Annotated in this window: 99 protein-coding genes and 3 tRNA genes (1 of these 102 running past the window's edge); 64 read left to right on the top strand and 38 right to left on the bottom strand. The window is 35.7% G+C overall.

The window, feature by feature from the left end; genetic code table 11:
- Positions 1–862, bottom strand: the 5' portion of a protein-coding gene (gene cysS / locus WBG07_RS17610; RefSeq protein WP_340203205.1) for a cysteine--tRNA ligase. Its footprint begins 626 nt before the window's first position; only the first 862 of its 1,488 coding nucleotides appear in the window; it begins with the start codon at positions 860–862; its stop codon lies beyond the left edge, outside the window.
- Between the two features lie 16 nt (positions 863–878).
- On the bottom strand, positions 879–1,559 hold the full coding sequence (gene folE / locus WBG07_RS17605) for a GTP cyclohydrolase I FolE (RefSeq protein ID WP_340203203.1): 681 nt from the start codon (positions 1,557–1,559) through the stop codon (positions 879–881).
- A 131-nt stretch (positions 1,560–1,690) separates the two neighbouring features.
- Between folE and WBG07_RS17600 the strand changes: the two genes are divergently transcribed.
- Positions 1,691–3,013, top strand: coding sequence for a T9SS type B sorting domain-containing protein (locus tag WBG07_RS17600; protein WP_340203201.1), 1,323 nt, complete (start codon positions 1,691–1,693; stop codon positions 3,011–3,013).
- A 50-nt stretch (positions 3,014–3,063) separates the two neighbouring features.
- Here the strand turns inward: WBG07_RS17600 and WBG07_RS17595 are convergent, their stop codons facing one another.
- Positions 3,064–4,578, bottom strand: a complete 1,515-nt coding sequence (locus WBG07_RS17595; protein WP_340203200.1) for an OmpP1/FadL family transporter — start codon at positions 4,576–4,578, stop codon at positions 3,064–3,066.
- Between the two features lie 110 nt (positions 4,579–4,688).
- Positions 4,689–5,846: a hypothetical protein gene (locus WBG07_RS17590; RefSeq protein WP_340203199.1), complete on the bottom strand. Its 1,158-nt coding sequence runs from the start codon at positions 5,844–5,846 to the stop codon at positions 4,689–4,691.
- A gap of 97 nt (positions 5,847–5,943) precedes the next feature.
- On the opposite strand from WBG07_RS17590, the gene proS reads away from it, so the two are divergent.
- The 5 genes from proS (at position 5,944) to rpsT (ending at position 8,126) form a co-directional block, all read left to right on the top strand.
- A complete protein-coding gene (gene proS / locus WBG07_RS17585) occupies positions 5,944–7,419 on the top strand; it encodes a proline--tRNA ligase (RefSeq protein WP_340203198.1) in 1,476 nt (491 codons plus the stop codon).
- 86 nt (positions 7,420–7,505) lie between these two features.
- A tRNA-Glu gene (locus tag WBG07_RS17580) sits at positions 7,506–7,577 on the top strand.
- A gap of 46 nt (positions 7,578–7,623) precedes the next feature.
- Positions 7,624–7,695, top strand: a tRNA-Glu gene (locus WBG07_RS17575).
- Between the two features lie 46 nt (positions 7,696–7,741).
- Positions 7,742–7,813 (top strand) — tRNA-Glu (locus WBG07_RS17570).
- A 55-nt stretch (positions 7,814–7,868) separates the two neighbouring features.
- Positions 7,869–8,126, top strand: a complete 258-nt coding sequence (rpsT, locus tag WBG07_RS17565; protein WP_340203197.1) for a 30S ribosomal protein S20 — start codon at positions 7,869–7,871, stop codon at positions 8,124–8,126.
- 146 nt (positions 8,127–8,272) lie between these two features.
- On the opposite strand, the gene WBG07_RS17560 is transcribed toward rpsT, so the two are convergent.
- Positions 8,273–9,661, bottom strand: a complete 1,389-nt coding sequence (locus WBG07_RS17560; protein ID WP_340203196.1) for a hypothetical protein — start codon at positions 9,659–9,661, stop codon at positions 8,273–8,275.
- A 282-nt stretch (positions 9,662–9,943) separates the two neighbouring features.
- Between WBG07_RS17560 and WBG07_RS17555 the strand changes: the two genes are divergently transcribed.
- From WBG07_RS17555 to WBG07_RS17455, 21 genes are all read left to right on the top strand, one after another.
- Entirely contained in the window at positions 9,944–10,927 is a 984-nt protein-coding gene (locus WBG07_RS17555) for an SDR family NAD(P)-dependent oxidoreductase (RefSeq protein WP_340203194.1), read from the top strand.
- 147 nt (positions 10,928–11,074) lie between these two features.
- Positions 11,075–11,932 (top strand): ABC transporter permease, encoded by an 858-nt coding sequence (locus WBG07_RS17550; protein WP_340203192.1) that lies wholly within the window; start codon positions 11,075–11,077, stop codon positions 11,930–11,932.
- An 80-nt stretch (positions 11,933–12,012) separates the two neighbouring features.
- A complete protein-coding gene (locus WBG07_RS17545; RefSeq protein WP_340203190.1) occupies positions 12,013–13,254 on the top strand; it encodes an ABC transporter ATP-binding protein in 1,242 nt (413 codons plus the stop codon).
- Entirely contained in the window at positions 13,242–14,255 is a 1,014-nt protein-coding gene (locus WBG07_RS17540) for a glycosyltransferase (protein ID WP_340203188.1), read from the top strand. The genes WBG07_RS17545 and WBG07_RS17540 overlap by 13 nt, the downstream gene beginning before the upstream one ends.
- Positions 14,256–14,258: 3 nt before the next feature.
- A complete protein-coding gene (locus WBG07_RS17535) occupies positions 14,259–15,179 on the top strand; it encodes a glycosyltransferase family 2 protein (RefSeq protein WP_340203186.1) in 921 nt (306 codons plus the stop codon).
- A gap of 24 nt (positions 15,180–15,203) precedes the next feature.
- Complete coding sequence (locus WBG07_RS17530; protein WP_340203184.1) at positions 15,204–16,154, top strand: glycosyltransferase family 2 protein; 951 nt, start codon at positions 15,204–15,206, stop codon at positions 16,152–16,154.
- Positions 16,151–17,350, top strand: coding sequence for a glycosyltransferase family 4 protein (locus tag WBG07_RS17525; protein WP_340203183.1), 1,200 nt, complete (start codon positions 16,151–16,153; stop codon positions 17,348–17,350). The genes WBG07_RS17530 and WBG07_RS17525 overlap by 4 nt, the downstream gene beginning before the upstream one ends.
- Positions 17,337–18,722: an asparagine synthase-related protein gene (locus WBG07_RS17520; RefSeq protein WP_340203182.1), complete on the top strand. Its 1,386-nt coding sequence runs from the start codon at positions 17,337–17,339 to the stop codon at positions 18,720–18,722. The genes WBG07_RS17525 and WBG07_RS17520 overlap by 14 nt, the downstream gene beginning before the upstream one ends.
- 2 nt (positions 18,723–18,724) lie before the next feature.
- On the top strand, positions 18,725–20,575 hold the full coding sequence (asnB, locus tag WBG07_RS17515) for an asparagine synthase (glutamine-hydrolyzing) (RefSeq protein ID WP_340203180.1): 1,851 nt from the start codon (positions 18,725–18,727) through the stop codon (positions 20,573–20,575).
- The gene (locus WBG07_RS17510; protein WP_340203179.1) at positions 20,554–21,687 is read left to right on the top strand and encodes a glycosyltransferase; all 1,134 of its coding nucleotides are present in this window, start codon (positions 20,554–20,556) and stop codon (positions 21,685–21,687) included. Before asnB ends, WBG07_RS17510 begins: the two co-directional genes overlap by 22 nt.
- Positions 21,684–21,914: a glycosyltransferase gene (locus WBG07_RS17505; protein WP_340203178.1), complete on the top strand. Its 231-nt coding sequence runs from the start codon at positions 21,684–21,686 to the stop codon at positions 21,912–21,914. Before WBG07_RS17510 ends, WBG07_RS17505 begins: the two co-directional genes overlap by 4 nt.
- A gap of 1 nt (position 21,915) precedes the next feature.
- Complete coding sequence (locus WBG07_RS17500; RefSeq protein WP_340203177.1) at positions 21,916–23,085, top strand: glycosyltransferase family 4 protein; 1,170 nt, start codon at positions 21,916–21,918, stop codon at positions 23,083–23,085.
- Complete coding sequence (locus WBG07_RS17495) at positions 23,082–24,134, top strand: exostosin domain-containing protein (protein WP_340203175.1); 1,053 nt, start codon at positions 23,082–23,084, stop codon at positions 24,132–24,134. Before WBG07_RS17500 ends, WBG07_RS17495 begins: the two co-directional genes overlap by 4 nt.
- A 6-nt stretch (positions 24,135–24,140) precedes the next feature.
- Positions 24,141–24,671, top strand: coding sequence for a serine acetyltransferase (locus WBG07_RS17490; RefSeq protein ID WP_340203173.1), 531 nt, complete (start codon positions 24,141–24,143; stop codon positions 24,669–24,671).
- Entirely contained in the window at positions 24,668–25,999 is a 1,332-nt protein-coding gene (locus WBG07_RS17485) for a glycosyltransferase family 2 protein (protein ID WP_340203171.1), read from the top strand. Before WBG07_RS17490 ends, WBG07_RS17485 begins: the two co-directional genes overlap by 4 nt.
- On the top strand, positions 25,996–27,102 hold the full coding sequence (locus WBG07_RS17480; protein ID WP_340203169.1) for a glycosyltransferase family 4 protein: 1,107 nt from the start codon (positions 25,996–25,998) through the stop codon (positions 27,100–27,102). Before WBG07_RS17485 ends, WBG07_RS17480 begins: the two co-directional genes overlap by 4 nt.
- On the top strand, positions 27,099–28,235 hold the full coding sequence (locus WBG07_RS17475) for a glycosyltransferase (RefSeq protein WP_340203167.1): 1,137 nt from the start codon (positions 27,099–27,101) through the stop codon (positions 28,233–28,235). Before WBG07_RS17480 ends, WBG07_RS17475 begins: the two co-directional genes overlap by 4 nt.
- The gene (locus WBG07_RS17470; protein ID WP_340203166.1) at positions 28,235–29,593 is read left to right on the top strand and encodes an O-antigen ligase family protein; all 1,359 of its coding nucleotides are present in this window, start codon (positions 28,235–28,237) and stop codon (positions 29,591–29,593) included. The genes WBG07_RS17475 and WBG07_RS17470 overlap by 1 nt, the downstream gene beginning before the upstream one ends.
- A gap of 49 nt (positions 29,594–29,642) precedes the next feature.
- A complete protein-coding gene (locus WBG07_RS17465) occupies positions 29,643–30,584 on the top strand; it encodes a glycosyltransferase family 4 protein (protein ID WP_340203164.1) in 942 nt (313 codons plus the stop codon).
- Positions 30,574–31,857 carry a phenylacetate--CoA ligase family protein gene (locus WBG07_RS17460; protein WP_340203163.1) on the top strand — a complete coding sequence of 428 codons (1,284 nt, stop codon included), beginning with the start codon at positions 30,574–30,576 and terminating at the stop codon, positions 31,855–31,857. Before WBG07_RS17465 ends, WBG07_RS17460 begins: the two co-directional genes overlap by 11 nt.
- A gap of 3 nt (positions 31,858–31,860) precedes the next feature.
- A complete protein-coding gene (locus tag WBG07_RS17455; protein ID WP_340203162.1) occupies positions 31,861–33,255 on the top strand; it encodes a sugar transferase in 1,395 nt (464 codons plus the stop codon).
- A 3-nt stretch (positions 33,256–33,258) separates the two neighbouring features.
- Here the strand turns inward: WBG07_RS17455 and lnt are convergent, their stop codons facing one another.
- Positions 33,259–34,848, bottom strand: a complete 1,590-nt coding sequence (gene lnt / locus WBG07_RS17450; RefSeq protein ID WP_340203161.1) for an apolipoprotein N-acyltransferase — start codon at positions 34,846–34,848, stop codon at positions 33,259–33,261.
- A gap of 167 nt (positions 34,849–35,015) precedes the next feature.
- Here lnt and WBG07_RS17445 point away from each other — a divergent pair, with 167 nt between their 5' ends.
- Both WBG07_RS17445 and WBG07_RS17440 read left to right on the top strand, forming a co-directional pair.
- The gene (locus WBG07_RS17445; protein WP_340203160.1) at positions 35,016–35,741 is read left to right on the top strand and encodes a CDP-alcohol phosphatidyltransferase family protein; all 726 of its coding nucleotides are present in this window, start codon (positions 35,016–35,018) and stop codon (positions 35,739–35,741) included.
- Positions 35,742–35,745: 4 nt separating this feature from the next.
- Entirely contained in the window at positions 35,746–36,621 is an 876-nt protein-coding gene (locus WBG07_RS17440; RefSeq protein WP_340203159.1) for a glycoside hydrolase family 25 protein, read from the top strand.
- 1 nt (position 36,622) lies between these two features.
- Here the strand turns inward: WBG07_RS17440 and WBG07_RS17435 are convergent, their stop codons facing one another.
- The 5 genes from WBG07_RS17435 to WBG07_RS17415 all read right to left on the bottom strand — a co-directional run bounded on the left by WBG07_RS17435 (position 36,623) and on the right by WBG07_RS17415 (position 40,119).
- Positions 36,623–37,126, bottom strand: a complete 504-nt coding sequence (locus WBG07_RS17435; protein ID WP_340203156.1) for a GNAT family N-acetyltransferase — start codon at positions 37,124–37,126, stop codon at positions 36,623–36,625.
- Positions 37,127–37,157: 31 nt separating this feature from the next.
- Positions 37,158–37,898, bottom strand: a complete 741-nt coding sequence (gene lptB, locus WBG07_RS17430) for an LPS export ABC transporter ATP-binding protein (RefSeq protein WP_340203154.1) — start codon at positions 37,896–37,898, stop codon at positions 37,158–37,160.
- Between the two features lie 85 nt (positions 37,899–37,983).
- A complete protein-coding gene (locus tag WBG07_RS17425) occupies positions 37,984–38,337 on the bottom strand; it encodes a carboxymuconolactone decarboxylase family protein (RefSeq protein WP_340203152.1) in 354 nt (117 codons plus the stop codon).
- Positions 38,318–39,154, bottom strand: a complete 837-nt coding sequence (tatC, locus tag WBG07_RS17420) for a twin-arginine translocase subunit TatC (RefSeq protein WP_340203151.1) — start codon at positions 39,152–39,154, stop codon at positions 38,318–38,320. Before tatC ends, WBG07_RS17425 begins: the two co-directional genes overlap by 20 nt.
- Positions 39,154–40,119 (bottom strand): KpsF/GutQ family sugar-phosphate isomerase, encoded by a 966-nt coding sequence (locus WBG07_RS17415; RefSeq protein ID WP_340203150.1) that lies wholly within the window; start codon positions 40,117–40,119, stop codon positions 39,154–39,156. The genes tatC and WBG07_RS17415 overlap by 1 nt, the downstream gene beginning before the upstream one ends.
- Positions 40,120–40,202: 83 nt before the next feature.
- Between WBG07_RS17415 and recQ the strand changes: the two genes are divergently transcribed.
- Positions 40,203–42,404: a DNA helicase RecQ gene (gene recQ, locus WBG07_RS17410; RefSeq protein WP_340203149.1), complete on the top strand. Its 2,202-nt coding sequence runs from the start codon at positions 40,203–40,205 to the stop codon at positions 42,402–42,404.
- A gap of 12 nt (positions 42,405–42,416) precedes the next feature.
- On the opposite strand, the gene WBG07_RS17405 is transcribed toward recQ, so the two are convergent.
- On the bottom strand, positions 42,417–43,541 hold the full coding sequence (locus WBG07_RS17405) for a pyridoxal phosphate-dependent aminotransferase (protein WP_340203148.1): 1,125 nt from the start codon (positions 43,539–43,541) through the stop codon (positions 42,417–42,419).
- A gap of 189 nt (positions 43,542–43,730) precedes the next feature.
- Here WBG07_RS17405 and WBG07_RS17400 point away from each other — a divergent pair, with 189 nt between their 5' ends.
- Positions 43,731–45,884, top strand: a complete 2,154-nt coding sequence (locus WBG07_RS17400) for a TonB-dependent receptor (RefSeq protein ID WP_340203146.1) — start codon at positions 43,731–43,733, stop codon at positions 45,882–45,884.
- 110 nt (positions 45,885–45,994) lie between these two features.
- Here the strand turns inward: WBG07_RS17400 and WBG07_RS17395 are convergent, their stop codons facing one another.
- On the bottom strand, positions 45,995–46,222 hold the full coding sequence (locus tag WBG07_RS17395) for a hypothetical protein (protein WP_340203145.1): 228 nt from the start codon (positions 46,220–46,222) through the stop codon (positions 45,995–45,997).
- A gap of 174 nt (positions 46,223–46,396) precedes the next feature.
- Here WBG07_RS17395 and WBG07_RS17390 point away from each other — a divergent pair, with 174 nt between their 5' ends.
- Positions 46,397–46,555, top strand: a complete 159-nt coding sequence (locus WBG07_RS17390) for a hypothetical protein (protein ID WP_340203143.1) — start codon at positions 46,397–46,399, stop codon at positions 46,553–46,555.
- Positions 46,556–46,657: 102 nt separating this feature from the next.
- Here the strand turns inward: WBG07_RS17390 and WBG07_RS17385 are convergent, their stop codons facing one another.
- On the bottom strand, positions 46,658–48,091 hold the full coding sequence (locus WBG07_RS17385; RefSeq protein WP_340203141.1) for an SDR family oxidoreductase: 1,434 nt from the start codon (positions 48,089–48,091) through the stop codon (positions 46,658–46,660).
- Between the two features lie 508 nt (positions 48,092–48,599).
- Here WBG07_RS17385 and WBG07_RS17380 point away from each other — a divergent pair.
- Entirely contained in the window at positions 48,600–50,159 is a 1,560-nt protein-coding gene (locus WBG07_RS17380; RefSeq protein WP_340203139.1) for a hypothetical protein, read from the top strand.
- Positions 50,160–50,181: 22 nt separating this feature from the next.
- Here the strand turns inward: WBG07_RS17380 and WBG07_RS17375 are convergent, their stop codons facing one another.
- Together WBG07_RS17375 and WBG07_RS17370 are read right to left on the bottom strand one after the other, a co-directional pair.
- Positions 50,182–50,604, bottom strand: a complete 423-nt coding sequence (locus WBG07_RS17375; RefSeq protein ID WP_340203137.1) for a hypothetical protein — start codon at positions 50,602–50,604, stop codon at positions 50,182–50,184.
- Positions 50,605–50,613: 9 nt separating this feature from the next.
- Positions 50,614–50,970, bottom strand: a complete 357-nt coding sequence (locus WBG07_RS17370) for a bleomycin resistance protein (RefSeq protein ID WP_340203135.1) — start codon at positions 50,968–50,970, stop codon at positions 50,614–50,616.
- A gap of 113 nt (positions 50,971–51,083) precedes the next feature.
- Between WBG07_RS17370 and argS the strand changes: the two genes are divergently transcribed.
- Positions 51,084–52,865 carry an arginine--tRNA ligase gene (gene argS, locus WBG07_RS17365; protein WP_340203133.1) on the top strand — a complete coding sequence of 594 codons (1,782 nt, stop codon included), beginning with the start codon at positions 51,084–51,086 and terminating at the stop codon, positions 52,863–52,865.
- A gap of 19 nt (positions 52,866–52,884) precedes the next feature.
- On the opposite strand, the gene WBG07_RS17360 is transcribed toward argS, so the two are convergent.
- The 3 genes from WBG07_RS17360 to WBG07_RS17350 are packed head-to-tail and all read right to left on the bottom strand — an operon-like array spanning position 52,885 to position 56,964.
- Positions 52,885–55,443, bottom strand: coding sequence for a TonB-dependent receptor (locus tag WBG07_RS17360; RefSeq protein ID WP_340203131.1), 2,559 nt, complete (start codon positions 55,441–55,443; stop codon positions 52,885–52,887).
- On the bottom strand, positions 55,430–56,344 hold the full coding sequence (locus WBG07_RS17355; protein WP_340203129.1) for a FecR family protein: 915 nt from the start codon (positions 56,342–56,344) through the stop codon (positions 55,430–55,432). Before WBG07_RS17355 ends, WBG07_RS17360 begins: the two co-directional genes overlap by 14 nt.
- Positions 56,345–56,400: 56 nt before the next feature.
- Entirely contained in the window at positions 56,401–56,964 is a 564-nt protein-coding gene (locus WBG07_RS17350) for an RNA polymerase sigma factor (RefSeq protein WP_340203128.1), read from the bottom strand.
- A gap of 63 nt (positions 56,965–57,027) precedes the next feature.
- On the opposite strand from WBG07_RS17350, the gene WBG07_RS17345 reads away from it, so the two are divergent.
- The 5 genes from WBG07_RS17345 to WBG07_RS17325 all read left to right on the top strand — a co-directional run bounded on the left by WBG07_RS17345 (position 57,028) and on the right by WBG07_RS17325 (position 62,584).
- Positions 57,028–58,770 carry a hypothetical protein gene (locus WBG07_RS17345; protein WP_340203126.1) on the top strand — a complete coding sequence of 581 codons (1,743 nt, stop codon included), beginning with the start codon at positions 57,028–57,030 and terminating at the stop codon, positions 58,768–58,770.
- 264 nt (positions 58,771–59,034) lie between these two features.
- A complete protein-coding gene (ffh, locus tag WBG07_RS17340) occupies positions 59,035–60,363 on the top strand; it encodes a signal recognition particle protein (RefSeq protein WP_340203124.1) in 1,329 nt (442 codons plus the stop codon).
- A gap of 75 nt (positions 60,364–60,438) precedes the next feature.
- On the top strand, positions 60,439–61,326 hold the full coding sequence (locus WBG07_RS17335) for a bifunctional 5,10-methylenetetrahydrofolate dehydrogenase/5,10-methenyltetrahydrofolate cyclohydrolase (RefSeq protein ID WP_340203122.1): 888 nt from the start codon (positions 60,439–60,441) through the stop codon (positions 61,324–61,326).
- 213 nt (positions 61,327–61,539) lie between these two features.
- On the top strand, positions 61,540–61,803 hold the full coding sequence (locus WBG07_RS17330; RefSeq protein WP_340203120.1) for a hypothetical protein: 264 nt from the start codon (positions 61,540–61,542) through the stop codon (positions 61,801–61,803).
- Between the two features lie 517 nt (positions 61,804–62,320).
- A complete protein-coding gene (locus WBG07_RS17325; protein ID WP_340203118.1) occupies positions 62,321–62,584 on the top strand; it encodes a hypothetical protein in 264 nt (87 codons plus the stop codon).
- A gap of 170 nt (positions 62,585–62,754) precedes the next feature.
- On the opposite strand, the gene WBG07_RS17320 is transcribed toward WBG07_RS17325, so the two are convergent.
- The 5 genes from WBG07_RS17320 to WBG07_RS17300 all read right to left on the bottom strand — a co-directional run bounded on the left by WBG07_RS17320 (position 62,755) and on the right by WBG07_RS17300 (position 66,569).
- Positions 62,755–63,180, bottom strand: coding sequence for a VOC family protein (locus WBG07_RS17320; RefSeq protein ID WP_340203116.1), 426 nt, complete (start codon positions 63,178–63,180; stop codon positions 62,755–62,757).
- 37 nt (positions 63,181–63,217) lie between these two features.
- Positions 63,218–63,949, bottom strand: coding sequence for a hypothetical protein (locus WBG07_RS17315; protein WP_340203115.1), 732 nt, complete (start codon positions 63,947–63,949; stop codon positions 63,218–63,220).
- Between the two features lie 97 nt (positions 63,950–64,046).
- A complete protein-coding gene (locus WBG07_RS17310) occupies positions 64,047–64,412 on the bottom strand; it encodes a cupin domain-containing protein (protein ID WP_340203113.1) in 366 nt (121 codons plus the stop codon).
- A gap of 62 nt (positions 64,413–64,474) precedes the next feature.
- A complete protein-coding gene (locus tag WBG07_RS17305) occupies positions 64,475–65,035 on the bottom strand; it encodes a hypothetical protein (protein WP_340203111.1) in 561 nt (186 codons plus the stop codon).
- Positions 65,036–65,057: 22 nt separating this feature from the next.
- Positions 65,058–66,569, bottom strand: a complete 1,512-nt coding sequence (locus tag WBG07_RS17300; protein ID WP_340203109.1) for a helicase HerA-like domain-containing protein — start codon at positions 66,567–66,569, stop codon at positions 65,058–65,060.
- Positions 66,570–66,626: 57 nt separating this feature from the next.
- On the opposite strand from WBG07_RS17300, the gene WBG07_RS17295 reads away from it, so the two are divergent.
- Both WBG07_RS17295 and WBG07_RS17290 read left to right on the top strand, forming a co-directional pair.
- Positions 66,627–67,091 (top strand): RidA family protein, encoded by a 465-nt coding sequence (locus WBG07_RS17295; RefSeq protein ID WP_340203107.1) that lies wholly within the window; start codon positions 66,627–66,629, stop codon positions 67,089–67,091.
- A 189-nt stretch (positions 67,092–67,280) separates the two neighbouring features.
- Complete coding sequence (locus WBG07_RS17290; protein ID WP_340203105.1) at positions 67,281–67,913, top strand: 7-carboxy-7-deazaguanine synthase QueE; 633 nt, start codon at positions 67,281–67,283, stop codon at positions 67,911–67,913.
- A 341-nt stretch (positions 67,914–68,254) separates the two neighbouring features.
- On the opposite strand, the gene WBG07_RS17285 is transcribed toward WBG07_RS17290, so the two are convergent.
- The 3 genes from WBG07_RS17285 to WBG07_RS17275 all read right to left on the bottom strand — a co-directional run bounded on the left by WBG07_RS17285 (position 68,255) and on the right by WBG07_RS17275 (position 69,830).
- Positions 68,255–68,455, bottom strand: a complete 201-nt coding sequence (locus WBG07_RS17285) for a hypothetical protein (protein WP_340203104.1) — start codon at positions 68,453–68,455, stop codon at positions 68,255–68,257.
- Positions 68,456–68,815: 360 nt separating this feature from the next.
- The gene (locus tag WBG07_RS17280; RefSeq protein ID WP_340203103.1) at positions 68,816–69,019 is read right to left on the bottom strand and encodes a hypothetical protein; all 204 of its coding nucleotides are present in this window, start codon (positions 69,017–69,019) and stop codon (positions 68,816–68,818) included.
- A 97-nt stretch (positions 69,020–69,116) separates the two neighbouring features.
- Positions 69,117–69,830 carry a class I SAM-dependent methyltransferase gene (locus WBG07_RS17275; protein WP_340203102.1) on the bottom strand — a complete coding sequence of 238 codons (714 nt, stop codon included), beginning with the start codon at positions 69,828–69,830 and terminating at the stop codon, positions 69,117–69,119.
- Between the two features lie 49 nt (positions 69,831–69,879).
- Between WBG07_RS17275 and WBG07_RS17270 the strand changes: the two genes are divergently transcribed.
- Complete coding sequence (locus tag WBG07_RS17270; RefSeq protein ID WP_340203100.1) at positions 69,880–70,374, top strand: YkgJ family cysteine cluster protein; 495 nt, start codon at positions 69,880–69,882, stop codon at positions 70,372–70,374.
- A 3-nt stretch (positions 70,375–70,377) separates the two neighbouring features.
- Here the strand turns inward: WBG07_RS17270 and WBG07_RS17265 are convergent, their stop codons facing one another.
- Entirely contained in the window at positions 70,378–71,706 is a 1,329-nt protein-coding gene (locus WBG07_RS17265) for an exo-beta-N-acetylmuramidase NamZ family protein (protein WP_340203098.1), read from the bottom strand.
- On the opposite strand from WBG07_RS17265, the gene WBG07_RS17260 reads away from it, so the two are divergent.
- Both WBG07_RS17260 and WBG07_RS17255 read left to right on the top strand, forming a co-directional pair.
- Positions 71,706–72,941, top strand: a complete 1,236-nt coding sequence (locus WBG07_RS17260) for an ABC transporter permease (protein ID WP_340203096.1) — start codon at positions 71,706–71,708, stop codon at positions 72,939–72,941. The genes WBG07_RS17265 and WBG07_RS17260 overlap by 1 nt on opposite strands.
- A gap of 98 nt (positions 72,942–73,039) precedes the next feature.
- Positions 73,040–74,401: a pyridoxal-phosphate dependent enzyme gene (locus WBG07_RS17255; protein WP_340203095.1), complete on the top strand. Its 1,362-nt coding sequence runs from the start codon at positions 73,040–73,042 to the stop codon at positions 74,399–74,401.
- Here the strand turns inward: WBG07_RS17255 and WBG07_RS17250 are convergent.
- Complete coding sequence (locus WBG07_RS17250; protein WP_340203094.1) at positions 74,394–75,191, bottom strand: TIGR03915 family putative DNA repair protein; 798 nt, start codon at positions 75,189–75,191, stop codon at positions 74,394–74,396. The two genes, WBG07_RS17255 and WBG07_RS17250, sit on opposite strands and share 8 nt — an antisense overlap.
- A 16-nt stretch (positions 75,192–75,207) precedes the next feature.
- The gene (locus WBG07_RS17245; RefSeq protein WP_340203092.1) at positions 75,208–76,494 is read right to left on the bottom strand and encodes a putative DNA modification/repair radical SAM protein; all 1,287 of its coding nucleotides are present in this window, start codon (positions 76,492–76,494) and stop codon (positions 75,208–75,210) included.
- Positions 76,495–76,591: 97 nt separating this feature from the next.
- Here WBG07_RS17245 and WBG07_RS17240 point away from each other — a divergent pair, with 97 nt between their 5' ends.
- The gene (locus WBG07_RS17240) at positions 76,592–77,359 is read left to right on the top strand and encodes an XRE family transcriptional regulator (protein ID WP_340203091.1); all 768 of its coding nucleotides are present in this window, start codon (positions 76,592–76,594) and stop codon (positions 77,357–77,359) included.
- 3 nt (positions 77,360–77,362) lie between these two features.
- On the opposite strand, the gene WBG07_RS17235 is transcribed toward WBG07_RS17240, so the two are convergent.
- A complete protein-coding gene (locus tag WBG07_RS17235; protein ID WP_340203090.1) occupies positions 77,363–80,128 on the bottom strand; it encodes a T9SS type B sorting domain-containing protein in 2,766 nt (921 codons plus the stop codon).
- Between the two features lie 189 nt (positions 80,129–80,317).
- Positions 80,318–82,039: a transcription termination factor Rho gene (rho, locus tag WBG07_RS17230; protein WP_340203089.1), complete on the bottom strand. Its 1,722-nt coding sequence runs from the start codon at positions 82,037–82,039 to the stop codon at positions 80,318–80,320.
- A gap of 196 nt (positions 82,040–82,235) precedes the next feature.
- Here rho and WBG07_RS17225 point away from each other — a divergent pair, with 196 nt between their 5' ends.
- Positions 82,236–82,646, top strand: coding sequence for a DUF4293 domain-containing protein (locus WBG07_RS17225; protein WP_340203087.1), 411 nt, complete (start codon positions 82,236–82,238; stop codon positions 82,644–82,646).
- A gap of 53 nt (positions 82,647–82,699) precedes the next feature.
- Here WBG07_RS17225 and WBG07_RS17220 read toward each other — a convergent pair whose 3' ends face one another.
- Positions 82,700–83,197, bottom strand: a complete 498-nt coding sequence (locus WBG07_RS17220) for a metallophosphoesterase family protein (protein ID WP_340203085.1) — start codon at positions 83,195–83,197, stop codon at positions 82,700–82,702.
- Positions 83,198–83,279: 82 nt separating this feature from the next.
- Between WBG07_RS17220 and truA the strand changes: the two genes are divergently transcribed.
- Positions 83,280–84,020 carry a tRNA pseudouridine(38-40) synthase TruA gene (gene truA, locus WBG07_RS17215; RefSeq protein WP_340203083.1) on the top strand — a complete coding sequence of 247 codons (741 nt, stop codon included), beginning with the start codon at positions 83,280–83,282 and terminating at the stop codon, positions 84,018–84,020.
- A 5-nt stretch (positions 84,021–84,025) separates the two neighbouring features.
- The gene (locus WBG07_RS17210) at positions 84,026–85,798 is read left to right on the top strand and encodes an ABC transporter ATP-binding protein (RefSeq protein ID WP_340203081.1); all 1,773 of its coding nucleotides are present in this window, start codon (positions 84,026–84,028) and stop codon (positions 85,796–85,798) included.
- 107 nt (positions 85,799–85,905) lie between these two features.
- On the opposite strand, the gene WBG07_RS17205 is transcribed toward WBG07_RS17210, so the two are convergent.
- From WBG07_RS17205 to folP, 4 genes are read right to left on the bottom strand one after another with little or no spacing between them, the layout of a single operon-like run.
- Positions 85,906–86,697 carry a DUF3667 domain-containing protein gene (locus WBG07_RS17205; RefSeq protein WP_340203079.1) on the bottom strand — a complete coding sequence of 264 codons (792 nt, stop codon included), beginning with the start codon at positions 86,695–86,697 and terminating at the stop codon, positions 85,906–85,908.
- A gap of 12 nt (positions 86,698–86,709) precedes the next feature.
- Positions 86,710–87,495 carry a diadenylate cyclase gene (locus tag WBG07_RS17200; RefSeq protein ID WP_340203078.1) on the bottom strand — a complete coding sequence of 262 codons (786 nt, stop codon included), beginning with the start codon at positions 87,493–87,495 and terminating at the stop codon, positions 86,710–86,712.
- Between the two features lie 37 nt (positions 87,496–87,532).
- Positions 87,533–88,255, bottom strand: coding sequence for a hypothetical protein (locus WBG07_RS17195; protein ID WP_340203076.1), 723 nt, complete (start codon positions 88,253–88,255; stop codon positions 87,533–87,535).
- Positions 88,255–89,085 (bottom strand): dihydropteroate synthase, encoded by an 831-nt coding sequence (folP, locus tag WBG07_RS17190; protein WP_340203075.1) that lies wholly within the window; start codon positions 89,083–89,085, stop codon positions 88,255–88,257. The genes WBG07_RS17195 and folP overlap by 1 nt, the downstream gene beginning before the upstream one ends.
- A 110-nt stretch (positions 89,086–89,195) precedes the next feature.
- Here folP and WBG07_RS17185 point away from each other — a divergent pair, with 110 nt between their 5' ends.
- The 10 genes from WBG07_RS17185 to WBG07_RS17140 all read left to right on the top strand — a co-directional run bounded on the left by WBG07_RS17185 (position 89,196) and on the right by WBG07_RS17140 (position 101,620).
- Positions 89,196–89,738 (top strand): DUF1599 domain-containing protein, encoded by a 543-nt coding sequence (locus WBG07_RS17185; protein WP_340203073.1) that lies wholly within the window; start codon positions 89,196–89,198, stop codon positions 89,736–89,738.
- A gap of 20 nt (positions 89,739–89,758) precedes the next feature.
- Positions 89,759–90,853: a BT_3928 family protein gene (locus tag WBG07_RS17180; RefSeq protein WP_340203071.1), complete on the top strand. Its 1,095-nt coding sequence runs from the start codon at positions 89,759–89,761 to the stop codon at positions 90,851–90,853.
- Between the two features lie 75 nt (positions 90,854–90,928).
- The gene (gene tpiA, locus WBG07_RS17175; protein ID WP_340203069.1) at positions 90,929–91,678 is read left to right on the top strand and encodes a triose-phosphate isomerase; all 750 of its coding nucleotides are present in this window, start codon (positions 90,929–90,931) and stop codon (positions 91,676–91,678) included.
- A gap of 5 nt (positions 91,679–91,683) precedes the next feature.
- Entirely contained in the window at positions 91,684–92,208 is a 525-nt protein-coding gene (locus WBG07_RS17170) for a GNAT family N-acetyltransferase (protein WP_340203067.1), read from the top strand.
- 3 nt (positions 92,209–92,211) lie between these two features.
- Positions 92,212–93,039, top strand: coding sequence for a 50S ribosomal protein L11 methyltransferase (gene prmA, locus WBG07_RS17165; protein WP_340203065.1), 828 nt, complete (start codon positions 92,212–92,214; stop codon positions 93,037–93,039).
- A 15-nt stretch (positions 93,040–93,054) separates the two neighbouring features.
- Positions 93,055–93,330 carry an ATP-dependent Clp protease adaptor ClpS gene (locus tag WBG07_RS17160; protein WP_340203063.1) on the top strand — a complete coding sequence of 92 codons (276 nt, stop codon included), beginning with the start codon at positions 93,055–93,057 and terminating at the stop codon, positions 93,328–93,330.
- A 119-nt stretch (positions 93,331–93,449) separates the two neighbouring features.
- Entirely contained in the window at positions 93,450–95,099 is a 1,650-nt protein-coding gene (locus WBG07_RS17155) for a solute:sodium symporter family transporter (protein WP_340203061.1), read from the top strand.
- Positions 95,100–95,104: 5 nt separating this feature from the next.
- Positions 95,105–97,903, top strand: coding sequence for a triple tyrosine motif-containing protein (locus tag WBG07_RS17150; RefSeq protein ID WP_340203059.1), 2,799 nt, complete (start codon positions 95,105–95,107; stop codon positions 97,901–97,903).
- Between the two features lie 142 nt (positions 97,904–98,045).
- Complete coding sequence (bglX, locus tag WBG07_RS17145; RefSeq protein WP_340203057.1) at positions 98,046–100,346, top strand: beta-glucosidase BglX; 2,301 nt, start codon at positions 98,046–98,048, stop codon at positions 100,344–100,346.
- Positions 100,347–100,789: 443 nt separating this feature from the next.
- Positions 100,790–101,620, top strand: a complete 831-nt coding sequence (locus WBG07_RS17140) for a M57 family metalloprotease (RefSeq protein ID WP_340203055.1) — start codon at positions 100,790–100,792, stop codon at positions 101,618–101,620.
- 106 nt (positions 101,621–101,726) lie between these two features.
- Here WBG07_RS17140 and purU read toward each other — a convergent pair whose 3' ends face one another.
- Positions 101,727–102,581, bottom strand: coding sequence for a formyltetrahydrofolate deformylase (gene purU / locus WBG07_RS17135; protein ID WP_340203054.1), 855 nt, complete (start codon positions 102,579–102,581; stop codon positions 101,727–101,729).
- Positions 102,582–102,744: 163 nt separating this feature from the next.
- Between purU and WBG07_RS17130 the strand changes: the two genes are divergently transcribed.
- The 6 genes from WBG07_RS17130 to WBG07_RS17105 all read left to right on the top strand — a co-directional run.
- Complete coding sequence (locus WBG07_RS17130; protein ID WP_340203052.1) at positions 102,745–106,164, top strand: methylmalonyl-CoA mutase family protein; 3,420 nt, start codon at positions 102,745–102,747, stop codon at positions 106,162–106,164.
- Between the two features lie 70 nt (positions 106,165–106,234).
- Positions 106,235–107,386 carry a helix-turn-helix domain-containing protein gene (locus WBG07_RS17125; RefSeq protein ID WP_340203050.1) on the top strand — a complete coding sequence of 384 codons (1,152 nt, stop codon included), beginning with the start codon at positions 106,235–106,237 and terminating at the stop codon, positions 107,384–107,386.
- A gap of 99 nt (positions 107,387–107,485) precedes the next feature.
- Positions 107,486–109,027 (top strand): alanine/glycine:cation symporter family protein, encoded by a 1,542-nt coding sequence (locus tag WBG07_RS17120; protein ID WP_340203048.1) that lies wholly within the window; start codon positions 107,486–107,488, stop codon positions 109,025–109,027.
- A 190-nt stretch (positions 109,028–109,217) separates the two neighbouring features.
- Positions 109,218–110,612 carry a hypothetical protein gene (locus WBG07_RS17115; protein WP_340203046.1) on the top strand — a complete coding sequence of 465 codons (1,395 nt, stop codon included), beginning with the start codon at positions 109,218–109,220 and terminating at the stop codon, positions 110,610–110,612.
- Between the two features lie 369 nt (positions 110,613–110,981).
- Entirely contained in the window at positions 110,982–114,395 is a 3,414-nt protein-coding gene (locus WBG07_RS17110) for an RHS repeat domain-containing protein (protein WP_340203044.1), read from the top strand.
- Between the two features lie 13 nt (positions 114,396–114,408).
- A partial coding sequence (locus WBG07_RS17105) for a DUF6443 domain-containing protein (protein WP_413788835.1) occupies positions 114,409–115,343 on the top strand: 935 nt, incomplete at its 3' end.

Raw genomic sequence — 115,343 nt, 5'->3', positions numbered from 1 at the left:
TTTTCTTCCCATTGAGTGTTAACATATTGGTGTGCATCCAATAGTTTACAGGTGATGAATTATTACAAGCCTCTGCTTGTGCAATTTCGCATTCGTGATGTGGGAATTTAAGATCCATTCCACCGCCATGAATGTCAAAATGTTCTCCTAAATATTTTGTACTCATTGCAGTACACTCTAAGTGCCATCCAGGAAATCCATCACTCCAAGGAGAAGGCCATCTCATAATATGTTGAGGTTCTGCCTTTTTCCAAAGCGCAAAATCTTGAGGGTTTTTCTTTTCAGATTGCCCTGCTAATTCACGGGTATTATGAATAAGGTCTTCAACATTACGACCACTTAATTTGCCGTAATTATGATTTTTATTAAATGCTAATACATCAAAATAGACAGAGCCATTTACTTCATAAGCAAGTCCTTTTTGTAGGATTTCTTCAATGATCTCAATTTGTTCTATAATATGGCCTGTAGCCGTAGGTTCAATACTGGGAGGTAAAAAATTAAACTTATTTAAGATTTGATGAAAGTCAACAGTATACCGTTGCACCACCTCCATAGGCTCAATTTGCTCCAATCTTGCTTTTTTAGCAATTCTATCTTCTCCCTCGTCAGCATCATTCTCTAAGTGTCCGGCGTCTGTTATATTTCGTACATAGCGTACTTTATATCCTAAATACTTTAAATATCTAAAGATCACATCAAAAGACATAAATGTTCTCACATTACCTAGATGCACATTGCTATACACTGTAGGTCCGCAAACATACATGCCAACATGACCCTCATTGATTGGGGTAAAAATTTCTTTTTTTCCGGTAAGAGAATTATATATTTGAAGGCTTTGCTCTTTATAAAGTTGCATGCTAAGGGACTTGATCTTAAAATTCTGTGTCTAGTTTAATATAATCTAAAAATTCACGCTTTATTTCTTTCTCTTTAAAGCGTCCACCAAACTCCGCGGTAACAGTGCTACTTTCAATATCTCTAATCCCTCTTGAGTTTACACAAAGGTGCTTTGCATCAATTATACATGCCACATCTTTTGTATTAAGCACGGTTTGCAATTCTTTTACCACCTGAATGGTCATACGTTCCTGTACTTGTGGTCTTTTTGCGTAATAATCAACAATCCGATTCATTTTTGAGAGTCCGACAACATTTCCTGAAGAAATATAAGCCACATGAGCTCTACCTACAATAGGAAGTAAATGATGTTCACAAGTAGAATAAACCGTAATGTTTTTCTCTACCAACATTTCACCATATTTATATTTGTTGTCAAAAGTAGATGCGCTTACCTTGTTAGCTGGATTTAACCCTCCAAAAATTTCTTTCACAAACATTTTGGCAACACGGTGAGGAGTACCTTTAAGGCTGTCATCAGTTAAGTCTAATCCTAATGTATGTAGAATATTGAAAACGTTTTCTTTTATGGAGTCTATTTTTTCTTCATCAGATAATTCAAATGCATCTGCACGCATTGGTGTTTCTGAAGCGGATGTTGCATGATTGTCACCAAACTCTTCAAACTGTTCTTCTAGCGCCCTGTCTATTTTCATGACCAAATAATTCTTACAATAATAAGATTGCAAAGATAGCCAATATTAAGAAGTTTTTTTCGTTAAAGAAAAATAAGTAAATCAGATTGAAACGATTTAACTAGAAATTTTATTGTTTAAGCCCTCAAAACATGAAGAAAAGAATACTTTTAAGCTATTACTTGTTAATGGTAAGTACCGTTTCCCTTTTTGCCCAAATAACTGCTCCAGATTGTCTGCCCGCTATACCAGTTTGTGCTGCTAACGGACCCGTTGTAGGGTTTGTTGACGGTATGGGAGATGACGATTTTAATGAAGCATTTAACTCAGGTTGCCTGTTTAAGGGCGGGCTTGCTGTTGCTACTTTAGAAAACAATTCTGCTTGGTACAGAATCAAAGCAGGTGGTACCGGTCAGCTAGGTTTCAATATTCAATTTTTAAGTCTTAACGAAGATTGGGATTTTGCAGTATACGGCCCTGATACACTATGTGGAGATTTAACCAATCCTATTCGCTGTAATTATGAAACCGGTGCCACAGGTTATACTGGTGTAGGTTTAGATCCCATAACTGGAGATCAATCTTTAGAATATGATACTTGGTTAGATGTAGTGGAAGGAGAAGAGTATATTATTTTCATCAATAATTTCAACACTAATTTTTCTGGAGACCCCGTTGGATTTACGATTGAATTTACAGGAGACTTAATCACATCTAATCCTGATGGCGACGGACTGGATTGTTCTATTATAGATGAATTTTTAGGCTTAGACAGGCTGGTTTGTGATGGAGAAATAGTAACACTTAATGCCACTAAGTTTGGTGCTACCAGCTATGTATGGTCTTTAGATACTGGGCTAGGACCACAGGTTTTGCCAGAAACGGGCCCCATTTTAACGGTAGACACCTCTGTTTCCGGAACCTATTCTGTAGTGGTAGACACCCCTTTTCAGGTATTTCAAGACGAAGTAGTAATTACCTTTCTTGGACCTCCTGTTATAGATGACGTGATCGTTGAAGATATTGCAGATGTGTATAACATTAGAACCATTGTAAATGGGCCAAGTGATTATGAATATCAATTAGAAGACAGCCCTTTTCAAGACAGTCCAGATTTTTTGAACGTAGGTCCGGGTGTATATCAACTTACGGTAAATGACAAGAGAGGATGTGGTAGCACAACTGTAGAGGTTTTGGTAGCGGGTTACCCAAAGTTTTTTACGCCTAATGGAGACGGCATAAACGATACCTGGCAAATTATTGGGATGGAAACCTTTTCTGCGGCTACTGTTTTTATTTTTGACCGATATGGAAAATTATTAAAACAGTTAAACCCAGGCAATAGTTGGGATGGAACCTTTAATGGTAACCCCTTGCCTTCTACAGATTATTGGTTTCGATTTGTTTATTTAGACGATGCTGCTGGTGTAGAAGTTCAAAGAGAAGTGCGAAATCACTTTACCTTAAAAAGATAAAAAAACCGAATCTGTGAAGATTCGGTTTTTCATAAAATAGCGATCAACTATTATAGGTTAAAATTCAAGGATAATGTAACGTTTGAATTTACATTTTCAATACTTGCTGGTGTAGTAAAACCAGTATCAAATAGTTGTTGATTTATATCTCTTTCAGATCTGCTGTAGGCAAGATCAATACGGGTTCCTCCAAAACTGTAACCAAGCCCCGCAGAGAATCCGGTTAGATCTCCAATAGTGCTCCCATCTTCATAAGGGCTTTCTTCAAAACGATATCCTCCTCTCAGGCTAAGTCTGTCAATTTTGTATTCACCACCAATTCTATAGGTAGAAACTGCCTTTAATTGATTTCCAATTTGTGTATTTGCATCAGCAAAGTCTGGGTCTGTGGCGGGTCTTAATTCTGCATTAGACATATCTTGATATCCATAATCAAAACTTAACAGCCCCTCTTTTCCAAATACAAGGGCAACACTTCCAGTAAGTTTAGAAGGTATTTTGATTCTGTAATCAGGAAATACATTCACTAAAGAAAAATTTATAAAATCTATTTCACTATCTGCCAGATTCGAGTTGATGCTTTGAGAAAGCTCATCTGTAAGTCTGTACCAGGTAGGCGATTGGTAACTAGCTCCAACACGTACGTTTTTATTAAGTTTAGCAATACCACCAACACTTAGTGAAAATGCATTACCATAAGTTCTCAAGAGGTTGTCAAAACGAATGCTTTGAATTGGAGAGTCTGCATTAAATCCGTTTTCATCTAAAAAAGTAGCTTTTTCATAATTGATGTCATGAAAATTTAGGGATGCTCCAATAGAGAGATTATCATCATATTGACCAGCGATATTTGCTGTAAATTTACTGTTGTATCCTGTGGTAATTTGAGTAAACTGCTGCTGAATAGATGAAAATTCGGCATTAGATATATAGGCTGTATTATTGTCATCATTAGGATCTACCGGATCAATCACTCCTCCAAAGTACCCAAGGAAAGCCTGTTGCGGTCCAAACCCTAAGTCGGCACCAATATTTAGATAGGCATCTTCAATAAATTCATTAGGTTGAATTAATAAAGAGCCAAAAGACACTCCATTGGCAAAATTTAGAAAATATTGATCAATAGACTGGTTACTGTTACCTGCTGCAAAAAACTCAGCGTCGTAATTATTAACAATATCATAATTAAATGCCAACGCAAACTTATTCCATCCACGATTAGAATTATTAAGACTTTGAAATACAAATACGCCTCCCAGTTGATTTAACTCTAGATTGTCTGTGGTAGATTCACTAAAGCCATTAAAATATTGAGTGCTGTTATTTACACTGTAGTTAGTTCCTGAAATGGTAAGGAAACTGTTGGCAAAAACAGCAGATCCCGCAGGATTAATATTTAGTGCAGAGAGGTCTCCACCAAGTGCGCCAAAGGCGCCACTCATTCCTTGAAATCTGGCGGTACCCTGTAGGTCTTCCGTTCCAAAACGTACTACATCTGTGATATTTTGGGCAGTAGTTGCCCATGCAGTTAAAATAACTGCTAATGAAACTAGTATTTTTTTCATCAGTATATTTTTAAGATTGAACTTCAAGTAAAAAACTATAGATAACAGTTGGTGGTTGTTTTATCTTTAGTGATATATGCTTCATCTTTAGAGTGTAAAAGAGAGAGGTTCTAATTTCTTCCTCTTCCTCCTCCGCGGCTTCCGCCTGAAGACCTTCCTCCGCCAGATGATCTTCCTCCACCAGATGATCTAACGGAACCACTGCTTCTACTTCCACCTCTTGAGGAAGACCTTACAGATCCACTAGATCTGGTATTACCGCTTGATCTGGAGTATCCAGAATTTCTGCCAGATGAGTTATTACTTCTGCGATAAGTTCTGTTTCCACCGCTACTATTTTGTCTGTATGTTCTTCCTGAAGATCTTACGGCTCCGGTGGTTCTCCCACGTCCGCGTGCTCCTACATTAGCGCGGTTGTTATAACCTCTGCTATAGTTTCTTCGGGTTACACCAGTTCTATTACCTCCTCTTCTATAAGTGCCTGTTCGTGTTCTGTAATATCCGTTTCTTCCGCCCACGGAAGAACGTCCGGTTCTACTGCTTACGGCATTTCTTGAATAATAGCCTCTTCTGCTGTTTGTTCTTGCGAATGATCTGCGGTATCCATTGTTCCAATAATTATTGAAAGCCCAGCCATTATTCCAGCCCCAACCCCAGTTGTTCCAACCCCAACCTAAGCCAAAGCCCCAATTAGGTCCATAAAAACCTCCCCAGCCCCATCCGGGTCCCCAGAAAGGATCGTAAAAGCCGCCGCCCCAACCCCAGTTGTTCCAGCCCCAATTATTCCAGCCCCAGTTGTTAAAGCCAAAGCCGCCTCTCCATCCAAAGCGGTTCCATCCAAAACCACCGGGATTATTGTAAATATTTATAGAGGTTGTTTGCGGGTTGTCACCCCATCCTGCATAGCCCGTTTCATAACGGCTGTTAAAGTCCATTGCAATATCAATACTATCTTGAAGGGTAAGACTTGAATAACCATCTATATCTGTAAATACGGCCTCAGAATCTTGTAAAAGTTCATCATATTCTCTTGCCTTTTGCCCAAAATAATTTTCATAGGCAATAGCATCTTCGTTAATTTGTTGTGAGGGTGCTTCTGTTCTTCTGTTTTGCTGCGGTCTATATACGGGTTCTGTATCTCCGTAAATACCATCATTATCATAATAAGATGATTGTTGATACGAACCGCAGCTTGTAAATAAGAGTGCGCCAAGGGGTATCAACAATAATATTTTAAAGCGAAGGGAAGTGTTGGAATTTTTCATCATTGCAAAAATTTATTGTTGTACATTACAAAAATAGTTAGTTTTGCCGAACTATTTTTTTATTTAACAAAGTCACAACATTTGTGCCAAACTGCAAATAATGAGCAAAAAATTAACTAAAAGAAGCGAAGATTACTCAAAATGGTACAATGAATTGGTTGTGAAGGCTGATTTAGCTGAAAATTCTGCGGTAAGAGGTTGTATGGTAATCAAACCTTATGGATATGCAATCTGGGAAAAGATGCAAGCAGAATTAGATAGCATGTTTAAAGAAACAGGGCATGAGAATGCTTATTTCCCGCTTTTTATTCCTAAATCTTTTTTAAGTAAAGAAGCTGCTCATGTAGATGGTTTTGCAAAAGAGTGTGCCGTAGTAACCCATTACAGACTTAAAAATGCAGAAGATGGCAGTGGCATTATCGTAGATCCAGATGCCAAATTAGAAGAGGAATTAATTGTTAGGCCCACGTCTGAAACTATTATATGGGATACTTATAGAAAGTGGATTCAATCGTATAGAGATTTACCAGTTAAAATTAATCAATGGGCTAATGTGGTGCGCTGGGAAATGCGTACCCGACTCTTTTTAAGAACTGCGGAATTCTTATGGCAGGAAGGCCATACAGCTCATGCTACCAAGGATGAGGCTATTGAAGAAGCAGAACAGATGATGAATGTATATGCAGATTTTGCTGAAAACTTTATGGGCGTGCCTGTTATTAAAGGAACCAAAAGTGAAAGCGAACGTTTTGCAGGGGCAGTAGAAACCTATTGCATTGAAGCGCTAATGCAAGACGGTAAAGCATTGCAGGCTGGAACTTCACACTTTTTGGGGCAAAACTTTGCAAAAGCCTTTGATGTTAAGTTTACTACCAAAGAAGGCAAGCAAGAATTAGTATGGGCTACTTCTTGGGGGGTATCTACAAGGCTAATGGGAGCTTTGGTAATGACCCATAGTGATGATAACGGTCTCGTAATACCGCCAAATTTGGCGCCTATTCAGGTAGTAGTAGTTCCTATTTATAGAGGTGATGATCAATTAAAGGCAATTACAGCTCATATAGCTCCTTATATAAAGGAGTTAAAAGCAAAAGGAATTTCTGTTAAATTTGACGACAGAGACACCCATAAGCCTGGATGGAAATTTAATGAATATGAATTAAAAGGAGTTCCCGTACGAATAGCTATAGGTCAACGAGATTTGGAAAACGGTACATTTGAAGTGGCAAGAAGAGACACCTTAGAAAAACAAATTATTCCCGCAGAGCAATTGGTTCAAAAAGTTCCAGAATTATTAGAAGATATTCAACAGGGTATTTTTAATAAGGCAAGAGATTATAGAGATGCTCATGTTACTAGCGTAGATGACTTTGAAACGTTTAAAGAAGTATTGGAAGATAAAGGAGGTTTTATTTTAGCCCATTGGGATGGGACCGCTGAGACTGAACAAAAGATTAAAGAGTTAACCAAAGCAACCATACGCTGTATTCCTTTAGACACAAAAGAAGAACAGGGTACTTGTATTTTAACAGGAAGCCCCTCTATACGTAGGGTTTTATTTGCAAAAGCTTATTAAAAATTTTTAGAAAAAAAAGTTTTTATAGCTCTTGGAACTTTTAAAAATAGTTGTATTTTTGCATCCGCATTTAGATAAAAATGTATGGTCCGTTCGTCTAGGGGTTAGGACGCCAGGTTTTCATCCTGGTAACAGGGGTTCGATTCCCCTACGGACTACAATAGTTCAATGAAATATTGGTTTTTACGTTAAAATCCAATAACTGGTCCGTTCGTCTAGGGGTTAGGACGCCAGGTTTTCATCCTGGTAACAGGGGTTCGATTCCCCTACGGACTACAATAGTTCAATGAAATATTGGTTTTTACGTTAAAATCCAATAACTGGTCCGTTCGTCTAGGGGTTAGGACGCCAGGTTTTCATCCTGGTAACAGGGGTTCGATTCCCCTACGGACTACTATTTAATGAAATAAGATAAAAAGCAAAGAGCTTTTTTAAAAAGTAAGAGAAAGATGGCAAATCACAAGTCGGCATTAAAAAGAATTCGCAATAGCGAAACAAAAAGGCTAAGAAATAAATATCAGCATAAAACTACTCGTAATATGATCAAAAAATTACGCAGTACAGAAGATGCAAAAGAAGCAGCTACCATGTTTCCTACCGTAGCTTCTATGATTGATAAGTTAGCTAAAAGAAATGTTATACACAGTAACAAGGCAGCAAACTTAAAAAGCAGTCTTCAAAAATATGTAGTATCACTTAGCGCATAAGTTTAGATAGTACTATTTAAAAAATATAAAAACGCTTCGCTTTTTGTGAAGCGTTTTTTTGTATGTGCTAAAATGCCGTAAAATTGGTTGTTTTTAATAAGTAACCTGAGTTTCTGTGTTAAAAACCAAGGATACTTCTATAAAATTTATGATTCCACAAAAAACGGAAGTGTTAACCAGGCATCAATGGTTAAATTGTCTGGGTCTACAGTGATAGCTCTTACCGTTTTATGCCCTATCATAAATTGAATAATGGCTTCAAACGGATCAGCAGGCGCTTCCTCAAAAGAAGCTAAAAAGGCAAGACCCAAGCGTTCTAAGTCTGAGGCATTTTCAACCCCGTCTCGTATTACTTCGGCAAACTGCGTAATAAGCTCTGTGGTAAGGCTATTTTCCAATTCTGCGGCCAATAGCGCTTTCGTTTCTTCACTGGCATCCTCATTATTATCTATCACCAGAAAGGCAATGCCCAAACCAATACCTAATAGCCCCCCTATGCCAGGAACCAGAAAACTCAGTGCAGTCAGAATCCAGAAGCCGCTATTAGAATGGTTTTGATCTGTAATTCTTGAAGTGGTAAGTACCGTTTTGTTGAGATCTCGCACCCAGTCTGATGTATAAAAAGTAGGATAAAGAAACAACTCAGAGGTAAAATCTACAGTGCTATCAAACCATAAAACAGTATCTTCTTTGCGGATCCTGCCTTTAATTTCAATAAGGCCTTCTTTAAATTCAGAATTCAGACTTTCAATAATTTCTCCATCTTCTGTTTCACTCCCTTCCTGTTCCTTAATATCGTCTTGAAAAGAACTGGCAGTTACTGCTTCCGTTTGGTTGATAAGAATAGGCCGATAAATAAGTTCATTAAGCGGAAAGCTTTGTATGGGGATTAAACCAGAGCGGTGAAAAAGATCAAACTGAGACAAGTCTTCTTCCTCTCCTTCTTTTCTAAAGATTCCAACAAGTGCAAACTCTTCAAAATCATTGGTAATATGCGTTAACGTAAAATTACCTTCATCGTCTTGCGTAGCAATCTGAACCGGAAAAATAGCTGAGGATGAACTCCCTTGAAACTTTCCAAAAGCAATCACATCATAATCACGGTCTAAAGGAATGGTAGCATCGGCAAGGCCGGCAGCAGCTGGATTAATCATACGAAAGTTCCCAGTAATCGTGCGGTGGTCTGTGCCGGGTGAAGCGGCAATTGCTGCCAATACAATATCTGAAAAGGTGTCAAGCCCCAACCCTTCAATTTGATAATCATAATATTCTGGAGTATTCCTTCTTCTTACCAGCGTGGCTATCTGAGACAGGCTGGTAAAACCTTCTGCTGGGCGCGCATCCAAAATATTTTGCGCTACATCTATTCTAATGCCATATCCTCTTCCTTCTTGCGCATACCCTGCGCGATGCCTATCCGGGATACTCGTAAGTTCGGCCACTGTATTGAGGCTGTTGAGTAAGGCTAATACTTTACCTTCTACCGTAGAGCCTGCTACAAAACGGGGATCTATAAAAAATGGATAATCTCTCATAATTAGTGCGATTTAAAAGTTCTTATAAAAAGTATGCCTGAGGGAAGGGTAGACCAAATTGATGCATTTGAAAAGCATACGTCAAAAAAGTATTTTAAAGATACCGCTTCTTAAAAGGCTGGAAAAGGGGAGATGTACCCTTTTTGTGAAAAAGATCTTCCTGTTTTTAAAAGCCTATATGCTAAGAAACAGCTACATTTTTATTTAATTATTTTATCCGTATTTTGTCAAAAGGCATACCAGAAGCCTAATCAAAACGTTGTATTTACAATTTGAATGCCCATGAAAAAAATCTTAGTTACCGGAGCCGATGGTTTTATTGGTTCTCATATTACAGAGACACTTTTAAAAAACGGATTAGATGTAACTGCATTTTGCTTATACAATTCTTTTGGTACCAGAGGTTGGCTTGATACTTTACCGGAAGTGCTTTTAAAAAATGCAACTGTGGTAATGGGAAATATCTGTGATGCAAATACCTTAACCAAAGCAATTAAAGGCTGTGATACAGTAATTCATTTGGCAGCCCAAGTAAGTATTCCTTATAGCTATGAGGCAACAAGTCTTTTTGTAGACACCAATATAAAAGGTACCCTAAATGTACTGGAAGCCGCCCGCACAGCACAAGTGAATCATATTTTAGTAGCTTCCAGTTCAGAGGTCTATGGCACCGCATTACACGTGCCTATTAATGAACGGCACCCGCTACAACCGCAATCGCCCTACGCAGCTACTAAAATAGCGGCAGATGCCTTGGCAACTTCTTTTTATAAAAGTTTTGGACTTCCCGTTACTATTTTCAGGCCCTTTAATACCTATGGCCCCAGACAATCTGCCAGAGCCGTAATTCCGGCAGTCATCACCCAATTATTAGCCGGAACAAAGACATTAAAACTAGGAAATCTAAAACCCACCCGTGATTTTTTATACATAGAAGACACCGTTGCAGCCATTCTTAAAATTGCTGCACAACCCACCTTAGCCGGGCAAACCTTTAATATTTGTTCGGGTACAGAGATTTCCATAAAAGAATTGGCTACCCAGCTCATTCAAAAAATAAAGCCAGACACGCAGCTTTTAGAAGATGCCCAAAGGCTTCGTCCAGAAAATAGTGAAGTGTACCGCTTGTATGGGGATGCCTCTTTTTTAAAGACTAAAACCAACTGGAAACCCGTTTATGATTTGGATAAAGGACTAGATAAAACCGTGCAATGGTTTTCAAAACCCGAAAACAGCAACCGCTATTCTAAACGATTTGAAATATAGAAGTAGGCTGATTGCGCGTAATTATGATGAATTGTAGTACAAATAGTCAAATAACAAATAAGGATTTCATCAAAGACTGTAAATCGTTCACCAGTTCTTTGAAAGATTACTAAATTTACCCCAAAAGCTAGCATACCTACATATCTTATGGCAGACGAAACTAAAGAAACCTGGTTGTTTGAAATATCGCCCCGTAAAAACCTGTTTGATCTCAATATAAAAGAGATTTGGCGCTATAGAGATTTATTGTGGTTGTTTGTAAAAAGAGATATTGTTACCGTATACAAACAAACCGTTCTAGGGCCCTTGTGGTTTTTTATTCAACCCATTATGACCACCGTAGTTTTTTTGGTGGTTTTTGGTAAAATTGCCAACATTCCTACCGATGGAATCCCACAAATTCTGTTCTACCTCTCTGGAATTGTAGCCTGGAATTATTTTGCGGAATGCTTTAACCTTACCGCAGATACCTTTAAAAAGAATGAAGCCATTTTTAGCAAAGTATACTTTCCTAGAATTGTCATGCCACTTTCTGTAGTGGTCTCTAACCTAGGTAAGTTTTTTATTCAGTTAGGATTGTTTTTAGCGACGTTTTTCTACTTTCTGTTTTTTACCGAAAGCGAGATACAACCCAATACATACCTCTTATTATTCCCCGTGTTGGTGCTGATTATGGGCGGACTCGGTTTAAGTGCGGGACTCATTATTTCCTCCATGACCACCAAGTACAGAGACCTTACCTTCTTAGTGAAATTTGGGGTAAGTCTTTTAATGTATGCTACCCCCGTAGTATATCCCCTATCGGAAATAGATCCAAAATACCGCTGGATTGCAGAGTTAAATCCGCTAACCGCGGTTTTTGAAGCTTTTAAATACGGATTTCTAGGCGCAGGCACTTTTACCTGGGGAAGTTTAAGTTATAGCATTGTAGTTACCTTTGTACTGTTAATCATTGGGACACTCGTTTTCAATAGAACCGAGAAAACATTTATAGATACGGTATAACTAAAAATACAAAACAAACACCCAAACGTGATAACACAAAGCACCTAATAACCTTTAACCAAGTAAGCACAAAGCAACAAATGATTATCCTCAAAGCAGAGAACATATCAAAACAATACCGTCTGGGAGTGGTAGGCACAGGCACCTTGTCTCACGACATCAATAGATGGTGGCATCAAATAAGAGGCAAAGAAGACCCCTATTTAAAAATTGGAGAAGCCAATAACAGAGAAGAAACCGGAAGCAGTGACTATGTGTGGGCTTTAAGAGATATTAATTTTGAAGTAAAACAAGGAGAAGTGCTAGGCATCATTGGAAAAAATGGGGCAGGCAAATCAACGCTATTAAAAATCCTTTCCAAAGTAACCAACCCTACCACTGGAGTTATTAAAAGCAAAGGGCGTATTGCCTCATTACTGGAAGTAGGTACCGGGTTTCATCCAGAATTAACTGGAAGAGAAAATGTATTTCTCAACGGTGCCATTCTAGGGATGACCAAAGCAGAAATAAACTCAAAATTAGACGAGATTATAAGTTTTAGTGGTTGCGAACGCTATATAGACACCCCCGTAAAAAGATATTCTTCCGGGATGAAAGTACGGCTTGCCTTTGCAGTAGCTGCGCATTTAGAACCCGAAATACTCGTGGTAGATGAGGTACTAGCCGTAGGCGATGCAGAATTTCAGAAAAAAGCCATCGGTAAAATGCAAGACATCTCAAGGGGAGACGGAAGAACCGTTTTGTTTGTGAGTCATAATATGGCTGCGGTACAGAGCCTTTGTACGAGAGCTATTGTACTTGAGCAAGGAAATGTAGTTTTTACCGGAAAAACATCAGATGCTATTTCAGATTATCTTAGTACTAAAGGAGAAACATCGTCATGTATAAATGATATGAATGATGATTTTATAAATTCAATTTCAATAGGAAATGGGAAAATTCAAACGAATTATTTTGAAGTAGGTGATCAATTCGAACTCAAAATAGGACTTAAAAAAAGACTATTTAAAAAAATCTATCAAAAATTAGGGATTGGTTTTTACATATCAAAACAAGGCAATGCAATTGCTGGTGATACCACATATTTCTGTAAAGATTTCCAGCTAAACTCTGATGAAATTAATTATAAAATAAAAAATTTATTTTTGACTCCAGGTAATTATTCAGTATCGATAAGTGTAGCCGATAAAGGAGTTGCTAGATTAACCTATTTAGAAGATGTATTAACTTTTTCTATTAGTTCAAAGGATATAAATGCTACAGGTGAAAAAGTTACAGAAGCTTTAGGGAATGTTTATTTAAATGGTCTATGGAGAGGTTAGATATACTTGTTGCAAATAATTCTCTTGATAGTCTGGGTGGATCTGAAACATTTACTTATTCTCTAATTCAATCATTGGTGGTTAAGGGGTATTCTATTGAATATTTTACTTTCAATCAAGGAGATGTTTCAAACTCAATTGAAACCGACTTGAATGTGAGGTTTATGACTAAGTCTAAATATGATCTTATATTGGCTAATCATAAAACTTGTGTTAATTTTTTATATCGAAAAGGATTTGTAATTCAGACATGCCATGGTATCTTTCCTTCATTGGAACAACCTTCATTACTAGCCGATGCATATGTAAGTATATCGAACGAAGTTCATGACCATCTCTTAGCAAAAGGTTTAAGGAGTAAAATTATTTGGAATGGGATAAGTTTAGAGAGATTTACACCTAAAAATCCAATTAATCAAAAGTTACAAAATGTTTTGAGTCTCTGTCATTCTATAGAAGCGAATAAAGTTGTGAAGGAAGCATGTGAATTGGTTGGAGCAAATTTTGAAGTATTAAATAAATACGATAAAGCAGATTGGAGTGTTGAAGAATATATAAATAGAAATGATTTAGTTGTTGGGTTAGGTAGATCTGCTTATGAGGCAATGGCCTGCGGTAGACCAGTTGTTGCATTTGATAGTCGAAAATATATGGATTCTTACGGTGATGGTTATCTTCGTGATATACTAGGTTTTAGTATATTAAACAATTGCTCTGGTCGTTATAGTGCTAAAACCTACACAGCCGAGACACTTGCTAAAGAATTTTTAAAATATGATTCAAAGGATGGAGTTTTTTTTAGAGATTTTGCTGAAAGGCATTTAAATATGAGTTATAAAGCCGAAGAATATATAGCTTATTTTGAAATAATTAAAAAAAATAAGAAACGAATTAATAGAAAAATTCTTATTGATTTCTTTAAAAACAATCAATTTTTAAGAAATCCTTTTTTGATACTTCTATCATTATTCATAAAAATAAAAGGAAAATTAAAATCCTAAATAATGTCAAAGAATGTTTTTATTGTAATTGTAACTTATAATGGAATGCGGTGGTTGGACAAAGTTCTAAATTCAATTTGCCCAGAAGAATCAATTATTATAATCGATAATAATTCAACTGATAATACGGTGGATTTTATTAAGACGAATTTCCCGAAAGTTAACATCTTACAAAATTTAGAGAATAAAGGTTTCGGTCAAGCTAATAATCAAGGAATTGAGATTGCCATTAAGAAGGGAGCAGAGTATGTTTTTCTTCTTAATCAAGACGCTTGGGTAAATAATAACACCATTCCAGAATTAATTAAAGCTGCGGAGAAAAATCCCGAATTTGGTATATACAGCCCTGTACATTGCAATGGTACAAATGATGCTTTAGATAGAAGCTTTTCAAATTATCTAAGATATGATCGTAATAGAACGTTTATCTTCGATGCCATAATGAATAAGTTGAAGCCCGTATACGAGGTAACTTTTATAAACGCCGCAGCATGGTTTCTTCCCGTATCTTCATTTAAAAAAATAGGAGGATTTGATCCAATTTTCTTTCACTATGGAGAAGATGATAATTATTGCCAGAGGGTGCTATTCCATAATTTAAAGATAGGGGTGGTGCCTAAAGCTTTTATTTGGCATGATAGGGAAGGCGTAAAAAGAAAAGAACCTAAATTATTTGATGATTCTTATTTTAAAGTTAAGGAAACTAAGTTTAAGATAAAGTATGCTGATATTGATAGTCCAAAGAATGCTTCAGTATATTTAAAAATTTTGAGAAACACAGTTATCAAAGCTATTCTAAAATTAAAATTTAAGGAAGCTAGAGAGTTTTACAAAGAGTATCAATTTACACTAAAGTGGAATAAAGAATCTAATGAAAGCATGAATATTAATAAAAAAGAAGGAAATCATTATCTTGATTTATAATTCACATAGTAAGAACTATTTTGAATGAAACCACTGGTCTCTGTTATTATTCCCTATTACAACCGCCCGGAAAAGCTACAACGGGCACTTACCTCCGTAATGCAGCAGACCCATAAGAATATAGAAGTACTGGTAGTAGATGATGCCTCCACCATTCCACCCCAAGGGTTGGAAGCATTTCCCAAAGTACAACTGCTAAAAAACAAAAAAAATAGCGGCCCGGGAGTTTCCAGAAATACAGGCATGCAAAAAGCCAATGGCAGCTACCTGGCATTTCTGGATTGTGATGATTATTGGGCACCCCAATTTCTGGAATCCTGTCTGCAACAGTTTGAAAACACCAAAGAGCCCTTGCTATTTGTCTATGCCAATAGTTACACCGTAAAAGAAGACGTCAACACAGGTTTACGCCATCTACAAATAGTAGACACACAACAGGTTATCCCCGACATCTTTAAAAACAGGCGTCCGTGGTGTACTTCTGCCTGTCTTTGGCATCAGTCCCTTTTAGGAACGCAACGATGGCTGCCTACCCGCAGTTGGGAAGATTATGCATTTGATACCGAAGCAGCCGTGCGCTGCAATAAGGTAGGTGTAGTAAAAGAACCATTGGTCTATTACGAAGAAGGAGGAGCCGATAAACTATCAGATCAGGCAAAAGACAAAACAGAAACTCAAAAAGCACCATCAATAATTCATATTTCCAAAACCCTCCGAAACAGCACCTTCATAGAACAGCCCTTCTTAAGGCACAAACTAAAAGCCTTATTATTGGCAAGAATTATATTTAAACTCCGTAATGGAGAAGAAAATATGGGGGAAAGCGAACTGTTTCAAGAATATGTAATCCACAGCAAAAAATGGAAAAACTCATTTATCCGTATCTTGCTGAAAACAAATCCTATTGGAGCGATTAAATTTTTAGAAAAACAAAAAATAAATGCGAGTAAAAAAGCAGATCAGTATTTAGCATGAAGCCTCAACCTCTTAAAATACTTTTGTTTGACGGAACCTTTCGCACCACTGCCTTTATTAATAGACTGGCCGAAGGTCTCGCACAAAAAAATGAGGTACTCATTGCCGGGTTTAATGAAAGCATCACCCAAAAAGTACCCGGGGTTCGCTATAGTGGGCTAGGAGACAATACCTACCTACTAAAGTTTATAAGAGCCGGTTGGGTACTCTCTGTGAAAACGCTTTTTAAGTTTGGAGATGTGGCGCAATGCTTTCGGTTTGTGCTATTTTTGCTGCAACGAAAACGAAAGACCCTGCAACAAGAGAATTTACATAAATTAATACGATTAGAGAATCCAGACATTATTCATTTGCAATGGGTAGCCAACCTACCCATGTTTGAAGAAATAATCCGTAAAAAAAAGCATACCGTACTATTGAGTCAGCGAGGCTTTCATATCAATGTACGCCCCTTTGTAAACGAAGAAAACAAAGCATACCTGCAAGAATGGTTTCCAAGACTCAACGGATTTCACTCCGTCTCCAAAGCCATCGCTGCCAAAAGTAATGCCATCTGGACAAGTGAACATAAAAAAGATGTAGTGGTATATTCAGGTTTGTCACTTGATAAATTCCCCTTTCGGGAAACCTATCAAAAACCTTCAGGAACGCTAGAGCTCTTATCAGTAGGTAGAAATCACTGGAAAAAAGGATATAAATACGCACTTATTGCCTGTAAATTATTAAAAGATAAAGGCATTGCATTTCAATACACCCTTTTAGGCGTGCAAGAAAATGAAGAGTTACTTTATTTAAGGCAAGAGTTAGGACTTCAAGAACACGTACAATTTATTGCCAAAGTACCGCAGCAAGAAGTATATGAAAGAATGCAAAAATCTCATCTATTGCTTTTGCCTTCTTTGGAAGAAGGTATTGCCAATGTAGCTATTGAAGCCATGGCTTTGGGCTTACCCGTAATTAGTAGCAGATGCGGCGGCATGGCAGAATTGATAGACGATGAGGTTACTGGATGGCTTACCGATATTGCAGACCCCGAAGGAATGGCAAGAGCGGTACTGGCATTTGTAAAAAAGCAAGACAATGTGATTGCACAAGTACGTATTAAAGCACGAAACAAAGTAAATGAACAGCATACTGCAACCCGTATGATTACCGAAATGGAAACCCTGTACCGCCAACTCCATGAAACAAATTAGAACCGATATTATTCCCGTTAGGCAAGAATTTGTCTACAAATCTGGAGATGCAGATCTGGATTGGGAAGCTATTTGCTTTTTTGTAGCAGTAGGCTTTTTTCCAGGTACAGATACCTATTATAAATACAGACAAGTACTGCCCCCCGGAAGCGAAAGCATTATAACCAAAAATGGATATGTACATGAATCCAATCCTTGGTTTCAATGGTATTACAAGCCCAGAGATATCTCATTTTCACGTGCATTAGAAGAGTTTACCCAATTGTTTGAGTCTATTGTAGAAGAACAAAGTAAAGGTATGAAAGTGATTTTGCCACTTTCTGGCGGACTCGACAGCCGTACCCAAGCAGTGGCACTTAAAAGATTAAATGCGACGGTTCACGCCTATAGTTATTCATTTAAAGGAGGCTATCCAGAACATAAAATTTCAGCTAAAATAGCCAAAGCTAGTAAGTTTCCGTTTACCGCCATGACCATTCCATCTGGTTATTTGTGGAATGAGATTGATAATCTCGCTAAAATGAATCAATGTTATGCAGATTTTACCCATCCAAGACAACTAGCCGTAATAGACGAGTTAAAAAGCTTAGGAAATGTATTTTCTTTAGGACATTGGGGAGATGTGTTATTTGATAATGAAAATTTACCGCCCATGTCTCATGACGAACAAGTACACTTGCTCATTAAAAAGATTATAAAAAAAGGAGGTGCAGAACTGGCAGAAGCTATCTGGAAAGCAAAAGAATTAAACGGAAGCTTTGCCCAATTTTTAGAAGCAAAGGTAAGCGCTATGTTGGCTACCATCCGCATAGAAGAACCCAATGCGCGCATCAGAGCCTTTAAATCAAAATACTGGGCACCTAGGTGGACCTCCGTAAATTTATCGGTATTTGAGTCTGTAAATCCAGTTAAGTTACCTTATTACGATGCTCGTATGTGTAATTTTATTTGCACCATACCAGAAGCCTATCTGGCAGACAGAAAATTACAAAAAGAATACATCAAAAGAAAAGCACCCCAATTGGCACGTATTACATGGCAGGAAAGCAAACCTTTTAATTTATACAATGCCCATTTAAACAGAGAGCCTTACAATCTCCCATACAGAGCAGTACATAAACTTAAACGCGAATTAAATGGTGTTTTTGGGAAAAAGTTTGTACAACGCAATTGGGAATTACAATTTTTAGGAGGCCAACAGCAGACCCAATTAAAAACCTATCTCAACAGTGTAGAAATGCGAGATTTTATACCTAGTGAAATCACGCAACAAATACTTACCAATTTTAATGAAAAAGATTCCGTTTACTGGTCGCATCCATTGAGTATGCTGCTAACGCTGGCAGTGTTTGCTAAAAAATTCAGAGTCTAATTATGTGCGGCATCTTTGGCGAATTCTTTACCAGGAATACACTCTCATCTAAAGCATATTTTAGAGCGATGAACAATCGCAATACGTCTCGTGGTCCAGATGCAGAAGGGTATTGGAGTAATGGTAAAAATTGCAGTTTAGGTTTTAGGCGACTAGCTATTTTAGACCTTTCAGAAACTGGAAATCAGCCCATGCAATCACAGGGAGGCCGTTTTAACATGGTTTTTAATGGGGAGATATATAACTATAGAGAAATACGAAGAGCCTTAGAAAAGGCAGGAATTAGGTTTAGAGGAAGTTCAGACTCCGAAGTAATTTTAAACGCTTTTGAAGTATACGGTATTCACAAAACCGTGAAAATGCTGGATGGCATGTTTGCCATTGCCTTATTTGACACTACAGAAAATGCCTTGTACCTAATTCGTGATTTTGCAGGAATAAAACCCTTGTTTTACAGTTTTAAAGAAGGGGATTTAGTTTTTGGCAGTAGCTATGATCAGATAGCAGATCATCAGAGCAATACCCAATTAACTATTGATCCAGAAGTATTACAAACCTATATGCGAATGCATTACATACCCGCGCCCTATGGGTTATTAAAACATACCTTTCAAGTGGCTCCCGGGCAATGGATTAAATTTGATACCAACGGGAAGCAACATTCAGAAACTTATTGGGAACTTCCAGATACGCCATCTGAAAACTTAATCACCCATGAGAAGGAAGCATTAGCCTATCTAGACAGCGTACTTTCAGAGGCGGTTAAAGCAGAATTGGTAGCCGATGTTCCCGTAGGGAGTTTTCTTTCTGGCGGGATAGATTCGCCCTTAGTAACGAAGTATGCAAATACTCAACACAAAGGCATTAACACCTTTACCATTGGTAGTGATAGTAAGGTGCATGATGAGTCTGAAGACGCGGCAACCTATGCCAAACTCATAGGATGTTCACAGCATCTCATCAAAATGGATTCAGGCAAAGCAGCAGCGATGCTCTTAGATAGCATGACCCATTTAGGAGAACCTTTTGCAGATTTTAGTCTGCTACCTACTTATTTGGTGGCTGGTTTAGCCAAGAAACATTGCACTGTGGTACTTTCTGGGGATGGAGGGGACGAATTGTTTTTTGGGTACGAACGTTTTTATTCGGTACTAAAAAATTATAACTACCGCTGGTTGCCGCAAGCATTTCGGTATCCTGCCTATGCGGCAGATAAATTACTGTTTAAAAACAAACATCTAAGTGAATGTATCACTGCGCCCAATTTTGCAGCAGCCCATCAAGGTTTGCATTCAAGAGTTTCAGCCACTACTTTTCAAAGCCTGTTTCCCGAAGAGAAAGGAAGTATGAAGTTATTAAGTGCCTATCAATATTCCGATAAAGGGAGTGAAATAGAACTTCTCTGCCGTATGCGAAAAGCAGAATTTTACGGGATGATGCAGAAAACCTTAATCAAGGCAGACCGCATGAGTATGGCACATTCTTTAGAATTAAGAGTTCCTTTTTTAAAGAAAACCGTCATAGAAGCAGCCCTAAAAATACATCCTATGTTGAGTTACGGGGCGCTGAAGAAAAAAGAAATACTTAAAAAATTGTTGAAACAGCAGCTTCCAAAAGCACCTATTGACAATAGAAAACGGGGTTTTACAGTGCCGCTTGCACAATGGCTACGAGAAGAACTCAAGCATCCGGTATATGAGATGCTTAAACAAACCCAATTTATAGACGCTTTTGGTATTTCAGAAAATGCCTTAGAGGGGTATTGGAAAGAACACCAGCAAGGGAAAGCAGATCATAAATGGTTATTATTCACACTTTATTCTTTGGCGACATGGCAAAATCGGACAAAATAAAGATACTGTTTACCATTCCCAACTTTGATACCGCAGGCAGTGGCAAGGCATTACTAAAAGTGGCCGCGGCATTAGATAAAAACCGTTTTGAAGCTCATATAGCTTGTATGCATAGTGGCGGTAGCTTTTTTAAGGAAGTAGAAAAAAGCGGACTTCCCATTCATATCATCAGGTATACCATACCTATGAAACCCTATTTTCAAGGGCTTAAACATTGTTATCGCATCAGTCTTATTTTCAAGAAAATAGCACCAGATCTCATTCATAGTTTTCATTATGCACCTGATTATTCTGAAGCCCTAGCCGCTAAAATGGCAGGCATTTCATGGATATACACTAAAAAAAATATGAATTGGGGTGGTAAATCTGCCAATGGCTGGAAATTGCGCTCTTGTATAGCTAAAGCAATTGTTGTACAGAATACCGATATGAAAAAGGAGTTTTTTCAAAGAAGTAACAAAACAACTCTGATCCCCAGAGGAGTAGACGTTATGGAGTTTCAACCCAAAGAACCCCTGCTATCCCTTCGTAAACAATGGAAGTTAGCACCAGATAATCTTATTTTGATGTGTGTAGCAAATTTGGTACCCGTAAAGGGAATAGAAGTGTTGCTAGAAGCTTTTGAGAATGTAGCAACCGAATTCCCTCAATGGACTCTTATGATAGTAGGTGATGCCAACAATGCCTACGGAGAAAGTTTAAAAGAAAACGTAAAGAGCAAAGGTTCTATAGGAAATGTTATTTTTACAGGAAAACAAACCCAAGTGGCGGCGTATCTAAATATGGCAGATGTATTTGCCTTGCCTACTTTAAATAAAGGAAGAAAAGAAGGTTCTCCAGTTGCCATGTTAGAAGCCATGGCTTGCGGTACATATGTACTGGGATCTGCCATTGCTGGAATTAAAGATCAACTGGCAATATTTCCGGAGTTATTAGTAGAAGCGGGTGATATACCGCAATGGACGGAAGCTTTAAAAAATGCGTTTAAACAAACCAAAGAAACCCGTACAGAAAAAGGAGTAGCATTGCGTAGGCATGTTTTGCAAAATTATACTATAACCCATGAAGTACAACGTTGTGAACAACTGTATGACCAATTAGTGAAAAAATGAGTGTAGAAGTAAGCGTTTTGATCCCTGTTTTTAATGGAGCCAAATTTGTGAGACAGGCGTATCAGCAGATAGAGAAACAGCAATTGGTAAATGCAGAAAGTATCTTAGTGAATACTAATTCTACAGATGAGATACCTTTTGTTTTAAAAGAGCTTCAGGCGTTAGATGATAATAGTAAAAAGGTCAAATTAGTAAAACCAGATAATCTAAACCTAAGCAAAAACTAATATGAAGATTGCGCTGGTCTTAGCAAATACCCCTGCCTATTCTGAAACCTTTTTTAATAGCAAAATAAAAGGGCTACAGCAAAATGGCTTTGAGGTAACGCTTTATACCAGGATACGGCAGCAAAATTTTGAGCTTTGTCCGGTGGTTCAGGCGCCAGATTTTGCAGGCAATGTGTTTCATAAGATAGAGATAGCTACCAAAACATTCTTTACATTAATCCCCCATTGGAAAGCAGTATATAGATTTCTTCAACTAGAACGCCAAAGCAACCGAAAATACCTTACTAGTATAAAACATCTGTTTATAAATAGTCATTTACTAACAGCCAAAGCAGACTGGGTTCATTTTGGGTTTGCTACTTTAGCGGTAGGTAGTGAAAATGTTGCCAAAGCAATAGGCGCAAAGATGGCGGTAAGTTTTCGTGGGTTTGATATCAATGTATATCCATTAAAGCATGCGGCATGCTATTATTTGTTATGGCAAAATATAGATAAGGTACATAGTATTTCACATTACCTCTTAGAGAAAGCGGAAAAATTAGGGCTTTCCAAAGAAGTTTCTTCGCAGATTATTACACCTGCAGTAGTAATAGAATCGCTTCCTGAGCCGGCTCAGGAACTTTCAAGAAATAAAATCGTAACCATAGCGCGTTTTAATTGGATTAAAGGGCTGGATATTGCCTTAAAAGCGATTGCTATTTTGAAATCTAAAGGCGTTGTAGTAACGTATCATATTATAGGATCTGGAAGTAGCGAAGAAGAAGAACGGATTCGGTTTTTAGTACATCTCTTAGCATTGGAAAAGCAGGTTGTATTTCATGGAAAATGTACACATGCGCAAACACTTTCAATCTTAAAAGATGCCCACATCTATCTGCAACCCAGCTTGAATGAAGGGTTCTGTAATGCGGTACTGGAAGCACAAGTGTTAGGAATTCCTTGTGTGGTTACCAATGGGGGAGCTTTGCCAGAAAACGTGAAAAATGGAGAAACTGGCTGGGTGGTGCCTGTTCATGATCCAAATCAAATGGCGGTCATGCTTGAAAAAGTGGTGAAAATGGAGCAGGAAACGTTACATAAGATGCGTACTAAATGGATTCATCAAATACAGGATCAATTCAATATTAAAAAGCAACAACAACAATTTATAGAATTCTATACACAAGCGTGAAGATTTATACAGACATAACACAGTACGATTCACTAGCAAGAAATGAATTATTTCCGGTGCTAAAACCTTATCTAGGTAAAGCTACAGGGTTTTCTAATGAAGCTTGTCTGGCTCAATATGGTTTTGAATTAAGTACCTATCAAATTGTTGAGGAAGGCAAAGAGGCAACGCTATGGATTCTCCCCATGTCTTGGAATTACTACAGAGCAAAAGGGAAAATAGAAGTAGCAGAAAAATTTGTAAATAGAGCGGCTGTTTTAGGCAAAAAAGTAATCTCTTTTACTTCGGGCGATTTTGGAGTGAAAGTACCCGCTTTTAATAATCTTATCGTATACCGACAGAGTGGTAATAAATCCAGACTTCCAAAATATCATCACGGAATGCCTGTTTTTATTGGAGATCCGTTGCAGAAATGGTTTCAACAAACCGCCCCGGAAATAAGAGAGTTGCAAGAGAATCCTGTTATTGGGTTTTGCGGACAAACCAATGACTCTGTATTAAATGCCATGAAAGAAATAACGAGAGTGTGGATTCGCAATGTCAAGTTTAAGATAGGTAGGGTGCTTCATGAACCCCAAGAACTTCTTTCTTCTTCCTATCTTCGCGGACGGGTACTTAAAATCATTAAGAAAGCATCAGATTTAGAAGCAAATTTTATTGAACGTAAGAAGTACAGAGCCGGAGCTTCTGATGAATTGACCAAAAAACAAACCACACAAGAATTTTATCAGAATATGGTAGATTCAGATTATGTAATTTGTGTGCGAGGAGGTGGAAATTTTTCAGTTCGGTTTTATGAAACCTTAGCAATGGGTAGGATTCCAATTTTTATCAATACGGATTGTTTACTACCTTTTGAAGATGAAATTGACTGGAAAAAACATGTAGTCTGGATAGAATCAAATGAATTAGAATTGTTAGAAGAAAAAATAAAAACATTCCATAAAGAGCATACTTCTCAATCGTTTAAAGCCTTGCAAAAGGCTAACAGAAAGCTATGGGAAGAAAAACTGAGGCTCAAAAATGTAATAAAAGCTCCAATAGACTAAGATACCATGACAGAGTTTGCAAAATTAGGCACTGATTTCAACCGCATGATGGGACGTAATAAATTGCGTTTTTTTAATGTGTTATTGAGCAGAGCCTTTGCAGGAATTTTTCTTTACCGTTTAGAACGCAGTCTTTTTCATGTTTTTGGCAGTTATTATAAATATATCAGAATACCTTTACTACCTGTTTTTAACCTGATTCAATCCTATTCAAACTGCGAGTTACATTACCAAGCAAACATCGGTAAAGGGATTCGTATTTTACATCCGTCTCTTGGTGTGGTAGTCAACGGTTTATTTACTATTGGCGATTATCCAATTTTTACCGGAGGAAACTGTATAGGGATTCGTGCCTCAGAAAAGGAACAAACGTTTTTAATAGGAGATTGTCTTGAAATGGGGGCTAACTCAAGTATTGTAGGACCGTTAACTTTGGGGAATCACATTACCATAGGCGCAGGGGCTTGCGTGGTGAAATCTTTTGAAGAACATAAGATTGTCCTAGCAGGCGTACCCGCTAAAATTATAAAAAATTGATTTTTAGTTTCTTAAAATATATAAAACCTATCTGGTATTTTAATCTTCGGCAGAAGAATGGCAGTGTAGTCTTTCCAGATCCGTCTCAACTCCCCAAAGAGGTATTGCTTCATTGCAAGCAACATACTTTTGAAGGGAAAGAGGCAATTGCAGCAGACCTTTCCTGGCAAGCGTTTCAAAAAGGGTATATAGGCAGAGAAAGTTTCCCTTACTTTGGAGTAAAGCATTCCATAAAAGATGAGTACCGTTTTATTCGTACCTATTTTAAAAAAGTATGGGCTTTGTATATTTTGGCAATACGATTAATCACACTTAAAAACCCAATAAGAGAACTCAATGCTTTTTGGGCAACTAGAAAAGTGGCTTATGAGAACGTTTTTGCCAACCCTATACCCTATAAGAACTGGAAGCTTTTTAAGTCGGAATTAGTAGCAGAACAACCTAAGGTAAGTGTTATTATTCCAACACTTAACCGTTATGAATATCTAAAAGATGTATTAGAAGATCTTGAAAAGCAAGCGTATAAAAATTTTGAGGTGCTAGTAGTAGATCAGTCGGTACCTTTTCAAAAAGATTTTTACAATGATTTCCAATTAAAGATTCAAGTAATTCATCAAGAAGAAAAAGCCCTTTGGCTGGCACGCAATACAGCCATTCAAAAATCTGATGCAGATTGGTTGCTATTGTTTGATGATGACAGCCGGGTTGAAAAAGATTGGATTACCAATCATTTAAAATGCGTAGACTTTTTTAAGGCAAGCATCTCTTCTGGGGTGTCCATCTCTAAGATAGGCGATGCCGTGCCTGAAAATTATAGCTATTTCCGCATTTCAGATCAGTTAGATACAGGCAATGTTTTAATCAGTAGAAAAGTGTTTGAAGTAACCGGACTCTTTGATCGTCAGTTTGAAAAACAGCGTATGGGAGATGGTGCTTTTGGTTTGCGTGCGTATTTAGAGGGCTTTTTAAATATTTCTAACCCCTATGGAGAACGTTTACATCTCAAAGTGCCAAGTGGTGGCTTGAGGCAAATGGGAAGTTGGGATGCATTTAGACCCGTAAATTGGTGGGCTCCGCGCCCTGTGCCTAGTGTATTGTATTACTATAGGATGTTTTATGGAACTAGGAAGGCAAGACTAGCTTTGGTGCAAACCCTTCCAACCTCTATGGTGCCCTATCGGTTGAAGAAAAATAAAAAATGGTTTCCCTTGGCAGTATTATCTGCATTTATAATGGCGCCAATTTTATGTATACAGGCGCAACGGTCTTGGGTAAAAGCTTCAAAGAAGCTAAAACAAGGCGCATTGATTCCAAACCTACCAGAATGAAAGAAGCCAAAGAGATATTGATTTTAAGCTCCGAGTTTCCACCCCAGCCGGGGGGCATAGGTAATCATGCCTACAACTTGGCAAAGCAACTGCAATTACAAAATTGCAAGGTATCTGTCTTGGTAGATAATCGTTCAGAAGCTGGCGAGGAAGAAAAGGTCTTTGATGAGGCTTGTGTATTTGAGGTGTATAGAATACCCATTACAAGACCACGTGTTTTAATGTATTTTTCAAGAATTAGGAAGGCATTCAAACTGGCAAGAAATCATAAAACCATTATTGTATCGGGCAAGTTTCCTATTTGGCTAGGTGCTTTTATCAAATTGTTCTATTCGGTAAAAATAATTGCGGTGGTACACGGTACAGAAGTGAATTTTAAACAGACTCTTTTAAGAAAATCTATAGATGCCGCATTGGCACGCTTTCCTAAAATAATTGCAGTTTCTCACCACACCAAAAGTTTGCTAACAGAAACCAATCAATTAAAAAGTGTCGTAATTCCCAATGGTATAGATGCACAGAAATTTAATCAGGTTAAGGCAAATAAAAAAGAGCTGGTTGGAAACCCCAAACTCATTACGGTAGGCAATGTAACCCACAGAAAAGGACAGTTAAATGTGATTAGACAATTATCAGATTTGGCAACCGCTTTTCCAGAGATTCATTACCATTCTGTAGGAATTCCCAGTTGTAAGGATGAATTTTTAAAAGAAGCAATAGCCTTGGGTGTAGAAGAAAAGCTTACATTTCACGGTGCGCTCTCAGATGCAGACTTAAAAGGATGCTTACTAGAAAGTACTATTTTTGTGATGTTAAGCAGTGAAACAGATTCTGGAGATATTGAAGGCTTTGGGATTGCTTTATTAGAGGCAAATTATCTGGGGATTCCTGCCATAGGTGCTAAAAATTGTGGAATTGAAGATGCGATCCTGGAAGGTAAATCGGGTCATTTAATTGTATATAACAACACAGAGGCATTTATAGAAGCGATACAGAAAATTACCATAGCACAAGAATCTTATCAGGAGGAAGCTATTAGATGGGGAAATAAACACCAGTGGGAAAACGTTATTCATGAGTATCTAAAACACCTTCAAAATTGAAATTGTTGGTTATCTCACATACAGAACACTATAAAGATATCTCTGGAAATATTGTAGGGCTGGCATCTACCGTAACAGAACTCAATCACCTATTAGATTTATTTGACGAGATTTATCATATAGGCGTCTTGTACAATACACCTGCCCCAGGAAATACACTTCCATACCAAAGTGATAAGGTTACGTTTGTCCCCATAAAACCCTCTGGAGGAAAGCAATTAAAAGATAAATTGAGTATTGTTTTTCAGGCTCCAGAAAACCTATTAAAAGTAAATAAATACCTTGCGAAGGTAGATTGTTTTCAGTTTAGAGCTCCTACTGGTATGGGTGTTTATATGATACCTTATCTATCGTTTTTTACCAGAAAAAGGGGATGGTTCAAATATGCGGGTAACTGGAAACAGGAATCTGCTCCTAAAGGATATGCTTTACAGCGGTGGATGCTTAAAAAACAAAGTAGGTATGTAACCGTTAATGGTAAATGGGCAGATGCACCTTCTCATTGCATCCCTTTTGAAAATCCAAGTTTATCTATAGAAAATAGATGCGAAGGGGAAAAAAGTCTTACAAAGAAAGCAAGCAAAAAGCCTTTTAATCTGTGCTTTGTAGGGCGATTAGAAGATGCGAAAGGAGTAGATAAGATATTGCAGGCGTTCGCAGAATTATCAGAAGAGGAAAGAGCAACCTTTAAGATTCATTTTATAGGTAACGGAGCGCAAGAAGAAACCTATAGGCAGGCTGTAAAAAAAGAAAATTTACCCGTTACTTTTTATGGCTCTTTACCTCAGAAGGAAGTCTTTGAGCAGTATAAAAAATGTGATTTTTTGCTGTTGCCTTCAAAATCTGAAGGTTTTCCCAAAGTAATTGGGGAAGCAATGAATTTTGGCTGTATTCCAATTACCTCTAATGTTTCAAGTATTGGACAATATGTGAAAGACGGTGAAAACGGTTTTTTAATAGCGCCCAATACCGCAGAAGAACTCAAACATATTTTTAAGCGTATCTTGAAAGCAGAAACAGCCTTGCTGCAACAAATGATTTTTGCCAATTACAGACTGGCAGCGAAGTTTACCTATGCAAATTATATAGACCGAATTAAATATGAATTATTAGCAGACTCCATAGCTGGGTAATGAATACACTTGTAAAAGAAATAAAGGCAGATAATAAAGAGTTTTTACTCATCCTAATTCATCTAGGTTTGGGAGTGGCCATCTTTATAGCTCCTTTTTTATCCACGGTTCTAAGTGTAGGCATAGGCGGTTTTGCTATTTTTCAAATTGTAAAGAACAGCGATGCAAAGAATCAGGTATTGCTCTACAGTGCCTATATCACTGGAGCAGAGGTGCTTTTTAGAATGAGTAAGGGGCTTTTGCTCTATGAGTTTTGTAAATACTTGGTGGTTATATTTTTTCTAATAGGTATTATCAATAAACAAATTGCGAGAAGTAGTACCATATACTTGTTGTACCTCGTATTGCTAATACCTGGTATTTTTGTGACCATGATGGATATTAATACGGATATCATTATAAGAAAAGCCATTGCGTTTAATCTCGCAGGACCGGTATGCTTAGGCTTGGCCGCTTTGTATTGTTACAACCGTAAAATAGATTATGCGTTCTTTAATAAATTGATGTTATACCTTCTGTTGCCTATTATTTCTATAACCGTGTATCTCTTTTTATACACGCCAGATTTACAAGATGTTATAACCAATACAGAATCTAATGCATACACATCTGGAGGCTACGGGCCTAATCAAGTAAGTACGGTATTAGGATTGGGAATGTTTATCTGTGCAATTCGTTTCTTTCTTTTTTCACCCAGTTTATTCTGGAAGCTCGCTAATGCTACTTTATTTATAATTATATCATTTAGAGGGTTGCTTACTTTTTCTAGAGGAGGGTTTTTAACAGCACTTATTATGATAGCTGTATTTACTTTTTTTCTATTTCTTTATTCTACTGCGAGAATGCGCTCCAATGTGTTGGTTATTGGTTTTTTTGGACTCATTGCCATTACGGGTGTTTGGACCTACACCGTGAGTGTCTCTGGCGGACTTATAGAAAACCGATATACTGGAAAGAATACATTAGGGCAAGAGGAAGAAGATTTTTCATCTGGAAGATTCGATATTTTAGAAACCGAATTAGCCGCATTTTACCAGAATCCTTTTACAGGAATTGGGGTTGGTAATAATAAATATTTTAGATTTGATACCACCGGAATAGAATCTGCCTCTCATAATGAAGTCACACGTATCCTTTCAGAACATGGCATAGCAGGAGTTTTTGCTTTACTGATTATATTTTTCACACCCATTCTGAGATTTTTAAGCTTTCATAGAAATGTATTTGTGTTTTCTTTTTTTCTTTTTTGGTTTCTCACCATTAATCATAGTGCCATGAGAATTGCAGCACCTGCATTTGTCTATGGCTTAACCCTTTTAACTATTACATCTGAAAAGACTGTTATACATAGGAAATAAGTTAAAAACTAGCAACCAAACCCCTACTACTATTGAAACTTTAGGGAAATTGCTGGAAGGGGAGGGATATACTATTTCATATGCTTCCTCCAAATCCAATATTTTTTTACGGTTTTTAGATATGTTATGGGCATGTATAAAGTATCGCAATCAGGTAGATCTTGTGCTTATAGATACGTATAGTACACTTAATTTCTACTATGCACTTGGCGTTGCCATGATGTGTAGCATTTTGCAATTACCGTATGTATGTATTTTACATGGAGGGAATTTAGAGAGTCGGTTACAGCATTCTAAGTTTCTTTCAGAAATTATTTTTAAAAATGCCAAAGAATTGGTGGCTCCTTCCCACTTCTTGAAATCGGTATTTGAAGAATATGGATATCCAGAAGTGCATTATATACCTAATACTATTAACATTGAAAATTACCCTTTTAAGCATAGAAAACAACTAACTCCCAAATTACTATGGGTGCGTTCTTTTTCCCAAATATACAATCCAAAAATGGCGGTAGATGTCACTTTAGCATTAATAAAATTGAAAGAGAAGCCTGCTTTGTGTATGGTAGGTCCGGAAAAAGATGGATCAAAAGCAGCTACCGAAGCTTATGCAAAACAAAATCAACTCAACGTAAATTTTACTGGAAAACTCTCCAAAAGGGAATGGGCGCAACTAGCTACAGAATATGATGTATTTATCAACACAACCAATGTAGATAATATGCCTGTAAGTGTAATTGAAGCCATGGCTTTAGGTCTTCCTGTGGTATCTACCAATGTAGGAGGAATTCCTTTTTTATTATCGGATAAAGAAGACGCTTTCTTAGTGGAGCCAGAAGACTCAGTAGCAATGGCTCAGGCAATTAAAGAGCTCTTAGAATCTCCAGAAGCGGTAGAAAGAATCACAGAGAATGCACGTTTAAAAGCGGCTTCTTTTGATTGGGAAATTGTTAAAAACAAATGGTTAAAAGTACTGGAGAATGATGCATAAATGGATTTTCAATATCGGGCAGCGACTTAGAAATCCATCCATGACTCAGTGGACTCAGTTTTTGTTGAATTCTGAACAATGGAGCCAAAAGGAGCTTGAAGAATATCAATTAAACAAGTTAAAAGAACTTGTCACTTTTGCATATCATCATTCTGTATTTTATAAAGAACAAATGGACGCAGTTTCCTTCCATCCTAAAGAATTGGAATCACTACAAGATTTAGAAAAACTTCCCATTTTAACGAAGGAAATACTCCTAGCTCAAAATACAAGAATCCATACCAATTTCCCCTTTAAAAAGAAGTTTTTAGCCGCTACTTCAGGCTCTTCGGGTAATTCATTAGCATTTTACAGAGATGAATCTGCAGATTCTTTTAACAGAGCTTCTATGTGTAGGGGCTATTCTTGGTATCATGTAAAACCATGGGAACGCAATGGCTATTTTTGGGGATTTAATTTTTCTTTTTTGAACCGTTTAAAGATGCAAATCTTAGACAGACTTCAAAATAGATTTCGCATTTTTAAATACGACGACGAGGATTTTGAAATCTTTGTTAAAAAACTTAAAAAAGCAAGATATCTTCATGGCTATTCTTCCATGATTTTTGAATCTGCAAAGCTCCTTAACCAAAAACAATTACCTAAACCCAACAGGCTTAAAATGGTAAAAGGCACCTCTGAAAAAATACTGGATAGTTATCAAGATGAGGTTATGCAGGCTTTTGGCTGTCCAATTATTAGTGAATATGGGGCTACAGAATCTGGAATTATTGCCTTTGAATGCCCTGAAGGTAAAATGCATATCAACATGGAAGGAGTGATTGTAGAAGAAATAAACAATGAAATTGTTGTTACCAATCTACAAATGAAGTCTTTCCCTGTAATTCGTTATAAATTAGGTGATTATATAGAACTGGCAGCTAAAGATGAGCTTTGCAAATGTGGAAGGGAACACCGTATTCTCAATGAGGTCACTGGAAGAATAGGGGCCAATGTTTATGGCAAAGTGAATATGTATCCTAGTCTTTATTTTTATTATATTTTTAAAAACCTTTCCATAAATCATCAACTGAAGCTTACGTACTTGGTGGAACAAAGAGATAAGGGAGTTTTACAATTCTATATTTTGGAAGAAATTTTATCAGAAGAAAAACAGTTGCTTGAAAAGGAGATCGTTAAATATTTTGGAAGTGATATTACGTTCACTATTAATAGATTAGAACAAAAATCTTCTAATACATCAAAAACAAAAAGTTTTATCTCTTATATTTGAGGCATGTCGGCTAATTCAGGTATTCATTTTGAAGTTTCAGAACGAAAAGTATTACTAAGAATATTTGATGTACTTAGTATGCTTTTAGGCTTGTATCTGGTAGGTACTATTTTTAATTTTGAATACTTTAGAATTACGGCGAATAATTGGGAGTGGATTTTTGTACTAATTATTTATTTCATCTTGCTTGCCAATGTGTTTGAGCTCTACGATCTTCAAAAATCTAGTAAGTTTGAAACTATTTTCCCAGATATTCTTATTGTAAGTTCTATTACCACTCTATTATATTTATTAACACCTTTTTTTACTCCGGTACTGCCAGAGAATCGCTTGCAAATTGTGTACTTTTTATTTGCTATAACAGCTTCTGTTTTACTTTGGCGATGGGCATACATTTTTTTTATTACCTCTCCTGTTTTTAATAAAAGGTATGTTCTTGTGGGGAATCTTCCACAAATAAAACTTATTCATGATGTTATAGTCAATACAAGCCATACCTCAACAGTATTAGGGTATTATAACTTAAATCCCGAATCTGATTTTCCTGATGATTTTCCTGAAATGAAACAAATTGACAAAGGAAGTTTGAAGGAAATAGTAGCTAAGAACAAAGTTTCAGAAGTTATTATAGCTCATAATGGAAAAGGCACTTTTAACAAGGAGTTATTTCAAGATTTAATAGCTCTTTTGGAAAATGGGATTCCTATAAGAGAGTATGCACAGGTATATGAAGAATTGACCAATAGAGTGCCTGTTCAATATGTTGGAAACGAGTTTTATAGGTATTTTCCATTTAGCAGAACGAATAAGAATAGATTGTATTTATTTTTAAACAGGGTAGTAGACATTTTTGCTGGAAGTTTAGGAATGCTGTTTTGTGGAATTTGTATTCCATTTATTGCGCTAGGCAATCGTATAGGGAGTAGAGGTGGATTGTTTTATACTCAAAAACGAACCGGAAGAAATGGTGTGCCATTTGATATTTACAAGTTTAGATCCATGGTTGTAAATGCAGAAGCAGATGGGGTTAAGTGGGCAGCTGAGAATGACACAAGAGTTACTCCTTTTGGAAAATTTTTACGAAAATCACGTTTGGATGAAATTCCTCAATTTTACAATGTTTTAAAAGGAGACATGAGTCTTATTGGCCCCAGACCAGAACGGCCAGAGTTTGTTGCAGAACTTTCTACTTCTTTTCCTTTTTATGAAACCAGGCATATTGTAAAACCGGGTATTACTGGCTGGGCACAGGTTTGTATTGCTTATGGTGCTTCTAAAGAAGATAGTTTAAAAAAGCTGCAATACGATTTGTATTACATAAAGCACCGTAGCTTTTTTCTGGATATAAGAATTATTGTAAAAACCTTAAGTACGGTATTGTTCTACCGCGGACGCTAATAACTATTTCTTTTTTCGGGCAAGCGCAAAGAGCAGTATAAAGCCTGCTAGTAAAACACCTAAGCGAGCAATATAATCGCCGTGCTTAACATAAAAAGTAATACTATCATTAAGAGAGATGTCATGTGAAATACTTCCTCTTTTCTCGTAACCTAATTCCTTTATAATGTCACCCTTAGGACTAATAAAGGCCGAGATACCGGTATTGGCACTTCTGGCAATACTCTTTCTGGTTTCTATAGCACGAAGACGGGCATAGCTTAAGTGTTGTTTGTGACCTTGGGTATTGCCCCACCAACCATCATTTGTAATGATAGCCAAAAAGTTAGCCCCCTTTTTTACGTATCCAGTGACAAATTCGCCATAAACAGATTCATAACAAATAATAGGACCAACTTTGAACTCTCCATTAGCAGATGAAAATACATTGCGATCTTCCTGTACACCCCTTACAGAGACGGTACCTCCTAAATCAATCATTACATTCCCCAATAGAGGGTCTAAAATATTTTTAAATGGAAACGTTTCTACTCCTACTACCAATTTTGATTTAATATAATAGGGGATTTCTTGGGTGCTTTTATTAAAGAATAGTGCGGCATTGTATAACTCTACCCAGTCACCTCTACTCGTTTTATTTGCATAAGGAGAGGGTTTTTCTTTTTGTTCATAAAGTTTAAAAAGATCTGCTCCCGTAAGAAAGTTGAGATTTGTGTATTGATTGGTCAATGCGTTTATAACAACCCTTTCTTTGGTAACCTTTAAATAATCTACAGAAGTTAGTTTGCTAAGAGAAGTTTCCGGAGCTATTAAAAAATCGGTTTTAGATAATTCATGTTTGCCAGCAATAGCTAATAAATCTGTTAATGATTCGTAATTTGTACGTCCGTATTTTTCGGTATAAGGATCTATATTTGGTTGTAAAACAACAACCCTAGCAGTTTTGTTTTCAGCTTCTTCTTTTTGATAGAGCCATAATGAAAGTATGATTGGAAATGCAATGATGAGTAAAGTACGAGCTATTCCAAAAGCTAGTTTCTTGGAATTTTTAGTGGCCAGAAACTGCTCTATTAACACAAAAAGAGCAATATTTACCATCCATACCCATAAGCTTCCACCAAAAATACCAGTATATTCATACCATTGAATCCATGTATAATATTCAGAAAAAACATTTCCTAGATTAAGCCATGGCCATGAAAAAGCCCACTCCAGATGTAATTGTTCAAATGCCATCCAGACAGCTGGGAGATAGATGAAATGTATTTTTTTAGGAAATTTTTTCGCTACAAAATGGTAGCTTAGAAAAACCAGAGACATAAACAATGAATTCACCAAAACGGCAAATAACATTCCAAATATGGTTGAGTTCCAGAGCCACCAGGTAGAAAGACCGTTCCATACTAAAAATGTGAGATAAGCACAAGCCAATAATTTCCATCCTTTTTTCTTAAAGGATGCATTTCTTATATTTTTCTCAACGAGCAGCAGGGGTACAAATGCGATAAAAATAAAAATGGCAAATCCGTAAGTGGGCCATGCTGAGGCAAGAAGCAAACCTGAAATAAAAGCAAGCACTAAATTTTTATTCATAGGAGCAAGGATGCATTTTTTGTTGGTGCAATAATACAAAACAAAATAGATTACCGCAGTACGAACCTTACTTCTATCAAAATATTAACTTTTTCTAACTTAGAGAAACCCATTCTGTACTTTTTAGTTAAATTGCATTGCTGCAGAAGCCAAATAAAAGATAATTCATGAAAAAATTTATTCCCAATCTACTTACTTTACTCAATCTTTTTTGTGGTTGTATTGCGATTGTTTTTGCAACAGAAGACAATCTTGAAATGGCTGCTTTATTTGTTTTTCTAGGTATATTTTTTGATTTTTTTGATGGTTTTGCAGCTCGAATACTAAATGCTCAGAGTGAATTAGGATTGCAACTAGATTCATTAGCCGATATGGTAACTAGCGGTGTAGTTCCCGGGGTTGTATTGTTTAAACTATTGCATCTGGCTGAGCCAGAATGGCACTTTTTTGAATATGATTTTGCAAGTTCTTCTTATTTGCCGTATGCTGGTTTTCTGGTTACTTTGGGAGCGGCATACAGATTGGCTAAATTCAATATTGATGAGAATCAGGTAGATTCATTTATAGGATTGCCTACTCCTGCATTTACCCTTTTTGTTTTATCGTTACCATTGATTATTTCTTATCAAGGCAATGATTTGATGAACAGTTTAATTGTCAATAAATGGTTTTTATTAGCAGTAATTGCCTTTGGAGTATTTGTAATGAATGCCCCCATTAAATTGTTCGCATTAAAGTTTAAGAATAGTTCATTCAAGGATAATGCAGTGCGTTACACATTTCTTCTATTAAGTATTGTTTTATTAGTGGTGCTTCAGTTTGCGGCGATTCCTTTAATCATTATTCTATATATTTTACTATCTGTACTGGTAAATCGCGTTTTTAAGGTCTAGAAGCATGCCAGAGTCAGGAAGGTCTATCCTAAAAAATAGAATAAAGAATACTTCAAGAGCCTCAAAGCCAAGAATAAAAAGGAAAAAGGTTAAAAAAAACTTTTCAGCGGGTAAATACATCTTATTGCCTTTACTGTTAGCGGGTGTTATGTTTGTAAGTTGGCATTATAGATATCCAATCTATTATTTTATTACAAAAGCTACTGCTAATGATCGTAAGCCTTCCATTACCAATGAGATGCGAATTTTTGATGTATTGAACGCCCATAAAGACAGAGTAATTGGTTTTGATGTTTCTCAATATCAGGGAGTTATTGACTGGAAGAACCTTCAAAATGTACAAGATAGTTTTCAGCTAGATTTTGTGTTTATTCGCGCTACTGCGGGTAGAAATGTAACCGATAGAAAGTTTAGACGTAATTGGAGACAAAGTAAAAAACAAGATTTCATAAGAGGGGCATATCATTATTATCGGCCTAATGAGAATTCTATTTTGCAAGCAGATAATTTCATTAAAGCAGTTAAACTAGAAAAGGGAGATTTGCCTCCTGTATTGGATATAGAATCCATGCCTAATATTCAAAGTATGGATAGTTTGAAAAAAGGATTAAAAAGATGGCTAGGTAGAGTAGAGGCTCATTATGGAATAAAACCCATTATCTATACGAGCAATAGTTTTTATAATGACTACCTCTACGAAGATTTTGAAGAGTATAGTTGTTGGATTGCAAATTATAATTTTTATGTGGAGACCATAGACAGAGACTGGGACTTTTGGCAATTTACAGAAGAAGCCTTTATCAATGGCATAGATGAAAAGGTGGATTTGAATATTTACAAAGGTTCTAAAACGCAGTTAATGAAAATGCTAAAGAAATAACTCAAGAACGCCAGGCATATCTTCTTATGCGAGCTTTTCCTCCGCCAGGAACATACTCTTCAATAGTTTCCATGTGTTTACCTCCCAGGTTTTCATAAAATTTAATAGCTGCAATATTTTGATCAAAAACCCAAAGGTACATGGCTGTGGTGGTAGAGAGCGATTGCGCAGTTTTGAGAGTATCCAGAAATAGTTTTTTCCCTACCCCAGTTCCTTTTAATTTTGGATGCACATGAATATTATCTAGCAAAGCGCCCCATTTTTCATCATGATTTGGAATAAGGCAAACAAACCCTATAAGTTTCTTGTCTTTTTCTGCAAGTAATACACGATAATCTATAGAATCTTTAAACCTTTCCTGCCAAACCAATAAACGATTGTTTTCTACTTCTTGGGTAAGAAATTTTTCAGACAAAATAGCACTATAGGCGTCCTGCCAACTCAATGCATGCAATGCAGCAATACTAGTTGCGTCTTCTACGTTTGCCTTACGATACGTAATCATTGGTATGAGAGTATTCTAGGAAGATTTGCTTTTAAAAATCTAATTTCTTTTTTCTAAGTTCAAAATTTTGACCCAAATATACTTTTCTAACCATTTCATCTGCCGCCAATTCTTCAGGCTCTCCAGCTTTTAGAATGCTCCCTTCAAACATTAGGTAAGAACGTTCTGTAATGGCAAGCGTTTCCTGTACATTATGGTCTGTAATTAAAATGCCTATATTTTTATTTTTTAATTGGGCAACAATACGTTGAATATCTTCTACCGCTACAGGGTCAACCCCAGCAAAGGGTTCGTCTAGTAAAATAAATTTAGGATCGGTTGCTAAGGCTCTGGCGATTTCGGTTCTACGACGTTCGCCACCAGACAAAAGGTCACCGCGGTTCTTTCTAATATGTCCCAAACCAAACTCTTCAATGAGGCCTTCCATTTTTAACAGTTGTTCTTTTTTGGAAAGCTTGGTAAGTTGTAACACACTTAAGATATTATCTTCAATACTCAATTTACGAAAAACAGAAGCTTCTTGAGCGAGATAGCCAATTCCATTTTGTGCTCTGCGATACATGGGAAATTTAGTAATTTCCATATCGTCTAGAAATATTTGTCCTCCATTAGGTTTAATCAGTCCTACAATCATATAAAAAGACGTGGTCTTTCCAGCACCATTAGGCCCTAACAATCCCACGATTTCTCCACGATTTACTTCTAAAGAAATGCCTTTTACAACCTTACGGCCTTTATAGGATTTCATGATATTATCTGCCCTGAGCTTCATAAATGGATTAAATTGTTGCTAAAATAGTTAAAACGATGCGATCACTGGAAGGTTTTTGAGTTACTTTAACACCTTGTGTACTTGTTTATGCCTGAGAATTTTCAAGCGCATCCCAGAATTCATAAGCACGTCTTAGATGCGGAATTACAATGGTGCCGCCTACCAATGTTGCAATAGACAAGGCTTCAATTACTTCTTCTTTCTTTAAGCCTTCATTATAACAAGTCTCTAAATGATATTTAACACAATCATCACAGCGCAATACGGTAGAGGCTACCAAACCTAACAATTCTTTCGTTTTTACGTCAAGAGCTCCCGCAGCATATGCATTGGTATCCAGATTAAAAATGCGTTTAACAATTTTATTATTATCTTCAAGAATACGTGTATTCATACGTTCACGGTATTCATTAAATTCTTCAACTATATTTTTTGACATGTTTTTTCATTTTTCGTTCCTGATTTCTGATCACCACTTTAGAAATATAAATACTTATTTCATAAAGTACTAAAATAGGAATAGCAACTACTATCTGGCTGGCAATATCGGGTGGTGTAATTATAGCAGAAAGAATTAGCACCAGCACCAAAGCAAATTTTCTGTATTTCCTTAGAAACTCTGGGGTTACCAATCCTATTTTGGTAAGGAAATAAATAATAATGGGTAATTCAAAAACAAGTCCACAAGCAATTACGGAAGCCCTTATAGTAGAAATGTAAGAACTTAAATCAATATCATTAAAGACCTCCTTACTCACTTGATAGTTGGTAAGGAAGTTTATGGATAATGGTGCTATCAAATAATAACCAAATAAGACCCCACTAAAAAACAACATAGATGCGATAAAAATAAAACCACGGGCGTTCTTACGCTCATTTTCATATAAACCAGGACTTATAAATCGCCATGCTTCGTAGAGAATGTAAGGAAAAGATATGATGAAGCCTGCCCAAATAGCAGTCCAGATATGCGCAGAAAATTGACCTGCCATAGTACGACTTTGAATTCGGAAATTAAGCTCTTTACTGCAAAAAGCTTCTTCTAAGCCAATAGCTTTAGAAATATCGCAGAATACTTGATAAGTGATGAAATCTGGGTTTTTAGGACCAAACAAAATAACATTAAAGATAAAGTCCTTTGCTAAAAAGGCGCCAATGCCAATAATAACTACAGCTATGGTAGCTCTGATAAGGTGCCATCTTAAATCTTCAAGATGGTCCAGAAAAGACATTTCTTCAGGATTTTTTTCTGCCATTAGATAATTCCTTCTTTTATAAGATTATGAATATGTATTACCCCCGAGTACTTGTTTTTTTCTTCTACCAATAATTGAGAAATACCATTAGCTTCCATCACGTCCAATGCATCCACTGCCATGGCATCTGCTTTAATACGTTTTGGGTTGGTAGACATAATATCATTAGCCGTAAGTACACTAATGTCATCATATTTATTTAGCATTCGTCTAATGTCTCCATCAGTAACAATACCTATTATTTCATCATTTTCAGTCACGGCAACAACGCCTAACATTTTCTCAGACATTTCTACAATTACCTGTTTAACATTTGAATTTGCAGATACTTGAGGCTTCATATTTGCAGAAGAAATGTCATGAACCCTTAAATAGAGTTTCTTGCCTAAGGCCCCTCCGGGATGGTATTTGGCAAAATCTTTACTGCTAAATCCTTTTAATTCAAGCAGGCAAATAGCAAGTGCATCTCCTATAACTAATTGTGCTGTAGTACTGGTTGTAGGAGCTAGATTGTTAGGGCAGGCTTCCTTTTCAACATAAGCATTTAGTACATAATCTGCCTGTTGCCCCAAAAAGGAATCTTTGTTAGACGTAATAGCCAACAAGTGATTACCTCCGTTTTTTATTAAGGGAACCAATACTTTAATTTCTGGGGTATTCCCACTTTTTGAAATACAAATAACAACATCACTAGACTGAATGGTACCCAAATCTCCATGAATAGCATCTGCTGCATGCATAAAAATTGCAGGCGTTCCTGTAGAGTTCATAGTGGCAACTATTTTCGTAGCAATGATAGCGCTTTTTCCAATTCCTGTAATAACAACTCTTCCTTTAGAATCGTAGATAAGTTTAACGGCATCGGCAAATTCATCATCAAGTAAAGAAGATAGATTTTTAATAGCATCTGCTTCCGTTTCTATAACCTTTCTGGCAACAGAAATAATGGAATTTTTACGGCTCAAAGTTTTTGATTTTTTGTTTTGTAAAATTAAAGATTGTTTTATCTTTAATAATACAAATGTATGTAAAATAGTAAAACTAGAGAATGGGAATAGCGGAATTTGATTTGCACGCATCATTAAAAAAATATTTTGGATTTAGTAAGTTTAAAGGGTTACAGGAAGATGTTATAAAAAGTATCATAAATAATGAAAATACCTTTGTTATTATGCCAACTGGGGGAGGTAAATCCCTTTGCTATCAATTACCTGCACTAATTAAAGAAGGAACAGCGATTGTAGTGTCTCCTTTGATTGCTTTAATGAAAAATCAAGTAGACGCCATTCGTGGGATCTCCTCAAATGATGGTGTTGCACACGTGTTGAATTCATCACTTACTAAATCTGAAATAAGACAGGTGATGGATGATATATCTTCTGGGGTTACCAAATTGCTTTATGTAGCGCCGGAATCACTTACAAAAGAAGAATATGTTGAGTTCTTGAGAACGGTAAAAGTATCTTTTGTGGCCATAGATGAGGCACATTGTATTTCAGAGTGGGGACATGATTTTAGACCGGAATACCGTAATCTAAGAACTATTATTCAGCGTTTAGGAGATAATATCCCTGTAATTGCACTTACTGCTACAGCTACTCCAAAAGTTCAGGATGATATTTTAAAGAATTTGGCAATAAGTAATGCCAATACCTTCAAGGCTTCTTTTAACCGTCCAAATTTATATTATGAAATTCGTCCTAAGACTAAAAATGTAGACGCAGATATTATTCGGTTTGTAAAGCAAAATCAAGGAAAATCTGGTATTATTTATTGTCTGAGTAGAAAACGGGTAGAAGAATTAGCACAGGCGCTTCAGGTAAATGGTATTTCGGCAGTGCCTTATCATGCAGGTTTTGATGCTAAAACAAGGTCTAAACATCAAGACATGTTTCTAATGGAAGATGTAGATGTAGTAGTTGCTACTATTGCTTTTGGGATGGGTATTGATAAACCAGATGTTCGTTTTGTTATTCACCACGATATACCCAAAAGTATTGAAAGTTATTATCAGGAGACTGGAAGAGCGGGTCGTGATGGAGGAGAAGGCCATTGTTTGGCTTATTACTCCTACAAAGATGTGGAAAAGCTGGAAAAGTTTATGGCTGGGAAACCAGTGGCAGAACAAGAAATAGGACATGCCTTGTTACAAGAGATAGTTTCTTATGCAGAAACCTCTATTTCAAGGCGGAAATTTATACTGCACTATTTTGGTGAGGATTTTGATTCTGAAACCGGTGAAGGAGCAGATATGGATGACAATGTGCGGAATCCAAAAAAGAAAAAAGAAGCCAAAGAAGACATGGTAAAACTACTAACCGTAGTAAGAGATACCATGCAAAAATTTAAAGCTAAAGAGGTAGTAAATACGCTTATTGGCAAGACAAATGCCTTGATTAATTCGCATAAAACCGATGAAAAACTCTTCTTTGGTATTGGTGACGATAAAGAACCAAGACATTGGATGGCTTTGATAAGGCAAGCTTTAATAAAGAAGCTTCTTAAGAAAGAAATTGAAACTTACGGAGTACTTTTCTTAACAAAATTGGGTGAAGATTTTATAGCGAATCCAGTATCTTTTATGATGACGGAAGATCACGTCTTTGAAGATGGAAAGGATGATGGAATTGTTACAGCTTCCAAATCTGGTGGAGTCGCAACAGATGAAAAGTTATTGAAGATGTTAAAGGATCTGCGAAAGAAAGAAGCCAAAAAGCACGGGGTGCCACCTTTTGTAGTATTCCAGGACCCTTCCTTAGAAGACATGGCCTTAAAATATCCAATAACCAGAGAAGAACTCATCAACGTTCATGGTGTTGGAGAAGGAAAAGCTAAAAAGTATGGAAAACCATTTTTAAGTTTTATTGCCACTTATGTGGAAGAAAATGATATTATACGTCCAGATGATCTGGTTGTAAAGAGTACAGGTTCTAACTCTGCTCTTAAGCTATATATAATTCAAAATGTAGATAGAAAGCTTCCTTTAGATGATATTGCAGCCGCTAAAGGATTAACTATGGATGATCTTATCAAGGAAATGGAACAAATTGTCTATAGTGGAACCAAATTAAATATTTCTTATTGGATAGATGAAATTCTTGACGAAGATCAACAAGAAGAAATTCATGACTATTTTATTGAGTCTGAAAGTGATAAAATAGCTTTGGCGATAGAGGAATTTGAAGGGGATTATGAAGACGAAGAAATGCGTTTATACCGCGTCAAATTTATAAGTGAAGTTGCCAACTAACCCTTTTTTTAATTATCCTAAAACTTCTTGAAGTGCTTGTGTAAAAGCTTGAACCTCCTCTTGAGTACCTGTACTTATTCGGCACCAATCATAAAAAGGAGGAAAAGGCCTGCCAATTCTAACACCTTTCTCTAACATTTGATCACCTAAAGCTCTTATATCTTTTCCACTTCTAAAGAAAATAAAATTAGTGTGTGAATCTAGGTAGCTTAATTTGAGATCGTCCAGTGTCTTATAGATCATTTTCTTTGCATTCCTATTTTGTTGGAGGCTAAAATTATAGAACTCATTATCCAAAAGAGATGCTGTAGCCGCACTTATAGCAAGTACATTAGAGAAAGCAACTATATTTTTCCTGATTTTTTGAGCTAGTTCAGGTTTGGCAATTAGATAGCCAATACGCAAACCAGCAAGCCCATATACTTTAGAGAACGTTTTAGAAACAATAATATCTCTTCCTTCTTTTACCAAAGACACCATGGAAGGATAGTTAGGTGTTTCTATATAGTCATAATACGCTTCATCGCTAAAAACAATTGTTTTTTCGCTAGCTGTTTTACAAAAATCAACCAATTTATCGGCTGGGAGTAGGGTAGAAGTAGGATTGTTAGGATTACATAAAAAAACTAATTTAGTTTTAGAAGAGATCCTTTTTTCAATAGCTTCCAGATTATACCCCATGTCCTTTCCAACAGGCGCCCAATTAATAGTTGCACCCCATTGTTCTGCATAATTCATCATGGCCAAAAAGGTAGGCTTCGCTGCGATAATCTCTCCGCCATTAGCCGTAAAGGTAAGTCCTGTAATTTTCAACCCTTCTGTTGAGCCGCCAGTAATAATAATACTTTCTGGTTCCACGCCTTCTTTAATGGCGAGTTTGCGTGCCAATTCATCTGCATACGCATACGGATATCTACAACCGTGGTCAAATGCTTTTGTAATAGCTTCACGTACCTGAGAAGAAGGACCAAACGGATTTTCATTAGAGCTGAGCCTAATAGGCTTTTCCAACACGCGCGGATTAAATTTTCTACGCTCAGCAGCAGTAAGTGTTTGCAGTGCACCAACGCCTGTTAATAATGTTAGCCCTCCTGTAAGTGATGCACTTTTAAGCCAGTCTCTTCTACTAATGCTCATAATATCTTTTTTTTTAGCACTACCTAAGATACTTAATATTAGGCAAATAATAATGAGTAAGTGTGAATTGTTGTCTAAGGAATTCAGTTATTCACAATTCATACACCACTTTTAACAGTCTGGTTCTTTTTTTTATGGTTTGGCGGTAGTTGTACGCAATTTTACATCATCAAACAAAATCAATCAAAAATGAAATCAGTTATAACGCTCGCTTTTTTATTAATTACAGGTATTAGTTTTGGACAATATACCATTTCAGGCAAAGTGACCGATTCAAGGGGAATACCAATTATTGGAGCCAATGTCTATTTAGAAGGAACGTATGAGGGAGGTTCCACAGATGATTTAGGTGATTTCTCCTTTTCTACAACGGAAACTGGAGAAAAAAATCTGGTGATATCTTATATTGCTTATGAAACGTTTACCAAAACTGATCTGGTAGAACATATGAATTCCTTAAAAGTAAGATTAAGAGAAGAAGTCAATTCACTTAGCGGAGTTACTTTAACGGCCGGGACTTTTCAGGCGGGCGATAATTCAAAAGTATCAGTTTTAAAACCATTAGATGTGGTAACTACAGCAAGCGCTTTGGGAGATTTTGTAGGGGCATTGCAAACACTACCAGGAACGAGCACAGTAGCCGAAGACGGCAGACTTTTTGTGAGAGGTGGAAATGCTGGGGAAACCCAAATTTTTATTGACGGTATTAGAGTATTCACACCTTTTACACCTACTACTAATAATGTACCTACCCGTGGCAGGTATTCTCCATTTTTGTTTGATGGAATTACTTTTTCTACAGGTGGATATTCTGCAGAATATGGTCAGGCGCTTTCTAGTGTATTATTACTAAATACCATTAATGAACCTGATCAAGAAAAAACAGATATTGGTATGATGACAGTTGGTGGAACTTTAGGAAATACGCAGAAATGGGAAAAATCATCTCTAAGTGTAAATACCTCTTATATAAATTTAGCTCCCTATCTAGAAATTTTTCCCGATAGGAATGATTGGATTAAACCTTTTCAAAGTGCTTCTGGGGAGGCAGTTTTTCGCCGTAAATACAAAAATGGATTATTAAAATTATATACCGCTTTTGATCATACTGGATTTGAACTAGATCAAGAAGATATAAACTTTGAAGATTTGGTTAGGTTTAAACTAAATAATAACAACCTGTATTTCAATGGCAGCTACATAGGGGCGTTAAAAAATGATTGGATACTCCATGCCGGTGCGAGTTATACATTTGGGAATACCAATCTTAATGTAATCAGTGATCATATAAGGCAGCAAGAAAAATCTGTTCATGTAAAAACAGGGCTTAAGAAAGCGTTTAGCAGCCGATTTAAAATCAATTTTGGCGCAGAATATTTTAATACAGCTTTTACCGAAAATTTTAAAGGAGCGGATACAGAAACATTTACAAGTAACTTTAACAATAATATTATAGGTGTTTATAGCGAAGCAGATTATTTCTTTTCAAAAAAACTAGCTTTTAAAGCAGGTATAAGAGGTGAATATTCTGAATTACTAAAGGAAAGTACTTTTTCACCAAGGCTTTCTGTAGCATGGAAATCTGGTGAGCATTCTCAATTTTCGTGGGCGTACGGCGAATTTTTTCAAAATCCCCAAAACGATGCCTTAAAGTTTAACAGAAGCCTGAGTGCAGAGCAGGCTACGCACTATATTATGAATTACCAATACAATAATAATGGCAGAGTATTTAGAGTAGAAGCCTATTATAAAAATTATGACGCATTGGTGAAATTTGATACAGACTTCCCCATTCCTGGGAGTGTTTTTTCCAATGATGGTTATGGATATGCAAAGGGACTGGATCTTTTTTGGAGAGACAATAGCAGTATTAAAAATATGGATTACTGGGTAAGCTATTCCTATCTGGATACGCAAAGAGACTTTCAAAATTTTCCAGAAAGCGCAGCTCCTTCATTTACTTCAAAACACAATTTTTCTTTAGTAGGTAAATATTGGGTAGAGAAATGGAAAAGTCAAATAGGAATTGCTTATAATTTTGCTTCGGGAAGACCATATAATGACCCTAACACCAATGCTTTCTTGGCAGAGCGAACAAAAGCCTATCATAATGTAAGCCTTAACTGTGCATATCTTATTAGTCCGCAAAAAATCTTATACTTTTCTGTAAACAATGTTTTGGGAACGCGTAATATTAATGGATATCAATATACACAGAATGCAGATGTAAATGGTAATTTCAACAGGCGTGCACTAAGACCTGCTGCAGATAGCTTTTTCTTTATTGGATTTTTCTGGACTATCAGCGAAGATAAAAGCAGCAATCAATTAGATAATTTGTAGAACAATAAATTTTTATAAAATAAAAGCGACATCCTTGCCGATGCCGCTTTTCGCCTTATGGTGGTGGTAACCGCCTTGTTTTTTAAAAAACCGGTAGGGTCACCAAAAAATTAATTGAAAATACTTCTAATCTTGTTTGTATAAACTCCCGTAGTCATGTAACCAGCAGGGATGATTTCTTTATCACAGCCGCCTGAAAACATTCCAGTAGTAGCGTAATCCATTATAAATAGATTTGCTTTAGGATGCCGATATATTTTTTGCGATTTATGCTGGGGGCAGCTGAAATCAGCGGATTGGGTAGTAGATTTTACGCTACTGGTTCCGAAGATAATCATAAAAGTAGGTGTTATTTAGGGATTCTATTGGTATTGATTTGGGTTACTATTTAGTATAAGGGCAAAGTAATAACGTATATGAAGTAAACATCGTATAAAAACAGCAGACTTTTGTTAAGTTTTTTTAAATAAGAAAATAAAATCTTATATTTAATGAAGTTAAAACTTACTATTATGAAAAATAAAAAATTAATTAAATCGCTTAAGCTATCAAAAAAAGTAGTCTCTAATTTTAGAAGTACTCAATTAGAGGGTGGAAGAGACACCAATCAAAGATCTTGTTATTATACTATATATTGGTGTGAAACTGCTCCTCCTGCCTGTGCATCTTAAATAATCTATTAAGTATTTAAACGAATACTTAATCCATTGATGAGTAAAAAACCAATAACTTTTTTCATACAATTCACTTTATAGGTTTACCATTATTATCTTTTAGGATTTGTTGGACTTAGCAATATTATGCAACATGCCAGCAAAAATAAAATAGTGAAAAGGAACCATCGTATACCAGTATAAACGACCCCATAAACCTCTTGGACGAAAAGTGGCTGTTTGGTGAAGCACATTGTGCTCATCAATGTCAAATTCTAGCCATGCTTCCCCGGGAAGTTTCATCTCTGCGAAGAGTAGGAGTCTTTTCTGTTTCTTATCTGCTAACAATACTCTCCAGAAATCAAGAGAGTCTCCGGTGTAGATTTTATCAGGATGCGTTCTTCCTCTTCTTAAGCCAACTCCACCTACAAGTTTGTCTACATAACCTCGTATTTTCCAAAGCCAATTGGCATAGTACCATCCTTTTTCTCCTCCAATACTCCAAATGTTCTTTAAAGCGGCATCAGGATCCTCTAATCTAAGGGCTTGCCTATCTCTTAAGCAGCCATATTTAGGAACTTGAATATAGTTGCTGAGGTCTTTTTTTACACGACTGCTCACCATACTATCTTTCCAACTGCTCACTACCATGTTTTGCTCTATTTTGGCAAAAGCCATTTCAATAGCTTCTTGATAGGTATGCGTTTTAATCTCCAAAAGCTGTTGTAAACGATTATCTTTTGCAACTACTTCCATCTTCATACTGTCTACTAGGTTCATGGCTAATTTATAGGAAGTGGAGGTTACAAAATACAACCAATAAGATGAAAGTTTAGGGGTCATTACGGGAACCGTAAAGATCCAGTTTTTAAAACCTCTTACTTTTGCATATTGTTGTAACATCTCTTTATAAGTAAGTACGTTTGGCCCCCCTATATCAAAAGAATCATCATAACATTCCTTATTTCCTAAAACACCGGTTAAGAATGCAATTACATCTCTTATAGCTATAGGCTGTGTTTTGGTTAAAACCCATTTTGGAGTAATCATGACCGGTAATTTTTCACCTAAATCTCTTATGATCTCAAAGGAAGAACTTCCAGATCCAACTATGATTCCGGCACGTAAAACGGTTAAATGATAATTGCCTTGGTAAAGTATATCTTCTACATTTTTACGAGAAGAAAGGTGTTTTGAAAGCACTTGGTCGTTCACAATTCCACTGAGATAAATCACTTGCTTTACCTTGGTTTCCTTCATGTAAGTATTAAAACTTTTGGCCGCGATAGCTTCCATCTCATCAAAGTCACTGGTAGAAGCGGTCATAGAATGGATAAGAAAATAGGCTGCATCAATATCGGGAGGAATAAGTCCAGAAGTAATTTTTTCTAAAAAGTCTACTTCAACTACTTCAATACGATTTCTAACTTCTTTTGAAACCGATAGTCGTTTTTCATCTCTAACTGCACACACTATCTCATGCCCTTCTTCCAGTAATTTTGGCAGAATACGCATACCAATGTAACCATTAGCTCCGGTTAACAGAATTTTCATTTTATAATTTTTTTACAGATACTTAATCTTTTAATAATGGGTAATATGGACAGGACCTTTTCTTCATGCTATTCCAGCAGTTTTTGTGTAAAATCGTAAACTTTTTTAAATGCTTTTTTTAGAAAGTAAAGGATGTTGTAAAATACTAAGATTTTTCCCTACTGTTAGCGATAAATACAGAAACTATGCTAATCATGTTTATATAACTTTATTATTTGATAACAAGATACTGCTTTAACCTCATGATTATAATTATTTATAGGAATATTTATTCATTTTATGGGTAGCATATCTCATTAGTAAACAATAAAAAAAAAACGCTAATCTACCATACCTAATTTCTCAAATTTTGAAATCCTAAGTGTTTTAGAAAATAATTTTACAGATTAAGCACAAATAATATAGAAAGCTAACGAATAGCTTTTAAAATGTTAAAAAAAGATAACCATTAAAATAGTAACCTTAATATGTCGTTTATAAGATAACCCAAATATCTAACCCTACCCTCATGAACCATAAAAACTTGCGCAGCCTTGTATTTTTTAAAAATCAAATTGTATGTTCTCTTATATTACTATTTTTTGGATTTGGTTGCTCAGATGAAGACCTGTCTACCGATTTAGATCCTGATCCTGACCCTCAGGAAGAAGTATTTAATCCAGATGTAAATGAAGATGGAAGCCTCAATATTCTGGTTATAGGTACTAGTAAATCTATAAAAAACAATGGAGAAGCATTTTCTCCAGATTTAATTTCTAGTGAACTTCAAAATATTCTGTCATCAGAGGTGATCTCTAAAGATTTAGAAATAAATGTTATTGAAGAGAATATCTACAAAAGCAAGCAAGTAACACTAGGTCTTGGAGGTGGTGGTACTATTTATAATTGGAACCATTATTCACATTCACTGGTTCAATATTATTATTGGCCAGAAGGGCTAGAGGCTAGAATGGAAAACTTATCTGGTAATGGTGATTATAAATGGGATTATGTGGTGATTGCTGCAGATCCTTATATAATTTCTAAAATTCCAGGATTTTATTCTCTGGGAGTTCATAAAATAGCTACTAAAGTAAGTGATGGAGGAGCTAAGCCACTTTTATTAATGATGTGGTCTAAAGAAGAAACTCAAGATCATTTTGAAGAGTTTACCTATCGTGCCGCAGATGGAGCAGATGTTGATTTACCTGTTATTCCAGCTGGTATTGCTTGGGAAAATCTATCAGAATCAAAAAAAGAAAATGTGAATATACATCCCTCTCCAAATGGCGCTTACCTAACCGCTGCATCAATTTTCTCTCATATATATGGAAAAAGTGCAACAGAATCAACCTATGTATACGATGATGATATAGCAAATTTGGCTTTTTCAACCCTTACAACAGAAGCAGATAAAGAGCATTACACGGGTGAAATAGTGTTTAATTCACCTTTTGACAAGTGTAATATTGAAGATAATATACTACATTTTAATCACACAGGAACAAGTTCGGAAAATGGAATTTTAGGAGGATTAAGATGGGTTTTAGGAAAAGATGAAGTGGAATTGGTAAGAGATGGTACGCCTCCAATACATTTTAATTATGGGAGAGCAAATACTAATTTTGAAGCAGGCAAACGTTATAAAATTGATCCGGCAAGATTTGATTTTTCTTTTGGCTTTCCAATGCAAGATCATGGAAACAATGGAAATACCTCTATGTTATATGGTATTGATAAAAGATTAACAGAAACGGAAAATGGTACCGATTTAGGTGTTGCATTATTTATGGAAAGAGAAAATGAGTTGCCTTATGGAAGGGCGGTACCCATTAGAACTCTTTTTGCACAAATAAAAGAAGAAATTCCTAATTTCTCTGCATATAGGGACAGTTGGCATATGAGTCGGGATTTGGACAAGGCTATAGGTGCTTATATGTATACCATTCTAACGGGAAATTGTAGTTTGGGAGAAGAGCCTGCCAATAAAGATTCTAATGAATGGCGTACTTGGTTTGCTCAGAAAACAGGGCATACTACCGCATGGAAACTAATGTATTTAAATGGAAATACAGCTAACTGTAACTAAGCCATGTAGGTAAGTAAATAATTTAAAGATCTTCAATATGGGTAGGAGCCATTTCTGATTTGTAGTTTAATACTTTTTTCATAAAAGCATGCACCTTTTTGTCTGCTCTCACCTTTATAAAATAGTGATCTCTATACATAGAATATTCATGAGAATCTCCTTTGTAGAGGGATAGCTTATAAAAAGGTATAATTAACGCAAAAGTTTCTAAGAGAGAACGAAATCTAATAATGATGCCGTTAGGCCGTATTTCTACATTACAAGTATCAGAATTGTTGTCTAAAACCAAGAGGTTATGAATATCAATACTACTAGTAGTAATATGTAATTTAGGAGAGCCTACTCCTCCGAGTCTCCAGCGTTCTCTAAGCGTAAATGGTTTTCCAACTTCGTTGTCAATTTTACGAGTAACCTCTGGTTGGTTGTAAGAAATATTTAATAACATTGTTTTTCTTTAGCTTAGTTCTTGTCCAAATTTAATCATATTTCCGTCTTCATCTAAAATGGCAAATTCTCGCATACCCCATGGTTTGTCTTCAAGTCTTCCATTAGGATGAATTACATCTTTGTCACTTAATTCTTCGTAAAGCTCATTTATTTCTTTAACCCGAACATAGCAACTGGTATTTTCTGGATGAATCTTATCATTGCATTTCCAAAAATGAATTTCAATCTTATCTCTTCCTATAATAGCATAATTCTCATCTTGGTAGCCTAACTTGTCAAACCCCAATTTATCTTTATAAAAAAAGACCGACTTTGCTATATTAAGAGAGGCAAGCACAGGAACTGCACGAAACATATGTTCCATAAAAGATAATTTAATCGCAAGATACTATTTTCCTGTTTTTTTAAGCGTTAAGCAAAGGCTAAACTTTGTATAGATTCTATATCTTTACAGCCTTTATGTAAAATGCGAAGACTATGAATATTCAGCAATTACTGGACACAAAAGTGAAAGAAGCTATCCAGTCTATTTGGGGCGCCACACTAGAAATAGTAGAGTTTCAGGCAACCAGAAAAGATTTTGAAGGAGATATTACCATCGTAGTATTTCCCATGCTCCGCATTATCAAAGGAAATCCCCAGCAGATAGGTGAACAAATTGGCGCATACCTAAAGACAGAATTAAAAGAGGTAACTGATTTTAATGTGGTTAAGGGCTTTTTAAATATTGTGATAGCTGGTGAAGTGTATCTAAAAGAGTTCAATAATATCTTGAAAAACTCACATTATGGCTTTGTAAATTCAGACAATACCTCAAAAGCGATGATGGTAGAGTACTCATCTCCAAATACCAATAAACCGCTCCACCTAGGGCATGTACGTAATATTCTTTTAGGATATTCTGTTGCTGAAATTTTAAAGGCGAGTGGTAAAAAAGTCTATAAAACGCAGATTATTAATGATCGTGGTATTCATATTTGTAAATCTATGTTGGCCTGGAAGCGATTTGGGAATGGAGAGACTCCAGAATCAACCCAAACAAAGGGAGATAAATTGGTTGGTAATTACTATGTTAAGTTTGATCAAGAATATAAAAGCCAAATTGCAAATCTTGTAGCGGAAGGCATGGATCAAAAGGAGGCTGAAAAAAAGGCTCCTATTCTATTAGAGGCGCAAGCAATGCTCCTAAAATGGGAAGCTGGTGATGAAGAGGTAGTGGCATTGTGGAAAACCATGAATCAATGGGTTTATGATGGCTTTGAAGAAACTTATAAAAATATTGGTGTAGATTTTGATTCTTATTACTACGAGAGCAATACGTATCTTTTAGGGAAAGATGTAGTTGCTGATGGTCTAAAGAAGGGTGTTTTTTTCAAAAAGGAAGATGGGAGTGTTTGGATAGATCTCACAGATGAAGGACTTGATGAGAAAATTGTCTTAAGAGCAGATGGAACAGCTGTTTATATGACTCAGGATATAGGCACTGCAATACAACGGGTAAAAGACTATCCTGATATTGGAGGAATGGTTTACACCGTGGGAAATGAACAGGATTATCATTTTAAAGTATTATTTCTCATTTTAAAGAAACTCGGATTTGAATGGGCAGAAAAATTATATCATTTGAGTTATGGAATGGTTGATTTACCTTCCGGAAAAATGAAAAGTCGCGAAGGTACGGTAGTGGATGCAGATGATTTACTTTTAGACATGGCAACCACTGCTGAGTCTATTTCTACCGAATTAGGTAAATTGGACGGTTTCTCTGAAACTGAAAAGAAGGTACTTTATAAAACAATCGGTCTGGGAGCTTTGAAATACTATATTCTGAAGGTAGATCCTAAAAAACGAATCCTTTTTAATCCGGAAGAATCTGTAGATTTTCAAGGAAATACAGGTCCTTTTATTCAATACACCTATGCTAGAATTCAATCTATTGTACGCAAAGCTTCGGTAACATTAACCGAATCAACAGCAACGTCTTATTCCCTTAATGCAAAAGAAAAGGAACTGCTAAAACAATTACAGCTATTTCCTGAGGTGATCCAGCAGGCAGCAGCCAATTATAGTCCGGCGCTTATTGCAAATTACGTGTATGAGCTGGTGAAAGAATTCAATTCATTTTATCAAAATGTTTCTATTTTAGGGGCAGATACTGAGGAAGAAATTGCATTTCGTGTGAAACTTTCTGCTAAAGTTGGAGACGTAATCAAATCGGCTTTCGCTTTATTGGGAATTGAGGTGCCAAAGCAGATGTAAAATAGGCTTCAAAAGTTTTCTAAAAGTTTACTCGTAAACTCATGTTTGGTGTAAGACCTAATGAGCGACTGTCTAATCTTTGTAATTCGTTGTTTTCATCCAATCGGAAATACGAATTGATTAGGTTTTCCTTGTTAAGAATATTAAGTACCGAAACGCCAACCGAGGCAGGAAGTTTATCAGTTAGTTGAAAATCATAAATAGCAGAAAAATCTGCTCTCAAATAATCTTCAAGGTTTGCACCATTAGGCATAGCATAGTTAATTTCAAATGGCACAGTTTCCTCATTAACAGGGTCTCCAGAATCAGGTAGCGTAAAAGGTGTACCACTGCGATAATTAAGACCCACAGAAAGTTTTAGTTTTTTATAATTATAGGAACCTGCAAAACTTATGGAATGCCTAATATCTGAGTTGTTAGGAAAGGTTGAAGGATTTAAACCTTCAAAAGTATAAGTGTTTTTAGCAAGCGTATAGGTAAACCAGATACTGTAGCTGTCGTTTCGTTTATTAATAAGAAATTCAGTACCCGTAACATTATAACCTCCTGTTGTATTCACTTCCTGATTTTGATCTTGAAATCCTTGACTTCTACTGCTAATATCATCAACCTTCTTATAATAAGCTTCACTACTAATAAGCCATCCATTTTTTTTGTATTGAATTCCGGCGGAACCCTGCATACTGGTAATTATAGGCGTGTCCTCTTCATTGGCTAATAACCATCTTCTTTTATCAATTCCTAAAAAATCTTCCTGTAAATCTATTACTTGCGAGATATATTGACTTTTAAACTCTCCCAGTGCCTTTAAAGTCCAATTTTTACCTAACTCCTGACGAAAGTTTACTCTGGGTTCTATAAGTAAACGACTGAACTTTGGAACATAATTGGCTCTTAAACCAGCTCTTATATACGTATTTGATTTTTGCCAAGTGGCTTCTGTGAAAACAGCATGATTTCTAATGACCCCTTTAGTATCTCGAAAAAAATCAGGGTTGATTACATTTACAGCATTGGTAACTCCCAATTCATAAAATTGATATCCACCTTTAAGACTTGTGTTTTCATTAAGTTGAAAGAGTCCGGTAAGCTTTCCTCCAGTTTCTAATACTTCATTTTTCTGCTCCAGTATTTGATTAGTCTCCACATCATTATTAACTGCTTCAATACTATATTTACTTAAATACCCAGAAACAATAGTGGTGAATTTTGTGTTCCACCTGCGTAGCCACTTGCCTCCAATGCCTAGGTTAGCCTGGTCTAATGAACTTGTTCTGGTTTGGTCTTCCTCTGTACCAAATTCATCATAAGAAAGTTCATTATTTACGTTGATTGCACTAAGTCTTAATTGATCTTTTTCTGAAGCATCAAAAAGTAATTTAGCCGCAAAATCATAAAAGAGGAAGTTTTCGTTTCCAGTGATCTGTTGATTTTCTATGTTTTCAGAATTAGCTTCATTAATAATTTCTGTATCTTGAAAAGAACGCTGAAAAAACTGTTCAAATGTTGGAGTATTGAAGTAATCTATAACAGAACGCCTTGCCGAAATTTGAGCAGTTAACTTTTTATTGATAGGAATTCTTGCAAAAGCATCTGCGCTTATCAAATTAAAACCACCCCCTCCAGAAAATTTTTCAGCTAGTCTATCACTGGTTTCCATACTAATCAAACTAGAAACACCATCATTATAATAAGCACTGGTTCCGTTTTTAACAACCGACACTTTCTCTGTAAGGTAAGGGTTAAACGCAGATATAAGCCCAAAGAAATGTCCCGTATGGTACATTTTGATGCCATCCCACAAAATCAGGTTTTGATCGTGAGTACCGCCTCTGATATTAATATTGGAAATGGTTTCATTTACACTTTCTATGCCAGGAAGTGCTTGTATGGTTTGTAAAACATCTGGTTCAGATAATCCGGGGAGAATACCAAATTCTTTTGGAGTGAGTTTAATAGCACCATCTAGCTTTTCACTGATTCCTCTTGAGAATACATTCATTACCACCACTTCTTCTAACTCTTGTATGTAAGGAATCATGAAAATGGGAGCACATTTATTGTTTATATTTAATTGGTTAATTGGAATTTCAATAGATTCATAGCCTACAAAAGATATTTTAATACTACCGTCACCAGGAAGATTGTTAAGTACAAAAAAACCTTTTTCGTCTGTAGTTACACCTTTATCCATAGCAACTACAGTGACAGAAGCACCAAAAAGTACTTCATTGGTATTTATGTTTTTTAAGATACCACAGATACGATCAACTTTAGAAGGGTTGGTAACAGCAACGAATCTGTCATCCAAGAGTTGATACGTTAGTTTGGTTTGTGTTCTAAGGAAATTAAGTGCCTGATTCAGATTTTGAAAAGAAGAAATCTGGTCTATTATTTTACCATTTACAATAGCATCCTGATATGAAAATTTAACCTCAAATGAATTTTCAATTTGGATAAAGGCGTCCCTTAAGCTTATCTTTATAACATCTGTTTGCTGCGCGAAAGCATTCAGGAATACAAAAAAGAAAGCAAAACCAATTAAAAAAACGGGACGCCTTTTGTTAAAGGTTGGCAATGGTTATAGTGCCGTCATTATTAATGTTAAACGATAAATTTAATGGGATGCATACGGTTTGCAGTGCTTTTTCAAGATCATTATGCTTAAAACCGCCAGTAAAGAGTTGTTGTTTATCTGTGTTGTCAACTCCCTGAATTTTAACATTGAATTGTCTTTCTAATTCATTGAAAACCATTTGTAGCGGCACACTTTTAAACATACTTTCTTTTTGAATCCACGAAGGCTCTAAAGCTTTGAGTCTGCTTTCTTCTTTAAATTCACCATAAACTACCTTGAAACTTTCTCCAGGTTGCAATAGAATTTGTTTTAGTTCGTGAGTAACCTTTACAAGTCCCTCATAACAGACCACTTCAAAGAAATCTTTACGATCTTTAACATTGAATTGTGTTCCAAGCACAGAAACAGTACCTTGATTGGTAACTACATCAAATGTTTGACCTTTTTCTACCTTAAAATAAGCTTCTCCATCAAGTTTGACAGATCGGTTCTTATCCCAAGAAAGTTTGTGATAAGTAACATTTGAACCAGCATTCAAAATTATTTCAGAATCATCGGGTAAAATTACAGTGTCTGTTTGAGCAAAATCTGTACTCACCTGAGTGTCGCGCATCATGAAATAAGTAGCACCAAAAATTAAAACTACTGCAGCAGCTATTCTTAGCCATAGCTTTGCAGGATTCATTTGAATTACCTTAGTTTCTTTTACTTCGTTGGAATTAACTTTCTTTTGAAGTATAGCCAATTGTTTAGATACATCATACCCGGGTGCTTTCCAGTTTTTGGTATGTGCTGCAATTCTAGCATATTCCTGAAATTCAGGATGCTGTTGAAATGCCTTGAGCTCTGTGTCGCTAAGATCGCCAGAGAGCCATTTTGCTAAGTAATTTTCGGTACTCATAGTGCTGGTATTTGTTTATATAACAGTTGAAAGGTTATTTACCCTACCTGAAAAATCTAAATTTTTATTAATTCTTCTCTTAATGACTTTAAAGCCCCGTGAATTCGCTTTTCTACCGCCTTCACAGAAATGTTAAGAGAAGATGCTATTTCGGCATATTTTTTTCCGTCTATACGGTTCATTAAAAATGCTTCCCGTTGTGCTTCACTTAAATTATTGATAGCATTTTGGAGCTTTGCATCAAATTGTTGAAGCTCCATAAGGTATTCTGGGTTCTCATTTGTACTGCTTTTATGATCTCCTGCCTGATAATTCAAAACTACTTTTTGATGCGCTACCTCGTTAAGGAACATATTGTTTGAAACCGTAAATAAAAACGATTTCGCTTTCTCAGGAGGTACCGTACTACATTTCTGCCAAAGTTTTACAAAGGCTTCCTGTACAATGTCTGCTGCCCTATCTGCATCTCCACATTTATAGTAAATAAAATTCCGAAGATTTTTTGCATGCTCCCGGAAAATGTTTTGATAAACCGGTTCAGCGCAAACATGCTTATTTGCTTCTTTCATAAGTTGGGGGTCTGTGGTTACAAATCTATTTAAAAAAAAATTAGTATTCAAGGTAGGGTTTTTTAAAGGTAAACTGTTTTAATTTTATAGCTATGAATGCTTTATGTAATGTATATGAAAATTCTTAATTATTTTACTTGTTTAATCTTACTCAGTTTTTTAATTGCTTTAACGTCATGTCAAAGCGAGGTCAACGTATCTTCTCTGGATACACAACCAGAGCGTGAGCCTATTCAGGCAAATTCTGTGACTGCACAAGCTATGATGAAAGCTGCCTCACTAGATGGTTCTAAAGATAATATTATTGATGGCGCTAGTTGTTTAACTATAGTATATCCTATAAATGTTACGGTAAATGGAATTCCCGTTGAAATATTGAGTGAAAATGATTTAATTACAGTAGAAGGAATTTTTGATAGTGATATTGAAGATGTAGATCTCCTGGAAATTGATTATCCTATCACTGTGATTAATAATAATTTTAATCAAATCATCATTAATAATGTTGCAGAATTGCAGTTGAATGCAAATACTTGTGTGGAGGGCGGAGATGATATTGATAACGAATGTATAGATTTTGTATATCCAATTACTTTTTTTGTTTTTAATACCACTACAGAAATCACTTCACAAGTTCAGGTAACTAAAGATCGTGACATGTTTATTTTCACTGAAGGGATCGAAGAAGACGAGGTAGTGAGTCTAAAGTATCCAGTTTCTTTAGTCCTTTTAGAAGGGGATATTATTACTGTGAACTCAAATCAAGAACTTACCACTGCTATTTCTGGGGTAGAAGATGATTGTGATGAGGATGATGACAACAACTTTAATGATGATGACTTTAAAGACGGAGAGTTAGAAAGTTTATTGGTAGAATGTCTATGGAAGATTAGTAGATTCAAGCGAGATGGCTCGGTACAACCCTTTACTAATTGGACAGTAGAGTTTGATGCCAATGGGGATGTAGTGATTTTAGATCCACTTAAGATCATCGGAATTGATGGAACCTGGACGACTAGATTTACAGAAGAAGGAAGTTTTGTTGATCTTGACATGAATGGAGTAGTAGCGTTTTCATTGCAATGGCAAGTGAATAAAGTAGATGGCAATACTATTTATATCTTTTCATCTACAGGAAGCTTTTTAGAACTTAATCAAGAATGTTCAGATGGAGGTAGTGGAAGTGCCGAGGGTATTTTAGAAGATAAAGCATGGTCTATTGGCTTATTACAAACCCCAAGCCCCGGAGATCAAAGCGATTATGTAGGCATTCCGTTAACGTTTAAAACAGCAGGGGTGGTTACCTTGAGAATAAAAGGAGTAGAAGAAGAAGGCAGCTGGCAGTATTTAGAATCGGAGGAGGAAGAAGAAATGGATATATTAAGAATTACCTTCTCGGGTCAGCCATCCTTAAATCAAGCGTGGGATGTAGAAAGTATTGAAAATAATGAAATACGTTTAAAAAAAGGGAATACTAACCGTCTTGAATTGATTAAAGTAGATGAAAATGAAAATGAATCAAGACTAGAAAATTTACAAAGTGTTATAACTTCGGATTCTTGGGAAGTAGACTCTTTTACTGAGGACGGTTCTGATAATACTAGTGTTTTTGAGAATTATAGTTTTACGTTCGCTGCCAATGGGCTAACGATTGCTGAAGAATCAGGTAATAATTCTGAGGGCAGTTGGCTAAGTTATGTTTCTGATAATAGCGTAATTGTTGAAATAAATTTTGAGAACAATGGGTCGTTGAAAAGTTTGAATGAAAGATGGAAGTTATTGGTAGCGGATGATGATATAATTCAACTAGAGGTCACAAGGGATGGAGTCACTAAAACAATAATATTTGGAGATTAGAACACAATAATATTTTATCTTAAACGCAAACAACGTTTTATTAGGTCGCAGTTTTTTTAGGGCAAAAAAAACAACTGCTAAACCGTTCCTGTAACTAGGGACGGTTTTTTTATGCGTAGAACTACCTCACAATTTTAGGTAATAGCGGTTTTGAGATCGCTAAACTTAATAAAGCGATTAAAATAAACTTCTTCAATCCATCTCAAATAATTAAATTTGCAATTGCCTGATCAAAAGGCATATTTTTTTAAATGTGATAGGATTATGTTTGATAATTTAAGCGAAAAGTTAGATAAAGCACTTCATGTACTAAAAGGGCATGGGCAGATTACTGAGATTAATGTAGCCGAAACGCTGAAGGAAGTGCGAAGGGCATTGCTAGATGCCGATGTTAATTTTAAAATAGCCAAAGATTTTACGAATAGAGTAAAAGAAAAAGCACTTGGTCAAAATGTATTAACCAGTTTGCAGCCAGGACAATTGATGGTGAAGTTGGTAAAAGACGAACTTGCCGAATTAATGGGTGGAGATGCAGCGGGAATTAATCTTTCTGGAAATCCAACCGTGATATTAATGTCTGGTCTTCAAGGATCTGGTAAAACTACATTTTCTGGAAAGCTAGCCAATTATCTTAAATCTAAGAAATCTAAAAATCCTTTACTGGTAGCTTGTGATGTTTACAGGCCAGCTGCTATAGACCAGTTGCATATAGTAGGAGAACAAATAGGAGTAGAAGTGTTTTCAGATCGTGAAAATAATGATCCTGTTTCTATTTCTAAAAATGCAATTGCACATGCAAAAGCAAATGGTTTTAATGTTGTAATTGTAGATACGGCTGGTAGACTTGCAGTAGATGATGAAATGATGAAGGAGATTGCCAGTATTCATAAAGCAATTACTCCAGAAGAAACACTTTTCGTGGTAGATGCTATGACGGGTCAGGATGCTGTAAATACGGCAAAAGCTTTTAATGACATTCTTAATTTTGACGGCGTAATACTTACCAAGCTAGATGGAGATACCCGCGGGGGTGCAGCACTATCTATTAAAACTGTAGTAGCCAAGCCTATTAAGTTTATTGGTACTGGTGAGAAAATGGAAGCGATAGATGTTTTCTATCCTACCAGAATGGCAGATCGTATTTTGGGAATGGGAGATGTGGTTTCTCTTGTAGAGCGGGCACAAGAACAATTTGATGAAGAAGAAGCCCGAAAGCTACAGAAAAAAATTGCCAAGAATCAATTTGGCTTTGATGATTTTCTTAACCAGATTCAACAGGTAAAGAAAATGGGTAATATGCAAGATTTGGTCGGGATGATTCCCGGTGCTTCAAAAGCAATGAAAGGAGTTGAAATTGAAGATGATGCTTTTAAACATGTAGAAGCTATTATCCACTCAATGACACCTTCAGAAAGATCTACTCCTTCTGTTTTAAATGCGAGTAGAAAAAAGAGAATTGCAAAAGGTAGTGGCAGAACCATTCAAGAAGTGAATCAGTTATTGAAGCAATTTAATCAAATGAGTAAAATGATGAAAATGATGCAAGGTGGTGGTGGAAAGAAGCTAATGCAGATGATGGGTAAAATGAGGTAGAATGCGCTTAAGATTTATAATCAAAAATACATACGATTACTAAAATTATAAAATAACTGAAAATCTGTAATTAATATGACCATTCTTGACGGAAAAAAGGTGTCTAACCAAATAAAAGAGGAGATTACTGAGGAGGTAGTTAAAATGAAAGAACGTGGTGAAAAAGTACCACATTTAGCTGCTGTAATTGTGGGGAATGATGGTGCCAGTCTTACCTATGTTGGAAGTAAAGTACGCTCCTGCGAAAGAGTTGGTTTTGAATCTACACTCGTCAAAATGCCAAGTACCACCAGTGAACTGGAATTGCTTAGAAAAATAAAAGAGCTTAATGAGAATAGTGATATTGATGGTTTTATTGTGCAATTACCTTTACCAGAGCAAATAGACACCCAAAAAGTAATTATGGCTATTCATCCAGATAAAGATGTGGATGGTTTTCATCCAATGAATTTTGGAAAGATGGCTTTAGATATGAGTACTTTTATACCAGCAACGCCCTTTGGTATTTTAGAGTTGCTAGAACGATATGAGGTAGAAACCAAAGGCAAGCATACCGTGGTAATAGGCAGGAGCCATATTGTGGGTAGACCCATGAGTATTTTGATGGGTAGAAAAGGTTTTCCTGGTAATTCTACTGTAACTCTAACGCATAGTCATACTAAAAATATTACTCAAATTACTTCTCAAGCAGATATTATTATATCTGCATTAGGTGTTCCTAACTTTTTAAAAGCAGAGATGGTAAAAGATGATGTGGTGATTATAGATGTTGGCATCACAAGAGTACCTGATGATACCAGAGAGAGAGGTTATCGTATTGTTGGAGACGTAGATTTTAAAAATGTAAGTAAAAAGGCAAGTCATATTACTCCGGTGCCGGGTGGAGTGGGACCAATGACCATAGCTATGTTGCTAAAGAATACATTATTAGCAAGGGAAAGACATCGTTCAGCAATGAATTGAAGAAGTATACCTGAACAAAATATAGGTAAAAATCCAATTAATTTTAAAAAAATTAATTGGATTTTTAGATTTTAATTAATTTATTTTCAAATAGTTATGTTTTCTGATACAAATTTTTGAAAAAAAATGATTTTTAAGGTAGGGTTTTTTTAAAGTGAGTTGTTTTATTAATGTAGTAGGATACAAGTATTAACTTAAAACGACCCCCCTCGTATGTTAAACCTTAAAATAAAAGCTCCTCTTGGGACGAGCACTTTTGACGAAGATCACTTTGATAGAATTATGCATTTCAAACTGGATTTTTCACAGTTAATGTCATTATTATTTCCTGGAAATTATAATGAAGGAGAACTATGTTTTGAATACGATCCAAATACTAAAAAGTTTAAAATAGACTATATAGCTAAATCACTAAGACCCCAAGTCAAAATGATTCAAAGCCACTTTGTTGATTTTAAAAGAGAGTATATTTCTTGACGGACTTTTACACTCTATAATCAAGCCCCAAAAAAATACCCCAAACCTTACTGGGAAAAGAATTTACTTGATTTAATTGGTTATCTAAGTAATGTCTGAGGACTCTCTTGTAGAGTCCTCTTTCTTTTTTAAATGATTATGGAGCCTTTGAGTTCAATGAAAGTAACCACATGAATATTTTCAGTGTATTGACAAATCTTATTTCAAGGGAAAATACTATATATGAACTGTAATTGTGAGCAGGATCTGCAATAGGTGACGAATTTATAGTAGTGATGTTTTTTATGAAAAAATAGCTGAAGACTTTGGTCATCTTATTCTATAGGTTTAACTGCCCTAATAGTTTTACCTAGTTTCTAAGATTTAAATTTATAAGGATTAAATGTTTGATTTTTAGGAAATTATCAAAATAAACATGTTTTTTTGAAAAAAAATGATTTTTAAGGTAGGGTTTTTTTAAAGTGAGCTGTTTTATTAGTGTAGTAGGAAACAAATAGTAATTAAAAACGCCCCCGTTATGTTAAACCTTAAAATTAAAGCGCCACTTGGGACAAGCAATTTTGACGAAGATCACTTTGATAGAATTATGCATTTCAAACTAGATTTCTCTCAATTAATGTCGTTCTTATTTCCAGGAAACTATAATGAAGGAGAACTTTGTTTTGAATACGATCCAAATACTAAAAAGTTTAAAATAGATTATATAGCAAAATCACTAAGACCCCAAGTCAAAATGATTCAAAGCCATTTTGTTGAATTTAAAAGAGAGTATATTTCTTAAAGAATCTCTTACACTCTTTTAATTAAGCCCCCAGAAAAGAAACCCCAAATCTTACTAGGAAAAGAATTTACTTGATTTAATTGGTTATCTAAGTAATGTCTGAGGACTCTCTTGTAGAGTCCTCTTTCTTTTATATGATTACAGAATATAGTGTTTAATGTATCTTCAGATTACTTGGCAAATAACTGATTTAAATCTTTAAATGCCTTGAACTCCAGCGCATTTCCAGCGGGGTCTTTAAAGAACATAGTAGCCTGTTCTCCCACCTCACCTTTAAAACGGATATAGGGGGCTATCACAAACGAAACTTGTTTTTCTTCTAGCGTCTTTGCAAATTCTTGAAAAGTGTTCCACGGGAGTACCACTCCATAATGTGGTACAGGAACTTCTTTGCCATCTACCGTATTATAATGTGCATCATTATTGGGCTCAAGAGGTTTATAATGAATAACCAATTGATGTCCAAAAAGATTAAAATCTACCCAATGATCACTACTTCTACCTTCTTCACAGCCTATAATTTCTCGGTAGAATATTCTGCATTCATTTAAATTATGAACGGGAATTGCTATATGAAATGGACTTATACTAGACATGTTTTTTGAATATTTGAGAATTAAAATTCAGCTAGAACTATTCAATAAGTAATACTGCTCTGGTAATTTCACTTAGTCCAAAATTTAGTTCATAATAAACTTTAAATGCACCATCAACGCGATCTTGATCAGTGATATTTGGATACTTTTCATAAGCAGTGCCAGTTCCCGGAGGAAATGAGGCCGTAGAACTTTCAAAGGCAAAATTACCATTATTGAATCCTGTTTTAGTAGCTCTTAATGTATTTGTGTCTCCATTGTTGAGTCTGGCGGTAACAAAACTTCCTTTTATAATTAAACCAGTTGCAGGATTTATACGGGTGATAACCGCTACTCTAGGCCCACCGCCGCTTCCATAGCTACTTTGATACACATTACTAAACGCTGCCCCCTCTACCTCTTTTTGGGTAATAAAACCAGATTCATTGCTACCTCCATCTAAACTAAAGATTACCCATACATTGCCTTGATCATCTATTTGAATTAATTCAGCCTTTCCATTAACAGGGCTATCTTCATAAATCTTGGTCCAAATAATTTGTCCTGCGCCTGTTTTCTTTCGGACAAAAGGATTTTGATTTTCAGGACCAGCCTGATTAAAACCAATTTCATAGCGATTACCATCAGTATCTGTAGCTGTTGTTTGTGTTATTAACACTGTATCAATCACTTCTGGCGGTCTTACATTAGCATCGTCATCAAGATCTGAACAGGAAGTAATCGCAACTAGTAAAGCAAAAAGACTGTAAGTGCAGAAAAGATTTTTCATGAGGCGTAAAATTTGGTTTTATTAATTAAAGCATACTAGTAGAACGTACAAAATTTACTTTTTAGTGAATGAATTGAATACTTTTTTATTCTAATATTTATAATTCTTCTCTATGTACCAAATCTAAAGAAAATGCAGGCCTACATATGGCAATATATTCGCATTCTTCAGAAAACGGATTTGCGTACTGAACACGGGTGTTTTTTTGAATTTTTATAGATTCACCTGCATTTAAAATGATGGTTTCACCCTCTATGATAAATTGTTTTTTACCCCTAATAATTAAAGTATACTCTTCAAATTCGGGAGTTTGAAAGGGTTCGCTCCAACCAGGAGGAGCAATCATATGCGCAATACTTATTTCTTTATTTCCATCCGTAGCAAGTCCGTTGTGTTCCCTGATAATTTTACCATCATTTGTTGGTACAATGAAAGGGGCTTTTTGTATTTTGTATTTTTTCATACCAAGTGTTTCGTTTGAATCGCTGCAAGCGGTAATGCAATAATTCTAATATGAATTTAAGATTATTTTCGGAGACTTAAATCAATCATCATATATTTGATTCTTGCTTCATCTGGGATTTGTACAGGATCAATTTTTTGATTACCATACTTTAATTCCTCCGGTAATTCCTCTTTGGAAATAGTGAAGTAAATATCAGAATCTTTTAAATTAATAATTATATTTTTAAGAGTAGTCATCACATTTTTTATATTGTATTGCTTTTTAATATCTCCATAAGTACTCTTTAAAGAAACTCCTCTGTCTGTAGTAAAACGATCATCATAGATCTGAATATTTTGGATACTTTGCAAACTATCTTTTATAGTGTTTGGGGTAATTGAAAGCAGTTGTTTGCCTCCTTTTTCGTAAACTTCAAAATAGGATTTTCCAGCTATTGAAAATTTCTTATTTTTTGCTATATTAACAAGTGAATCACTTTTAAATATTGAATCTAATTGAGCAGTATAGGCATCTTTAGGAAGTTTGCCAATATGACTTTCTGAGATAAGAAAAGGATCTTGTTTTTGAGTACATTGAATAAAAGAACTTACTAGTATTAGCATAATTAGTTTACGCATCATCGTATAATTTTGATTTGGTTGATTATTTCTTTTTGAGAATGCCAAGTACCCCTCTTATAAATGTGGCACTGGTAACTACCTTAAGTATAGGTTTTATCCAGTCAATTTTATTAGAAGCACTAGATCTTCTTTGGCGTGACTTAGTAGTTGTTTTTTCTTGTGAGGCTTCTTCTTTAGATGCTTTTTCTATCTTTTCCTGAAGTAATTCGTAAGCACTTTCTCTATCAATTACAGCATTGTATTTTTTGATGAGTTTGGATACATCTATTAATTCACTCAATTCTGTTTCTTCCAGTACATCCATCCTACTCATAGGAGCACGTAACATAGTAGCAGCTAAAGGGGTGGGTCTTCCTTTTTCGTCTAAGGCAGAAACTAAAGCTTCTCCTATACCCAAGGAGGTAAGTACTTCGTCTGTTTTATAGTACTCTGATATTGGATAATTTTCTGCGGTGAGCTTAATTGCTTTGCGATCTTTAGCGGTAAACGCCCGTAACGCATGCTGTACCTTAAGACCTAATTGCGAAAGCACATCATCTGGAACATCTGTAGGATTTTGTGTAACAAAATAAAGTCCTATTCCTTTAGATCTAATTAGTTTAACAATACTTTCAATTTGGTTGAGTAAAGCTTTAGAGGCTTCCTTAAATATTAAGTGGGCTTCATCAATAAATAAGATTAATTCAGGCTGTCCTTTATCTCCCTGTTCTGGGAATGTAGCATATATTTCTGCTAGCAAACTCAACATAAAAGTGGAGAATAACTTTGGTTTATCTTGAATGTCTGTAAGTCTAATAATATTGATGTATCCTCTACCATTTTCGTCAATTCTAACCAAGTCTTCCACTTCAAAAGATTTCTCTCCAAAAAAGAGATCTGCTCCTTGTTGTTCTAATTCCACAATTTTTCGTAAAATAGCACCTGTGGAGGCAGTAGACACTCTTCCATAAGCCTCTTCAAACTCTTTTTTCCCTTCGGCAGTAGCAAATTGTAAGACTTTTTTTAAATCCTTGAGATCCAGCAATGGAAGTTGATGATCATCACAATATTTAAAAATAACAGACATGATGCCTTGTTGTGTTTCGGTAAGATCTAGTATGCGGGATAACAATACAGGACCAAATTCTGAAACCGTTGCTCTCAGGCGTACTCCTTCTTGTTCAGATAAAGAAAGTATTTCAACTGGGAACCCTTTAGCTTCAAATGGAAGTCCAATTTTCTCATGCCTTTCATCAATTTTAGGGTGTCCAGGACTTGCTTTTGCAATGCCACTCAAATCACCTTTTAAATCCATCAACAAGACAGGAATTCCTTTTTCAGAAAGATTCTCTGCCATTACTTGTAAAGTTTTGGTTTTTCCAGTACCAGTTGCTCCTGCAATGAGCCCGTGTCTATTGAGTGTTTTTAAGGGTATTTTTACATGAGCATTCGTTATGGTTTCACCATCAAGCATTGCTGCACCCATAGTGATATAATCACCTTTTGTTTGATACCCTTCTGTAATGGAATTTAAAAATGCTTCTTTCTTGCTCATGAATATTAAATTTGCATAAAAATAAGTTAATTTTAATCAATTGTAAAAATTGGTTTTATGAAATTGTTTGGATACATTTTATTAATGAGCTTTTTGTTTATACCCCATAAAAACTATGCACAACAAAACGGTGCTGTTTTTCATTCATCGCATTTAAAACAAAAGCAAAACGCTCCTTTTAGTGATGCTGTTGAGGCCAATGGATTTTTATTCCTCGCTGGTCAAATAGGGTTTGATTATGAACAGGGAGCCATGATTAATGGAGGAATTAAGAGTGAAACAAAACAAGCTATAGAGAATATAAAAGGTGTTTTGGTTCATCACGGACTTAGTTTACGGGATGTGATAAAGTGCACGGTTATACTTAAGAATATAGAAGATTTTGCAGCTTTTAATGAGGTATATGTGAATTATTTTCCTAATAAACCTGCGCGTACAACATTTGCAGCTGCTGGTTTGGCAAGAGAATCTTTAATTGAAATAGAATGTATAGCACTAAAAAGCAAAAAGTCTGAAAATTAATTTTCAGACTTTTTTTAATAATTGGAGGGCCAACAATATGTTATATCTATTTTGGTACTACAAATATGGGCTTCCTTTGATTTATTTCCAAAAAACTTAAACTACTTTTCGTTGAAATGTTAATTTACCTGATTAACCTTAGGGTTAGAGAGAATATTTTTTAGAAAAATATCTAAGTATCTTTGCATTATGGTTAAGGATCAAGTTATGCAATTAGTGAATCAAGGGCTTATGCTTCCGTTAATGGAAGAATTTTATACGATTCAGGGAGAAGGTTTTCATAAAGGTACAGCAGCATACTTTATAAGAGTAGGAGGTTGTGATGTTGGATGTCATTGGTGTGACGTAAAAGAGAGTTGGAACGCAGCACTTCATCCGCCCACTAAAATAGAACATATTATTACAAATGCCGCAAGTGCTTCAGACACTATTGTTATCACTGGTGGTGAACCGTTGACATGGGATATGGGACCTTTAACGGCTGGTTTGAAATCAAAAGGACTCAATATTCATATAGAAACATCTGGCGCATATAAGCTTACAGGTATTTGGGATTGGATTTGTCTTTCGCCAAAAAAAAATAAATTACCCACTCCAGAAGTTTATCTTAAGGCAAATGAGTTAAAAGTTATTGTATACAACAAACACGATTTTAAATTTGCCGAAGAACAAGCAGCAAATGTATCTGAGTCTTGTATCTTATATCTTCAGCCAGAATGGAGTAAGCGTGATCTTATGATTCCAGAAATTGTTAATTATGTGATGAAAAATCCCAAATGGAAGGTGTCTTTGCAGACGCATAAGTATTTAAATATTCCTTAGTTTTTTCAAATTTTAAAATCCACTTATATCTCTTTTAGCCTTTATGAACTCAGAAAAGATGTTAATTAAAGAGAAATAAAGGGTAACCGTTTTAATAAATTTCTAAATGAATAATTTTTGGTAAAGATTCCACAAGTAAAAAAATAATCTATTGAAAGTAGTAAGTTGTGAAGACTAATTTTCGATACCAGAGGTTTTCTAATAGTATCATGGATGTAGAAATGATGATAATTAAAGAAAAAAACAACTAATTGTAAGCTCCGTGAGAAGTTTAATGAGAATAAGAATAAGAAATTTATGAAGAGCTCACACTTAGTTGAAGCAGAATTTGTAAAATTTTACTAAATATCATTACATGTATATACATCTAAGCATGCTATGCATTGATTGCAATAAAATGGACCAGTTACGGCAGCACTACAAGAACAACCACAAAGCGATAAATCCCAGCCAGAACAAGATCCTTTTTGTCCAAGAATATTTCTTTGACTGGTTTTTGAAAGAACTTGCGCTCCTTTAATATTCATTAATTTGGATTTCATAATCAATTTTTTTAGGATTATAAACTAAATATATAACATCCTTACAAATAAAAAGTGATTAAAGTAAGAAAAAAGAATTTCTATTGAAAGAAATATAAAAATAGTCGTTTTAGTGAATTTTTAAATGAATAATTTTGATGAAGATTCCAAAAGTAAAAAACAAGCTACTAAAAGTAGTAAGTTATAAATACTAATATACCCCTACCAATGGAGTTGTAACACCATCCTAGATTTAGAAACGATTAGATTATAACTAAAGAAAAACAACTAAAGTGAGCTCCGTGAGAAGTTTAATGAGAATAAGAATAAGAAATTTGTAAGGAGCTCACACTTAGTTGAAGCAGAATTTTTAAAATTTTACTAAATATCATCACCACAAGTATATACTTGTAGGCACCCTATACATTGATTGCAGTAGAATGGCCCAGTTACAGCACCACTACAAGAACAACCACATAGAGATAGATCCCAGCCAGAACAAGTTCCTTTTTGTCCAAGAATATTTCTCTGACTTTTTTTAGAAAGTACTTGTGCACCTTTAATGTTCATTAATTTAGATTTCATAATCAAATTATTTTTGGATTACAAAGTAAATATATAAAATTCTTACAAATAAATAGGATATTTTACGTAAAAAAAGTAAAGATGTTGATAACTTGATTTATTCTATGGAAGTAATGCGTGCTAAATAGTCGTAATTCTCACCATTAGCAATGAGTTCACAATGCATATTTTGAAGCTTGCAAGCATTTTTTAACGTGTTAAAGTCAAGATATAACCACTTAAAAGCTTTGCTAGTTTCTCCTTGAAATTGTAGTTTAAATGTTAATTCACCATAATATTCTGTATTAGAAGGTATCCATCTGCCTCCATCTTCATCTTCATCAAACATATAAATAATATCTGAGGAGTCTATAAGTATTTGACCTCCCTTATTAAGGAGTTGTTTTAATTTTTTGAGAAATAAAGGTAGTTTTTTATAACTCCCACAAATTCCGGTACCATTCATTAAAAGTAAAAGAGTATCAAATTTTTGATCTTTTATTGAAAAAAAATCTTTTTGAAAAACTTTTTCCAAACCTCTTAATTGGCAAACTTTACAAGCTCCTTCAGAAATATCTATAGAGGTTACATCTAGTTTTTTTTCTTTAAAAAGATACAAAGAATGGCTTCCTGCACCAGCTCCAATATCCAGCACAGTGCCGGAGGCCTGTTCTAGGGCTATTTTTTCTAAAAGTGGCATTTGCTCAAAACCTCTGTAGAAATAAGACAAAGGCAACTCATCTGCCTCAGAAATAGAGGTCTCGGTTAGGAGATTTTCAGTATTCTTATCATAAAAATACGTAAGTAAAGCTTTCCCTAAAAGGTCTTTCATTCAACGTTATTTAGTAATTTCACCATAACCAATCTTTGTACACGATATTATGAAAGAGTTTCTCCAAAAATTACCGCAACTCGCCAAAGATAAACATAAAGAGCATAAAAAGTTTTTTTCTAAACTTCGCAAAAAACCACCCAAAAAGCTAGATGTAATAATGCAGCAATTGCATGTAGAGACTTTTCAGGAAATAGATTGTCTTTCTTGCGCAAACTGTTGTAAAACAACGGGGCCTCTTTTTACTTCTGCAGATATTGAGCGTATTTCCAAATATCTTAAAATGAAACCAGGTGCCTTTATACAAAAACACCTTCAAAAAGATGAGGATGGAGATATGGTTTTAAAAGAAGTACCCTGCTCTTTTTTGGGAGCTGATCATTATTGTACTATCTATGATGTAAGGCCTAAAGCTTGTCGTGAATATCCGCATACAGATAGAAAAAAATTTCATCAAATCAGTAATCTAACTTTAAAAAATACTTCAATTTGCCCGGCAGCATATCAGATTGTGGAGCGAATGTTAAAAAGGATACCAATTTGAATACTATGGATAAAGAAGATATTTTGCTCTTGTCTTCTTAAAATTTTCAATGCCTTGCTTCCAACTTTCCCTGATGGTTTCCATCTTAAAACCTTGTTCTATTTGATGTTGTAAATTAGAATTTCCTGCGTGTAAAGTGAAAGATTTTGAATTAAAAAATAAATCCTTATCAAGACTGTTTTCATAGGCCTCTATTAGCCATGAAAGCTGGACACTTTTTAAACGGGGAGTTTCTGAAAGGTCCCTGCCGTAACATAATACTCCTTTGTGTTTTGGGTTTTTAGCCCCTTTGTTAGGTTTAGGTGTATATGTGAATTTGTATTTATAAGGATTGAGAAATGGAGCTCCAAATCTTTGAAATTGCTTATTTGATCCACGTCCTGCATTTACGTTAGTACCTTCAAATAAACCTAGACTCGGATATAAATTTATTGCTTTATCGTTGGGGAGATTGGGTGAAGGTTTTATAGGAAGATGATATGAATGATTACGGTCATAATCTTGACACCTAATTACTTTTAAATCACAGGAAACAGCATTGGCAAGCCATTCCTCTCCGTTTATCATTTTTGCATATTCACCAATAGTCATACCGTGAACTAAAGGTATGGGGTGCATTCCAAGAAAGCTTTGGTGTTTAGGTTGTAATACTGGGCCGTCAATATAGAATCCGTTAGGATTAGGTCTATCCAAAACAAGTAAAGGAATATTATTTTCTGCACAAGCCTCCATTACATAATGTAAAGTGGAGATGTATGTATAGAATCTAACACCTACATCTTGTATGTCAAAAATCATAATATCAATTCCTCTTAATTGCTCTTGACTAGGCTTTTTGTTTTTTCCATAAAGAGAAATTGTGGGTAAACCTGTTTTCTTGTCCACCCCATCTTTAACGGTTTCTCCTGCATCGGAAGTTCCACGAAAACCATGTTCTGGTGCAAAAACTTTCACTAATTTTATTTTTGAACTTAAAAGCGAATCGGCAATATGAGTAAAATCTGTGGTGTAAACTTGTAATGAATTACCATCGCTTTTGGAATTGTTACCTCCTGTAATGGATTTTGTTTTGTAGATTACGGTGGTTTGATTAGCCACTAATCCCACTCTTTTGTTTTTCAATAAGGGAAAATATACTTCGGTACGATTGGCACCAACAGTAACATTCTGATTTGCTGTTGCAGTGAAATTTATGTCGTTCACCGTAACAGGTTTTTCATCTTGAGTTTTTATAGTAACAGGAGTTATCTGTTGACTTTTAATACAAGAGACACAGCAGATATATAACAATAAAAAAAACGTATTTTTGATTTTCATAAATGCAATATTCATTGAATTTTGAACTCTTTATAGCAAAACGTATTATTGGTAATAAACAGTATAAAAGTAGTGTTTCAGGACCAATAATTAAAATAGCAATTGCTGCTATTGCACTAGGTATGATTATGATGTTAATCGCCATAGCAAGTGGTGTTGGTTTGCAAGTAAAAATTCGTGAAAAAGTGGCCGCCTTTAATGGACATATTCAAATTTATAATTTTGACACAAATTATTCAGAGGTTTCGGTAACTCCGGTTTCTAAGAAACAAGAATTTTATCCGCAATTCAATCTCGTTAGTGGAGTAAACCATATTCAAGCAGTTGCTGCCAAGGGCGGAATTATAAGAACAGAAGATACATTTGAAGGTATTATAGCTAAAGGCGTGGGAACAGACTATAATTGGAGCTTTTTTGAAGAGTATCTTGTAAAGGGCCGATTACCTGATTATTCAAGTAAGCTAAATAATGAAACGCTCATTTCAGAATATCTAGCAAAGCGTCTGAACTTGAATGTTGGAGATAGTTTTTTCTCTTTTTTCCTAAAAGATGATGGTGGTAAAATACCCAATCAGCGAAAATTCACCATAGTAGGCACCTATGACAGTGATTTTGAGGAGTTTGATGCTACCTATATTTTTATAGATATTCGTCATATACAACGAATGAATAAATGGACCGAAGACCAAATAGGTGCTTTTGAATTGTTTATAGATGATTTTTCGCAGATAAGCGAAATTGGCAATGCAATTTATGGAAAGACGCTATCTACACTTGACTCACAATCTATAGTAGATAAGTATGATTATATTTTTGAATGGATTAGACTATTTGATTTTAATATAGCCATCATTATTGGTATTATGATTTTAGTAGGGAGTATAAATATGATTACCGCTTTATTAGTTTTAATACTAGAGCGCACTCAGATGGTTGGGGTGCTTAAGGCTTTAGGAACTGTTAATTGGAGTATCCGTAAAATTTTTTTGTATAATGCTTCTTATTTAATTCTTATTGGGATGTTTTGGGGAAATGTGATTGGAATAGGAATTCTCTTAGCACAAAAATATGGAGGCTTTGTTAAATTAGATCCCGCTACTTATTATGTAGATAAAGCACCTGTGCATATAGAGATATCTCATATTATTTTTTTAAACCTAGGTACTTTATTGTTATGTTTTACCATGCTTTTAATTCCTTCTTTTATTATTACCAAAATCACACCCGTAAAGGCAATTCGTTTTGAATAAAATATATAGGCTTTTCAATCCGATGTAACGGTAAATTAACAACATCATTTTTTCAAAAACTAAATTAAGCCTTACCTTCGCAGCCTTAAAGTTCAGAAATGGAATACGCAAGAGATATACTGGAAACGATAGGTAATACCCCTTTGGTTAAAATAAATAAGCTCACCGCTGAAGTTCCTGCTTTGGTATTAGCAAAAGTGGAAACATTTAATCCCGGTAATTCTGTTAAAGATAGAATGGCGGTTAAAATGATTGAGGATGCAGAAGCAGACGGAAGACTTAAACCGGGAGGTACTATAATTGAAGGTACTTCTGGAAATACGGGTATGGGGCTAGCGCTTGGTGCTATCGTAAAGGGGTATAAATTAGTATGTGTGATAAGTGATAAACAATCTAAAGAAAAGATGGATATTCTTCGGGCAGTTGGTGCAGAAGTGATTGTATGTCCAACAAATGTAGAGCCAGATGATCCTAGATCTTATTATTCAGTTTCTAAAAGATTGGCAGAAGAAACCCCTAATTCTTGGTATGTAAATCAATATGATAATCCTTCCAACGCAGTTGCTCATTATGAGCAAACAGGACCTGAAATTTGGGAACAAACCAATGGTAAAATTACTCACTTTATTGTTGGAGTGGGAACCGGAGGTACCATTTCAGGTGTTGGGAAATACTTAAAAGAACATAATCCTAATGTGAAAATATGGGGCGTGGACACCTATGGTTCTGTTTTTAAAAAGTACCATGAAACGGGTGTTTTTGATGAAAATGAAATTTATCCCTATATAACTGAGGGGATAGGAGAAGATATTTTGCCAAAAAATGTGGATTTTGACATTATTGATGGTTTTACAAAAGTAACAGATAAAGATGCTGCTGTCTATACAAGAAAGCTAGCTAAAGAAGAAGGTATTTTTGTTGGAAACTCCGCAGGAGCGGCTATTAAGGCTGTCTTGCAATTAAAGGATAAATTCAAACCAGAAGATGTGGTTGTGGTGCTTTTTCACGATTCAGGTAGCAGATATGTGGGTAAAATGTTCAATGATGATTGGATGCGTGACAGAGGGTTTCTTGACAATAAGGTAACTACAGCAGAAGATCTTGTTAAAGATCATTTAGATAAGCCATTGGTTACCGTGATGACAGAAGAATTGATATCGCATGCCATTGAACGCCTAAAAAAATATAAGATATCTCAAATTCCAGTAAGAGACACAAATGGTTTTGTGGGATCTTTGGATGAAACGGCACTATTTAGAGCTTATATAGATGACAAACAGATAGCAGAAAAGCCTATTAGAGAAATTATGAGTGATCCTTTTCCTATTGTGGAAAAGACAGATTCAATAGACAAAGTTTCTAAACTTATTAATAAGGATAACCAGGCGGTATTGGTCTCATTGGGAGATGAAAAATATCATATTGTGACCAAACATGACATCATTAGTGCTATTAATTAAAGCCCTTTGATGGGATCATGTTTTGATTGCGTTTTTCACTTAAGTATTTCCAGTACCTTCTAGGAATATGGCGTAAATGTAGCTTCATGTTTTTTCTAGATTTGATATTAGTACTTTCAAAATAATTAAGCCATAAATCCTTGTAGGCCATTTCATTTTCATCAAACAAAGAGGTGTTGTTCGTGATAGCCTCGGCATCTAATGTATGCTCAAACGTGATGCGTTCTACAGAAGTAAGGTCATAATAAAGACCATAATTTCTTTTAAAATCGTAGATAATCCATAACTGATCTGCATAACGGTCTTTAAAATGTCTTGCGATAAGCGGTAATACATTAAAATCAGGCTCAACTGAAGAAAAGTAAATACCATCCTTGGTAAGTTGAAATCTTACAAATGCTTCCATACGATGCTTTTCTCTTCCTACCATTCGTGCTATCTGAGAAACTCTTAGCACATCATTATTACTGTAGTTATTATGACTGAAAGTTTCGGTAGAGTATACATATATGATATACCTTAGTAGTAGTGCTTCTACCCCTTTAATTTCACTCAAAAAGGTTCTGTGCAATTCGTTAGCTCCCGTTTTACTTGCTTTAACGATAAGACTTTTCCAAACTCTTTTTGATTTCTTTATATCTGTTATGATCTCTTGGCAGGTTGAAAACATATCTGGTTCATAATGCTTAGGTTTTAAAATTTGGACATTATCAAGTTTTTCTTGAAATACCTGATAAACTGCGGTTAAAAAACCATCAAAAGAACCGTCATAAATTAGAATTGTTTTCATAGTATACATGTTTTAATTACACTGGTAGTTGGTCTGGACTGTGAAATAATGATAATTGATTGTTATAGGTAGCTTTGTATTTGGAGCTAGCTGTTTTTTGAATTCTTGATTTGATTTGGGTAGCTGTTAAATCAGTTTTAAATGAATTATAACTATTGCAGGTGATAAAAAATTGGGCTCTATTCCAGGCAATACCTATCTTTTTAAGGTGTTCTTCATTCAATTTTTGATATTTTCGAGCTTGCATTATTTTATATACAGAGCTCATGCCAATTCCCGGGATTCTTGCGATCATTTCTTTCTCAGCCATATTAATATTTACAGGAAACAAATGCAGGTTTCTTAATGCCCAACTTAATTTGGGATCAATCTCTGTATCTAAGTTTGGATATTGAGGATTTAGGATTTCGGTAATAGAGAATCCGTAAAACCTGAGTAGCCAATCTGTTTGATATAGACGATTTTCCCGTAACATGGGAACAGGAGAACCTAGTTGTGGGAGCCTGTTGTCTGTACTTATGGGTACATATCCCGAATAATAAACTCTCTTTAAGTGAAAGTTTTTGTAGAAATGATTAGCGGTGAGCATCACTTGTAAATCTGTTTCTCCTGTAGCACCAACAATCATTTGTGTGCTTTGACCCGCTGGTGCATACTTAGGTGTGCTTTTTATTATTTTATGTTCAGAACGATACTTGATAATTTCATTTTGAACCTTTTTCATCGGTTTAATGAAATCAGTATGATTCTTATCTGGGGCCAAAAGCTTAAGACCACTTTTGGTAGGAATTTCGATATTGATACTTAAACGATCTGCATAAAGACCTGCTTCATACATAAGTTCATCTGAGGCTCCGGGAATGGATTTTAGATGAATATATCCATTAAAATTTTCTTCGTGTCTTAACTTTTTGGCTACGGAAATAAGTCTCTCCATAGTGTGGTCTGGACTTTTAAATATACCAGAACTCAAAAACAAACCTTCAATATAATTTCTTCTGTAAAAATTGATGGTAAGGTCTACCACTTCTTGTATTTTGAATGCAGCACGCTTAATGTCATTACTCTTCCGGGTCACGCAATAAGCGCAATCGTAAATACAATGATTGGTAAGAAGTAATTTAAGCAAAGACACACAGCGACCATCTTCTGTGTAGGAATGGCAAATACCCATCTTAGAAGCATTGCCTAGACCCTTGTTGGAATTTTTCCTATTACTACCACTGGAGGCGCATGAAACATCATATTTGGCAGCATCGGCCAATATGTTTAATTTCTCACGGATCCTACTAAAGGAAGTCATATAAATTATTTTTCCAAAAATATGGAAATATTCCTAATAAATAAAAATTATTAGATGTTAAAATTGGAAATATTCCAAAATAGTTTATATTTGTAATATGGAGGAGTCTTTACAAATAGAGGTTAAACGTTTCAAAGAAATAAGAGAATCAAAAGGGTATACCCAGCAAGCTTTTGCCACTTTATTAGGAGTTAAAAACTCTACCGCAGATATTGAACGCGGTAAAAGTAAAATTTCAGGCAAAATTGTGATGGAGTTGTTAAAGCAATTTAAGGTGAATCCTATGTGGCTTTATGGAGAAAGCAATCAGCGGTATATTCAAACCTTGCAAAATGTATCTCCAAAGGTGGTGAGTACCAACCCAGAGGGAGACGAGAACTTAATTATGGTAAATGTGAAAGCCGCCGCTGGTTATCCAAGTAATCTTCAGGATGTGGAATGGTTTGATGCTTTGCCCGCTTTCAATTTGCCTTTACCTCAATTTCGTAATGCTACATATCGAGGTTTTGAAGTTGAAGGGGATAGCATGTTACCTTCACTTTTACCCGGTGAATGGGTTTTGGGTAAAGCGATTATTTCTATTGATGAAGTAACTAATGGTGTGATTTGTGTAATTGTGACTAAAGATACAGTGGTGGTTAAAAAAATTCAAAAACTTCAGGATCCATCCAAATTGGTGTTAATTTCATTAAACGATTTTTATCCACCTTTTACAGTTGAAGTAAATGATATTCAGGAATTATGGGAGGTAAAAAGTAAGCTTAGTTTTGATATCGATTCTAATCCATCACAAGAGGTGATTCTCTCTCAACTACAACAATCTGTAGAAACGCTAAAAAACGAAATTAAAAATTTGAAGGAATAGAAATTACCGCTTTAATGCAAAGTGTCCTTTGTAAATTCTTCCATCATCTAAATGAGCAAAAAACCAATAATCAGAAGAAGGAAGTAATTTACCATTAAATGTGCCATCCCAGCCGCTTCCGGTAGGGTCTAATGCGGTTATAAAAGTTCCAAAACGGTCATAAATACGAATTTCAGATCCTGGCTGTAGTCTAACCCCAGTAAGCTGCCAGGTATCATTTACCGAGTCGCCATTGGGAGTAAAAAATCTAGGAAATCCAATTAAAGATACTTCTCTTGAAACCATACCACAGCCATTTATATCTTTAATATAAATTGTATGCTCTCCTAATGAAACGCCTTTAAATTGATGACCATCATCCTGGTTTCCTGAAACAAATCCTTGATCATCTAATGCATATTCATAAATACCAATACCTTTCACATTGATGGTGATAGTGTTGTTGCTCGAATTGTCTACAATGGCAACATCGTTAATAATAGCAATATCTGAAGCTTCTACCACAAAGTTTGCCGTTTTAGTGCATCCAGTGCCATCTGTTTTGGCTACCGTAACAGTATAAGTTCCTTCTTCATTTACAAAAATACGTTTGGATGTAGCAGGTAATATATTTCCATTAAAATCTGTCCAAGAATAGCTATAATTATCCGTTGTGTTTTGAACCTGAAGCGCAATGGATGTTGGTTGATTTTTACATAAAATCTCTGGATTGTTGACTTCAAATACAGGAGTTGGGTTCACATAAAGTGTGAGGTGCTCCCCAAGCCCAAAACAGGAATTACCAGCGGTAGTTTCTACACGCACCCAGATGCGCTTCGTAAAAGGGGAGGTGTTTTTATACGATTGAGGGTTTAATTCATTTAATTCAGCTAGTGCATCCCTTCTGTTTTCATAATATTTTACAACCAGTCCGGGAGTAGAAGGAAATAATGCCCGAATCTGTATGGTGGCATCGCTAAAATCAAAATTTGTAATACCGTTAGCATCATCACCATCACTTAAGTCATCACAGCTGTAAAAATCAATATTGAAGTTAGAAGGAATAGCAGTATTGACTACTACAAGATCAATGGTGGTTGTTTGATAACATCCATTTTCGTTTAACGCTCTAACATAAATACGGGAGGCCGTCCTATTAGAAAAAGCAACAGCTCCATTAATTGGGTTGGCATTGGTATCTGCATCCGCTTGAGTAAGGTGATAACTATACCTTAAGCTGGTGTCTAAAGCTATTTGAGCGCTGGCTTCCTTAAGGTTAAACTCACTAAATCCATCACCATCATCATCACATTGCGTAAGTCTAACCGTATTAAGATTTGGAAGAGGGTAAATAGTAACAGTAGAAGTATAGGTACTTATGGAGCCATTATGATCTACGGTTGCCGTAACCCTATAATTTCCAGCGCTGGTATAAATATGTTTTGGATTTTTATTGGTTGAATTTAACAGAAGCGTACCGTCACCAAAATCCCAATCTATAGTAACGGGTTCAGGTAGATAATTAATGGCGATTGCCGTTTCTCTTCCCGCACAGGTGTTTTCTTTTTTGATTTCTACGTGGAAATAGGACTGAATAAAGGATGGTAGTCCTCGCTTGCTGGGTCTTCCAAGCAGGTTTGCACCTTCCTCACTAAAGTCTGAATTACCCCTTAGTTCTCTAGGCTTGTTAACAACCAGCAATTTGGATTTGTTGTTTGCAGCGCCATAAACTTTATTGTCTATAGCTAGTTGTAAGGCACCTGCATTCTGCTTGTCGTTTTTGTATAGACTATAACCAGAAGCAGGGATATTTGAACTAGTAAGATCAAATTGGAAGAGACTGCTTTTACCTCGGTCAATGGTTCCATCTCTAAAACTCCGCATGGTGACATACAATTTTTTGGAGTCGTCTGAAAATGCTACTCCATAGGGGTAGACAAAATCATTTGGTAATAGTTTTTGTGAATTGGTAACTTCACCGGTAGTATCATCAAAATTAAAAAGGTATAGATTACCCGTGCCTTCTCCTTCAGAATCAAACCCGTTTGCCATGTTGGCCATAGCTAAATACGTACCGTCTGGTGAAAGTTTGAGTTGCCCTTTTGCATTAATAAGGTAGTTCCCAGAGAAAAGCGTAGGGCCTATCTCACTTACTACAGGTCTTGTAGAAACTCCTCTGTTGGTAATATGGAATGAGAAAAAACGATCTAGAAAGTGAGTTACTACCCAATAAGATGTATCATCGGCATGAGCTACGGCTGTAAGTTTTTGAGAACACTTAAGATCATCTTCATCTCTTTTATCCTCGTTATAAGTGATGAGATGCACATTTTTTCTCGTAACCGCACCAGCACCACCATTTAATGACATATCAACGATAGAATAATTTAAACCATTACCAACAGTAAGTACTTTATTCACGCGAAGTAAATCGCTCACTGTAAATATGTAGAAAATATTTTTGTTTTCAGGATTAGGAATAATGAGTGCAGATTGAGTGCTATTACTGCCCCCAAGTAAATCGGTACCATTACTCATAAGTGTATGCGGATAGGTTCTGGCACTCCAAACATTTACGCCGTTTGTGTAAAATAGAAGATTTCCATCTTCATCTGTAGCAACGGATGTGCCTTCTTCAATATTCATTTTGCCATCAATAACCCCTACTGGATCAGTATTGAAATGAAGACCAGAAAAATATCCAAAATACCAATAAGAAGCTTCTCTCTCCTGTGCAAAACTTACAGAAAAAATAAATGAGACTAATATAAAGACTACTTTTCTAATCACATGAAATATAATCGCAATAAGAAGTGAAGTTGGTTATAATGAGGCTATTCAAAACTACTAATTAAAAAGAGATGTACAAAGTAGAAAATTCTTAATTAGCAGCTACTTAGAGTCTAATATGGTTAATGCCAAAAAAACAAATCCCGCTCAAGAGCGGGATTTATAAAAGAAATGTATGTTATGAATGACTTATTGATTCATAGTCATTAAGAATTCATCATTATTTTTTGTCTTTTTAATTCTATCTTCCATAAATTCCATGGCTTCTACTGGATTCATATCAGCCAGGTATTTTCTCAGAATCCACATTCTTTGGATATTATTATCTTCTAACAATATATCATCTCTTCTTGTGGAAGAGGAAATAAGATCTATGGCTGGGAATATTCTTCTATTGGCAATTCTTCTATCAAGTTGTAATTCCATGTTACCAGTTCCTTTAAACTCTTCAAAGATCACCTCATCCATTTTAGATCCGGTATCTGTAAGTGCTGTTGCAATAATGGTTAAAGATCCTCCTCCTTCAATATTACGGGCCGCTCCAAAGAATCTTTTTGGTTTGTGCAATGCATTGGCATCAACACCCCCACTAAGTACTTTTCCACTTGCGGGTTGTACGGTATTATAAGCTCTTGCCAACCTTGTAATAGAATCTAATAGAATAACAACATCATGACCGCATTCTACTAATCTCTTAGCTTTTTCCAGCACAATATTAGCAACTCTTACGTGCCTTTCTGCTGGCTCATCAAAGGTAGAAGAAATAACTTCACCTCTCACGTTTCTTTGCATATCGGTTACCTCTTCTGGTCTTTCATCTATTAAAAGAATAATTTGATAAACTTCTGGATGATTTGCTGCGATCGCATTTGCAATATCTTTCAAAAGCATGGTTTTACCTGTTTTAGGCTGCGAAACAATCATTCCTCTTTGCCCTTTTCCGATAGGACAAAACAAGTCCATTATTCTTGTAGAGATGGTACTCCTTTTTTCTGCAAGCTTAAATTTTTCTTCTGGAAATAATGGTGTAAGATGTTCAAAAGAAACACGATCTCTCACCACTTGCGGGTCAAGACCATTTATTTTACTAACCTTAATTAGAGGGAAATATTTTTCACCTTCTTTAGGAGGTCTAACACTTCCGAGTACAGTATCTCCTGTTTTTAAACCAAAAAGTCTAATCTGAGATTGAGACACATAAATGTCATCTGGAGAAGAAAGGTAATTGTAATCTGAGGATCTTAAGAAACCATAACCATCTTGCATGATATCCAAGACTCCCTCGCTTTCAACTATTCCCTCAAACTCAAAATCAGGATCACGATATCTGTTTTTCTTCTCTTTATCAAAATTGTCGCGGTCTACATGGTCTCTTCCTTGGGAAGATTGATTAGCGCCATTTGACTTATAATGAGGTTTTTTGGAATCTCTTCTTTTGTAATCCTCTTTAGATTTGTGTTCTCTTTTGGGTATAGGACTCTTTTCTCTTGGTTCATGGGAGACTTTTGCCTTCTCTTTTGGAGGAGCTTTTGTCTCTTTTTCCTTAACTTGCGGAGTGTTTGAAGACGTTTTTAGAATCTTTTTTTCAGCAGAAACTTTTTTAGGCTTGTCTTCTTCAAAGAGATTCGGTTCTGGAGCATTGCTTGCTGCAGTTTCTTTTTTTCTAGCAGGTTTTTTGCTTATTCTGGTTCGCGATTTACGAAGTTTAGATTCTGGAGTCTCTTCCTTAGATTCTGTTAAAGGCGCAGTCGTTTCGGTTGAAACCGATTTAGGATTTGCGGCCTGAACATCAAGAATCTGATAGACGAGGTCCATTTTTTTAAGCGATTTGTATTTAGGAATAGTCAGCTCTTTAGCTATACCTTGTAATTCTACCAGCTTTTTGCTTTTTAGGTCAGAAATGTCAAACATTGAAATGTCTATAAATTATATATCGTATTGAAGTGAATCGAATTTTGTTATTATTGAAAAGTTAACCGAAGTATAAACGATTTGTTTATTGGTGTAGTTTCTAATCTATTACGCAATAATACAAATTTATTTTAATAATCTAGTACAATTTTTTAAAAAGAACTCTTATTTTTGTCCTTATTAATGAGAATTTGTAATGCTACAAAGAATTCAGAGTCTGTATTTATTGATTGTTGCCATCTTAACTGGGGCACTTCCTTTTTGGTTGGCAATATGGACAGATATGGAGGGAAATCAGGTTTTTGCAAAGAATGAAGTATTTGTTTCCTCGGCATTTCTAGTTAGTGCAATAGCAGCTTTAGTCACAATATTTATTTTTAAAGATAGAAAACTCCAATTTGTGTTAAACAGATTGAATATCATATTAAACTTTACTTTACTTGGATTTTTCGTATACCGATCGCTAAACTTATCCGGAGAAAATTTTATTTCTGAGAAGGATATTGGGATACTTATACCAGTTATTTCTATCGTTTTTTTAGTGCTTTCTAATAAAGCAATCAAAAAGGATGAAGATCTCGTAAAATCTGTAGATCGATTGCGATAAACCTTTAGTCTTAGTATTATTAGTGCGTAAACCCGGGGGAAGCTCCGGGTTTTTTATTTCCTGGTTTCTAATTCAATTATTTCTAAGTTTTTAATGTCGCTTTTATCAATGTGAAAACGAAGCATTGTTCTAACCTGATGAAAACCATGTTTTCCAGCCGCTCCCGGATTCATATGAAGAAGATGGAGCTTTTTGTCATATATAACTTTTAAAATGTGGGAATGTCCACAAATGTATAAAGAAGGCTTATGCTTCTCTAGTAAGGTCTTAATCCTTGGCTTATAACGATTTGGATAACCTCCTATGTGGGTTATAAAAACCTTTACTTGTTCGCAGGTAAAGAATAAATCTTCTGGATACTCCATTCTGGCTTCAGCATTGTCAATATTGCCATAAACAGCACGTAACGTTTTATGTTTTTTAATGGTGTCAGTTACATTTAGATCACCAATGTCTCCTGCATGCCAGACCTCATCTGCCCAGAGAACATGCTTTAAAATAGCTTCATCTATATGGCTATGAGTATCAGAGAGTAGTAATATTTTTTTCATTTATCGGAGTCAGGAAGTGATTTTTGTTAAGAGACAGTAAGCATTTGTATCTTTACAGTGATTACAAAAATAATAGTTTAAGGTGAGATATTTTATTGAATTTGCTTACAATGGAAAGAACTATCATGGGTGGCAAAGACAACCTAGTGCTATTTCCGTTCAGGAAACGCTGGAAAACGCTTTGTCATTGTTACTTAGAGAAAACATTACCGTAACAGGGGCAGGTAGAACAGATGCTGGAGTACATGCAAAACAAATGTTTGCGCATTTTGAAAGTACTAAACTATCAGATTTTGATTTCTTAATAAATCGGTTGAATGCATTTCTCCCTTCTGATATTGCTATTACAAATGTATTTGAAGTCGCAGCAGAAGCACACGCCAGATTTGATGCAATTTCAAGAACTTATGAATATTGGGTGGTAAATAAAAAGGATCCTTTTTTAAGCGCCTATTCCTATTATTGTCACAAAAAACCAGATGTTAATTTAATGAACGAGGCAGCCGAGCTATTATATGTCTACAAAGATTTTCAATGTTTTTCTAAATCAAATACAGATGTAAAAACCTATTTGTGCGATATCAGTCAGGCTAGTTGGAAAGTTACACCAGATAAATTAGTTTTTACAATCACTGCTGATAGATTTTTAAGAAATATGGTAAGAGCCATTGTGGGTACTTTGTTAGATGTAGGTTTGGGTAAAATTTCTAAAGAAGATGTTAAAAAAATCATTGAAAGTAAAAATAGGAGTATGGCGGGGGTTTCAGTTCCAGCACATGCCTTATATTTGACTAGTGTAGTATATGCGCAACCACTATCTTAAAATTTATGAGTGATACCAATGGCAATGCATTTGACTTTAAGCTCTTTAAAAGACTTCTAAAACATACCCAACCCTATAAACTTACTTTTTATGGGGTGGCGCTAGCAGCAATAATGCTTTCAGTATTTGCAGTTGCACGACCTATTTTATTAAAGGAAACGATAGATACTTATATACTCAATAAAGACAATGAAGGCTTATTGCTTTTTGTTGGTTTTATGGCGTTGATTTTATTTTTAGAAGTAGTAAGTCAGCTAAGTTTTATTTATTACTCAAATTGGCTAGGGCAAAGTATTATTAGAGATGTACGTATCAAACTCTTTAAACATATGCTTCGTTTTAGAATGAAGTATTTTAATGATTCTTCTGTTGGTTTATTGGTTACACGAGCAGTAAGTGATATGGAGCGTATAGCCGAGATTTTTAGTCAAGGTTTTTTTATGATTGTTAGTGACCTACTAAAGATGTTAGTGGTTGCAGGAGTAATGTTATTTTTTAACTGGAAATTATCTTTAATCGTATTTGCAGTGCTTCCTGTTATCTTATATGCCACAAGGGTGTTTCAAAAGGCAATGAAGGCAGCTTTTAATGAGGTGAGAACGCAAGTGGCTAATCTAAATTCTTTTGTTCAAGAAAGAATTACTGGAATGAAAATCGTTCAGATATTTCATCGTGAAGATATTGAATTTGAGAAGTTTAGAGAGATTAATGAAAAACATAAGGTGGCTTGGGTAAAGACGGTTTTGTACAACAGTATATTTTTTCCTATAGCAGAGCTGGCATCGTCTGTAACCATTGGCTTATTGGTTTGGTACGGTGCTAAGCAAGGGGTTGCCTCCTCGGAAAATTTTGAAGCAGGAACTATTATAATGTTCATTCAAATGTCTCAAATGTTATTTAGACCATTAAGACAAATTGCAGATAAATTCAACACGCTTCAAATGGGAATGATTGCTGCCAACCGCGTATTTAAAATTTTAGATACGGAAAGTGTAATTGAAGATTTTGGAGTCAAAGAAGTAGAAAATTTAACTGGAATTATTAAATTTTCTAATGTTCATTTTGGTTATGTTAAGGACGAAGAAGTGCTCCATGGAATTTCTTTTGAAGCAAAACAAGGAGAGACGGTGGCAATTGTAGGTGCTACGGGTGCTGGGAAATCTACCATTATCAATTTGCTAAGTCGTTTTTATGATATACAAGTGGGTTCTATAACCATAGATGGAATCAATATTAGGGAGTATTCACTAGCATCTTTACGTAACAATATTGGGGTAGTACTACAGGACGTTTTTCTTTTTGCTGATACTATCCTCAATAACATAACCCTTAGAAATCCAGCTATTACCGAAGAAATGGTAGTTAAAGCTGCAAAAGAAATAGGTATTCATGACTTTTTTATGAGCTTACCTAATGGCTACAATTACAATGTCAAAGAAAGAGGAACTATGCTGTCTAGCGGGCAAAGGCAATTAATTTCATTTCTTCGTGCCTACGTAAGTAATCCAGGTGTTTTAGTGCTGGATGAAGCTACCTCTTCCGTTGATGCCTACGCCGAGAGGTTAATTCAACAAGCTACTGATAAAATTACCGAAGGAAGAACCTCTATTGTGATTGCGCACCGTTTAGCTACTATTAAAAAAGCTTCAAAAATTTTGGTGATGGATGCAGGACATATCGTGGAAACTGGAACTCATGAAGAATTGCTTCAAAAGGAAGATGGGTATTATAGAAATCTTTACGAGGTTCAATTTCTGAATGAGGAAACGCTTACATAGATCAATACAAAAATTTTAGAGAGACAAATCCTCTTAAGTAACTCGTTGTCTAGAAAGCATTATTTCTTTTAAGTAGTTTTTACCTAGTGAAATAAGTCAAAAAGGCATTAATCTTTTACAGGTATAAAAGCTTCAGGAATATCACCAGTTATTAAAAAATATGCCCCTATCATAAGCCCTACAACTACAATCAACATGATATATATGGTAAAGGCAACAAAGAAAAATACTAGGGTTTTAAACAGTATTCGTTTTAGACTTAAGTTAAAAAGTTTTTTTAATACATAGCCGTTAAAGCCTACCATTATGGCATAGGTTATAATATTGAGTGCTAAAGGAGCAACAGTATAAAATGGCAGTGTTAGTAATATCAGGGTAGAGGTTAATACAGAGCTCTGAGCACCTGTATACATGTAAATAACATTTTGTTCTGTAAAATTATATTTTTTGATATTCATGAAAACAATCATAGAAACTATCGCCATAAATGGAATGGAAAGAAAGTAAAGAAATCCTTGAAAATCCATAATACCATTCATGAATTCTGAGAAGGCCTCTTGATTTTGCCCCTGAAAATTTAGGTTGCCATAAAAACCAGGTCTAAATTTCTTGATCAAATAAAAAACTAGCCCACTATAGGTAGCCGTAATTGCTACATAATTTACCGGATTAACGTATTTTTTTCGGAGGCCAAGAATAAAACCATCAATAACTTCTACGGGTTTACTAAAAAGATCTTTAAAAGTTTTTGCAAAGGCATTATCATAATTTAAAAAGCGTTCAGAGACTTCTGCCCATAAGTTTTTTAAGGTAAGCCGGTTTCTAATCACCTTTGCTCCACATTCTTTACAGAAATTTTCTTCTTCCTTTAAATCAAGATTACAATTTCTACATTTCATGATATGTGTTATTTAAGTTAGATCGTTTTTTATTAAAACAGCCAACTCTTCTAAATTCTCATATAAGGCAAATTCTCCATTTCTAATATATGAGATTTGCCCTGTTTCTTCACTGACTACAAGCGCAAGTGCATCTGTTTTTTCGGTAATACCAACGGCTGCTCTATGCCTTAATCCAAAACGTAAGGGGATATTTCGCTCATTGCTCACCGGTAATATCACTCGGGTAGCGGTAATGTAATTGTTTTCAATAATTACTGCTCCATCGTGTAAAGGGCTATTTTTAAAAAAGATGCTCTCAATAATGGGGAGGGTAACCTCAATGTGCATTTTATCACCTGAAGATTTGATAAAATCAAGTTTATTATTTCTTTGGATAATTATAAGGGCCCCCGTTTTTGTAGTAGCCATTTTAGCGCAGGCCTCTACGATAGCATCAACATCTGTTACGATATTGGCAGCTTCATTTCTTAGTAATTTAAATTGTTTTAAAAATCGTTTTTTACCGGTGAAATTCGTAGAGCCTACCATCAATAAAAACTTACGAATTTCCTGCTGAAAAACAATGATAAGGGCAATAAGGCCAACACTCATGAATCCACCAAAAATACCACTTACCATTTTCATTTGTAGCGCCTCTGTAAGTTTCCAAATGAGATAAATGATCACAATACCAATAAAAATATTGATGGCAACCGTGCCTCTTACTAGTCTATACACATAATAAAGAAGAGTAGCCACTAGTAAAATATCAATAATGTCAATTACACTGAAATGTAAAAAGTCAAAAAGTTTCAATAGCGGAATGGATTTTGGTAAAAATAACAAAATTGCCTTATAATTTGCAATTACAATCTGGCAGTTTATCGTAATTATAAACAAACTGCTGCTCAGCAATTTTTATTTGCTCGTTAACCACTTCAGAAATTAACAAATAATTGTTTAAATATTCTTCAAATGAAAGGCGTTCATCAAAATTAAGATATAACAATGTTTTCTTTCCTTCTGAGGCAAAATCTATTTGTTCTTTTAAAAAGCTATTGAGTTCACTTACAGCAACTGGGTTAGAATCAACCGTAATTTGATTCAAATAATCAAAATTTATAGAAAGGTTGTAAAGTGGAATATGAAATTCTGGGGATTTTTTTATGTAGAATTTGGAATGTGTGTCTGGATATTTGAATTGAAAAGCAGAATAATCAATAAATGCGAGTCGTTTATAAGAAAGATCTAAGACAGAGAAATAGTTTTTCATTCCTTCTTTACTGTGAATACTTTTTTTAGTTCTTTTTTTATGAAGAAGTGCCAGTTTAGGGAGTACTTTCTTCAAAGACAAACGCGCATCTATGTGAACAATCCAATTTGTATTAAGAATTAAATTTTTACGATTCAATGTTACGCTGTCTACTTCTTTGATGTTATAAAACAAATAGGCTTGAGAATGATTATTTATATCTGTTATAGAACTTCGATTAACCTTTGAAAGCTGAATTTCTGGTGGTTGCGAACAATTGACTGTGTATGTAAAAATTAATAATAATAGAAAAATTCTCTTCATTACAGATGCTTTTTAAGCTGTGTAATTAATTTTACACATTCTTTGGCTTCTTTTACATCATGCACTCTTAGTATTTGAGCTCCTTTTTGCAATGCAATAGTGTGCAGTACAGAAGTTCCATTTAGAGCCTCATTTGCAGAAATATCTAAAACCTTCCAGATCATTGACTTCCGGCTTACTCCAATTAACAATGGTAATTCATTGAATTTGAATAACGCTAGTTTTGAAAGAAGTTCATAATTATGAGCTATTGTTTTGCCAAATCCAAAACCAGGATCTAAAATAATATCATTAATTCCAAAAGATCTTGCCTTAGCAATTCTCTCAGAAAAAAATAATAGAATTTCCTGTACTATATTATCATAATTGGGCTGTTGTTGCATCGTTTTTGGATTTCCCTGCATATGCATCATTACATAGGGAGTGTTTTTTTCTGCTACTACAGAAAAGATATTTTCATCTACTTTTCCCGCAGTAATATCATTAACAATGGCTGCACCTGCATCAATACAGGCACCTGCTATCTCGCTTCTAAAAGTATCTATGGATAATAAGACATCAGGAAACTCAACACTTAACATTTCAAAAACTGGTAATACACGTTGTAATTCTTCCTTTTCGGAAATATCTGGAGCACCTGGTCTGGAGCTATACCCTCCTATATCAATAAAGTTGGCTCCTTCTTCTATGAGCAACTTCACCTGCTTCAGGATAGCTTTTTCATCTTGAAAGCGTCCTCCATCAAAAAAAGAATCAGGAGTTACATTTAAAATTCCCATTACTTTTGGTTCTGTAAGATCAATTAATGTCCCTTTACAATTAATATTCATGGTTTAAACAACTAGTTAGGCAGAGATTTGAAAAAAAAAAGAACTTCTAACTCTGAACTTTGAACAATTCGAAATTTTAAGCGAAATTTACGCAAAATACAAACAAAAGTATGCAAGACACCTCAAAACAATATGATGAAGTAATAGCCATTTGTCGAGATTTGTTTGTTAATAAAATGAAAGATTATGGCAGTGCATGGCGCATACTTAGGCTTCCTTCTCTTACAGACCAGATTTTTATTAAAGCACAACGTATAAGAAGTTTACAGGAAAATGAAACCCGCAAAGTAAATGAAGATGAGGTTTCTGAGTTTATTGGAATTATTAATTACGCTATTATGGCGCTAATTCAACTTGAAAAAGGAATAGCAGAGCAGCCAGATTTTTCGTTGGATGAAGCCATGAGATGTTATGATATACATATTAGAAAGACAAAGGCACTCATGGAGAATAAAAATCACGATTATGGAGAAGCTTGGAGGGAGATGCGCATTAGCTCACTTACAGATTTGATTCTTCAAAAGCTACTCAGAGTGAAGCAAATTGAAAATAATAAAGGTAAGACACTGGTAAGTGAAGGAATAGACGCAAATTATCAAGACATGATTAATTATGCAGTATTTGCATTGATATTGTTTGAGCAAAATAAATAATAAAAAGAAATTGGTGAAGCATGAAATGGATAGTGCAAATAATTAGATTTTTTGTAGGTGTTTTATTCATTGTTAGTGGGTTTGTGAAACTAAATGATCCCGTAGGCTTTTCTTTTAAATTAGAAGAATATTTTAGTCAAGGAGTACTAAATCTTCCATTTTTAGAACCCTATGCGTTGATTATTGCTTTAATAGTGGTAATTGCAGAGGTTGTGTTAGGTGTAATGTTATTGGTAGGGTTTAAGCCTAAATTTACATTATGGTCTTTATTGTTGATGATTGTATTTTTTACGTTTCTCACTTTTTATTCTGCTTACTTCAATAAGGTGACTGATTGTGGCTGTTTTGGAGATGCAGTAAAACTTACTCCTTGGGAGTCTTTTACAAAAGACATTGTATTATTGGTACTTATATTGCTATTGTTTTTTAATGCTAAATTAATTAAACCATTTATTACGAAGAGATTTGCCACCTTTAGTATGATTCTAAGCTTGTTAGCATGTATTGCCTTTGCAAATCATGTTTTGAATCATCTCCCTGTTATTGATTTTAGAGCCTATAAAGAAGGATCTAATATTATGGAAAACATGAATATTCCAGAAGAAGCACCTAAACCCATATATGAATATGCATGGAAGTTTAAGGTGAATGGAAAAGAGCAGATTATAAAAACACCTGGTGATTATCCTTCAATAGATGGTGAATTTATTGGAGTAGAAACTACCTTGCTTCAGGCTGGTTATGAGCCTCCGGTACACGATTTTACTATAGAAAGGGAAGGGGAAGATTATACAAAAGAGATGTTATTGGAAGATAATTTGCTTATGGTGATTTCTTATGATCTTTTAAAATCGTCTCCAGAAGGTTTAGCAGAAATAAAAACAGTGGCAGAACTAGCCAAAAAGAATGGGTATAAAATCATAGGAATGTCTGCTTCCTCATATAAGGAGGTTTTAAAAATCAAAAAATTACATCAATTAGATTTTGACTTTTACTTTACAGACCAGACTACGCTAAAAACTATTGTAAGATCTAATCCTGCGGTGGTTAAATTAAAAAAGGGAACAATACTTCAAAAAGTGCATTATAATGACTTGGATAGATTGGAATTTTGAAAGGATAAATATATTGCATTTTTACCTTTGTAAAATGAAACATAACTATATAACTAAATAAAGAAACAAAATATCATGAGAAACAAAATTGTTGCAGGAAACTGGAAAATGAATAATGACCTTGCAGAAACAGAAGCTTTAATAACTGAACTAAAAAATACATTAGATGCTACTGATGCTGAGGTAATGATAGCGCCAGCGTTTACCAATTTGTTTCGTGCTTTTGAAACATGCCGTCAATCTAATATAGAAGTAGTAGCACAAAATATGCATTTCGCTGCAAATGGCGCTTATACAGGTGAGGTGTCGGCAAGTATGTTAAAGAGTGTAGGTGTTAATACGGTAATTCTTGGTCATTCAGAAAGAAGAGCCTATTTTGGTGAAAATGATGAGCTTTTAGCTAAAAAAGTAAATACAGCACTTGAAAATGAAATGCGCATTATATTTTGTTTTGGAGAAGAACTAGAAGATAGAAAAAGTGATAAGCATTTTGAAATCGTTGAAAGCCAGCTTAAAAATGCTTTATTCCATTTAGAAGCTGCTGCCTGGGATACTATCGTGTTGGCTTATGAGCCTGTTTGGGCTATAGGAACTGGAGAAACAGCTTCTCCAGAACAGGCTCAAGAAATGCATCAATTTATTCGTAAGACAATTACCGCTGCATATGATGAAGCCTTAGCCTCTAAAATTTCAATTCTTTATGGGGGCAGTGTGAAACCAGCAAACGCTAAAGAAATTTTTTCAAAGCCAGATGTTGATGGAGGATTAATAGGAGGAGCGTCTTTAAAAGCTTCAGATTTTGCCTCTATTATAGCAGCAATTTAGGGTGAATGGAGGAATTAGAGCTAGTTGAGGTTACCATAAAAGACCTACATGTTCTAAGAGAGTTAAGTATTCATACCTTCTCTGAGAAGTTTTCTGAAGGTAATAACAAGCAAGATCTCTATTCTTATTTGGAGAGCGCTTTTAGTAAAAAGCAGCTATCTAAAGAGTTAATAAACAAGAACTCGCACTTTTATTTTGTAAAGTTAGGGCAGTTGATTGTTGGTTATTTAAAACTCAATATAGGAGATGCTCAAATAGAATTAAAAACAGAGAATAGTGCAGAATTAGAACGTATTTATGTCTTAAAATCCTATCAAAGAAAAGGAATTGGTCATTTTTTAATCAATTTTGCTATTGAATGGGCTGTTGAGTATAAATTGGATTTTATATGGCTGGGAGTTTGGGAAAAGAATGACTCGGCTATTAGATTTTATGAAAGACATGGCTTTACTGCATTTGGTGTTCATCATTTTATGGTAGGAACAGATAAGCAAACAGACGTAATGATGAAACTTAAATTAAGAGAATAATCAATGAATTACTATGAATACAGATTTGTGGTGTCACCTAAGGATCCTGGAGAGGATATTTTGGCGGCGCAGCTGGGTATTTTAGGTTTTGAAAGTTTTCTTTCTGAAGAAGATTCTTTAATGGCCTATATTCCAGAGACAGATTGGAAGCCTGAAATTTTAGAAGAATTATACTTTCTCAAGAACCCTAATTTTACCACTAAATTTACTTACAAACAAATTGAACAACAAAACTGGAATGAGGAATGGGAGAAAAATTTTCATCCCATAGTTGTAAATGATCAATGTTCTGTTAGGGCTCCATTTCACGAAATACCTAGTACTAAGTTCGATATTGTAATAGAACCAAAAATGAGTTTTGGAACAGGGCATCATGAAACCACGCATATGATGATTGAGCATATTTTAAAGCTTAATGTAAAGGATAAAACTGTTTTGGATATGGGTTGCGGCACAGGAATTTTAGCAATTTTGGCTGATATGAAAGGTGCAAAAAAAGTAGATGCAATAGATATAGATAATTGGTGTTATCAAAATTCATTAGAGAATATAGAAAGAAATAATTGTCAAAATACTTCTGTTTATGAAGGAGATTCATCTTTATTAAATGCTCAAAAATATGATCTAATTATCGCAAATATTAATAGAAATATTCTGCTTGAAGACATAAAAGTCTATACTAAGGTTTTATCTGGAAAGGGGATACTTCTTTTAAGTGGTTTTTATGAAAAAGATATCATAATAATTGATGAATGCTGTGTCAAGTATTCGTTAAAATTAACTGAAAAATTGGAGAAGAATTCTTGGGTTTCTTTAAAATACGTAAATTAGCAAAAAATTCCCCAGATGAGTACACAGGAAAAAAGTTTAGAAGATCTGCTCATTTTAGAAGAGGTTGACAAGCAAAATGAGATCATTCTTTTTAATGATGATGTCAATACATTTGATCATGTGGTAGATACGTTAATCTACGCATGTGATCATACTCCTGAGCAGGCAGAACAGTGTTCTATTATTGTTCATTATAAAGGAAAGTGTACGGTTAAAACCGGTCCTTACGAAGAATTAAAACCCAGATGTAGTAAGCTCCTTCAGGCTGGTTTAAGTGCAGAAATTGTCTAATTTTTAGCACTTTTTTTTTACATTAAAAAACACTTAAAAAATAAAAGGTGTATTTTTAGCATATTTCACTCCCTTTAATTTAGTAATCCATTATATTAGGGCTTTTAAATTTTCGGTATATGGCATTTGTTACTTTTGCAGGCTTTACTCTTCTCGTAGGATTGATCTCATATTTTGCAACCCGAAAAACCGATGAATCCTCGTCTGATGGATATTTTCTTGGCGGCAGAAGCCTTACAGCTGGGGTTATAGCAGGTTCACTTTTATTAACCAATCTGTCTACAGAACAAATAGTTGGTTTAAATGGACAGGCATATGAGCAAGGTATTTTAGTAATGGCTTGGGAGACTCTTGCAGCTATTGCTATGGTAGTTACGGCACTGTTTTTATTACCTCGTTATCTAAAGGGTGGAATTACTACTGTACCTCAATTTTTACAAGACCGTTATGATACCACAACAAAGACAATAACGTCTTTATTGTTTTTATCTGGTTATGTGGTGGTGTTTTTACCAATTGTTTTATATTCTGGATCTTTAGCCATTGTAACGATGTTTAATATACCAGAAGAATTTGGTATATCTCATTCCACAGCCATTTGGTTATGTGTGTGGGGTATTGGTATTATTGGATCTATTTATGCGGTTTTTGGTGGATTGAAGGCGGTGGCGGTGTCAGACACAGTGAATGCCGTAGGATTGTTAATTGGAGGAATACTAATTCCTATTTTTGGATTAATGTACATTGGAGATGGAGATATGTTGAGTGGGCTTACTACGTTAATCAACTCAAATCCAGACAAATTTGATTCCATAGGAAGCGAAACTAGTTATATTCCCTTTGGGACTATTTTTACAGGGATGATGCTAGTGCAATTGTTTTATTGGGGAACTAATCAAGCAATTATTCAAAGAGCGCTTGCCGCTAAAAACCTTAAAGAAGGACAAAAAGGCCTTTTATTAGCAGCCTTTATAAAAATATTAGGGCCACTAATAGTAGTACTACCTGGTATTATTGCTTTTCATATTTTTGGTGGAGATCTTGAAATACCAGATCAAGCATATCCTAAATTGGTAAATACGGTATTGCCTCTTTCACTAGTAGGTTTCTTTGCTGCGGTTCTTTTTGGAGCTATTTTAAGCTCTTTTAATAGTGCTCTGAATAGTTCAGTTACTCTTTTTGGGATTGATATTTATAAAGAATATATAAACAAAGAAGCTTCAGAATCAACCATTGTAAAATATGGAAAAGCTTTTGGGGTATTTCTGGCTGTTTTATCTATGTTAATTGCTCCTTTTATAGCAAATGCTCCAGATGGTCTTTTTGGATACCTTCAAGAAGTAAATGGATGCTATAGTATACCAATACTTACCATTATTGTGGTTGGATATCTTACCAAAAGAGTACCAGCGCTTGCAGCAAAAATTGGAATTATTTCTGGCGTAGTATTATATTCTTTAAGTCAGTTTGTATTAAAACCTCATTTTATATCTAAAGCAGTAGAAGCTGCTAAAGCTTCGGGGATTACAAACCCAGATCAACTTAAAGAGGTTGAGATACTCGCCTATCCGCATTTTCTTCATATAATGGCAATTCTTTTTGTTTTAAATATTTTGATTATGTTAGTGATAGGTTTTATTAAACCTCGTAAAGTAGCCTTTGATCTTCCTTATACAAAGCAAGTAGAAATTACACCATACAAGTTTGTTAAACCTATAGGTTTAGGTATTATAATTACAGTAATCTTTATTTATATCTATTTTTCATAAAAATCATGCAATCGTATATAGGTGCCATATTTTGGCTTTTCACTTTTCTTTCTTTTAGTCAGGATCTGCCGCCTATTATACAATATTCTTATAATCAATATGGCGGAGGAAGTCAGAATTGGATGCTTTCTCAGAATGAAGAGAAACATGTTTTTGTAGCAAATAATGAGGGATTACTTCATTTTAGTGGTGAAAAATGGCGACTCTATCCTTCTCCCAATGAAACCATTCTGCGTTCTGTTAAATGTGTTGGAAATAAAATCTACACCGGCGCATACATGGAGTTTGGATATTGGTCTTTTGACAATCAAAAGGAACTCGTTTATACTTCTCTTAGCGATCAAATAAAAGGAAAAATTATTGAGGATGAACAGTTTTGGGGCATCATTGAATATGATCAATGGATGCTGTTTCAATCACTTGATCGTATTTATCTGTATAATACGAATAAAGACACCTTTGAAGTTATAGATACACCTTCTGGAATACTCAAAATATTTAAATCAAAAGAAACGGTATTATTTCAATCCAATGATAATTCGCTTTATGAAATAAGAAATGGTACATCACATTTAGTTTCAGCAGATGTGAATATCAAAAAAAACCGGATTATAAATGTTTTTGATCATCCAAGAGGTCACTTGTTGCATACCCGTAATAATGGTTTTTACCTCTTTAAAGATGGAGAAATAAGTAAGTGGAATACCGAAACCGATGAGTTGCTCAGTAGTGTAAATGCTTATAGTAGCATCCAACTAGAAAATAAAAATATTGTTATTGGAACCATAGCTAAGGGAGTTATTTTGCTCAATTCTAAAGGAGAATTAGTAAATCAAATCAGGCAGGTAGACGGACTGGGCAATAATACGGTACTTTCTTTATTAGAAGATACATCAGGAAATCTATGGGCTGGTCTGGATAATGGGATCAATTGTGTAAATCTAAAATCTGCAATCCGCACTTTTAATGACGATTCTGGAATTTTAGGAACTGTTTATGCATCCATGTTTCACAATGAAAATCTTTATGTGGGAACCAACCAGGGGCTATTTGTTAAATTAAAAAATGGTGCTAGAAGTTTCAAATTAATAGAAGGAACTGGAGGACAGGTATGGTCTTTGTTTACGCATGATAATACACTTTTTTGTGGTCACGATTTTGGAACGTTTATAATTGAAAATGGAAAAGCAGCCTTATTGAATGGTTCTTCTGGCACCTGGCACTTCTCTGCCGTAAAGAACAAACCTGAAATATTGCTTCAGGGCGGGTATAACGGATTTAGTGTGCTTAGAAAATTTGAAGATAAATGGATTTATTCAAACAAAATAAAAGACTTTAATCTTTCTTCAAAACACTTTGAATTATTGAATGATAATGAAGCATTTATGAGTCATGAATATAAGGGTGTTTTTAAAATACTGTTTGACAAAGATTATAAACGGGTTATAAGTTCAGAAGAATTAGAATCTCCTATAAAAGGTAAAGATGCAAGTCTTGTTAAGTATAATGACAATCTCTACTATTTTTACCGAGAAGGGATTTTTAAGTATCATAAAAAAGAGGCTACTTTTTATAAAGACACTCTTATTAGTAATATTTTTAAAGATGATAAATACATTTCTGGAAAGATGGTTGTTACCGAAGATAACAGATTGTGGTTATTTTCTCGTAATAAAATAATACACATAACGCCCGGAAAATTAAGTAAAGAACCGGTCATTGATTTTCTATTTATTCCCTTAATGCTTCGTCAAACAACTACAGGTTATGAAAATGTAACATTGATAGATGATCAGACCTTTTTATTTGGTGCTAACGATGGTTATTTTCTAGTAGATTTATCATCTTATAAAATTTCAAAAGGTCTCATAAGTATTAACAAGATAGTTCAAAAAAATGCGGATGCTACTTCTAGAATAATAGCGTTTGATGAAGAAGCACAGCTTCCGTTTAAAAACAATACGATCGCTTTTGAATATGGCACACCAATTTACGACAAATATAGTATTACAGAATATCAATATTATCTTGAACCCTATAATGAATCATGGAGTAAGTGGAGCGAGGAGAATCATATTAATTTTGATAACCTTCCTTTTGGCGAGTATACATTTAAAGTAAGGTCTAGATGTGGAAAAAATCTTAGTGAAAATGTCGCTTCGTTTAGATTTACGGTACTAAAACCTTGGGCCTTGTCTACAAAAGCATTAGTGCTATATTTTATCTTATTTGTTCTATTAGGATTTCTTATCCATTATGCCTATCGTTCCTACTACCGTAAGCAAGAAGCTGCCCTTATAGAGGAGAATAGTAAAAAACTAAGATTACAGCAGCTTGCCAATGAGCAGGAGATTGTTAAAATGAGAAATCAACAGTTACGTCAAGACATAGAAAGCAAGAATAGAGAGTTGGCAGTTTCCACAATGAACTTAATTAATAAGAACGAAATTTTAGGACAAATTAAAAAGAGCTTAAAAGTACAGGAGGAAAAGGGCGTTAATTTAAAATCTGTATTGCGAATAATAGATCAGAATATTAATGAAGAAGACAACTGGAATATATTTAAAGATGCTTTCAATAATGCCGATAAAGACTTTTTGAAAAAGGTAAAAAAGAAGCATCCTGCTTTAACGCCCAATGATTTAAGACTTTGCGCTTATCTAAGGTTAAATTTATCCTCAAAAGAAATAGCGCCTTTACTCAATATATCGCCTCGAAGCGTAGAGATAAAAAGATATCGTTTGCGAAAAAAAATGGAATTGGTACATGAGAAAAGCCTCGTGGAATACATTTTGGAGATCTAAAGTACTTGTTTTAAGGTTGCCTGATTCCAAGAATTATAATTTCAATACAATTGAAGTAAAACAAGTTGATTAAAAGCAGACAATAATTAAAGGCTTTAATACTATTAAAATTCTAGTTTTTTAAAATAAAAAAACAAACTTTATGAGTTATTTTACAAAATGTGCAACTCTCTTGATATGCAGTTTATTACTTTTTAATTCCTGTTCTGAAAAAAATAAAAAAGCAATGTCAAACATCAGTGGTAATGATGAGATAGAGAAAAAAGTAGACTCTGTTTTAAAATTGATGACTCTTCCTGAAAAAATTGGACAAATGAATCAGTATAATGGCTTTTGGGATGTTACAGGCCCCGCTCCAAAAGAAGGCGACGCTGAAAAAAAATATGAAGACTTGAGAAATGGTCTTGTAGGTTCCATGTTAAATGTAAGAGGTGTTGAGCAGGTAAGAGCAATTCAAAAGATAGCCGTAGAAGAAACACGTTTGGGAATACCATTAATTATTGGTTTTGATGCTATTCACGGTTATAAAACCTTGAGTCCAATACCTTTGGCAGAAGCCGCAAGCTGGGATTTGGAGGCAATACGCAAGTCGGCAGAAGTATCTGCTGCTGAAACAGCTGCTGTTGGAATCAACTGGACATTTGCTCCAATGGTAGATATCTCAAGAGATCCAAGGTGGGGCCGAGTGATGGAAGGAGCTGGTGAAGATCCTTTTCTTGGGAGTAGAATAGCAGAAGCCAGAATCAAAGGTTTTCAAGGAGAAGATTTAAGTGACCCCTTTACAATAGCTGCCTGTGCTAAGCACTTTGCAGCATACGGTTTTGTGGAGGGTGGCTTAGATTATAATACGGTAGACATAGGCACTTCTACTTTATATAATGTAGTGCTACCACCTTTTAAAGCCGCAGCAGATGCCGGAGTTAAAACCTTTATGAATGCTTTTAACGTTTTAAATGCAATCCCTGCTACTGGAAATAAGTTTTTACAAAGAGATATTTTAAAAGAAGATTGGAGTTATGATGGTTTCGTAGTGTCTGATTGGGAGTCTATAGAAGAAATGATTTGGCATGGATATGCTGAAGATGCAAAAGAAGCTGCTTACATAGCTGCAAGCGCAGGCTCTGATATGGATATGGAGTCTGCTTTATATTTAGATAATCTAGAGGTATTAATAAAAGAAGGGAAAATTAAAGAATCCTTAATAGATGATGCAGTTCGTAGAATTTTAAGAGTGAAATTTGAGTTAGGTCTTTTTGATGATCCTTATAGATATTGTAATACTCAAAGAGAAAAAGAGACGCTGGGAAAGAAAGAACATCATGAGGCAGTTTTGGATATGGCTTTAAAATCTATTGTCTTATTGAAGAATGAAAACAACTTATTGCCAATTAAAAAAGAAGGTCAGAAAATAGCACTAATTGGTGCTTTAGCTAATGATAAAAATAGTCCTTTAGGAAGCTGGCGGCTAGCCGCAGATGATAATACTGCTATTTCAGTACTGGAAGGAATGAACGAATATAACGGTAATTCTATGAGCTTTGAAAAGGGACCTAACTTAATTAAAGGAAAGCCTTCTTTCGTTTTGGAGACCGAAATAAATACAACAGATAGAACAGGTTTTGAAGCGGCAGTGAACGCAGCTAAAAATTCAGATGTTGCAGTACTGGTGTTAGGGGAATACGGATATCAAAGTGGCGAAGCCCGTAGTCGTGTGTCTCTAGAATTACCGGGAATGCAGCAAGAATTGCTTGAGGCAGTCTATGAGGTGAATAAAAATGTAGTACTGGTTTTAATGAATGGTAGACCTCTTATTTTAAATTGGGCTGATAAAAATATTCCAGCAATTGTGGAAACATGGCAATTAGGCACACAAAGCGGACATGCAATCGCAAAAGTATTATATGGTGATTATAACCCATCTGGCAAGCTTCCAATGAGTTTTCCAAGAAGTGTGGGTCAAATACCAATTTATTATAACCATAGAAGCACTGGTAGGCCAGAACAAGATGAAGATTTGGTTTTTTGGACTCATTATGGAGATGTTGAGAACTCTCCTCTATACCCTTTTGGGTACGGTTTGAGTTATACTACATTTGAATACAAAAATCTCGAGTCAGATGCCATGAATTTTAAGGGTGATAAGTCAATTACATTTCAGGTAGAAGTTTCAAATACCGGAGCTATAGCTGGCAAAGAAGTAGTACAATGGTATCTCCAAGATATTGCAGGAAGTGCCACTAGACCTGTAAGAGAGCTAAAAGGGTTTGAATTGGTTACATTAGAAGCAGGGCAATCTAAAGTAGTGTCTTTTACCATAAACAAAGAAACCATTACATACTATTCAGGTAACAATCAATGGGAAGCAGAGCCAGGAACATTTAAAGTATATGTTGGTGGCAATTCAAATGCATCCTTAAAACAAGAATTTAATTATATAAAATAAACAAAAGTTGCTGCAAAGATAAGCTGCTGTATTTCCGTATGAGTTTATTTTAAAATATTAGAAAAATCAGTAATTTAATTTTTGTTTAGGGTTTTTAACCTTCTTTAATTTGAGGGTTAACCGTAATTTTTACGCATTATTTTAATGTGTTTTACTTGAGAGTAAAAATTAACATTTACGGTATTTACCTGATTTTTGCAAATGTATTTCGTCGATAAAACCTCTCCCCATAACGATTTGAAAACTCTTTCTTAACATTGCATTTAATTTATCAAAACCGCAATTAACCTGAATTTTTGTTAAAAGATTCTTTGTTTAACTGATTTTAATTCAGTAAAATTAATTTTTTTGTAGATTTGTTGCATAATTAGCAAGATATAAAGTGTATGCAATAGTCAGTTATTTTTAGCTAATTGTTAACATAAAATCAAAAATCTCACAAAATGAAAAATCTTAATTTAAAAGTTGTAATGTCTTTCCTAGGATTAGGTTTGATATTTGTTTCTTGTAACAAAGACGAAGCAACAGAAATCAACAATTCTCAGGCAATAGCACCTGAGGTAATTGAAAAAGTGAAATCACTTGCACTGAATCCTGAGGGAATGACTATTCAAGACGTTGAACGTCCAGATGGTAGCACAGAAACTGTGTACATGGTAGAAGGTGATATCGCTATTGCTGCAGAGCAGTTAGAAGCAATGAGTATCTTTGAAGGTATAACTTCAGAACAGTACCGTACAAATAATTTAGTTAGTTCCCCACAGACAATAACAGTCATTGGATATACCGGAGGGTCTTATGCTTTAACATCAAAAATGCGTACCGCTTTAGGTTGGGCTATTGACAATTACAATGCTCTTAATATTGGGCTTAATTTTTCATTGAGTTTTAGAGCAAGTACTAATGCGGATATTGTAGTTTATAGAAATTTTCAAAACTCAGGAGCAGGTGGATCAGCGGGTTTTCCTTCAGGAGGAAGTCCTAATAAGTATGTACAAATTTTTGCAGGGATGCAGAATTATGATACCAATGTAAATGAACATGTAATAGGTCATGAAATTGGTCATAGTCTGGGTTTAAGACATACAGATTATTTTAGTCGCCAAAGCTGTGGTGGGTTCCAAAACGAAGGAGATAGTGGAGTTGGAGCTATTTATATTCCTGGAACTCCGTCAGGATTTGATCCTAATTCTTTAATGTTATCTTGTTTTAGTCTCGGGGAAGACGGTGAGTTTGGTCCGTTTGATATAGTAGCATTAGAGTTCTTATATTAAATTTAGATTAATCCAAAAAAGTATACACTTTAAAAAAAAGAGCGCGTTATGCGCTCTTTTTTGATTCATTTAAATAGTAAGTATTTTCCTTATGACTAGATTTTACTCAAGTGAAAACAATGGTTTTATTGTTGTAGACCATTGTTTTTCTTGCCAAATGCAATTTTATCGCTCGTGAAAGTACTATCTTCTCAAGATCACGTCCTTTTGCTATAAAATCTTTAATGGTATGTACATGACTTACCTGAGTAGTGTCTTGTTCGATAATAGGGCCTGCATCTAATTCTTCGGTAACATAATGGCTGGTAGCTCCAATAATTTTAACCCCACGTTCAAAAGCCGAATGATAAGGTTTGGCGCCTGGAAATGCGGGAAGAAAAGAGTGATGAATATTGATAATTCGATTTGTATAATGGCTAATTAATGAGCCCGAAACAATTTGCATATACCTTGCTAAAACAATGAAATCTACTTTGTGAGCTGCTAATAATTCTAATTGACGTTGTTCTGCGGCAACTTTAGTTTCCTTAGTCACGGGGATATGAAAAAAAGGAATCTCAAAATTTTCTGCAATAAACCCTAAGTCTTTGTGATTACTTATAATAAAAGGTATTTTTACACCAAGTTCTCCAGAACGGTACCTTGCAAGAATATCAAATAAACAATGATCGTATTTTGATACAAAAATAGCCATATTGGGAATGTTTTGAGCATCAAATAACTGCCAATACATTTTGTATTTTTTAGCCAATGAACTGTGAAAATTGGATTCAAAACTCGCTTTATCAAAAGTAGGGTTTTCAAAAGCACATTCTAGACGCATAAAAAAAGCTTTATGCTGGCTGTCAACATGTTGGTCTATGTAAGTGATGTTTCCAGATTGTTGTTGCACAAAACTGGTGACAGATGCGATGATGCCTTTTTGATCTGGACAATGAATAAGTAATGTAAGATGATTCATTCGTAATTGAATAATTAAAATTGATCAAGAAATAAAAATTTAAAATTACTTCAAAATGCAAAGGTTTTAATTAGACATTAAATTTTTATATAAATATGAGTAATACATCAATTTTTTTGAGAATTCCGTAAATTGCACCCTTAAATAACTCGTTTAATTATCAATGGAACAAATAAAGCCCTATCAGCCCCAAAATAAAGTAAGAATAGTTACTGCTGCCTCTCTTTTTGATGGGCATGATGCAGCCATCAATATCATGCGACGGATCATTCAGTCTACTGGAGTAGAGGTTATTCATCTGGGGCACGATCGCAGTGTAGAAGAAGTGGTGAATTGTGCCATTCAAGAAGATGCCAATGCAATTGCGATGACTTCCTACCAAGGTGGGCATAATGAGTATTTTAAGTACATGCATGATTTACTTAAGGAAAAAGGGGCAGGTCACATAAAAATATTCGGTGGAGGTGGAGGTACCATACTTCCAGACGAAATCAATGCCTTGATGGACTACGGAGTTACCCGAATTTACCATCCAGATGATGGGAGAGCTATGGGATTGCAAGGGATGATTAATGACCTCGTTCATCAATCTGATTATGCCATTGGAGAGAATGTGAATGGTGAATTCGCAAATATTTCAGCTTCCAATCATAGAGAGATTGCAAGAGTGATCTCTGCTGCTGAGAATTTCCCTCAGAAACATGCAGACGCTTTAGCTAAGATAAGAAGTGAGGCAAAAACAATTCAGATACCCGTTTTGGGAATTACCGGAACTGGAGGCGCTGGAAAGTCTAGTTTAGTAGATGAACTAGTGCGAAGGTATCTTATTGATTTTGAAGATAAAACAATTGCAGTAGTGTCTGTAGACCCCTCTAAAAGAAAGACAGGAGGAGCTTTACTAGGAGATCGGATAAGAATGAATGCTATTAAAAATAGCAGGGTGTACATGAGGTCTCTGGCAACCAGACAGTCTAATCTTGCCCTATCCAAATATGTAGATGACGCCATCTCTATTTTGAAAGTAGCTGGTTTTGACTTAATCATTCTAGAAACTTCAGGGATCGGACAAAGTGATACAGAGATTCTTGATCATTCAGACGCATCCTTATATGTTATGACTCCAGAATACGGAGCCGCTACTCAATTAGAAAAAATTGATATGCTTGATTTTGCAGATGTAATAGCCCTTAATAAGTTTGATAAAAGAGGTGCATTAGATGCTATTCGGGATGTGAAAAAACAATATCAGCGAAATCATCAATTATGGGATACTAATACAGAAAAAATGCCGGTTTATGGAACCATTGCCTCTCAGTTCAATGATCCGGGAACCAATACTTTATATAGGGTATTAATAAATAAGGTGAATGAAAAAACGGGAGCCGGATTTGAAAGCTCTTTTCAGATTACAGAGGCAATGTCTGAAAAACAATATATAATTCCGCCTAATCGTACACGTTATTTATCGGAGATTACCGAAAATAACCGGGGTTATACCAAAAGATCTGAAGAGCAAGTGAAAGTGGCACAGCAACTTTTTGGCATCTTTAAAACAGTAGAGACATTAGCAGAGAAAACACCCAAACTCACTACCTATGGAATTGAAGTTGAAACGGTAGCTGCTAGCACACAAGATTTTGTAGATTTATTGGTCAAGGAGTTTGACAGGGTTAAGATGAATTTAGATCCCCATCATTGGGAAACCCTTTTGAATTGGCAAGAAAAGGTGAAGAGATATAAAGATCCGGTATACACCTTCAAAGTAAGAAATAAAGAAATAAAGATTGAAACGCATACAGAATCGCTGTCTCATATTCAAATACCTAAAGTAGCTTTACCGCGCTTTGAAGCATGGGGAGATATTTTAAGGTGGATTCTTAAAGAGAATGTACCTGGAGAATTTCCATTTACCGCAGGTATTTATCCATTTAAAAGACAAGGAGAAGACCCCACTCGTATGTTTGCCGGAGAAGGCGGGCCAGAACGTACCAATAGACGTTTTCATTATGTAAGTATAGGATTGCCCGCAAAGCGTCTATCTACTGCATTTGATTCGGTTACCTTATACGGTAACGATCCAGATTATCGTCCAGATATTTATGGAAAGGTAGGTAATTCTGGTGTTTCCGTTTGTTGTTTAGATGATGCCAAGAAATTGTATTCAGGGTTTAATCTGGCAGATCCTATGACCTCGGTGAGTATGACCATTAATGGTCCTGCACCTATGCTTTTAGGCTTTTTTATGAATGCCGCTATAGATCAGCAATGCGAATTGTATATCAAAGAAAACGGATTAGAAGAAGAAGTAGCCAAAAAAATAACGGCTATTTATACAAAGAAAGGAGTACAACGTCCTGAATATCATGGAGATCTCCCAGAAGGAAATGATGGTTTAGGATTAATGTTATTAGGAGTAACAGGAGATCAAATACTACCAGAAGCAATATATAAAGAAATTAAAGCCAGCACACTAGCACAAGTTAGAGGTACGGTACAGGCCGATATTTTAAAGGAAGATCAGGCGCAAAATACCTGTATTTTTTCTACGGAGTTTGCCTTGCGTTTAATGGGTGACGTACAGGAATATTTTATACAGCAAAAAATCAGAAACTTCTATTCGGTTTCTATATCAGGATATCATATAGCAGAAGCAGGGGCTAATCCTATTAGTCAGTTAGCATTTACACTGGCAAATGGCTTTACGTATGTAGAATACTATTTGAGCCGTGGTATGGATATTAATGAATTTGGGCCCAATCTGTCTTTTTTCTTTTCTAACGGAATTGATCCGGAATATGCGGTAATTGGAAGGGTGGCTCGCAAAATTTGGGCTAAAGCTATGCGTTTAAAATATGGAGCCAATGAAAGAGCGCAAATGCTCAAATACCATATTCAAACCTCTGGTAGGTCTTTACATGCGCAGGAAATTGATTTTAATGACATTCGTACCACTTTACAAGCCTTGTATGCAATCTATGATAATTGCAATTCACTACATACCAATGCCTACGACGAAGCCATCACCACACCAACAGAAGAGAGTGTGCGCAGAGCTATGGCTATACAATTAATCATCAATAAAGAATTAGGGCTTTCTAAGAATGAAAATCCTATTCAGGGTGCATTTATTATTGAAGAGCTTACAGATCTAGTAGAAGAAGCCGTTTATATAGAGTTTGATCGTATAACGGAAAGGGGAGGCGTATTAGGGGCTATGGAAACTATGTATCAACGTTCAAAAATTCAAGAAGAAAGCCTGTATTACGAAACCTTAAAGCATACCGGAGAGTTTCCCATTATTGGCGTAAATACCTTTTTAAGTAGTAAAGGCTCACCAACAGTACTTCCAGCAGAAGTAATACGAGCTACCGAAGAAGAAAAAGAAGAACAGATTCAAACCTTAAAAAATCTTCAAAAAGGCAATAAGGCAGCAGCCACAAAAAAATTAGAAAACATTAAAAGAGTTGCTGTGCAAAATGAGAACATCTTTGAAGAATTAATGGAAGCTTCTAAAGTATGCTCATTGGGTCAAATTACAGATGCACTTTTTGAAGTGGGTGGGCAGTATCGCAGAAATATGTAATTTTAATAGGTAAGATAACTGGTTTGTTTCAATTTAAGTATCTTTAAAATTGAAACAAATCAGCCAGCTAATGTTTGCCAGTATAGAATATAGTGTTACTGCACTTGTGTGTTTAATTACGGCCTTCGTTATTCAGCGAATCTATTTCAAAGAAAAAAAGAGAAACGCTTCTCAACTAGCCATTAACGGAATTAAATGGTTTGGTCTTGCTATTTTTATTTGGGGATTGGGCGCATTGCTTAATCTTATTTTGGTGTACGGTTTTTATTTTTCTGTAGACGATAAAACCATTATTTATTTAGGAGTCGTTTTTTCATTACTAAACTCCCTTTTTATTTTACTCTCCATCCCTTCCATTGAACATAAAGGCAACCGCAACATCGTTATACGAATGATAGAGCGCTTTACGAACCGGGAAGTATTTGTGATTTTTGGAGGACTATTTGCGATTATAGCGTTTGTATTTATTAGCGCTACTTTTGGAGGGACAGGCGCTATTAGCAATACCTATATCTGGCTTATAGATATCCCTATCTCACTAATTGTAGCCTTTATTCTATTGCAAGAACTCAATAAGGCATTTGCCAGTAGAAGTATGCAGTTTATGTATTTACCATCCTTTGCATTGTTTATACTGATTGTAATTGCAGTTTCTCATAGAATTTTTCCGGTTTCACAAGTGTCAGCATATATGGGAACGGAGGTTTGGCAGTCTTTTGGCATGATTACGGCTATTGTATTTAAATTTCTATTCATTGTATTGTTTACCATTTTACTCTACAGTTGGAAGTTTCTCTCAGAAACCGAACAAAGGCAAACGCAATTGGAAATGGTAATTCAAGAAAATAATGAGTTAAAGAAAACCAACCAAAGAAGCTTAACAGCCATAGAAAGTCATTTAGATACCATAGAAAACCTTAAAGTAGCACTCCATGATACGCGCGATTCTCTTACTCAATTAAAAGAAGATTCACGAATTGAATTATCAGATCGTCAAAAAGAAGTGCTCGCCAATTTATGGATTTGTAAAGGTAAAAAGTCGTATACCGAAATTGCAGATGCCATGCACATTAGTCCAGACGGATTTCAAGCCCATATCCATCAGATTAAAAAATTACTACAGATCAAGGGAGCAAGCGGTAAAGACCAGTTAATTGCATATGCAGAGGCTAATGAGTTAGGAAAACACGCTACCATTGCGCAAAATGAGAAGCCTACTTAAGTACGTACGTACGTATTTCAGGATTCGTTTTTAACCACTGTTTAATCTTTGATTGGAATACATCTTACTTCAATTTAGCAGCATCAAAATTTTATTCAGATGCTTCTATTACTTCACAAAACTATTTTCTTTTTTTTATCATCGTTTGTTTTCTCAGAGTCAACAGATCAATTAATTAATAAAAAGTTTCAAAATACAACCGGTTGGTTTGTAGATGCCATTAATGCAGAAATTCCTATTGCATCGTCTGTAGGGATTCCTTGGGTTTTAATCATCTTAACGGTAGGCGCAAGCTATTTCACCTTCTATTTTAAAGGCATAAATTTTAGGAGCTTTGTTACCTCCATCAAAATTGTAAAAGGAGATTATGATCATTTAGAAGCATCAGAAACAACAGTAACTAATGGGCATAATGAATCTAAAGGAGAAGTGTCTCATTTTCAGGCGCTCACTACTGCCTTGTCTGCCACGGTTGGTTTGGGTAATATTGGTGGAGTAGCCATTGCTTTGTCTATTGGAGGTGCTGGAGCTACTTTTTGGATGATTTTAATAGGACTTCTGGGAATGGCCTCTAAATTTGTGGAATGCACCTTGGGTGTCGCGTACCGAGAAGTAAATAAAGACGGAGTAGTTTTTGGCGGCCCTATGTATTACCTCAGTAAAGGACTTAAGGAGAAAGGGCTAGCAAAACTAGGGAAGTTATTGGCTGTATTATTCGCTATCATGTGCGTGGGAGGTTCCTTTGGAGGGGGAAATATGTTTCAGGCAAATCAAGCATTCAAACTATTTGAGAATGTTTCTGGTGGTACAGAAAGTTTTTTCTATCAGAGAGGATGGCTTTTCGGTTTGGTAATGGCAGTTTTGGTGGGAATAGTAATTATTGGGGGTATCAAGAAAATAGCTAAAGTGACCGATAAAATTGTACCTGCCATGGTAGTTACCTATATCTTGGCGATACTTATTGTAATAGGCGCAAATTATACATTGATTCCCCATGCATTCCAGCAAATTTTTGAAGGAGCGTTTAATCCTTCCGGTATCACAGGCGGTATTGTAGGGGTTTTGGTGCAAGGTTTTAGGCGAGGTGCTTTTTCCAATGAAGCAGGTATTGGGTCGGCGGCCATAGCACATTCTGCAGTAAAAACCAGTTTTCCAGCGAGCGAAGGCTTGGTAGCTTTACTAGAACCTTTTATAGATACGGTTTTAGTGTGCACTATGACAGCACTAGCTCTTATTATTACCGGGCAATTAACAGTAGGAGCAATGGTTTCACCAGAACAAGGTGTTTTGCTCACTTCCCAAGCGTTAGAAAGTACTATTTCATGGTTTCCTTATGTACTAACCGTAGCTGTAATTTTATTTGCCTTTTCTTCTATGATATCTTGGTCTTATTACGGTTATCAGGCTTGGACTTATTTATTCGGGAAGCATTTTTTAACAGGATACGTATACAAATTTCTCTTTTGTGGTTTTGTGGTGATTGGCGCTGCGGCAAGTTTAGATGCGGTGATAGGCTTTTCAGATGCCATGGTTTTTGCCATGATGGTTCCTAATATGATAGGTCTCTTTCTATTAGCCCCCAAGGTAGCTAAAGAATTAAAAACATATTATCAAGCAATTCAAGCTTCACGGTTTCCATAAATAAGGGTTAGTTTATGGTTGATTCAAATAAGAATGCTGTTCGGGTATTTATTTGAGGAATGAATGCCCTACAGGTACTTCGGTTTTTTTATCTTTACTGCATAGTCTTTAGATGAATCATGGTAATGGCAATGCGGCAAGATTTTTGATGCTTATCATGTAAGATTCCAGATAAAACAAGTAAGCAGCAATGAATAAATTCTATTTTTTTCTTTTTTTAGTACTAACTACCACAAGTCAAGCACAACAATTTAGCCTTAAAAAAGGAGTAGTTATTGATAAGGTTGCTATGGTTACAGATAGCACCGCTACCTATTCTATTTACCTCCCAGAAGCTTTTGAGATGAATAAAAAATGGCCGTTGCTTTTTGCTTTTGATCCAGAGGGTAATGGCAAAAGAGCAGTGAATGTTTTTAAGGAAGCAGCAGAAAAGTACGGTTTGATTGTTGTATCTTCTAATGTGATAAAGAATGATGTCTTAGAAAAGAATCTTGCTAAATTTGATAAGTTATCAATAGAAATTGCAAAAACCTACCCTTTACAAACCACGCGGATTTTTACTGCAGGATTCTCAGGAGGAGCGCGTTTGGCAACCACGATTGCTGTAATTACTAAAAAAATTGAGGCCGTAATAGCCTGTGGGGCAAGTTTTTCTACAAACGTAAACTATTATCCTAATAAGCATAAGTTTTATTTTGTAGGTATGGCGGGTAATGATGATTTCAACTATATAGAAATGGAATCTGCACAACAATATCTCAATACTAAAAGAATACCTAATGAATTTTTCACTTTTGATGGTGCGCACGAATGGCCGGATCAACAATTAGTAACCGAAGCTTTTCAATGGATTCAACTTAGGTATCACAAGAAATACAATAAGATTTCAAAAGAAGAACTTATAGAAAAGTATCAAACAGAAATAGAAAAAGCAAACAAACTTTCTACCTATAATAAAGAAAAAGCAATTGAACAATTTACAAGGATACAGACAAATTTTCATGTTCCATTAAATACAGATAGTTTAAAGAAAAATATTCGCTTGCTTAAAAAGGGTCAAGCGTACAAAACAAGAAAGAAAAAGGATAGAGAAGCTACATGGGAAGAAGAGGATTTGCGAAGCATGTATGCTCTTTATTTTAGAGATGATTTAGATTCTTTAAATTTTGATAATCTAGGATGGTGGGAAAGTCAGTTAAAACAAATAGACAGTTTTACCAAAAGCAAAGACTACTTTAAAAAAAGAACCGGAAAACGTTTAAAAGGATTATTAGCTACGGCTGCTAAAGAAGTAGCAATGACACAAAAAGATTCTACGGATACTCAAAAATGGCTGTACGCCACTATTTTTAGAACACTAGCAGATAAGGAGGATATACAGGCTTATTTTGATGTGATCCAGTATGCCGCTAAGAAGTTGGATTATGATATGGCTTTATTTTATACCGAAGAATTATTCAAAAATGGTTTTAAAGATTTAAAAACGCTCAAAACTATTCCTAATGCCTCTATATTCTTTGTATGTCCTCCCTATTTAGAATTGGAGGAAATATATTTTGGAGAACCCCTAGATAATACAGAATGATAACATTACGTTTTGTAGAAACCCTAATGAAATATTACTAGTAGCCGATGATTTAAAATAAAGCAAGGGCTAAACTCATACGTCATTTTCTTTAGTAAAAAATCACCAAAGTAGCATGCTGTAATTTGATACAACTTAGTACCTCACTGTTCATTTATTTAAAGAAATTAACAACTATTTTCACCTTATTTAGCTTGATTTTACAAGGGTAAAGTTCTTTTAAGTAGTAATTTATTATACTCAACATTAAAGTTAAATACTTCATAGGTTAATAAGATAATTCTATACTAAATTATTATTTTCCCACTAATTAATGTAGTTTTGGTATGCTTTTTGGTGCCTATATATTCCGCTAATCCCTTGTTTTTTATGAAGCAACTTTTCATGTCCTTGTTTTTTTGTGCTTTCTTATGTAATCTCATTTCAGCACAAGAGCCCCCAAAATTACCAGACGTAGTTCCACCATCACCCACCGCCTTTGAATTAGGCAAGTTTGGTGAAATACCCGTAGGCAAGTTTAATGGAACCCCCAATGTAAACATACCACTCTATACCTATAGCACTAAAAACATGTCTGTACCCATTTCGTTGAGTTATAGCAATGCAGGTATCCGAGTCAATCAAATTTCCAGTTGGGTAGGCTTAGGATGGAATTTAAATGTAGGAGGCGTCATAACCCGCATGGCAAAAGGAATAGCAGATGAAACCTATGGCGGAACAAGAGATTTCCCAGATGAAGCCATGAATGATTTTATCAATACCAACAACCACTTACATCCAGCTGCTACCAAGTTTATCTATGAGATGGCAGGCGCCAATAAAGACGGAGAACACGATGTCTATAATTTCAATTTTCAAGGCAATACAGGTCAGTTTGTCATTGATCGAGAAGGTAAAATGGTACTCTTACGCAATTCGGCACCCGTGAAAATAACCTCCCAAGGAATCCAGGCCAACAGAAAATTCTTTCTCACCACCTCCGATGGAATCCAATACGAATTTACCAAAACCGAACTCACCAGAAATTCAAATGAATGCGTCACCAGTGCTCCCGACAATAGCGCCATCACCGCCTGGTATTTAACAAAAATGACTCACCCTTTTGGAGACCAAATACACTTTGACTACACCCCGGTAAGCTATAATTACATAATGGGCAAGCGTCAAAACTATTCCAAAAGCTTAGGCAAAGGCATTGGCGACTGCTCCTGCCCAGACGACAATTATAGCAGCTGCAATCAATGGATCACCTTATCCGGTCAAAAACTAGTAAAGATTTGGTCCAATAATCCAGTAAACGGAACCATAAATTTTAATGCCACCTTAGCACATCCAGAGATCACCAACTATACCCTACTTCAAAATATGCAAGTAGTAAATCAAGCTAGCCAGCTCGTAGAAAGATTTGATTTCACCTACACCATCACCACCAATAATAGAGTCTTTCTAAATAAACTAACCCAAAAAAATCCCGCCCAAAAACACCACTTTAGCTATCACAACGAAACCAGCTTTCCCGCCAGACAATCGTACGCCCAAGATCATTGGGGATATTACAACGGCAAAAATAACAACACCACCTTACTGGTAAAACCCAATTCTGCCATCTGGAATAATGTCACCGGATTAATAGGCGCCGATAGAACCCCCAATGCCCTCTATACAAAAGTGGGCCTTCTTAAGAAAGTAACCTATCCCACCGCCGGATCAACCCAACTTATTTATGAACCCAACACCTATTACGGAGGCAAAACAACATACAAAGACACCATTTATCAGGTCAACTCCAATCCACAATCACCCACACTGTCTTCCACCATTTTATTCGCTACAGGCAATACTTACCAAAATACAGCAATCTATCCAACAAGAATCACCGGTTATGAAGATATAGACAACCTCTTATGCAATCAATGCACAGGAGAGGGTACCATTACCTTGACAGATCTTACCACCAATCAGCTCATCTCCACAAGTACAGTAATACCAGGTCAATCTATAGACATCCCTGTTACACTTACCAAAAATCACAACTATGAGCTAAAAATAACCACCACCGGAGCATTACACTACCTAGCACAACTACGCTATTTTGATGGCACCACCCTCATAGACAACCATACAGGACCCGGGATGCGCGTACAAAAAACCAAAGCGTACGATCCAGTAACCCAGCAAGAGATTGTCAAACGCTATTATTACACCCCCAGAGCCAATCGCTCCCTTTCTTCCGGCACCAACTACCGAGCGCCAAGATATGAAACCGCCACCATGACCGGTTTTGGATGCAGCTCCACCACCTCCGGAGGAGTAGGTTGCGGAATGAAATTTTGTTATTACAGCAACCTGAGTTCCAATACCGTAAACACCCTGGTAGACCAACGTGGAGGTATGATTTTTTACAAACAAGTAACCACCAGTTTAGGAGGCGACAACTTTGAAGCAGGAATGGAAGAACACGAATACATCATCCATCAATTAGATGCAAACCGCCAAGTATGGGGCTCAGGAGAATACAGCGGCGTGTCCATGCTATTATTAAATCAAGATGCCGCCGATAACGGCCTAGAGAAAAGAGTTGTCTATTACCGCAAAGATGGCACCACCAGTTTTACCAAACTATATGAAAAAGAAAACTTTTATCCCAAAGACACCACCTATCATTATGTAATCAACAACTACATAACCACCAGACTATACCAACCATTATGCGAAGCCCAGTGGCCCAACTATAGCTGTAAAACAGAAGACCTCAGTACATCCTACCCCTATATAACCTGCTCCACCAACCATGAACATTTTTGGAAACCCATCAACGGATTACGATGCGTAGCCGCAGGAAACAACAACCAAATCTCCTTCAAATACCATCCCTGCTATGGCAAGCCCATCAACTATACCATTCAAGTCAATCATAACACCATAGGCGGCACCCCCTTACCCATAGACATGATACAATACGATCATGTTTCCGAAAGATACCCATTAACACAAACCATGGAACGCTTCTACGATGAAAACGGATCCAACCCTCTGGAGAAAACCACCAACTACTATTACGACAATCCATTACACCTACAAATCACCCGAACAAAAGTCACCGATAGCAAAGGCGATACACTAGAGACCAAGGTATACTACCCAGATGATCTCGCAAGTATCACCGGTTTAACCCCCAGCCAAGAAAACGCCCTTAAAAAATTAGACCTAAACAACCAACACCGCGTTAGCCAACCCATACAAACCCAAAGTTACCGCAATGGCAATTTGTTAGCCACCCAACGCACCCTATTCAAAGATTGGGGTAATGAGATCCTACTTCCAGAAGAAATACAAACCCTTAAAGGAACCACAGGAACCCTAGAAAGTCGCATCCAATACCAACGGTATGACAACAAAGGAAACCCCTTAGAAGTATCCCAACCCAACGGCATGACCATTACCTACCTCTGGGGCTACGGCGGTAAATACGTAGTCGCCAAGATAGACAATGCCACCTACAACAGCGTCACCGCCCCAAGCATAGGCCTCAACCTCAATATCCTTGAAAACCCAAGCTCAGAAGCCGCCTTGTTGGCAGAGCTCGCCAAAATACGCACCGCACTCCCAGCAGCCATGGTCACCACTTTTGCCTACAAACCCCTGGTAGGAGTCACCAAAAAAGTAGACCCCCGAGGTCGTGAGACCACCTATAGCTACGATACTTACAACCGATTAGAAACCATACGCGATCACGACGGTAACCTCCTATCTAAAAACACCTATCACTATAAAAATCAGTAAAAAAGGAAGCACTATGAAACTACCCTTCACTTTCTGTATCATCCTTTTCACCGTTACCAGCACCCTAGCCCAAATAGGCGAAGGCGGCAATGGCGGCGGTACAACCAATTACTATTTTGATGGTGATAACGATGGTTGGGGAAGCCCAACCGCCCCCTTTGTCACCACCCCCACAAGCGGGTACGTCACCAACAACCAAGATTGTAACGATGCAGACGCCACCATCAACCCCACCACCCGCTGGTATCGCGATGCAGACAATGACACCTTTGGCGATCCCAACAATTGGCGCATTCAATGCACCCAACCCAGCGGCTACATTAGGAACAATACCGATTGTAACGACAACAACAACAACCTAAACCCCAACACCCGCTGGTACCAAGATGCAGATGGCGACGGATACGGTACACCCTCCGTTTATATCACCCGTTGCACCCAACCCACTGGGTACACCCTTAACAACCAAGATTGTAACGATACCAATGCCAGTATCAACCCCACTAAAAGCTGGTACCGCGATCAAGACAATGATGGTTTTGGCAACCCAGCGCAATCCCTTACCCAGTGCACCGAGCCCACAGGCTATGTAGCCAATACCGGCGACTGTAACGACAACAACAGCAACCTAAACCCCAACACCCAATGGTACAAAGACCAAGACAACGACGGTTTTGGAGACCCCGCACAAACCCTAACCCAATGCACCCAACCCCTAGGCTATGTGCGCAATAACAATGACAACTGCCCCGCACAACCCGGCACCAACCTAGGATGCAATCAAGACACCTATATACCAGTAGTACTCAGCAACAACCAAAACTACATCTATACCCAAGCACCCCAAAAAGCCATGACCGCCATTAACAGCACCACCCTAACCCATAATGCCGATGTATTAGAACACGTACAGTATTTTGATGGCCTAGGTCGCCCCATTCAACAAAT

It is taken from the genome of Ascidiimonas meishanensis, from assembly GCF_037782385.1.
Lineage (GTDB): Bacteria > Bacteroidota > Bacteroidia > Flavobacteriales > Flavobacteriaceae > Ascidiimonas > Ascidiimonas meishanensis.
This window is presented reverse-complemented; position numbering and strand designations above follow the sequence as displayed.

Excerpts from the sequence above, each read along its gene's own strand:
- bglX (WP_340203057.1), top strand. The coding sequence starts at position 98,046 with ATGAGTTATTTTACAAAATGTGCAACTCTCTTGATATGCAGTTTATTA.
- WBG07_RS17385 (WP_340203141.1), bottom strand. The coding sequence starts at position 48,091 with ATGAAAATTCTGTTAACCGGAGCTAATGGTTACATTGGTATGCGTATT.
- WBG07_RS17525 (WP_340203183.1), top strand. The coding sequence starts at position 16,151 with ATGAAGCCTCAACCTCTTAAAATACTTTTGTTTGACGGAACCTTTCGC.
- WBG07_RS17390 (WP_340203143.1), top strand. The coding sequence starts at position 46,397 with ATGAAAAATAAAAAATTAATTAAATCGCTTAAGCTATCAAAAAAAGTA.
- rho (WP_340203089.1), bottom strand. The coding sequence starts at position 82,039 with ATGTTTGACATTTCTGACCTAAAAAGCAAAAAGCTGGTAGAATTACAA.
- WBG07_RS17110 (WP_340203044.1), top strand. The coding sequence starts at position 110,982 with ATGAAGCAACTTTTCATGTCCTTGTTTTTTTGTGCTTTCTTATGTAAT.
- folP (WP_340203075.1), bottom strand. The coding sequence starts at position 89,085 with ATGAATATTAATTGTAAAGGGACATTAATTGATCTTACAGAACCAAAA.
- WBG07_RS17345 (WP_340203126.1), top strand. The coding sequence starts at position 57,028 with ATGAAAATTCTTAATTATTTTACTTGTTTAATCTTACTCAGTTTTTTA.
- WBG07_RS17380 (WP_340203139.1), top strand. The coding sequence starts at position 48,600 with ATGAACCATAAAAACTTGCGCAGCCTTGTATTTTTTAAAAATCAAATT.
- WBG07_RS17400 (WP_340203146.1), top strand. The coding sequence starts at position 43,731 with ATGAAATCAGTTATAACGCTCGCTTTTTTATTAATTACAGGTATTAGT.
- asnB (WP_340203180.1), top strand. The coding sequence starts at position 18,725 with ATGTGCGGCATCTTTGGCGAATTCTTTACCAGGAATACACTCTCATCT.
- argS (WP_340203133.1), top strand. The coding sequence starts at position 51,084 with ATGAATATTCAGCAATTACTGGACACAAAAGTGAAAGAAGCTATCCAG.
- WBG07_RS17510 (WP_340203179.1), top strand. The coding sequence starts at position 20,554 with ATGGCAAAATCGGACAAAATAAAGATACTGTTTACCATTCCCAACTTT.
- WBG07_RS17255 (WP_340203095.1), top strand. The coding sequence starts at position 73,040 with ATGGAATACGCAAGAGATATACTGGAAACGATAGGTAATACCCCTTTG.
- WBG07_RS17270 (WP_340203100.1), top strand. The coding sequence starts at position 69,880 with ATGAAAGAGTTTCTCCAAAAATTACCGCAACTCGCCAAAGATAAACAT.
- WBG07_RS17275 (WP_340203102.1), bottom strand. The coding sequence starts at position 69,830 with ATGAAAGACCTTTTAGGGAAAGCTTTACTTACGTATTTTTATGATAAG.
- WBG07_RS17335 (WP_340203122.1), top strand. The coding sequence starts at position 60,439 with ATGACCATTCTTGACGGAAAAAAGGTGTCTAACCAAATAAAAGAGGAG.
- WBG07_RS17265 (WP_340203098.1), bottom strand. The coding sequence starts at position 71,706 with ATGAATATTGCATTTATGAAAATCAAAAATACGTTTTTTTTATTGTTA.
- recQ (WP_340203149.1), top strand. The coding sequence starts at position 40,203 with ATGGGAATAGCGGAATTTGATTTGCACGCATCATTAAAAAAATATTTT.
- WBG07_RS17290 (WP_340203105.1), top strand. The coding sequence starts at position 67,281 with ATGGTTAAGGATCAAGTTATGCAATTAGTGAATCAAGGGCTTATGCTT.
- WBG07_RS17530 (WP_340203184.1), top strand. The coding sequence starts at position 15,204 with ATGAAACCACTGGTCTCTGTTATTATTCCCTATTACAACCGCCCGGAA.
- proS (WP_340203198.1), top strand. The coding sequence starts at position 5,944 with ATGAGCAAAAAATTAACTAAAAGAAGCGAAGATTACTCAAAATGGTAC.
- WBG07_RS17535 (WP_340203186.1), top strand. The coding sequence starts at position 14,259 with ATGTCAAAGAATGTTTTTATTGTAATTGTAACTTATAATGGAATGCGG.
- WBG07_RS17245 (WP_340203092.1), bottom strand. The coding sequence starts at position 76,494 with ATGACTTCCTTTAGTAGGATCCGTGAGAAATTAAACATATTGGCCGAT.
- WBG07_RS17320 (WP_340203116.1), bottom strand. The coding sequence starts at position 63,180 with ATGTCTAGTATAAGTCCATTTCATATAGCAATTCCCGTTCATAATTTA.
- WBG07_RS17185 (WP_340203073.1), top strand. The coding sequence starts at position 89,196 with ATGCAAGACACCTCAAAACAATATGATGAAGTAATAGCCATTTGTCGA.
- lnt (WP_340203161.1), bottom strand. The coding sequence starts at position 34,848 with ATGAATAAAAATTTAGTGCTTGCTTTTATTTCAGGTTTGCTTCTTGCC.
- WBG07_RS17370 (WP_340203135.1), bottom strand. The coding sequence starts at position 50,970 with ATGGAACATATGTTTCGTGCAGTTCCTGTGCTTGCCTCTCTTAATATA.
- WBG07_RS17505 (WP_340203178.1), top strand. The coding sequence starts at position 21,684 with ATGAGTGTAGAAGTAAGCGTTTTGATCCCTGTTTTTAATGGAGCCAAA.
- WBG07_RS17545 (WP_340203190.1), top strand. The coding sequence starts at position 12,013 with ATGATTATCCTCAAAGCAGAGAACATATCAAAACAATACCGTCTGGGA.
- WBG07_RS17375 (WP_340203137.1), bottom strand. The coding sequence starts at position 50,604 with ATGTTATTAAATATTTCTTACAACCAACCAGAGGTTACTCGTAAAATT.
- WBG07_RS17195 (WP_340203076.1), bottom strand. The coding sequence starts at position 88,255 with ATGAAGAGAATTTTTCTATTATTATTAATTTTTACATACACAGTCAAT.
- lptB (WP_340203154.1), bottom strand. The coding sequence starts at position 37,898 with ATGAAGCTCAGGGCAGATAATATCATGAAATCCTATAAAGGCCGTAAG.
- WBG07_RS17455 (WP_340203162.1), top strand. The coding sequence starts at position 31,861 with ATGTCGGCTAATTCAGGTATTCATTTTGAAGTTTCAGAACGAAAAGTA.
- WBG07_RS17490 (WP_340203173.1), top strand. The coding sequence starts at position 24,141 with ATGACAGAGTTTGCAAAATTAGGCACTGATTTCAACCGCATGATGGGA.
- purU (WP_340203054.1), bottom strand. The coding sequence starts at position 102,581 with ATGAATCATCTTACATTACTTATTCATTGTCCAGATCAAAAAGGCATC.
- WBG07_RS17315 (WP_340203115.1), bottom strand. The coding sequence starts at position 63,949 with ATGAAAAATCTTTTCTGCACTTACAGTCTTTTTGCTTTACTAGTTGCG.
- WBG07_RS17595 (WP_340203200.1), bottom strand. The coding sequence starts at position 4,578 with ATGAAAAAAATACTAGTTTCATTAGCAGTTATTTTAACTGCATGGGCA.
- WBG07_RS17460 (WP_340203163.1), top strand. The coding sequence starts at position 30,574 with ATGATGCATAAATGGATTTTCAATATCGGGCAGCGACTTAGAAATCCA.
- WBG07_RS17140 (WP_340203055.1), top strand. The coding sequence starts at position 100,790 with ATGAAAAATCTTAATTTAAAAGTTGTAATGTCTTTCCTAGGATTAGGT.
- WBG07_RS17285 (WP_340203104.1), bottom strand. The coding sequence starts at position 68,455 with ATGAAATCCAAATTAATGAATATTAAAGGAGCGCAAGTTCTTTCAAAA.
- WBG07_RS17330 (WP_340203120.1), top strand. The coding sequence starts at position 61,540 with ATGTTAAACCTTAAAATAAAAGCTCCTCTTGGGACGAGCACTTTTGAC.
- WBG07_RS17520 (WP_340203182.1), top strand. The coding sequence starts at position 17,337 with ATGAAACAAATTAGAACCGATATTATTCCCGTTAGGCAAGAATTTGTC.
- WBG07_RS17445 (WP_340203160.1), top strand. The coding sequence starts at position 35,016 with ATGAAAAAATTTATTCCCAATCTACTTACTTTACTCAATCTTTTTTGT.
- ffh (WP_340203124.1), top strand. The coding sequence starts at position 59,035 with ATGTTTGATAATTTAAGCGAAAAGTTAGATAAAGCACTTCATGTACTA.
- WBG07_RS17540 (WP_340203188.1), top strand. The coding sequence starts at position 13,242 with ATGGAGAGGTTAGATATACTTGTTGCAAATAATTCTCTTGATAGTCTG.
- WBG07_RS17300 (WP_340203109.1), bottom strand. The coding sequence starts at position 66,569 with ATGAGCAAGAAAGAAGCATTTTTAAATTCCATTACAGAAGGGTATCAA.
- WBG07_RS17295 (WP_340203107.1), top strand. The coding sequence starts at position 66,627 with ATGAAATTGTTTGGATACATTTTATTAATGAGCTTTTTGTTTATACCC.
- folE (WP_340203203.1), bottom strand. The coding sequence starts at position 1,559 with ATGAAAATAGACAGGGCGCTAGAAGAACAGTTTGAAGAGTTTGGTGAC.
- WBG07_RS17355 (WP_340203129.1), bottom strand. The coding sequence starts at position 56,344 with ATGAGTACCGAAAATTACTTAGCAAAATGGCTCTCTGGCGATCTTAGC.
- WBG07_RS17590 (WP_340203199.1), bottom strand. The coding sequence starts at position 5,846 with ATGATGAAAAATTCCAACACTTCCCTTCGCTTTAAAATATTATTGTTG.
- WBG07_RS17480 (WP_340203169.1), top strand. The coding sequence starts at position 25,996 with ATGAAAGAAGCCAAAGAGATATTGATTTTAAGCTCCGAGTTTCCACCC.
- WBG07_RS17325 (WP_340203118.1), top strand. The coding sequence starts at position 62,321 with ATGTTAAACCTTAAAATTAAAGCGCCACTTGGGACAAGCAATTTTGAC.
- WBG07_RS17115 (WP_340203046.1), top strand. The coding sequence starts at position 109,218 with ATGAATAAATTCTATTTTTTTCTTTTTTTAGTACTAACTACCACAAGT.
- WBG07_RS17220 (WP_340203085.1), bottom strand. The coding sequence starts at position 83,197 with ATGAAAAAAATATTACTACTCTCTGATACTCATAGCCATATAGATGAA.
- rpsT (WP_340203197.1), top strand. The coding sequence starts at position 7,869 with ATGGCAAATCACAAGTCGGCATTAAAAAGAATTCGCAATAGCGAAACA.
- WBG07_RS17160 (WP_340203063.1), top strand. The coding sequence starts at position 93,055 with ATGAGTACACAGGAAAAAAGTTTAGAAGATCTGCTCATTTTAGAAGAG.
- WBG07_RS17120 (WP_340203048.1), top strand. The coding sequence starts at position 107,486 with ATGCTTCTATTACTTCACAAAACTATTTTCTTTTTTTTATCATCGTTT.
- WBG07_RS17555 (WP_340203194.1), top strand. The coding sequence starts at position 9,944 with ATGAAAAAAATCTTAGTTACCGGAGCCGATGGTTTTATTGGTTCTCAT.
- WBG07_RS17155 (WP_340203061.1), top strand. The coding sequence starts at position 93,450 with ATGGCATTTGTTACTTTTGCAGGCTTTACTCTTCTCGTAGGATTGATC.
- WBG07_RS17470 (WP_340203166.1), top strand. The coding sequence starts at position 28,235 with ATGAATACACTTGTAAAAGAAATAAAGGCAGATAATAAAGAGTTTTTA.
- WBG07_RS17405 (WP_340203148.1), bottom strand. The coding sequence starts at position 43,541 with ATGAGCATTAGTAGAAGAGACTGGCTTAAAAGTGCATCACTTACAGGA.
- WBG07_RS17225 (WP_340203087.1), top strand. The coding sequence starts at position 82,236 with ATGCTACAAAGAATTCAGAGTCTGTATTTATTGATTGTTGCCATCTTA.
- WBG07_RS17550 (WP_340203192.1), top strand. The coding sequence starts at position 11,075 with ATGGCAGACGAAACTAAAGAAACCTGGTTGTTTGAAATATCGCCCCGT.
- WBG07_RS17210 (WP_340203081.1), top strand. The coding sequence starts at position 84,026 with ATGAGTGATACCAATGGCAATGCATTTGACTTTAAGCTCTTTAAAAGA.
- WBG07_RS17170 (WP_340203067.1), top strand. The coding sequence starts at position 91,684 with ATGGAGGAATTAGAGCTAGTTGAGGTTACCATAAAAGACCTACATGTT.
- WBG07_RS17240 (WP_340203091.1), top strand. The coding sequence starts at position 76,592 with ATGGAGGAGTCTTTACAAATAGAGGTTAAACGTTTCAAAGAAATAAGA.
- WBG07_RS17500 (WP_340203177.1), top strand. The coding sequence starts at position 21,916 with ATGAAGATTGCGCTGGTCTTAGCAAATACCCCTGCCTATTCTGAAACC.
- WBG07_RS17395 (WP_340203145.1), bottom strand. The coding sequence starts at position 46,222 with ATGATTATCTTCGGAACCAGTAGCGTAAAATCTACTACCCAATCCGCT.
- tpiA (WP_340203069.1), top strand. The coding sequence starts at position 90,929 with ATGAGAAACAAAATTGTTGCAGGAAACTGGAAAATGAATAATGACCTT.
- WBG07_RS17560 (WP_340203196.1), bottom strand. The coding sequence starts at position 9,661 with ATGAGAGATTATCCATTTTTTATAGATCCCCGTTTTGTAGCAGGCTCT.
- WBG07_RS17250 (WP_340203094.1), bottom strand. The coding sequence starts at position 75,191 with ATGAAAACAATTCTAATTTATGACGGTTCTTTTGATGGTTTTTTAACC.
- WBG07_RS17310 (WP_340203113.1), bottom strand. The coding sequence starts at position 64,412 with ATGAAAAAATACAAAATACAAAAAGCCCCTTTCATTGTACCAACAAAT.
- WBG07_RS17280 (WP_340203103.1), bottom strand. The coding sequence starts at position 69,019 with ATGAAATCTAAATTAATGAACATTAAAGGTGCACAAGTACTTTCTAAA.
- WBG07_RS17130 (WP_340203052.1), top strand. The coding sequence starts at position 102,745 with ATGGAACAAATAAAGCCCTATCAGCCCCAAAATAAAGTAAGAATAGTT.
- WBG07_RS17435 (WP_340203156.1), bottom strand. The coding sequence starts at position 37,126 with ATGATTACGTATCGTAAGGCAAACGTAGAAGACGCAACTAGTATTGCT.
- WBG07_RS17305 (WP_340203111.1), bottom strand. The coding sequence starts at position 65,035 with ATGATGCGTAAACTAATTATGCTAATACTAGTAAGTTCTTTTATTCAA.
- WBG07_RS17205 (WP_340203079.1), bottom strand. The coding sequence starts at position 86,697 with ATGAAATGTAGAAATTGTAATCTTGATTTAAAGGAAGAAGAAAATTTC.
- WBG07_RS17125 (WP_340203050.1), top strand. The coding sequence starts at position 106,235 with ATGTTTGCCAGTATAGAATATAGTGTTACTGCACTTGTGTGTTTAATT.
- WBG07_RS17180 (WP_340203071.1), top strand. The coding sequence starts at position 89,759 with ATGAAATGGATAGTGCAAATAATTAGATTTTTTGTAGGTGTTTTATTC.
- WBG07_RS17150 (WP_340203059.1), top strand. The coding sequence starts at position 95,105 with ATGCAATCGTATATAGGTGCCATATTTTGGCTTTTCACTTTTCTTTCT.
- tatC (WP_340203151.1), bottom strand. The coding sequence starts at position 39,154 with ATGGCAGAAAAAAATCCTGAAGAAATGTCTTTTCTGGACCATCTTGAA.
- WBG07_RS17440 (WP_340203159.1), top strand. The coding sequence starts at position 35,746 with ATGCCAGAGTCAGGAAGGTCTATCCTAAAAAATAGAATAAAGAATACT.
- WBG07_RS17600 (WP_340203201.1), top strand. The coding sequence starts at position 1,691 with ATGAAGAAAAGAATACTTTTAAGCTATTACTTGTTAATGGTAAGTACC.
- prmA (WP_340203065.1), top strand. The coding sequence starts at position 92,212 with ATGAATTACTATGAATACAGATTTGTGGTGTCACCTAAGGATCCTGGA.
- WBG07_RS17425 (WP_340203152.1), bottom strand. The coding sequence starts at position 38,337 with ATGTCAAAAAATATAGTTGAAGAATTTAATGAATACCGTGAACGTATG.